General features: G+C 67.0%; 108 protein-coding genes, 1 tRNA gene and 2 riboswitches (2 of these 111 only partly in view). Of the genes, 29 read left to right on the forward strand and 80 right to left on the reverse strand.

The genetic code is table 11. The features are described 5' to 3' along the window. From speE to aroC, 6 genes are all read right to left on the reverse strand, one after another. Window positions 1-82: the 5' portion of a polyamine aminopropyltransferase gene (gene speE / locus KRX52_RS00520; RefSeq protein WP_217679189.1), read on the reverse strand. The gene continues 779 nt to the left of window position 1, outside the view; the window shows 82 of its 861 coding nt (coding positions 1-82); its start codon is at window positions 80-82; its stop codon lies off the left edge, out of view. Between the two features lie 180 nt (window positions 83-262). After that, complete coding sequence (gene mtnC, locus KRX52_RS00525; RefSeq protein ID WP_217679191.1) at window positions 263-946, reverse strand: acireductone synthase; 684 nt, start codon at window positions 944-946, stop codon at window positions 263-265. A 2-nt stretch (window positions 947-948) separates the two neighbouring features. Beyond that, window positions 949-1,494: a 1,2-dihydroxy-3-keto-5-methylthiopentene dioxygenase gene (locus KRX52_RS00530; RefSeq protein ID WP_217679193.1), complete on the reverse strand. Its 546-nt coding sequence runs from the start codon at window positions 1,492-1,494 to the stop codon at window positions 949-951. Window positions 1,495-1,537: 43 nt separating this feature from the next. Beyond that, complete coding sequence (locus KRX52_RS00535) at window positions 1,538-2,158, reverse strand: methylthioribulose 1-phosphate dehydratase (protein WP_217679195.1); 621 nt, start codon at window positions 2,156-2,158, stop codon at window positions 1,538-1,540. 38 nt (window positions 2,159-2,196) lie between these two features. Further along, window positions 2,197-3,351, reverse strand: coding sequence for an MFS transporter (locus tag KRX52_RS00540; protein WP_217679196.1), 1,155 nt, complete (start codon window positions 3,349-3,351; stop codon window positions 2,197-2,199). Between the two features lie 55 nt (window positions 3,352-3,406). Further along, the gene (gene aroC, locus KRX52_RS00545; RefSeq protein WP_217679197.1) at window positions 3,407-4,498 is read right to left on the reverse strand and encodes a chorismate synthase; all 1,092 of its coding nucleotides are present in this window, start codon (window positions 4,496-4,498) and stop codon (window positions 3,407-3,409) included. 119 nt (window positions 4,499-4,617) lie between these two features. Between aroC and KRX52_RS00550 the strand changes: the two genes are divergently transcribed. Further along, the gene (locus tag KRX52_RS00550) at window positions 4,618-5,586 is read left to right on the forward strand and encodes an alpha/beta hydrolase (RefSeq protein WP_217679198.1); all 969 of its coding nucleotides are present in this window, start codon (window positions 4,618-4,620) and stop codon (window positions 5,584-5,586) included. 57 nt (window positions 5,587-5,643) lie between these two features. On the opposite strand, the gene prmB is transcribed toward KRX52_RS00550, so the two are convergent. After that, window positions 5,644-6,564 carry a 50S ribosomal protein L3 N(5)-glutamine methyltransferase gene (prmB, locus tag KRX52_RS00555; RefSeq protein ID WP_217679199.1) on the reverse strand — a complete coding sequence of 307 codons (921 nt, stop codon included), beginning with the start codon at window positions 6,562-6,564 and terminating at the stop codon, window positions 5,644-5,646. Window positions 6,565-6,651: 87 nt separating this feature from the next. Then, a complete protein-coding gene (locus KRX52_RS00560) occupies window positions 6,652-7,542 on the reverse strand; it encodes a LysR family transcriptional regulator (protein ID WP_217679200.1) in 891 nt (296 codons plus the stop codon). Between the two features lie 105 nt (window positions 7,543-7,647). Between KRX52_RS00560 and KRX52_RS00565 the strand changes: the two genes are divergently transcribed. Both KRX52_RS00565 and KRX52_RS00570 read left to right on the forward strand, forming a co-directional pair. Beyond that, complete coding sequence (locus tag KRX52_RS00565) at window positions 7,648-8,247, forward strand: cysteine hydrolase family protein (RefSeq protein WP_217679201.1); 600 nt, start codon at window positions 7,648-7,650, stop codon at window positions 8,245-8,247. A gap of 100 nt (window positions 8,248-8,347) precedes the next feature. Continuing rightward, window positions 8,348-8,908 carry a Smr/MutS family protein gene (locus KRX52_RS00570; RefSeq protein WP_217679202.1) on the forward strand — a complete coding sequence of 187 codons (561 nt, stop codon included), beginning with the start codon at window positions 8,348-8,350 and terminating at the stop codon, window positions 8,906-8,908. A gap of 25 nt (window positions 8,909-8,933) precedes the next feature. Here the strand turns inward: KRX52_RS00570 and KRX52_RS00575 are convergent, their stop codons facing one another. Beyond that, entirely contained in the window at window positions 8,934-9,581 is a 648-nt protein-coding gene (locus KRX52_RS00575; RefSeq protein ID WP_217679203.1) for a hypothetical protein, read from the reverse strand. Window positions 9,582-9,627: 46 nt separating this feature from the next. Further along, window positions 9,628-10,326: an orotidine-5'-phosphate decarboxylase gene (gene pyrF, locus KRX52_RS00580; protein ID WP_217679204.1), complete on the reverse strand. Its 699-nt coding sequence runs from the start codon at window positions 10,324-10,326 to the stop codon at window positions 9,628-9,630. A 134-nt stretch (window positions 10,327-10,460) separates the two neighbouring features. On the opposite strand from pyrF, the gene KRX52_RS00585 reads away from it, so the two are divergent. Next, on the forward strand, window positions 10,461-10,640 hold the full coding sequence (locus KRX52_RS00585; protein ID WP_217679205.1) for a DUF2897 family protein: 180 nt from the start codon (window positions 10,461-10,463) through the stop codon (window positions 10,638-10,640). A gap of 19 nt (window positions 10,641-10,659) precedes the next feature. Here KRX52_RS00585 and KRX52_RS00590 read toward each other — a convergent pair whose 3' ends face one another. The 6 genes from KRX52_RS00590 to KRX52_RS00615 all read right to left on the reverse strand — a co-directional run bounded on the left by KRX52_RS00590 (window position 10,660) and on the right by KRX52_RS00615 (window position 15,177). Further along, window positions 10,660-11,253, reverse strand: a complete 594-nt coding sequence (locus KRX52_RS00590; RefSeq protein ID WP_217679206.1) for a hypothetical protein — start codon at window positions 11,251-11,253, stop codon at window positions 10,660-10,662. A gap of 108 nt (window positions 11,254-11,361) precedes the next feature. After that, window positions 11,362-12,174, reverse strand: coding sequence for an OmpA family protein (locus KRX52_RS00595; protein WP_367890513.1), 813 nt, complete (start codon window positions 12,172-12,174; stop codon window positions 11,362-11,364). Continuing rightward, complete coding sequence (locus tag KRX52_RS00600) at window positions 12,171-12,521, reverse strand: DUF4398 domain-containing protein (protein WP_217679207.1); 351 nt, start codon at window positions 12,519-12,521, stop codon at window positions 12,171-12,173. Before KRX52_RS00600 ends, KRX52_RS00595 begins: the two co-directional genes overlap by 4 nt. A gap of 17 nt (window positions 12,522-12,538) precedes the next feature. Further along, entirely contained in the window at window positions 12,539-13,354 is an 816-nt protein-coding gene (locus KRX52_RS00605; protein ID WP_217679208.1) for a substrate-binding periplasmic protein, read from the reverse strand. Window positions 13,355-13,498: 144 nt separating this feature from the next. Further along, the gene (locus KRX52_RS00610) at window positions 13,499-14,428 is read right to left on the reverse strand and encodes an electron transfer flavoprotein subunit alpha/FixB family protein (RefSeq protein WP_217679209.1); all 930 of its coding nucleotides are present in this window, start codon (window positions 14,426-14,428) and stop codon (window positions 13,499-13,501) included. Further along, window positions 14,428-15,177, reverse strand: coding sequence for an electron transfer flavoprotein subunit beta/FixA family protein (locus tag KRX52_RS00615; RefSeq protein ID WP_217679210.1), 750 nt, complete (start codon window positions 15,175-15,177; stop codon window positions 14,428-14,430). Before KRX52_RS00615 ends, KRX52_RS00610 begins: the two co-directional genes overlap by 1 nt. A 317-nt stretch (window positions 15,178-15,494) precedes the next feature. On the opposite strand from KRX52_RS00615, the gene KRX52_RS00620 reads away from it, so the two are divergent. Continuing rightward, a complete protein-coding gene (locus KRX52_RS00620) occupies window positions 15,495-17,150 on the forward strand; it encodes an electron transfer flavoprotein-ubiquinone oxidoreductase (RefSeq protein WP_217679211.1) in 1,656 nt (551 codons plus the stop codon). A gap of 53 nt (window positions 17,151-17,203) precedes the next feature. Here the strand turns inward: KRX52_RS00620 and KRX52_RS00625 are convergent, their stop codons facing one another. Further along, window positions 17,204-17,773: a DUF1285 domain-containing protein gene (locus KRX52_RS00625; protein WP_217679212.1), complete on the reverse strand. Its 570-nt coding sequence runs from the start codon at window positions 17,771-17,773 to the stop codon at window positions 17,204-17,206. Between the two features lie 150 nt (window positions 17,774-17,923). On the opposite strand from KRX52_RS00625, the gene KRX52_RS00630 reads away from it, so the two are divergent. Further along, window positions 17,924-19,051: an aminotransferase class V-fold PLP-dependent enzyme gene (locus KRX52_RS00630; protein WP_217679213.1), complete on the forward strand. Its 1,128-nt coding sequence runs from the start codon at window positions 17,924-17,926 to the stop codon at window positions 19,049-19,051. A gap of 262 nt (window positions 19,052-19,313) precedes the next feature. Here the strand turns inward: KRX52_RS00630 and KRX52_RS00635 are convergent, their stop codons facing one another. The 13 genes from KRX52_RS00635 to KRX52_RS00695 form a co-directional block, all read right to left on the reverse strand. After that, on the reverse strand, window positions 19,314-20,090 hold the full coding sequence (locus KRX52_RS00635; protein ID WP_217679214.1) for a TatD family hydrolase: 777 nt from the start codon (window positions 20,088-20,090) through the stop codon (window positions 19,314-19,316). 2 nt (window positions 20,091-20,092) lie between these two features. Then, the gene (locus tag KRX52_RS00640) at window positions 20,093-20,446 is read right to left on the reverse strand and encodes a PilZ domain-containing protein (protein ID WP_217679215.1); all 354 of its coding nucleotides are present in this window, start codon (window positions 20,444-20,446) and stop codon (window positions 20,093-20,095) included. Between the two features lie 33 nt (window positions 20,447-20,479). Next, window positions 20,480-21,466, reverse strand: a complete 987-nt coding sequence (locus KRX52_RS00645; RefSeq protein WP_217679216.1) for a DNA polymerase III subunit delta' — start codon at window positions 21,464-21,466, stop codon at window positions 20,480-20,482. Further along, the gene (gene tmk, locus KRX52_RS00650; RefSeq protein WP_217679217.1) at window positions 21,459-22,091 is read right to left on the reverse strand and encodes a dTMP kinase; all 633 of its coding nucleotides are present in this window, start codon (window positions 22,089-22,091) and stop codon (window positions 21,459-21,461) included. The genes KRX52_RS00645 and tmk overlap by 8 nt, the downstream gene beginning before the upstream one ends. Then, the gene (mltG, locus tag KRX52_RS00655) at window positions 22,088-23,143 is read right to left on the reverse strand and encodes an endolytic transglycosylase MltG (RefSeq protein ID WP_217679218.1); all 1,056 of its coding nucleotides are present in this window, start codon (window positions 23,141-23,143) and stop codon (window positions 22,088-22,090) included. Before mltG ends, tmk begins: the two co-directional genes overlap by 4 nt. 2 nt (window positions 23,144-23,145) lie before the next feature. Further along, window positions 23,146-23,964, reverse strand: a complete 819-nt coding sequence (pabC, locus tag KRX52_RS00660; RefSeq protein ID WP_217679219.1) for an aminodeoxychorismate lyase — start codon at window positions 23,962-23,964, stop codon at window positions 23,146-23,148. Beyond that, window positions 23,964-25,208, reverse strand: coding sequence for a beta-ketoacyl-ACP synthase II (fabF, locus tag KRX52_RS00665; protein WP_217679220.1), 1,245 nt, complete (start codon window positions 25,206-25,208; stop codon window positions 23,964-23,966). The genes pabC and fabF overlap by 1 nt, the downstream gene beginning before the upstream one ends. 138 nt (window positions 25,209-25,346) lie before the next feature. After that, window positions 25,347-25,586, reverse strand: coding sequence for an acyl carrier protein (acpP, locus tag KRX52_RS00670; protein ID WP_217679221.1), 240 nt, complete (start codon window positions 25,584-25,586; stop codon window positions 25,347-25,349). 193 nt (window positions 25,587-25,779) lie between these two features. Beyond that, a complete protein-coding gene (gene fabG / locus KRX52_RS00675; protein WP_217679222.1) occupies window positions 25,780-26,520 on the reverse strand; it encodes a 3-oxoacyl-ACP reductase FabG in 741 nt (246 codons plus the stop codon). A gap of 19 nt (window positions 26,521-26,539) precedes the next feature. Further along, entirely contained in the window at window positions 26,540-27,478 is a 939-nt protein-coding gene (gene fabD / locus KRX52_RS00680) for an ACP S-malonyltransferase (protein WP_217679223.1), read from the reverse strand. Window positions 27,479-27,582: 104 nt separating this feature from the next. Continuing rightward, a complete protein-coding gene (gene plsX, locus KRX52_RS00685; protein ID WP_302850303.1) occupies window positions 27,583-28,593 on the reverse strand; it encodes a phosphate acyltransferase PlsX in 1,011 nt (336 codons plus the stop codon). 3 nt (window positions 28,594-28,596) lie between these two features. Next, complete coding sequence (gene rpmF / locus KRX52_RS00690; RefSeq protein WP_217679224.1) at window positions 28,597-28,779, reverse strand: 50S ribosomal protein L32; 183 nt, start codon at window positions 28,777-28,779, stop codon at window positions 28,597-28,599. Window positions 28,780-28,790: 11 nt separating this feature from the next. Continuing rightward, window positions 28,791-29,321, reverse strand: coding sequence for a YceD family protein (locus KRX52_RS00695; RefSeq protein ID WP_217679225.1), 531 nt, complete (start codon window positions 29,319-29,321; stop codon window positions 28,791-28,793). 107 nt (window positions 29,322-29,428) lie between these two features. Between KRX52_RS00695 and KRX52_RS00700 the strand changes: the two genes are divergently transcribed. Beyond that, window positions 29,429-30,010, forward strand: a complete 582-nt coding sequence (locus tag KRX52_RS00700; RefSeq protein WP_217679226.1) for a Maf family protein — start codon at window positions 29,429-29,431, stop codon at window positions 30,008-30,010. Between the two features lie 19 nt (window positions 30,011-30,029). Here KRX52_RS00700 and KRX52_RS00705 read toward each other — a convergent pair whose 3' ends face one another. Genes KRX52_RS00705 through rluC form a run of 3 tightly spaced genes read right to left on the reverse strand, consistent with a single transcriptional unit; the run spans window position 30,030 to window position 32,632 of the window. Further along, window positions 30,030-31,004: a S49 family peptidase gene (locus tag KRX52_RS00705; protein WP_217679227.1), complete on the reverse strand. Its 975-nt coding sequence runs from the start codon at window positions 31,002-31,004 to the stop codon at window positions 30,030-30,032. Further along, window positions 30,991-31,686 carry an HAD-IA family hydrolase gene (locus tag KRX52_RS00710; RefSeq protein WP_217679228.1) on the reverse strand — a complete coding sequence of 232 codons (696 nt, stop codon included), beginning with the start codon at window positions 31,684-31,686 and terminating at the stop codon, window positions 30,991-30,993. The genes KRX52_RS00705 and KRX52_RS00710 overlap by 14 nt, the downstream gene beginning before the upstream one ends. Then, window positions 31,679-32,632 carry a 23S rRNA pseudouridine(955/2504/2580) synthase RluC gene (gene rluC, locus KRX52_RS00715; RefSeq protein ID WP_217679229.1) on the reverse strand — a complete coding sequence of 318 codons (954 nt, stop codon included), beginning with the start codon at window positions 32,630-32,632 and terminating at the stop codon, window positions 31,679-31,681. The genes KRX52_RS00710 and rluC overlap by 8 nt, the downstream gene beginning before the upstream one ends. 543 nt (window positions 32,633-33,175) lie before the next feature. Here rluC and rne point away from each other — a divergent pair. Continuing rightward, entirely contained in the window at window positions 33,176-36,373 is a 3,198-nt protein-coding gene (gene rne / locus KRX52_RS00720) for a ribonuclease E (RefSeq protein ID WP_217679230.1), read from the forward strand. Between the two features lie 111 nt (window positions 36,374-36,484). Here the strand turns inward: rne and murB are convergent, their stop codons facing one another. The 8 genes from murB to KRX52_RS00760 form a co-directional block, all read right to left on the reverse strand. Then, complete coding sequence (murB, locus tag KRX52_RS00725) at window positions 36,485-37,504, reverse strand: UDP-N-acetylmuramate dehydrogenase (RefSeq protein WP_217679231.1); 1,020 nt, start codon at window positions 37,502-37,504, stop codon at window positions 36,485-36,487. After that, window positions 37,501-37,965, reverse strand: a complete 465-nt coding sequence (locus KRX52_RS00730; protein ID WP_217679232.1) for a low molecular weight protein-tyrosine-phosphatase — start codon at window positions 37,963-37,965, stop codon at window positions 37,501-37,503. The genes murB and KRX52_RS00730 overlap by 4 nt, the downstream gene beginning before the upstream one ends. Before the next feature lie 2 nt (window positions 37,966-37,967). Further along, on the reverse strand, window positions 37,968-38,732 hold the full coding sequence (gene kdsB / locus KRX52_RS00735) for a 3-deoxy-manno-octulosonate cytidylyltransferase (protein WP_217679233.1): 765 nt from the start codon (window positions 38,730-38,732) through the stop codon (window positions 37,968-37,970). Next, the gene (locus KRX52_RS00740; protein WP_217679234.1) at window positions 38,729-38,914 is read right to left on the reverse strand and encodes a Trm112 family protein; all 186 of its coding nucleotides are present in this window, start codon (window positions 38,912-38,914) and stop codon (window positions 38,729-38,731) included. Before KRX52_RS00740 ends, kdsB begins: the two co-directional genes overlap by 4 nt. Before the next feature lie 41 nt (window positions 38,915-38,955). Continuing rightward, window positions 38,956-39,954 carry a tetraacyldisaccharide 4'-kinase gene (gene lpxK / locus KRX52_RS00745; RefSeq protein WP_217679235.1) on the reverse strand — a complete coding sequence of 333 codons (999 nt, stop codon included), beginning with the start codon at window positions 39,952-39,954 and terminating at the stop codon, window positions 38,956-38,958. Beyond that, window positions 39,954-40,385 (reverse strand): ExbD/TolR family protein, encoded by a 432-nt coding sequence (locus KRX52_RS00750; protein ID WP_217679236.1) that lies wholly within the window; start codon window positions 40,383-40,385, stop codon window positions 39,954-39,956. Before KRX52_RS00750 ends, lpxK begins: the two co-directional genes overlap by 1 nt. Next, window positions 40,382-41,017, reverse strand: a complete 636-nt coding sequence (locus tag KRX52_RS00755; RefSeq protein ID WP_217679237.1) for a MotA/TolQ/ExbB proton channel family protein — start codon at window positions 41,015-41,017, stop codon at window positions 40,382-40,384. The genes KRX52_RS00750 and KRX52_RS00755 overlap by 4 nt, the downstream gene beginning before the upstream one ends. A 71-nt stretch (window positions 41,018-41,088) precedes the next feature. Beyond that, window positions 41,089-43,311 carry a DNA internalization-related competence protein ComEC/Rec2 gene (locus KRX52_RS00760; protein ID WP_217679238.1) on the reverse strand — a complete coding sequence of 741 codons (2,223 nt, stop codon included), beginning with the start codon at window positions 43,309-43,311 and terminating at the stop codon, window positions 41,089-41,091. A gap of 146 nt (window positions 43,312-43,457) precedes the next feature. Here KRX52_RS00760 and KRX52_RS00765 point away from each other — a divergent pair, with 146 nt between their 5' ends. Next, the gene (locus tag KRX52_RS00765) at window positions 43,458-43,979 is read left to right on the forward strand and encodes a DUF2062 domain-containing protein (protein WP_217679239.1); all 522 of its coding nucleotides are present in this window, start codon (window positions 43,458-43,460) and stop codon (window positions 43,977-43,979) included. Between the two features lie 55 nt (window positions 43,980-44,034). Here KRX52_RS00765 and lolD read toward each other — a convergent pair whose 3' ends face one another. Together lolD and KRX52_RS00775 are read right to left on the reverse strand one after the other, a co-directional pair. Continuing rightward, window positions 44,035-44,724, reverse strand: coding sequence for a lipoprotein-releasing ABC transporter ATP-binding protein LolD (gene lolD, locus KRX52_RS00770; RefSeq protein ID WP_217679240.1), 690 nt, complete (start codon window positions 44,722-44,724; stop codon window positions 44,035-44,037). Then, complete coding sequence (locus KRX52_RS00775) at window positions 44,717-45,961, reverse strand: lipoprotein-releasing ABC transporter permease subunit (RefSeq protein WP_217679241.1); 1,245 nt, start codon at window positions 45,959-45,961, stop codon at window positions 44,717-44,719. Before KRX52_RS00775 ends, lolD begins: the two co-directional genes overlap by 8 nt. A 216-nt stretch (window positions 45,962-46,177) precedes the next feature. Here KRX52_RS00775 and KRX52_RS00780 point away from each other — a divergent pair, with 216 nt between their 5' ends. Then, window positions 46,178-46,900 carry a glycerophosphodiester phosphodiesterase gene (locus tag KRX52_RS00780; RefSeq protein WP_217679242.1) on the forward strand — a complete coding sequence of 241 codons (723 nt, stop codon included), beginning with the start codon at window positions 46,178-46,180 and terminating at the stop codon, window positions 46,898-46,900. A 42-nt stretch (window positions 46,901-46,942) separates the two neighbouring features. On the opposite strand, the gene sthA is transcribed toward KRX52_RS00780, so the two are convergent. From sthA to KRX52_RS00830, 10 genes are all read right to left on the reverse strand, one after another. After that, entirely contained in the window at window positions 46,943-48,337 is a 1,395-nt protein-coding gene (gene sthA, locus KRX52_RS00785; protein WP_217679243.1) for a Si-specific NAD(P)(+) transhydrogenase, read from the reverse strand. A gap of 142 nt (window positions 48,338-48,479) precedes the next feature. After that, a complete protein-coding gene (gene nqrM, locus KRX52_RS00790; protein WP_217679244.1) occupies window positions 48,480-48,716 on the reverse strand; it encodes a (Na+)-NQR maturation NqrM in 237 nt (78 codons plus the stop codon). Continuing rightward, window positions 48,713-49,639 (reverse strand): FAD:protein FMN transferase, encoded by a 927-nt coding sequence (locus KRX52_RS00795; RefSeq protein ID WP_217679489.1) that lies wholly within the window; start codon window positions 49,637-49,639, stop codon window positions 48,713-48,715. Before KRX52_RS00795 ends, nqrM begins: the two co-directional genes overlap by 4 nt. Window positions 49,640-49,748: 109 nt before the next feature. After that, window positions 49,749-50,975 (reverse strand): NADH:ubiquinone reductase (Na(+)-transporting) subunit F, encoded by a 1,227-nt coding sequence (gene nqrF, locus KRX52_RS00800; RefSeq protein WP_217679245.1) that lies wholly within the window; start codon window positions 50,973-50,975, stop codon window positions 49,749-49,751. A gap of 15 nt (window positions 50,976-50,990) precedes the next feature. Then, window positions 50,991-51,599 (reverse strand): NADH:ubiquinone reductase (Na(+)-transporting) subunit E, encoded by a 609-nt coding sequence (nqrE, locus tag KRX52_RS00805; RefSeq protein ID WP_217679246.1) that lies wholly within the window; start codon window positions 51,597-51,599, stop codon window positions 50,991-50,993. After that, window positions 51,599-52,273 carry an NADH:ubiquinone reductase (Na(+)-transporting) subunit D gene (locus KRX52_RS00810; RefSeq protein ID WP_217679490.1) on the reverse strand — a complete coding sequence of 225 codons (675 nt, stop codon included), beginning with the start codon at window positions 52,271-52,273 and terminating at the stop codon, window positions 51,599-51,601. Before KRX52_RS00810 ends, nqrE begins: the two co-directional genes overlap by 1 nt. Next, window positions 52,270-53,058 (reverse strand): Na(+)-translocating NADH-quinone reductase subunit C, encoded by a 789-nt coding sequence (locus tag KRX52_RS00815; RefSeq protein WP_217679247.1) that lies wholly within the window; start codon window positions 53,056-53,058, stop codon window positions 52,270-52,272. Before KRX52_RS00815 ends, KRX52_RS00810 begins: the two co-directional genes overlap by 4 nt. Continuing rightward, window positions 53,051-54,262 (reverse strand): NADH:ubiquinone reductase (Na(+)-transporting) subunit B, encoded by a 1,212-nt coding sequence (locus KRX52_RS00820; RefSeq protein ID WP_217679248.1) that lies wholly within the window; start codon window positions 54,260-54,262, stop codon window positions 53,051-53,053. Before KRX52_RS00820 ends, KRX52_RS00815 begins: the two co-directional genes overlap by 8 nt. Before the next feature lie 2 nt (window positions 54,263-54,264). Then, a complete protein-coding gene (locus KRX52_RS00825) occupies window positions 54,265-55,602 on the reverse strand; it encodes a Na(+)-translocating NADH-quinone reductase subunit A (protein WP_217679249.1) in 1,338 nt (445 codons plus the stop codon). Between the two features lie 283 nt (window positions 55,603-55,885). Next, window positions 55,886-57,346 carry a glyceraldehyde-3-phosphate dehydrogenase gene (locus KRX52_RS00830; protein WP_217679250.1) on the reverse strand — a complete coding sequence of 487 codons (1,461 nt, stop codon included), beginning with the start codon at window positions 57,344-57,346 and terminating at the stop codon, window positions 55,886-55,888. Window positions 57,347-57,476: 130 nt separating this feature from the next. On the opposite strand from KRX52_RS00830, the gene mfd reads away from it, so the two are divergent. Continuing rightward, complete coding sequence (mfd, locus tag KRX52_RS00835) at window positions 57,477-60,917, forward strand: transcription-repair coupling factor (protein ID WP_217679251.1); 3,441 nt, start codon at window positions 57,477-57,479, stop codon at window positions 60,915-60,917. 11 nt (window positions 60,918-60,928) lie between these two features. After that, window positions 60,929-61,453: a CsiV family protein gene (locus KRX52_RS00840; RefSeq protein WP_217679252.1), complete on the forward strand. Its 525-nt coding sequence runs from the start codon at window positions 60,929-60,931 to the stop codon at window positions 61,451-61,453. Window positions 61,454-61,526: 73 nt separating this feature from the next. Here the strand turns inward: KRX52_RS00840 and KRX52_RS00845 are convergent, their stop codons facing one another. From KRX52_RS00845 to KRX52_RS00860, 4 genes are read right to left on the reverse strand one after another with little or no spacing between them, the layout of a single operon-like run. Then, window positions 61,527-62,264 carry an S-methyl-5'-thioinosine phosphorylase gene (locus tag KRX52_RS00845; protein ID WP_217679253.1) on the reverse strand — a complete coding sequence of 246 codons (738 nt, stop codon included), beginning with the start codon at window positions 62,262-62,264 and terminating at the stop codon, window positions 61,527-61,529. 15 nt (window positions 62,265-62,279) lie between these two features. After that, complete coding sequence (gene nagZ / locus KRX52_RS00850) at window positions 62,280-63,275, reverse strand: beta-N-acetylhexosaminidase (RefSeq protein WP_217679254.1); 996 nt, start codon at window positions 63,273-63,275, stop codon at window positions 62,280-62,282. Between the two features lie 10 nt (window positions 63,276-63,285). Next, entirely contained in the window at window positions 63,286-63,822 is a 537-nt protein-coding gene (locus KRX52_RS00855; RefSeq protein ID WP_254797300.1) for a L,D-transpeptidase, read from the reverse strand. A 46-nt stretch (window positions 63,823-63,868) separates the two neighbouring features. Continuing rightward, window positions 63,869-64,558 (reverse strand): TetR/AcrR family transcriptional regulator, encoded by a 690-nt coding sequence (locus KRX52_RS00860; RefSeq protein ID WP_217679255.1) that lies wholly within the window; start codon window positions 64,556-64,558, stop codon window positions 63,869-63,871. Window positions 64,559-64,729: 171 nt separating this feature from the next. On the opposite strand from KRX52_RS00860, the gene lexA reads away from it, so the two are divergent. Further along, window positions 64,730-65,344: a transcriptional repressor LexA gene (gene lexA, locus KRX52_RS00865; protein ID WP_217679256.1), complete on the forward strand. Its 615-nt coding sequence runs from the start codon at window positions 64,730-64,732 to the stop codon at window positions 65,342-65,344. 71 nt (window positions 65,345-65,415) lie between these two features. On the opposite strand, the gene KRX52_RS00870 is transcribed toward lexA, so the two are convergent. The 6 genes from KRX52_RS00870 to fadB all read right to left on the reverse strand — a co-directional run bounded on the left by KRX52_RS00870 (window position 65,416) and on the right by fadB (window position 72,923). Then, entirely contained in the window at window positions 65,416-65,655 is a 240-nt protein-coding gene (locus KRX52_RS00870; RefSeq protein WP_217679257.1) for a hypothetical protein, read from the reverse strand. A 158-nt stretch (window positions 65,656-65,813) separates the two neighbouring features. Beyond that, on the reverse strand, window positions 65,814-66,338 hold the full coding sequence (locus KRX52_RS00875; protein WP_217679258.1) for a DUF6586 family protein: 525 nt from the start codon (window positions 66,336-66,338) through the stop codon (window positions 65,814-65,816). A 171-nt stretch (window positions 66,339-66,509) separates the two neighbouring features. Beyond that, window positions 66,510-69,113 (reverse strand): type I DNA topoisomerase, encoded by a 2,604-nt coding sequence (gene topA, locus KRX52_RS00880; protein WP_217679259.1) that lies wholly within the window; start codon window positions 69,111-69,113, stop codon window positions 66,510-66,512. Window positions 69,114-69,236: 123 nt separating this feature from the next. Further along, window positions 69,237-69,500, reverse strand: coding sequence for a DUF1653 domain-containing protein (locus KRX52_RS00885; protein WP_217679260.1), 264 nt, complete (start codon window positions 69,498-69,500; stop codon window positions 69,237-69,239). Between the two features lie 71 nt (window positions 69,501-69,571). Continuing rightward, on the reverse strand, window positions 69,572-70,747 hold the full coding sequence (gene fadA / locus KRX52_RS00890) for an acetyl-CoA C-acyltransferase FadA (protein WP_217679261.1): 1,176 nt from the start codon (window positions 70,745-70,747) through the stop codon (window positions 69,572-69,574). A 28-nt stretch (window positions 70,748-70,775) separates the two neighbouring features. Further along, a complete protein-coding gene (gene fadB, locus KRX52_RS00895) occupies window positions 70,776-72,923 on the reverse strand; it encodes a fatty acid oxidation complex subunit alpha FadB (protein ID WP_217679262.1) in 2,148 nt (715 codons plus the stop codon). A 326-nt stretch (window positions 72,924-73,249) separates the two neighbouring features. Here fadB and KRX52_RS00900 point away from each other — a divergent pair, with 326 nt between their 5' ends. After that, window positions 73,250-73,690: a universal stress protein gene (locus KRX52_RS00900; RefSeq protein WP_217679263.1), complete on the forward strand. Its 441-nt coding sequence runs from the start codon at window positions 73,250-73,252 to the stop codon at window positions 73,688-73,690. A 53-nt stretch (window positions 73,691-73,743) separates the two neighbouring features. Here the strand turns inward: KRX52_RS00900 and KRX52_RS00905 are convergent, their stop codons facing one another. Then, window positions 73,744-74,436 (reverse strand): DUF6901 family protein, encoded by a 693-nt coding sequence (locus KRX52_RS00905; RefSeq protein WP_217679264.1) that lies wholly within the window; start codon window positions 74,434-74,436, stop codon window positions 73,744-73,746. A 26-nt stretch (window positions 74,437-74,462) separates the two neighbouring features. Then, complete coding sequence (locus KRX52_RS00910; RefSeq protein ID WP_217679265.1) at window positions 74,463-76,379, reverse strand: ATP-binding cassette domain-containing protein; 1,917 nt, start codon at window positions 76,377-76,379, stop codon at window positions 74,463-74,465. A 139-nt stretch (window positions 76,380-76,518) separates the two neighbouring features. Here KRX52_RS00910 and KRX52_RS00915 point away from each other — a divergent pair, with 139 nt between their 5' ends. Further along, complete coding sequence (locus tag KRX52_RS00915) at window positions 76,519-78,453, forward strand: transglycosylase SLT domain-containing protein (protein ID WP_217679266.1); 1,935 nt, start codon at window positions 76,519-76,521, stop codon at window positions 78,451-78,453. Between the two features lie 137 nt (window positions 78,454-78,590). On the opposite strand, the gene KRX52_RS00920 is transcribed toward KRX52_RS00915, so the two are convergent. Both KRX52_RS00920 and uvrB read right to left on the reverse strand, forming a co-directional pair. Next, the gene (locus tag KRX52_RS00920; protein ID WP_217679267.1) at window positions 78,591-79,397 is read right to left on the reverse strand and encodes an MOSC domain-containing protein; all 807 of its coding nucleotides are present in this window, start codon (window positions 79,395-79,397) and stop codon (window positions 78,591-78,593) included. A 72-nt stretch (window positions 79,398-79,469) separates the two neighbouring features. Next, on the reverse strand, window positions 79,470-81,485 hold the full coding sequence (uvrB, locus tag KRX52_RS00925) for an excinuclease ABC subunit UvrB (protein WP_217679268.1): 2,016 nt from the start codon (window positions 81,483-81,485) through the stop codon (window positions 79,470-79,472). A gap of 187 nt (window positions 81,486-81,672) precedes the next feature. Between uvrB and KRX52_RS00930 the strand changes: the two genes are divergently transcribed. From KRX52_RS00930 to KRX52_RS00940, 3 genes are all read left to right on the forward strand, one after another. Next, window positions 81,673-82,869: an amino acid aminotransferase gene (locus tag KRX52_RS00930; protein ID WP_217679269.1), complete on the forward strand. Its 1,197-nt coding sequence runs from the start codon at window positions 81,673-81,675 to the stop codon at window positions 82,867-82,869. 69 nt (window positions 82,870-82,938) lie between these two features. Continuing rightward, a tRNA-Asn gene (locus KRX52_RS00935) sits at window positions 82,939-83,014 on the forward strand. A gap of 288 nt (window positions 83,015-83,302) precedes the next feature. Beyond that, a complete protein-coding gene (locus tag KRX52_RS00940; RefSeq protein WP_217679270.1) occupies window positions 83,303-83,554 on the forward strand; it encodes a hypothetical protein in 252 nt (83 codons plus the stop codon). Here KRX52_RS00940 and KRX52_RS00945 read toward each other — a convergent pair. The 5 genes from KRX52_RS00945 to recC form a co-directional block, all read right to left on the reverse strand. Beyond that, a complete protein-coding gene (locus tag KRX52_RS00945) occupies window positions 83,538-84,329 on the reverse strand; it encodes an SIR2 family NAD-dependent protein deacylase (protein ID WP_217679271.1) in 792 nt (263 codons plus the stop codon). The genes KRX52_RS00940 and KRX52_RS00945 overlap by 17 nt on opposite strands. A 66-nt stretch (window positions 84,330-84,395) precedes the next feature. Next, window positions 84,396-84,842, reverse strand: coding sequence for a bacteriohemerythrin (locus tag KRX52_RS00950; protein ID WP_254797301.1), 447 nt, complete (start codon window positions 84,840-84,842; stop codon window positions 84,396-84,398). Window positions 84,843-84,988: 146 nt separating this feature from the next. Beyond that, window positions 84,989-87,076: an exodeoxyribonuclease V subunit alpha gene (recD, locus tag KRX52_RS00955; protein ID WP_217679272.1), complete on the reverse strand. Its 2,088-nt coding sequence runs from the start codon at window positions 87,074-87,076 to the stop codon at window positions 84,989-84,991. Next, window positions 87,073-90,744, reverse strand: a complete 3,672-nt coding sequence (recB, locus tag KRX52_RS00960; RefSeq protein WP_217679273.1) for an exodeoxyribonuclease V subunit beta — start codon at window positions 90,742-90,744, stop codon at window positions 87,073-87,075. The genes recD and recB overlap by 4 nt, the downstream gene beginning before the upstream one ends. Next, the gene (gene recC / locus KRX52_RS00965; protein ID WP_217679274.1) at window positions 90,741-94,199 is read right to left on the reverse strand and encodes an exodeoxyribonuclease V subunit gamma; all 3,459 of its coding nucleotides are present in this window, start codon (window positions 94,197-94,199) and stop codon (window positions 90,741-90,743) included. The genes recB and recC overlap by 4 nt, the downstream gene beginning before the upstream one ends. Before the next feature lie 169 nt (window positions 94,200-94,368). Between recC and dgt the strand changes: the two genes are divergently transcribed. Both dgt and KRX52_RS00975 read left to right on the forward strand, forming a co-directional pair. Next, entirely contained in the window at window positions 94,369-95,847 is a 1,479-nt protein-coding gene (dgt, locus tag KRX52_RS00970; protein ID WP_217679275.1) for a dGTPase, read from the forward strand. A gap of 77 nt (window positions 95,848-95,924) precedes the next feature. Next, a complete protein-coding gene (locus KRX52_RS00975) occupies window positions 95,925-96,161 on the forward strand; it encodes a DUF3565 domain-containing protein (protein WP_217679276.1) in 237 nt (78 codons plus the stop codon). A gap of 103 nt (window positions 96,162-96,264) precedes the next feature. On the opposite strand, the gene KRX52_RS00980 is transcribed toward KRX52_RS00975, so the two are convergent. After that, window positions 96,265-96,981 (reverse strand): murein L,D-transpeptidase catalytic domain family protein, encoded by a 717-nt coding sequence (locus KRX52_RS00980; RefSeq protein WP_217679277.1) that lies wholly within the window; start codon window positions 96,979-96,981, stop codon window positions 96,265-96,267. A 219-nt stretch (window positions 96,982-97,200) separates the two neighbouring features. On the opposite strand from KRX52_RS00980, the gene KRX52_RS00985 reads away from it, so the two are divergent. From KRX52_RS00985 to KRX52_RS01000, 4 genes are all read left to right on the forward strand, one after another. Further along, the gene (locus KRX52_RS00985; protein ID WP_367890514.1) at window positions 97,201-98,817 is read left to right on the forward strand and encodes a L,D-transpeptidase family protein; all 1,617 of its coding nucleotides are present in this window, start codon (window positions 97,201-97,203) and stop codon (window positions 98,815-98,817) included. Window positions 98,818-98,930: 113 nt separating this feature from the next. Then, entirely contained in the window at window positions 98,931-99,935 is a 1,005-nt protein-coding gene (locus KRX52_RS00990; RefSeq protein ID WP_217679278.1) for an adenosine deaminase, read from the forward strand. A gap of 69 nt (window positions 99,936-100,004) precedes the next feature. Then, window positions 100,005-100,571: a phosphoribosyltransferase family protein gene (locus KRX52_RS00995; RefSeq protein ID WP_217679279.1), complete on the forward strand. Its 567-nt coding sequence runs from the start codon at window positions 100,005-100,007 to the stop codon at window positions 100,569-100,571. A 73-nt stretch (window positions 100,572-100,644) separates the two neighbouring features. Then, window positions 100,645-100,755, forward strand: a riboswitch (glycine riboswitch). A 2-nt stretch (window positions 100,756-100,757) separates the two neighbouring features. Further along, window positions 100,758-100,857, forward strand: a riboswitch (glycine riboswitch). A 23-nt stretch (window positions 100,858-100,880) separates the two neighbouring features. Then, window positions 100,881-101,498 carry a trimeric intracellular cation channel family protein gene (locus KRX52_RS01000; protein ID WP_217679280.1) on the forward strand — a complete coding sequence of 206 codons (618 nt, stop codon included), beginning with the start codon at window positions 100,881-100,883 and terminating at the stop codon, window positions 101,496-101,498. Here KRX52_RS01000 and KRX52_RS01005 read toward each other — a convergent pair whose 3' ends face one another. Beyond that, window positions 101,499-102,164: a phosphoribosyltransferase gene (locus KRX52_RS01005; RefSeq protein WP_217679281.1), complete on the reverse strand. Its 666-nt coding sequence runs from the start codon at window positions 102,162-102,164 to the stop codon at window positions 101,499-101,501. A gap of 259 nt (window positions 102,165-102,423) precedes the next feature. Between KRX52_RS01005 and KRX52_RS01010 the strand changes: the two genes are divergently transcribed. After that, on the forward strand, window positions 102,424-102,912 hold the full coding sequence (locus KRX52_RS01010) for a BCAM0308 family protein (protein WP_217679282.1): 489 nt from the start codon (window positions 102,424-102,426) through the stop codon (window positions 102,910-102,912). Between the two features lie 16 nt (window positions 102,913-102,928). Here the strand turns inward: KRX52_RS01010 and KRX52_RS01015 are convergent, their stop codons facing one another. The 5 genes from KRX52_RS01015 to ttcA form a co-directional block, all read right to left on the reverse strand. Next, a complete protein-coding gene (locus KRX52_RS01015; RefSeq protein ID WP_217679283.1) occupies window positions 102,929-103,450 on the reverse strand; it encodes a C40 family peptidase in 522 nt (173 codons plus the stop codon). Window positions 103,451-103,561: 111 nt separating this feature from the next. Continuing rightward, a complete protein-coding gene (locus tag KRX52_RS01020; RefSeq protein ID WP_217679284.1) occupies window positions 103,562-104,152 on the reverse strand; it encodes a C40 family peptidase in 591 nt (196 codons plus the stop codon). A 326-nt stretch (window positions 104,153-104,478) separates the two neighbouring features. After that, a complete protein-coding gene (locus tag KRX52_RS01025; RefSeq protein WP_217679285.1) occupies window positions 104,479-105,150 on the reverse strand; it encodes a DNA-3-methyladenine glycosylase I in 672 nt (223 codons plus the stop codon). Between the two features lie 96 nt (window positions 105,151-105,246). Beyond that, complete coding sequence (locus KRX52_RS01030) at window positions 105,247-106,308, reverse strand: 3-deoxy-7-phosphoheptulonate synthase (protein WP_217679286.1); 1,062 nt, start codon at window positions 106,306-106,308, stop codon at window positions 105,247-105,249. 463 nt (window positions 106,309-106,771) lie between these two features. Then, window positions 106,772-107,596 carry a tRNA 2-thiocytidine(32) synthetase TtcA gene (gene ttcA / locus KRX52_RS01035; protein WP_217679287.1) on the reverse strand — a complete coding sequence of 275 codons (825 nt, stop codon included), beginning with the start codon at window positions 107,594-107,596 and terminating at the stop codon, window positions 106,772-106,774. Window positions 107,597-107,772: 176 nt separating this feature from the next. Between ttcA and KRX52_RS01040 the strand changes: the two genes are divergently transcribed. From KRX52_RS01040 to KRX52_RS01050, 3 genes are all read left to right on the forward strand, one after another. Then, window positions 107,773-108,366: a DNA-J related domain-containing protein gene (locus KRX52_RS01040; protein ID WP_217679288.1), complete on the forward strand. Its 594-nt coding sequence runs from the start codon at window positions 107,773-107,775 to the stop codon at window positions 108,364-108,366. 157 nt (window positions 108,367-108,523) lie between these two features. Further along, window positions 108,524-109,123 carry a Yip1 family protein gene (locus KRX52_RS01045; protein WP_217679289.1) on the forward strand — a complete coding sequence of 200 codons (600 nt, stop codon included), beginning with the start codon at window positions 108,524-108,526 and terminating at the stop codon, window positions 109,121-109,123. Window positions 109,124-109,237: 114 nt separating this feature from the next. Further along, on the forward strand, window positions 109,238-109,729 hold the full coding sequence (locus KRX52_RS01050; RefSeq protein ID WP_217679290.1) for a SprT family zinc-dependent metalloprotease: 492 nt from the start codon (window positions 109,238-109,240) through the stop codon (window positions 109,727-109,729). On the opposite strand, the gene KRX52_RS01055 is transcribed toward KRX52_RS01050, so the two are convergent. Then, window positions 109,704-111,026, reverse strand: coding sequence for a dicarboxylate/amino acid:cation symporter (locus tag KRX52_RS01055; RefSeq protein WP_217679291.1), 1,323 nt, complete (start codon window positions 111,024-111,026; stop codon window positions 109,704-109,706). The genes KRX52_RS01050 and KRX52_RS01055 overlap by 26 nt on opposite strands. A gap of 318 nt (window positions 111,027-111,344) precedes the next feature. Here KRX52_RS01055 and KRX52_RS01060 point away from each other — a divergent pair, with 318 nt between their 5' ends. After that, window positions 111,345-111,499, forward strand: the beginning of a protein-coding gene (locus tag KRX52_RS01060) for a dienelactone hydrolase family protein (protein WP_217679292.1). 634 nt of this gene lie beyond the right edge of the window; only the first 155 of its 789 coding nucleotides appear in the window; the start codon lies at window positions 111,345-111,347; its stop codon lies beyond the right edge, outside the window.

A 111,499-nucleotide genomic window follows, 5' to 3' on the forward strand; every position in this document is an offset into this window, starting at 1 on the left:
CGGTGCGCACCTCGTGCAGCATCTGGTCGATGCGAAAGCGCTGACCGTAGCCGTCGTAGAGTGTTTCCTGGTAATCGCTCATGGCGTTTTCCCTTGTAAGTTATTGAAAATCAACGGGAGTCTCGGCTCCACGGATACTTGGAATTGTAGGCGGCAATCGGCCCTGGTGACAGTCTGCAGCCTCCAGGTGACGGCGAGATTGCCACCGCCCGGCTCCCCCGCCGCGACGACGGGCGGGCAGGCGGCCGCAGCCGCCGCAGGCTCAGCAGGCGCTCGGCTCGATGGCCGCGAAGCTGGCCACAGTCAGATGCCCGGCCAACTCGCCGCCGTCGCGGGCCAGGCCAGCGGTGGCCATGCCGGCGGCGCGGGCGGCGTCCAGTTCCTCCACCACATCGGAGAGGAACAGGATCTCGCCGGCCGGCCGGCCGATAGCGGCGGCGATGCGCGCGTAGGACGCCGCCTCGCGCTTGCCGCCGCTGGTGGTGTCGAAATAGCCGGAGAACAACGGAGTCAGATCACCGGCCTCGGAGCAGCCGAAGATCAGCTTCTGCGCCTGGATCGAGCCGGAGGAATAGACGTACAGCGCGTAGCCGGCGGCATGCCACTGGCGCAGGGCGTCCACCGCATCCGGGTAGACATGGCCCTTGAGCTGGCCGGCCCGGTAGCCCTGCTCCCAGACCATGCCCTGCAACGCCTTGAGCGGAGTGGCCTTGCGATCGCTGGCGATCCACTCGAGGAGGATGGCGACGACCCGCTCGACATCGGCCTGCGCCTCGCCGCTCTCGGCGCGCACGGCGTCCAGCTGGGCGGCCACCGCGGGCTCGGCGGCATGGCGGCGCACGAAGTCCGGCAGGTGCTGCACGGCGAAGGGGAACAGCACGTCGAAGACGAAGCTGACCGCGCTGGTGGTGCCCTCGATGTCGGTAAGGATGGCTTTGATCGGCACCGTCAGTCCTCCAGCGGCGGGAAGTTCTTGGCGATGCTGTCGCCGGTGAACTGGGCTACCCAGCCTTCGGGGTTGTTGAACAGGCGGATGGCGACGAAGTGCGGCTCCTCGCCCATGTCGAACCAGTGCGGCGTGCCGGCCGGCACCGAGATCAGGTCGTTCTTCTCGCACAGCACCGCATAGACGTGATCGCCGACGTGCAGGGTGAACAGGCCGCGGCCGGCGACGAAGAAGCGCACCTCGTCCTCGCCGTGGGTGTGTTCGTCGAGGAACTTGGCGCGCAGCTCGGCCTTCTGCGGATGGCTGCGGTCCAGGCTGATCACGTCGACGGTGACGTAGCCCTGCTCGCTCATCAGCTTGTCGATTTCGTGGCGGTAGGCGGCGATCACCTCCTCCTGGCTGGCGCCGGGGGCGATGGGCGCATTGGCCTGCCAGCGTTCGAAACGCACGCCGACCTCGGCCAGGGTGGCGGCGATGTCCTCGGCGTGGGTCAGCACCTTGTTCGGCACTTGCGGGGTGGACTCGTGGTAGACGCTCAGGCGGCTCATGGGGACTCCTTGGGTGACCAGCAGGTTCGGTCGGCTCGTCAGGTCAGCGACCCAGCACCTGGCGGGTCTTCAGTTCGCATTCGAAGAGGAACTCGAAGGCTTCGATCTGGCGCAGGGCATCGCTCATCTGCGCGCCCCAAGTGTAAAGGCCGTGGCCGCGGATCAGGTAGCCCGCGCAGTCGGCGTGCCCCGCCAGCCACTGCTGCACCTGGCCGGCCAGGCGGGCGATGTCCTGGTCGTTGGCGAAGATCGGCACCACCACCCGGCCCTCGTGGGTGGTGACGCCGCTGAAGGCCTTCTGCAGCTCGTAGTCCTCCAGCAGCAGGTAGTCGCCGGGCGTCAGCCGCGACAGCACGGTGGCGTTGACCGAGTGGGTGTGCAGCACCGCGCCGATGTCGGCGCGCCAGGCGTACAGCTGGGTGTGCAGCAGGGTCTCGGCCGAGGGCTTCTTGCCCGGCTCCAGGCTGTTGCCGGCCAGGTCGGTAGCCAGCACGTCGCTGTCGGTCAGCTGGCCCTTGTGCCTGCCGGACACGGTGAGCAGCGCCTGGTCGGCAGCCAGGCGCGCCGAGTAGTTGCTGCTGGTGGCCGGCGACCAGCCGCGGCCGTAGAGGAAGCGGCCGGCCTCAATGATCTGCCGGGTGAGAAGTGCGCGCTTGTCGGTCATCTGGGCGGTCTCGAAGGGTCAGGAGGCAAAAAAAGTATTCACGTGGCGCCGGGCTCGCGCAGGCGCCACACCACGATGCCCGCGGCGAGCAGCGCCGCCAGGCTGGCGATGGCGAAGGTCCAGGCCGGGCCGAGGCTGTTCCAGCTGTAGCCAGCATAGAGCGCGCCCACCGCGGCGCCGGAGCCGGACAGCGCCGCGTACAGCGCCTGCCCCTGCCCTTGCTGGCGGGCGGCGAAGCTGTGGCGCACGAAATGGATGGCCGCGGCGTGGAAGCTGCCGAAGGTCGCCGCGTGCATCACCTGCGCCAGCAGCAGCACCGGCCAGTGATCGGCCAGGTTGCCCAGCAGCAGCCAGCGCAGCGCCGCCAGCAGCAGGCTGGCGAGCAGCACCTGGCGCACCGAGAAGCGCGCCAGCAGGCGGGCCATCACCAGGAACAGGAGGATTTCCGCCAGCACGCCGAGCGCCCACAGCCAGCCGATCTGGGTACGGCTGTAGCCGAGGCTTTCCAGGTGCAGGGTGATGAAGGTGTAGTACGGACCGTGGCTGAGCAGCATCAGCGCCACCGCGCAATAGAACGCCGGCACGCCGGGACGCCGCAGCTGCTGCAGGAAGCCGCCGCGCGCAGCCTCGCTGGCGTGCACCTGCGGCTGGGCGTTGGGAATCCACAGGCTGCTGAGGACGATGGCCAGCATGATGCCGATCAGCGCCCAGGGGTAGGCATCCAGGCTCAGCCGCTCGAACAGCGCGCCGAGGCCGACCACGGTGCAGATGAAGCCGATCGAGCCCCACAGGCGGACCTGGCTGTAGCGCGCCGCCTGCTCGCGCAGGTGCGCCAGGGTGATCACCTCGAACTGCGGCAGTACCGCATGCCAGAAGAACGCATGCAGGGCCATCACCAGCGCCAGCCAGGCGTAGTCCTGGCGGTAGAAGATGCTGGCGAAGCTGACCAGGGTACAGAGCGCACCGAGGCGCACGATCAGCAGGCGCCGGCCGGTGACGTCGCCCAGCCAGCCCCACAGGTTGGGCGCCACGCAGCGCATCAGCATGGGAATCGCCACCAGCTCGCCGATGCGCGCGGCGGAGAAGCCCAGGTGATGGAAATACAGGGCGAGGAACGGCGCCGTCGCGCCGAGCAGGGCGAAGTAGCTGAAGTAGAAGCCGGACAGGCGCCAGTAGGGCAATGCGGAAGTCATGATCTAGCGGGCGCCGGCCGGACTAGCCGAGAAGGCATCCGGCCGGCACCGGCACTCACAGCTGCGGCAGCACCGGGGTGCTCACCTGCACGTTGGCGTTCTGCGCGCGGTGGCGCAGCAGGTGGTCCATCAGCACGATGGCCATCATCGCCTCGGCGATCGGCGTGGCGCGGATGCCGACGCAGGGGTCGTGGCGGCCCTTGGTGATCACTTCCACCGGGTTGCCGTCGACGTCGATGGAGCGCCCGGGGGTGGTGATGCTCGAAGTCGGCTTGAGCGCTAGGTGCGCGACGATCGGCTGGCCGGAAGAGATGCCGCCGAGGATGCCGCCGGCGTGGTTGGACAGGAAGCCCGCCGGGGTCAGCTCGTCGCGATGCTCGGTGCCGCGCTGGGCCACCGCGGCGAAGCCGGCGCCGATCTCCACGCCCTTGACCGCGTTGATGCTCATCAGCGCGTGGGCCAGTTCGGCGTCGAGGCGGTCGAAGATCGGCTCGCCGAGACCCGGCGGCACGCCTTCGGCGACCACGGTGATCTTGGCGCCGACCGAATCCTGGTCGCGGCGCAGCTGGTCCATGTAGACCTCCAGCTCGGCCACCTTGTCCGGATCGGGGCTGAAGAAGGCGTTCTCCTCCACCGAGTCCCAGGTCTTGAACGGGATCTCGATCGGGCCGAGCTGGCTCATGTAGCCGCGCACGGTGATGCCCAGGCCGGCCAGGTACTTCTTGGCGATGGCCCCGGCGGCGACGCGCATGGCGGTCTCGCGCGCCGAGCTGCGGCCGCCGCCGCGGTAGTCGCGCAGGCCGTACTTGTGGTGGTAGGTGTAGTCGGCGTGGGCCGGGCGGAACAGGTCCTTGATCGCCGAGTAGTCCTTGGACTTCTGGTCGGTGTTGCGAATCAGCAGGCCGATCGGGCAGCCGGTGGTCTTGCCCTCGAACACGCCGGAGAGGATTTCCACCTCGTCGGCTTCCTGGCGCTGGGTGGTGTGGCGGCTGGTGCCCGGCTTGCGGCGGTCGAGGTCGCGCTGCAGGTCTTCCAGCGAGATGTCCAGCCCGGGCGGGCAGCCGTCGACGATGGCGACCAGCGCCGGACCATGGCTTTCACCGGCGGTGGTGACGGTGAACAGCTTGCCGTAAGTATTGCCAGACATGCAGGATGCTCCGCGGCGGGAAAAAATGAAGGCCGGCAGTATACCCAAGCGCCCCGCCGCTGGGGAAACGCCGGCTGCGCGCCCCCGCCCGTCCCACCGTCCTTGCCCGGAGTTCCTCCATGCCCAGCACGCGCCTGCTACGGACCGCCCTGCTGCTGACGCTGCTGCTGTGCTGCGCCCCGCTGCGCGCCGCGCCGCCGAGCATCCTGCAATGGCCGGTGGAGCTGCTGGTGCCCGGCGGCCTCCTGCACGGCAGCCTGATGCTGCCCGAAACGGCGCAGCCGGCGCCGGTGGTGCTGATCATCGCCGGCTCCGGACCGACCGACCGCGACGGCAACAATCCCGCCGGGGGCAACAACGACAGCCTCAGGCGCCTGGCCCTGGGCCTGGCCGAGCGCGGCATCGCCAGCCTGCGCTACGACAAGCGCGGCGTGGCCGCCAGCCGCGCGGTGGCACCGCGCGAGGAGCAGTTGAGCGTCGAGGCCTACGTTGCCGATGCGGTGGCCTGGGGCCAACTGCTAAAGGCCGACCCGCGGTTTTCCCAGCTGATCCTGCTCGGCCACAGCGAGGGCGCACTGATCGCAACCCTGGCCGCCGCGGACTCCGGCGCCGATGCGCTGGTCAGCCTCGCCGGCATCGCCCATCCGCTCGGCACGGTGCTGCGCGAGCAGCTGCAGGGACGCCTGCCGCCGACGCTGGCGGCAGAAACCGAAACGATCCTGCGCGAACTGGAACAGGGCCACACGGTGGCCGAGGTTTCGCCGAAGCTGCGGGTATTGCTGCGGCCGAGCGTGCAGCCCTACCTGATCACCCTGCTGCGCCAACGCCCGGCCGAGGCCTTCGCCCAGGTGCCGATCCCGGCGCTGATCGTCCAGGGCACCCGCGACTTCCAGGTCGACGCGCAGGAGGCGCTGCTGTTGCAGCAGGCCAAGCCGGAGGCACAGCTGCTGCTGGTCGAGGGCATGAACCATGTGCTGCGCGTCGTGCCGGCCGATGCGCCGCCGCTGGCGTCCTACAACGACCCGCAGCTGCCGCTGGCGGCGGAGCTGCTGGACGGCCTGGCGCGCTTCATCCTGCCCGCCCCGTAGGGTGCGCCACGCGCACCATTGAGAGCGGCCATTGGGTGCGCATGGCGCACCCTACGCTCAAGACGCCAGGCGTGCGCGGAACAGCGCCTGATGCTGGCGGCACTGCTCGGCGCTGAGCACGAACACGCCATGACCGCCGTTCTCGAACTCGACCCAGGTGAACGCCACTTCCGGATAGGCGGCCTCGACGTGCACCTGGCTGTTGCCCACCTCGATCACCAGCAGGCCGTCGGCGCTCAGGTGGTCGGCCGCCTCGGCGAGCATGCGCCGCACCAGATCCAGGCCATCGGCGCCGCAGGCCAGGCCCATGGCCGGCTCGTGGTGGAACTCGGCCGGCATGTCGGCGAAGTCCTCGGCATCCACATAGGGGGGGTTGGAGACGATCAGGTCGAAGCGCTGCCCCGGCAGGCCGTCGAAGCCGTCGCCTTGCACGGTGTAGACACGCTCCTCCAGCTCGTGGCGCTCGATGTTGAGGTTGGCCACCTCCAGAGCGTCGAACGACAGGTCGGCGAGCACCACCTCGGCCTCCGGGAAGGCATGGGCGCAGGCGATGCCGATGCAGCCGGAGCCGGTGCACAAGTCGAGGATGCGCGTAGGCGTACCCTTCAGCCAGGGCGCGAAGTGCTTGTCGATCAGCTCGGCGATCGGCGAGCGCGGCACCAGCACGCGCTCGTCGACGCAATACGGCTGGCCACAGAACCAAGCCTCGCCGAGCAGGTAGGCCGCCGGAATGCGCTCGTCGATGCGCCGCTGCAGCAGTGCGCGCACCGCTTCCAGCTCGTCCTCCTCCAGACGGCAGTCGAGCCAGCCTTCCGCGGTATCCCAGGGCAGGTGCAGGCCGCCGAGCACCAGCTGGCGCGCCTCGTCCCAGGCGTTGTCGGTACCGTGACCGAAGAACAGCTCGGCGCCATGGAAGCGGCTGACACCCCAGCGGATCAGGTCACGGATGCTTTGCAGACGGCTGTGGTTGGCGCTCATGGCTGGGGTCCTCGGTGATGGGCCGCGCATTCTAGCCGAAGGGCGTCGCCAAGACCCGCGCCGCCACTCGGCAACCTCCCGCGATCGTCAGCTCGGCCGGCTCGGCACGCCGCTCAGCCGCGGCGCATCCGCTGCCGCGCGCTCCGCCAGCCAGTCGGCCAGCGCGCGAAAACGCAGGGTCTCGCGCAGGTCGCGGTGGCACAGCAGCCACAGCTCGCGGCTCAGCTCGACGCCGGACAGCCGGCGCAGTCCGGGCACCTCGCCGACCAGGCAGGGCAGCAGCGCCAGGCCCAGGCCGGCCTGGCAGGCGCGCTGCAACGAGGTCACCGCCGTCACCCGCAGGCGCACGCCACCCTGCGGGTCCTGCTGCTGCAACCAGCGCGCCTCCGGCAGCTGGCCGAGACTCTCGGCGTAGCCCAGCCACGGCAGCCGGCGCCAGTCGTCTGGCCGGGCCGCGGCGAAACGCTCGGCGCCGTACACCGCATAGCCCAGTTCGCCGACCTTGCGCATCACCAGCGCGGCATCCTGGCGTGGCCGCGCCAGGCGCAGGGCGAGATCCGACTCGTGGCGGGTGAACGACAGGTCGCGGTTGTCGCCCAGCAGCTGCAGGTCGAGCTGCGGATGGCGCGCGGCCAGCTCGGGCAGCTGCGGAATCAGCCAGTGGGCGAGGAGGAACTCCACCGAGGTCAGGCGCACGCTGCCGGCCACGCTCTGCGCCTCCTCGCGGGCGGCCAGCAGCATGCCCTGCACGTCGCCCTGCAGGGCCGCGGCGCGCTGCAACAGCACCCGACCGGCCGCCGTCGGCCGGTAGCTGCCTGCGTCGCGCAGAAACAGGCGCACCTGCAGCGCCCGCTCGGCCACCTGCAGGCGCCGGCCGACGGTGGTCGGGTTGACTGCCAGCGCCCGCGCCGCCGCGGCCAGGGTCGCGTGCTGCTCCAGCGCCAGCAGCACGGGAATGTCGTTCCAGTCGAAGGCCATCGCCGGCTCCCTGCAAAAATGCATTGTTGATCGGCACGCCTGAGTCTTCAGCGCCGCCGCCGTCCCGCCCACAATGGTCGCGTCCATCCCCTACCGGAGTACAGCATGAGCGACGCCAAGACCCTGTTCGAACTGACTGGCAGCGGCCACCCAGCCGCCGACCTGCAGCAGGCCACCCTGCTGATCATCGACGCGCAGAACGAGTACCGCAACGGCGACCTGCGCCTGCCCGGCGTCGAGGCCGCCGCCGCGCAGATCCAGCGCCTGCTGGAGGCGGCACGCGCCGCCGGGGCGCCGGTGGTGCACGTGCAGCACATCGGCGTGCCCGGCTACCTGTTCGACCCCGAAGGCCCGCGCGGCGAGATCTTCGCGGAGCTGACCCCGCAAGCGGGCGAAGCCGTGGTGCGCAAGTCGCTGCCCAACGCCTTCGCCCACAGCGAGCTGGATCGCGTGCTGCGCGAGCTGGGCCGCGAGCAGCTGGTGGTCTGCGGCTACATGACCCACATGTGCGTGAGCGCCACGGTGCGCGCCGCCAAGGACCTCGGCTATCGCAGCACGGTGGTCGCCGCCGCCTGCGCCACCCGCGACCTGCCGGGCATCGACGGCATCCTGGTGGACGCCGCCACCCTGCACCGCGTCGAGCTGGCCGCCCTGGCCGACCTGTTCGCCTGCGTGGTGGCGGACGCCGCCGCCCTCGGCGCCTGACCCCACGCACGCGCCGCCGCAGAGCCCCGGCAACCGGCAGGCAGCATCCGCACAGACGCGAAGTTCCGATAGAATTGCGCGTCTGATGCGGAGAGCCAGCATGCAAGACGACGATTTTTCCCAATTTCTCAGCGAGATGCGCGGAGTCAAGCGCATCAAGGTGGAGGAGCGCGCCGACACCGGCAAACCCAAGGCCGATCGCCAGCAAGTCGCCAACCGCCAGCAGAACGCGCTGCTCAGCCAGCAGACCACCACGGTCGACGGGCTGTCCGACCTGTTCGTCATCGACGTCGGCGCCGAGGACGAGCTGTACTGGGTGCGCGACGGCGTGCAGGAAGGCCAGATGCGCAAGCTCAAGGCCGGGCAGATCCCCTTCGAGGGCAGCCTCGACCTGCACGGCATGAACGTGGAGAAGGCGCGCGCCACCCTCTGGGAGTTTCTCGCCGAGGCGGCGCGCTTCGAGGTGCGCTGCGTGCGCGTGACCCACGGCAAGGCGGCGCGCACCGACGGGCGCCGGCCCATGGTCAAGAGCCACGTCAACACCTGGCTGCGCCAGCACCCGCAGGTGCTCGGCTTCACCTCCTGCGTGGCCAAGCATGGCGGCACCGGCGCCGTCTACGTGCTGTTGAAGCGGACCATGCTCGAGGGGCGCGACGAGTAGCCGGGGCGGTTTCAGTTCGGCCCGCTCAGGCCGCTGACTCCGGCCGCAACTCCCCGGCCGCGGTGAAGAACACCCAGGCCAGTGCTGCGCTGGCGGCCAGGCCCGGCAAAAGTGCCGGCACCACCAGCACCCCGCTGGCCGAGCCGGCACCGGCCAGCAGCACCGACCAGACAAACAGGCGCAGCGCCGGGTACGGCTGACGGATACGCCGCAGGCGCAGAGCGAACCACAGCAGACAGAAGCCGAGAGCGACGAACAGGGCGAAGTAGCCGAGTTCCCACCACCCCGCCACCCCGGCGGCCTGGCCGTCGTGCAGTGCAGCGAAGCCGGTCGCCAGCAAGCCGAGCAGGATCTGCAGCGCCACCGGCCCGTCCAGCCCATGCAGCGCGAACCGCGCGGCCAGCAAGGCGCGCAAGCGCAGCAGCAGATAGCCCCAGAGCAGCACCAGCAGCAGGCTCAGCAGATGGGTGAAGGCCAGCGGCGCGAGTTGCGGATGCAGCGCCTGCCACAGGCCCAGCACCAGTAGCACGCAAAAACCGAACAGGTAGCCCAGAGCCAGCGCGCCGAGCACGCGCAACTGGCTGCGGCTCCAGTCGCCGCCGGCGAAGGCCGCCGGCAGATGCTCGTCAAGCAGCGGGGCCTGCGGCGGACGATAGGGATCGTAATCGCGCATCGACCGTGCCCTCCCCGGCTGGCTGCAACTGCGTGACCGGGCGACCTCAGCCGCGCAGCTCGGCCACCACCGCCGCCAGCGCGGCGGCCGGGTCGGCGGCCTGACTGATCGGCCGGCCGATCACCAGGTAATCGGAGCCGGCCTGCAGTGCCTGACGCGGGGTGAGGATGCGCCGCTGGTCGTCCTGGGCACTGCCGGCCGGGCGGATACCCGGGGTCACCAGCTGCAGCTGCGGCTGGGCGGCCTTCAGCGCCGGCGCCTCCTGGGCGGAGCAGACCAGCCCGTCGAGGCCGGCCTGGGCGGCAAGGCCCGCCAGGCGCAGCACCTGCTCCTGCGGCTCGACGTCCAGGCCGATGCCGGCCAGATCCTCGCGCTCCATGCTGGTCAGCACGGTCACGCCGATCAGCAGCGGCTTGGGTCCGCTCAGGGTGTCGAGGGTCTCGCGGCAGGCCGCCATCATGCGCAGGCCGCCGGAGCAGTGCACGTTGACCATCCACACGCCCAGCTCGGCGGCGGCCTTGACTGCCATCGCCGTGGTGTTGGGGATGTCGTGGAATTTCAGGTCGAGGAACACCTCGAAACCCTTGGCGGCCAGCGTCTCGACGATTTGCGGGCCGCAGCAGGTGAACAGCTCCTTGCCGACCTTGACCCGGCACAGTTGCGGATCGAGGCGCTCGGCCAGCGCCAGTGCGGCTTCACGGGCAGGGAAATCCAGGGCGACGATGATCGGGGTCTGGCAGGTCATGGGGCTCTCTCGGCAAGTCGAATCGCCGCGCATTGTAACGCAAGCCCGCGCCGGCCGGCGCGGCGCCAGATCAGGCAAGACAGCCGCGGCGCGCGGCGCTATGGTGAAGGCGACGTCAACAGGAGGAGAAAATCATGCCTTGGTATGCCTGGTTGTTTCTGGCCCTGGCCTTCGGCTCGGTGGTCGGCAGCCTGCTGCTGCTGCGCGACAGCGCCAACAAGATGCCGCTCAGTGAGGAGGAGCTGGAACGCATGCACAAACGCAACGCCGAACAGGATGCCAAGGCCCGCCAGGACGATGGCGAGGACGAATAGCCCCGCGCGGCAACCCGGCTCAGCGGCGGAACTGCAGCTGCAGCTCGGCGCCTTCCACCGAATGCCAGCTATCCTCGTCCTCCTGCCCCGGCTCGTTAGTGATCAGCCGACCACCGAGTTCGAAGCTATTCGCCTCGCCCTTGCTCTCGAACAGGGGCGGCAACAGTGCCGGCGGCTCGCCGGGCCGCTCGCCGTCGCCGCTGCCGGTCGGCAGGCCGAAACCCGACGGGGTTTCGCTGGGCAGGCTGAGGTCCAGCGGCGCCGTGGGCTCCGGCCTTTTTTGCCGAGCAGAAACGTCCGCCTCTTCGGCCGGTGCCGACGGGCGGGGACGCTCAAGCGGCTTGGCTGGCGGCTCGGGTAGCGAGCGGGGCGCGGGGGCCGCGGGCGGCATCGGCGGTGGCGCAGGCGGCGCGGATTCGCCGGCGGGCGGCACAGGAGCTGGAGCTGGAGCTGGAGCTGGAGCTGGAAGCGTATCGGGCGCCGGCGCCGTGGACTGCGGCATGGCGGCCGAAGGTGGCTCCGCCTGCTGCGGTTGGTCTTTCTCGCGATCGGCGTCGCAGGCGGCCAGGCCGAGCGACAGCAGCAAGACCAGAAATGAGCGCACGACTGTCATCGCGGACCTCGCAATGACGGCAGCCGGGACGAGCCGGCTGCCGGCTTTCGCTGATGGCGGACCTCGCAACGCCAAACACATCGGACATCAGCGCGGCACGGGCCCAACTTACTGGCGCTCGGCGCCGAGTTTGCCCTGTTCGTCGGAGAACACGATCTCGACCCGGCGATTCTGCGCCCGTCCATAGGATGAGGCATTGGCCTCCAGCGGGAAAGCCTCGCCATAGCCGCGCACTTCGATGCGCTTGGCGTCGATCCCCAGATCGACCAGCACATCGGCGACCGTCTGCGCCCGCGCACGGGACAGCTGCAGGTTGTCGGCGGCCTTGCCATGGCTGTCGGTATAGCCCTCGATGCGCACGATGCGCTGCGGGTTGAGTTCCAGGAAGCGGTACAGCTTGAGCAGGATGCGATTGGCGTTGAACTTCAGCTCGGCGCGGCCAGTGTCGAACAGTACATCGCCCAGACTCACCACCAGGCCGCGCTCGGTCTCGGTGGCCGCCAGCGCGACCAGCTGCTCCTCGAGCGAGCCGCCCTGCTGCAGGCCGAGCAGCTTGGCCTCGCGCAAGGCCAGCTGCAGACGCTCGCGCTCCAGGCGCAGGCGCTCCAGCTGCTGCTGCTCCGCCGCCTGCACGCCGTGCTCACGGGCAATCGCCCCGTAACGCTGGCTCAGGTAGGCGTAGTGGGCGACATCCTCCTCGCTGCCCCAGTAGTCGGCCAGGCGCTCCGCACGCGCCAGGGAGTCGCCGGCGCGCGTCACGTCCTTGGGCGCAGCGGCCAACACCGCAGGGTCGCTGGCGAGCGACTGGTAGCTGCTGCGGGCCTGCGCCAGGGCCTGTTGCGCGTCCGGATGGGCGGTGGCACAGCCGGCCAGCAGGGCAACGACGCCCAGCCACAGCGGGCGAAAGACGGATGGGTTCACTGCAGGTCTCCCAGCTGGGTGCGCAGGCGCACGATGCTGCTCTTCAGCTCGGCGAGCTGCGCACGGGTCTTGCCGGTCAGGGTCTGCGCCTCAACCAGACGGGCATCCAGCTCGGCACGTTCGGCGAGCATGCGCGCCCGGCGGTAGTGATTGCGCTCGAAAGCCTGGCGCGCAGCCGCCAGCTCGGCCTCGGCCTGGCGCAGCTCTTCCTGTTCGGGGCTGGTACCGACCGCGCGCGCCTGCGTCACGGCCTGCTCGGCCAGTTGCAGCTGCGCGGTCGGCGCCGGATCGCTGGCACAGCCGCTCAGGAGCAGCAGCGCCAGCAGGGCAATAATGCGTTGGGTCATCGAATGAACATCCTGCTTCAGGGAGTCGCCGGCGCCGACGCCTGGTTCTTCCAGCGCTCAAGATTGCGCTGCAGCAGGGTCTGCGGCAGGCCGGCGGCGCGGAATTCTGTCATCTTTTTCGCCAGCTGTCCGCGCAGCCAGGGATCATTGCAGGCCGAGTTGTGCGATAGGGCCAGGTACAGCGGCTCGCTGCCGAGCGCCGGCTCGAGGGCCAGCAACTCCGCGCCCAAGCCCAGACGCTCGACCAGCGCCAGACCGGTATTGCGTTCGAGCAGCAGGTAGTCGACCTTGCCCTGCTGCAGTTGCCGCAAGGCATCGCTGGCCTTGCCGGTACGCTTGAGCTTGAGTTCGTCGACCTGCTGCGCCAGCGCGGCGGAATAACTGCCGGCACCGATCGCCAGACCATTGTGACTGGCCAGATCGGCCCGCCGGCCAAACAGCGGCGCCTTGTCACGCTGCACCCAGACATGCACCGGCACTTCCAGATAGGCCGGATGGACGAAGTCGAACTGCTCGAGACGCGCCAGCGTCAGGTAGCTGCCCGCCAACAGATCGGCCCGACCGCTGACCGCGTCGCCCTCGGCGGCAGAGCGCTTGCCGGCATCGATCACCTCGATCTTCACCTCGAGCGCCTTGCCCAGCTCCTTGAGCAGGTCGGCGCTGGCGCCAATCAGCCGTTGCGGATGCTGCGGATCGCGCCACAGATAGGGAGGCTGGTCCGGATTGCCGGTGGCGATCAGGCGCTCGCACTTGCCGGCGGCCATGACCTGGCCCGAGCCAGCCAGGACCAGCAGCGCCAGTCCCAGGCGCGACAGGGTGGAACGGATGGTCATGCAAACCTCGCAAGTCGGTTGCCGGCGCCGCCGGAAAGGATGGCGGCTAGTTTAGGGCAGAGCGGCCCGCCGCCGGCAAGCGGATTTCCCCCGCGCACAAAAAACCCGCTCCGAAGAGCGGGTTTCGGCAGCGCCCGAAAGACCTTACAGAGCCTTTTCCAGCTCCGGCACGAGGTCGAACAGGTCGCCAACCAGGCCGTAGTCGGCCACCTGGAAGATCGGCGCCTCCTCGTCCTTGTTGATCGCCACGATCACCTTGGAGTCCTTCATGCCTGCCAGGTGCTGGATGGCACCGGAGATACCCACTGCGATGTACAGCTGCGGGGCAACGATCTTGCCGGTCTGGCCGACCTGCATGTCGTTGGGCACGAAACCGGCATCGACGGCGGCACGCGAAGCGCCGACGGCGGCGCCGAGCTTGTCGGCCAGCTTGTACAGCAGGGCGAAGTTGTCGCCGTTCTGCATGCCGCGACCACCGGAGACGATGACCTTGGCCGCGGTCAGCTCGGGACGCTCGGACTTGGCCAGCTCCTCGGCGACGAAGCTGGAAATGCCGGCATCGGCACCCGCACCGATGGCCTCGATGCTCGCGGAACCACCTTCGGCAGCTGCGGCGTCGAAGCCGGTACCACGCACGGTGATCACTTTCACGGCTGCCGAGGACTGCACGGTGGCGATGGCGTTGCCAGCATAGATCGGACGCTGGAAGGTGTCCGGGGCGAGGACCTTGATGATCTCGGAGATCTGGTCGACATCCAGCAGCGCGGCGACGCGCGGCAGCACGTTCTTGCCAGTGGTGGTGGCAGCAGCCAGCACATGGCTGTAGCCCTTGCCCAGCTCGGCGACCAGCGGGGCGAGGTTTTCCGGCAGCTGGTGAGCCAGCGCGGCGCTGTCGGCAACCAGCACCTTGCTGACACCGGCGACCTTGGCGGCCGCTTCGGCGACGGCGGCGCAACCGGCCCCGGCGACCAGCACATGGATGTCGCCACCGATCTGCTGGGCGGCGGCCACGGTGTTCAGGGTCGCAGCACCCAGCGCTGCGTTGTTGTGCTCAGCGATAACCAGGATAGCCATCAGATCACCTTCGCTTCGTTCTTCAGTTTCTCGACCAGCTCGGCCACGGACTTGACCTTGATGCCGGCACTGCGGGCAGCCGGGGCTTCGACCTTGAGGGTCTTCACGGTCGAGGCGGTGGACACGCCCAGCGCGTCGGGAGTGACCACATCGAGCGGCTTCTTCTTGGCCTTCATGATGTTCGGCAAGGAGGCGTAGCGCGGCTCGTTGAGGCGCAGGTCGGTGGTGACGATGGCCGGCAGGTTGAGGGCCACGGTCTGCAGGCCGCCGTCGATTTCGCGGGTGACGTTGACCTTGTCGCCGGCGACCTCGACCTTGGAGGCGAAGGTGCCCTGGGCGAAGCCGGTCAGCGCAGCGAGCATCTGTCCGGTCTGGTTGTTGTCGCTGTCGATGGCCTGCTTGCCAAGGATAACCAGCTGCGGCTGCTCTTTATCGACGACGGCTTTCAGCAGCTTGGCCACGGCCAAGGAGTTCAGCTCCTCGGCGGTTTCCACCAGGATGGCGCGATCGACACCGAGGGCCAGGGCGGTACGCAGCTGCTCCTGGGCCTGGGTCGGGCCGACGGACACGGCGACGATCTCGGTGGCGACGCCCTTCTCCTTCAGACGCACCGCTTCTTCCACGGCGATCTCGCAGAAGGGGTTCATCGACATCTTGACGTTGGCCAGCTCAACGCCGGAGTTGTCCGCCTTGACGCGAACCTTGACGTTGTAGTCGACCACTCGTTTGACAGCTACCAGAATCTTCATGGATTCCTCGTGTTTTCCGGGGAGTTGATAGGGTATCGCCAAGGCGTACCAGGCCGGGCTGCCCGTCGGGTGGGACCGACTCTCAGCTATACCGCGACCAGCAAAAACATCGTATGTTGACCGCATCCCCTACCTCGGTCAATACGACAAAACTTCCACTGTGTAAGCGCCAGACTTTAAGATAAGCGCATCAGCCGGCGCGTGAGCAAACGCTTGTACCGGCCTGGCCATACATCGTAGTTATATTGCGCCGCACAAAAACCGCCCTTGCGGACTCCAAGAAGCAGACTGCCAGCCTTGAGTTAGGAGATTAGAGAGTGGAACGCGAATACATGGAATTCGACGTCGTCGTCGTCGGCGCCGGCCCCGCCGGTCTGTCCGCCGCCTGCCGACTGAAGCAGAAGGCCGCCGAAGCCGGCCAGGAGCTCAGCGTCTGCGTGGTGGAAAAAGGCTCCGAAGTCGGCGCCCACATCCTCTCCGGCGCGGTGTTCGAGCCGCGCGCGCTCAACGAACTGTTCCCCGACTGGAAGGACCTCGGTGCGCCGCTCAATACCCCGGTCAAGCGCGACGACATCTACCTGTTCAAGAATGCCGACGCCGCCACCCGGATTCCCGACTTCGCCGTGCCCAAGACCATGCACAACGAAGGCAACTACATCATCTCGCTGGGCAACCTGTGCCGCTGGCTGGCCCAGCAGGCCGAGAACCTCGGCGTCGAGATCTACCCGGGCTTCGCCGCCCAGGAAGCGCTGATCGACGACAAGGGCGTGGTGCGCGGCATCGTCACCGGCGATCTGGGCGTCGACCACGCGGGCAACCCCAAGGACGGCCTGTACACCCCGGGCATGGAACTGCGCGCCAAATACACCCTGTTCGCCGAAGGCTGCCGCGGCCACATCGGCAAGCAGCTGATCAAGCGCTACAAGCTCGACGCCAAGGCCGACGCCCAGCACTACGGCATCGGCATCAAGGAACTGTGGGAAGTCGATCCGAGCAAGCACGAGCAGGGCCTGGTGGTGCACACCGCCGGCTGGCCGCTGAACGACGAGAATCCGGGCGGCTCCTTCCTCTACCACCTGGAGAACAATCAGGTGGTGGTCGGCCTGATCGTCGACCTGGCCTACAGCAACCCGCACCTGTCGCCCTTCGACGAGTTCCAGCGCTACAAGCACCATCCGGTGATCAAGCAGTACCTGGAAGGCGGCAAGCGCATCAGCTATGGCGCCCGCGCCATCTGCAAGGGCGGCCTCAACTCGCTGCCGAAGATGGTCTTCCCCGGCGGCGCGCTGATCGGCTGCGATCTGGGCACCCTCAACTTCGCCAAGATCAAGGGCAGCCACACCGCGATGAAGTCCGGCATGCTGGCCGCCGAGGCGATCGTCGAGGCGCTGGGCGCCGGTCGCGAGGGCGGCGACGAGCTGAACAACTACGTCAAGGCGTTCGAAAACAGCTGGCTGTACGACGAGCTGTTCTGCAGCCGCAACTTCGGTCCGGCCATCCACAAGTTCGGCGCCATCCTCGGCGGCGCGTTCAACTTCGTCGACCAGAACCTGTTCGGCGGCAAGATCCCGGTCACCCTGCACGACAACAAGCCGGACTACGCCTGCCTGAAGCCGGCTGCTGCGTGCGCGAAGATCGACTACCCCAAGCCGGACGGCAAGCTGAGCTTCGACAAGCTGTCCTCGGTGTTCCTCTCCAACACCAACCACGAGGAAGACCAGCCCTGCCACCTGAAGCTGGCCGATGCCTCGATCCCGCTGGGCAAGAACCTGCCGCTGTACGACGAGCCGGCGCAGCGCTACTGCCCGGCCGGGGTGTACGAGATCGTTACCCAGGAAAACGGCGAGAAGAAGTTCCAGATCAACGCGCAGAACTGCGTGCACTGCAAGACCTGCGACATCAAGGACCCGGCGCAGAACATCACCTGGGTGGCCCCGGAAGGCACCGGCGGACCGAACTATCCCAACATGTAACACGCGCGCCAGAAAGGCTCCCTCGGGAGCCTTTCTGCTTTCTGGAGCAGACTCTACTCCGGCTGCGGCGCGACCGGGAAGAACTCGCCACCGCTCCACAGCCCCAGCCAGAGCTGGCCGTCGATCTGCCGCGGTACCAGCAGCTCGACCAGCTGGTAGAACACGTTGCGGTGGATCAGTGCCTCGAGGTTGGTACGCACATGTACATAGGGCGCCGGCTCGCCGGTCTGCGCGTCCAGCACGACCCGCAGCGGGTGCTCGCTCCCGGCCACCACTTCGTCCTCGACATTGGTGCGAAAGCGCAGCCGCTGCGCCTCTCCTGCGCCTTCCACCTCGACCTCGACTGCCACGAAGGGCACGTCATCGACGCGGATGCCGACCTTCTCAACCGGCGTAACCAGAAAGTAGTCGTCGCCATCGCGACGCAGGATGGTGGAGAACAGCCGCACCATCGGCTTGCGCCCGATCGGCGTGCCCATGTAGAACCAGCTGCCGTCGCGGGCAATGCGCATGTCGATATCGCCACAGAAGGGCGGATTCCACAGATGCACCGGGGGCAGACCTTTGCCCGGCGTCACCGGAATTTGCTGCAGCAGGTCGCCCGCCTTGTCCGATTGGTTCATTGTCATCCCCTGTGAAGTTTCCGCTGGCGCGCTTGCGCTTATTATTTACCCGGCAACCGAATACGTCATTCCTGGACAAACGGCAATGCCGCCCGAACGCGGCCAGCTTGCTAGCCCATCCCGCCCCACCCGCTTTGCACGGAGCCCGACATGACTGCATGGCACGACGAATTCCCCCAGGAGCCTGGCCTGCGCTACCTCAATCACGCCGCCGTCGCCCCCTGGCCACGCCGCGCCAGCCAGGCGGTGAGCGCCTTTGCCGAGCAGAACATGCGCGTCGGCGCCCGCGACTACCCCCAATGGCTGCAGCTTGAGCAGCGCCTGCGCACCCGCCTGACCCGCCTGCTCAACGCCCCGTCCAGCGCCGACGTGGCGCTGGTGAAGAACACCTCGGAAGCGCTGTCGTTCGTCGCCTTCGGCCTCGACTGGCGCGCCGGCGACCAGGTGGTGATCAGCAACCAGGAATTCCCCTCCAACCGCGTGGTGTGGGAGGCGCTGCGCCCGCAGGGCGTGGAGGTGATCGAGGTGAGCCTGGCCGGCGCCGATCCCGAGGCCGCCCTGCTCCAAGCCTGCACGCCGCGCACCCGCCTGCTGGCCATCAGCGCGGTGCAGTACGCCAGCGGCCTGCGCCTGGACATGGCGCGCCTCGGTGCCGGCTGCCAGCAGCGCGGGGTGCTGCTGTGCATCGACGCCATCCAGCAGCTGGGTGCCCAGCCGTTCGATGTGCAGGCCAGCCAGTGCGCCTTTGCCATGGCCGACGGCCACAAGTGGATGCTCGGCGCGGAGGGGCTCGGGGTGTTCTACTGCCGTAGCGACCTGCGCGAGCAGCTGAAGCTGCACGAATACGGCTGGCATATGCTGGAAGATGCCGGCAACTACGACCGGCGCGACTGGCAGCCGGCCAAGAGCGCACGGCGCTTCGAGTGCGGCAGCCCGAACATGCTCGGCGCGGTGGCCCTGGAGGCCAGCCTGGCGCTGCTCGAGGACGTCGGCCTGGCGCAAGTGGCCAGCCTGATCGAGGCGCGCATCGCCCGGCTGCATGCGGGGATCGCCGCCCTGCCCGGCGCCAGCCTGCTGAGTCCGCCGGAACCGGAGCGCCGCGCCGGGATTCTCACCTTCAGCCTGGCCGGCTGGGAGCATCCGCGGCTGTTCGAGACCCTGAAACAGCAGCAGGTGGTATGCGCCCAGCGCGGCGGCGGCATCCGCCTGTCGCCGCACTTCTATACGCCGGAGCCGGTGATCGAGGAAACCCTGGAACTGCTGCGGCGACTGCGCTGAGGGCGAGCCGCCGGGATGAATCCAGCCAACCGGGCGGCTTTGCACTCAACAGCTGCGGAACTATTTCAAATCCGTACTAAAACAGAGGGGATCCTGCCGGCAAAGCAGCGGATGCTGGTCAATAATGCTTACTACTGATGTACGGCACTTCCCCCAGTGTCCATCAGGCGGAACGGTGAGGAAGGCTTGTTCCGGTTTCACTCCTAATGGTCTTGGCCCGGATTCCCCCCCAGAGTCCGGGTTTTTTTTGTCTGCGCGCGGCTCAGACCGCCAGGGGAAACAAGCGCTGAAAGTTGGCCGTGGTCTGCTCGGCCAGGGTCTCGAAGGCCACGCCGCGCAGCCCGGCGAGGAACTCGGCGACGTCGCGCACATACTCCGGCAGGTTCGGCTTGCCACGGTGGGGCACCGGCGCCAGATAGGGCGCATCGGTTTCCACCAGCAGACGGTCGGCGGGGATGCGCCGCGCCACCTCGCGCAGGGCCTCGGCATTGCGGAAGGTGACGATGCCGGACAGGGAGATGTAGTAACCCAGGTCCAGCGCCGCCTTGGCCATCTCCCAGTCCTCGGTGAAGCAGTGCAGCACGCCGGCCTGTGGCAGGTCGGCCGCGCGCAGCATGTCCAGGGTGTCCTGGCGCGCTTCGCGGGTATGCACGATCACCGGCTTGCCGGTCTGCTGCGCCGCCTCGAGGTGCAGGCGGAAACTGGCCTGTTGCAACGTGGCCGCTTCCGGCTGGTAGTGGTAGTCCAGACCGGTTTCGCCGATGGCCACCACCCGCGGATGGTCCAGCTCGTGGAGCAGCCAGTCGAGTGCCGGCTCGGCACCGGGCTCAAGATCCAGCGGGTGCACACCAATCGAGCAATACACGTCAGCGTGGCTTGCCGCCAGCCGGCGCACCGCCGCGGCGTTGTCCGCACTGATGCCGATGCACAGGAAGCGGCCGACGCCGCGGGCACGTGCCGCCGCCAGCGCGGCGTCGAGCGAACCGCCGTGGGCCGCGAGGTCCAAGCGATCGAGATGGCAATGGGAGTCTACGAGCATCGTCACATCGTCAGGGTCGGCCGCTCGGACTTGAGCGCACCGGCCAGGTAGGTTTCGATCTTGTTGCGGGTGGTGTGGTCGCCGTCGTTGAGCTGTACGCCAACCCCGGCCACGCGGTTGCTCTGCGCGCCCTTGGGGGTGACCCACACCACCTTGCCGGCAACCGGGATCTTTTCCGGCTCGTCCATCAGGCTCAGCAACATGAAGACCTCGTCACCCAGGCGATACGTCTTGTTGGTGGAAATGAACAGGCCGCCGTTGCGCACGAAGGGCATGTAGGCCGCATACAGCTGGGCCTTGTCCTTCAGGGTAAGAGACAGGATGGCGTTACGTCCGCCAATGGGAGGCATGCTCATGAGGGGCTTCCAGGACTGATCCGATGGCCGATTCTAGCCCGCCAGCGGCAGGCTTGCCCACCGCACCAGCAGGGCTTCGAGAAGCAGTACGCGATTGAGGTTGGCCTTGCCGAGCACCTTCTGGCGCTGCGCCAGCAGCCACTCCTGCAACTCCAGCACCGCCGGCAGCGGCGCGCGTTCGGCAAGGTAGCGCATCACCTTGCTCATCTGCGCAGCGCCCAGCCCGGCCTCGTCCCCCGTCATGCGAAAACGCAGCACCAGCAGCAGCCACTCGCAGAACCAGTCGAGCAGCAGGGGCAGGGGCACATTCTTCCAGCCCTCGGCCAGCTCGGAAGGCGCCGCCTGCTGCTTGAGCAGCTTCTTCACGCCCTCCTCCACCAGCAGACGCTGCTCCAGCACACCGTCCTGATACAACTGCAGGGCACGCAGCGGCGACCCGGCCGCCAGCTCGAGCAGGCGCTGATGCACAGCCCCCTCCTGCTCCGGCAGGCGGCCGGCCAGCCAGGCCAGCCCCGCCGCCGCCCCCGGCAGCGGGCAGGCCTGCTGCTGACAGCGGCTCTTGATGGTCGGCAGCAGACGGCTGGGCTGGTGGCTGACCAGCAGCAGCACGGTGTCGCCAGCGGGCTCTTCCAGGCTTTTCAGCAGGGCATTGGCGGCATTCAGGTTCATCGCCTCGGCCGGTTCGAGCAGAACCAGCTTGCGCCCGCCGAGCTGGGCGGTCTGCGCCACGAAGTCGACCAGCTCGCGCACCTGGTCGACGCGGATCGGCTTGTCCGCCTCCTCCGGCTGCAGCTCAAAGAAGTCCGGATGGGTACCGGCGCGCAGCAGCAGGCAGGCCTTGCACTGGCCGCAGGCGTCGCCGGCAAGCGGAGCACTGCACAGCAGTGCCGCGGCCAGGCGCTCGGCCAGCGCGCGCTTGCCGATGCCGGCCGGGCCGTGCAGCAGGTAGGCGTGGGCATGCCGCTCGCGCCGGCTGAGCTGCTGCCACAAGCCCTCCTGCCAGGGATAGGCCTCAGCCACGCGCGCGCTCCAGCAGTTCGGGCAGCAGGCCATCGAGCTGCGCCTGTACCGCTGCCAGCGGCTGGGCGGCATCCAGCAGGCGGTAGCGCGCCGGCGTCTGGCGGGCGCGGACCAGATAGGCCTGGCGCACCGCCTCGAAGAAGTCCTGGGCTTCCTGCTCGAAGCGATCCAGCCGGCCGCGCGCCGCGGCGCGGGCCAGGCCAACCTCGACCGGCAGGTCGAACACCAGGGTCAGGTCCGGGCGCAGACTGCCCTGGACAAAATCCTCCAGCAGCGCGATGCGCTCCAGCGACAGGCCGCGCCCGCCGCCCTGATAGGCGTAGGTGGCGTCGGTAAAGCGGTCGCAGAGCACCACCTTGCCGGCGGCCAGGGCCGGGCGGATCACCTGTGCCAAGTGCTGGGCGCGCGCGGCGAACACCAGCAGCAGTTCGGTATCGGCTGCCATCGGCTCGGCGCTGGGGGTCAGCAGCAGCTCGCGGATGCGCTCGGCCAGCGGCGTGCCGCCCGGCTCGCGGGTCAGCAGTACGTCGCAGCCAGCGCTTTTCAGTCGCTCGGCCAGGTACTCGCGATTGGTGCTCTTGCCTGCCCCTTCGGGGCCTTCGAGGGTGATGAACAGGCCACTCACTGGGCTTTTCCTTGTGTCGGCGCGGCCGGACTGGAACGATAGTCCTCGCGCCGCTTGAGCTGGAATTCGCGCACCGCGCGGTTGTGTTCGTCGAGCGTGCGCGAAAACACGTGGGTGCCGTCGCCGCGGGCGACGAAGTACAGGCTGTCGCCGGCGGCCGGATGCAGTGCGGCGTGGATCGCTTCGCGACCGACCATGGCGATCGGCGTCGGCGGCAGCCCCGGGTGCAGATAGGTGTTGTACGGCGTCGGCTCGCGCAGGTGTGCACGGGTCAGGTTGCCGGCATAGCGCTCGCCCAGCCCGTAGATCACCGCCGGATCGGTCTGCAGCAGCATGCCCAGGCGCAGGCGGCGGATGAACAGGCCGGCGATCGCTTCGCGCTCCTCGGCCACGCCGGTTTCCTTCTCCACCAGCGAGGCCATGATCAGCGCCTGATAGGGCTCGCGATAGGGCAATCCCTCGGCACGCTGGCCCCACTCCTCATCCAGCACCTGAGTCAGCCGCTCATGGGCCTGGCGCAGCAGGTCGATGTCGCGCATGCCGCGCACGTAGCGATAGGTATCGGGAAAGAAGCGCCCTTCCGGGTGCTGACCATCGAGACCGAGACGCTGCATCACCGCCGCATCGTCCAGGCTGGCCAGGGTTTGCTCCAGGCGCTCCTGACTGACCAGCGCGGCGCGCAACTGCCGGAAGCTCCAGCCTTCGACCAGGGTCAGGCTGTACTGCACGACCTCGCCGCGCCGCCACAGATCAAGCAGGTCGCGCCCGGTCAGCCCCGGGGTCAGGCGATATTCGCCGCTGTGCAGGGCCTTGCCGTCGAGATTGAAGCGCCAGTACAGGCGCAGCCACAAGGCGCCATCCAGCACGCCCTCGTCTTCTAGCCGGTTCAGCACGCCGCCGGGCGTGGCGCCCGCGGGCACCTCGATCAGGCGCTCCTCGGCAATCGCCAGCGGCCGCTGCAGGGCCACTTGCTGCTGCCAGCCGGTGAATGCCACGAGCAGCCCCGCCAGCAGCAGACCGCCCTCCAGCAGGTACAGCAGGGTACGTTTCACAATCAGCCATCCACCAGGTCGCCAAGCAGACCCTGAAGTGTACGGGTCAGATTGCCCACCGGCCAGACGTGGTCTTCGAGCTCGACCACCGGCCAGATGCCGAACTGGCTGTTGCACAGGAACACTTCGTCGGCCGCCAGCAATTGCGCGCGGTCGATGTCGACCACCCGCGCCGGGATGCCGGCGAGCTCGGCACGGGCGAGGATTTCCGCGCGCATCACCCCCGCCACGCCACACCGCTCCAGCGACGGGGTCAGCAACGCGCCGCCAGCAACCAGGAACAGGTTGCTGAAGACGCCCTCGATCACCCGCCCGCTGCGGTCGAGCATCAGCCCCTCGGCACAGGCCGGATCCTGCCATTCGGCGCGGGCCAGCACCTGCTCGAGGCGGTTGAGGTGTTTGAGCCCGGCCAGCAGCGGCTGTTCGGCCAGGCGGGTGGCGCAGGGATGCAGACGGACGCCGTGCAGACGATGCGCCGGCGGATAGGCCGGCGGCGGCGTGCCACTGAGGATGCGCCGGCAGCGGGCAGCCGCCGGCGGTGCGTAACCGCGCTGGCCGTCGCCGCGGGTGACGATCAGCTTGGCCACGCCATGCCCGAGCTCAGCGGCAAAGGCCAGCAGCTCGGCGCGCACCGGCGCCAGATCCAGCGGCAGCAACAGGCGCCGGGCGCCTTCGCCCAGGCGCTGCAGATGGCGCTCGAGCAGGGCAATCTGCCCCTGCCGTACGGCGATGGTCTCGAACAGACCATCGCCGTAGGCCAGACCACGGTCGGTCACCGGCAGCAGATCCGCCGGCCGGCCGTCGATCCACACCAGCGCCATCAGTCGACCAGGCGGCGGAACACCAGGGTGCCGTTGGTGCCGCCAAAGCCGAAGGAGTTGGACACCGCCACGTCGATCGGCATCGCCTGCGCCTGATGCGCCACGAAGTTGAGGTCACAGCCTTCGTCCGGCTCATCGAGGTTGATGGTCGGCGGCGCCACCTGGTCGCGCAGGGCGAGGATGCTGAAGATCGCCTCCACCGCACCGGCCGCGCCGAGCAGGTGGCCGGTCATCGACTTGGTCGAGCTGACCGCCAGGTTATAGGCATGCTCGCCGAACACCCGCTTGACCGCTGCCACCTCGGCCAGGTCGCCCGCCGGCGTGGAGGTGCCGTGGGCATTGATGTACTGCACCTGCTGCGGATTCAGGCCGGCATCGCGCAGGGCATTGGCCATGCAGCGCGCGGCGCCCTCCCCGGTCTCAGGTGGCGAGGTCATGTGGTAGGCATCGCCACTCATGCCGAAGCCGACCAGTTCGGCGTAGATGCGCGCACCGCGGGCGCGGGCGTGCTCCAGCTCTTCCAGCACCAGGGCGCCGGCACCGTCGGCGAGCACGAAACCATCGCGATCACGATCCCACGGACGACTGGCGCGGGTCGGCTCGTCGTTGCGGGTGGACAGCGCACGCGCCGCCCCGAAGCCGCCGAGACCCAGACCGCAGGCAGCCATTTCCGAACCACCGGCGATCATCACGTCGGCCTCGCCATAGGCGATGTTGCGTGCCGCCATACCGATGGAATGGGTGCCGGTGGTGCAGGCCGTGGTAATGGCGTAGTTGGGACCCTGGACGCCCAGGTGGATCGACAGGAACCCGGAAGTCATGTTGATGATCGAGCCCGGCACGAAGAACGGCGAAATGCGCCGCGGCCCCTGCTCATGCAGCGACTTGGCATTGTTCTCGATATTGGTCAGGCCGCCGATGCCCGAGCCCATGGCCACGCCAATGCGCTCGCGGTTGGCATCGGTGACTTCCAGGCCGGCGTCGCGCACCGCCTGAAAACTGGCTGCCAGGCCGTACTGGATGAAGAGGTCCATCTTGCGAGCTTCTTTGGCCGACAGGTAGTCCTCGACATTGAAGCCCTTGACCGCGCCACCGAAACGGGTGGCAAAAGCCGAGACATCCATATGCCCGATGGGCCCGATGCCACTCTGTCCTGCCAACACACCCTGCCAGCTGCTGGCCACATCCGGGCCAAGGGGTGACAGCATACCGAGACCGGTGACCACGACGCGTCTACGCGACACAGCGCTCTCCTCTTGTTGATCCACTACAGCAGGGAAAGCCATGGTACCGACTTACCACCACGACTTCCTTGAACACAAAGAAAAACCGCACGCCTTTAAGGGACGTGCGGCTTTTTACCGGCCGGAACCGACGATTACTTATTGCTGACCGTGAGCATTAATGTAATCGATGGCTTCCTGAACGGTGGTGATCTTCTCGGCCTGTTCGTCCGGGATTTCGGTCTCGAATTCTTCTTCGAGAGCCATAACCAGCTCGACGGTATCCAGGGAGTCGGCGCCCAGGTCTTCAACGAAGGAAGCGCTGTTGGTCACTTCGTCTTCTTTAACGCCAAGCTGCTCGGCAACGATCTTCTTGACGCGTTCTTCGATGGTGCTCATAACTAGTTCTCACTCCTATGGAGAATTCCATGTAGCTGGTGGTCGATAGTGTATAGAAAGGGTTTTCAGCTTTTCAAGCAAAACCCTTGCCGCCCTGCCGAACTGTCCGGCTCGGCCACCGACCGCCCGGCTGCATGTGGACACGTATTCTAGACAGCAATGATGACGGCCAGCCAATGCCGGCCATCGCTTTTTACATGTACATGCCGCCATTGACCGGAATTGTGGCACCGGTCACATAGGCACCACCGTCACCGGCGAGGAAGGCCACGACACTGGCGATTTCCTCGGCCTGGCCCAGGCGACCGAGCGGAATCTGGGTCAGCAGCGCGTCGCGATTGGCCGCCGGCAGCTCGCGGGTCATGTCGGTGTCAATGAAGCCCGGCGCCACCGCGTTGACGGTGATACCGCGGGACCCCACTTCGCGCGCCAGGGCGCGGCTGAAACCTTCGACGCCGGCCTTGGCCGCCGCATAGTTGGCCTGTCCGGCGTTGCCCATGGAGCCGACCACCGAACTGATGTTGATGATGCGGCCCCAGCGCGCCTTGGTCATGCCGCGCAGCACCGCCTTGGACAGGCGGTAGATGCTGGTCAGGTTGGTGTTGATGACGTCGTGCCACTCGTCGTCCTTCATCCGCAGCATCAGGTTGTCGCGGGTGATGCCGGCGTTGTTCACCAGGATCGCGGGCTGGCCGAGGTGCTGCTGGATGTGTTCCAGGGTCTGGGCTACCGACTCGTCGCTGGACACGTCGAGAACCAGACCGGCACCTTCGATGCCGTTGCTCTTCAGGGTTTCGGCGATGCGCTCGGCACCGGCCGCACTGGTGGCGGTACCGATGACGATGGCGCCCTGCCGGCCCAGCTCCAGGGCAATGGCCTGGCCGATACCGCGGGTTGCACCGGTGACCAGAGCCACCTTACCTTGCAGACTCATGGGTGATTTCTCCTGATGTTCAGGCCAGGGCCGCACGGGTGGCGGCAAAGGCTTCCGGGGTATCCAGATTGTGGGTATTGACGCCCTTGGCGCAGCGCTTGTTCAGACCGGACAGCACCTTGCCCGGGCCACACTCGACCAGCTCGGTGACGCCGCGCTCGGCCAGCAGCACCACCGACTCGACCCAGCGCACCGGACTGTACAGCTGCGCCAGCAGGTCCTGCTTGAGCGCAGCCAGTTCGGCCGGCACCTGGGCGCTGGTGTTCTGCACGATGGCGATCTGCGGCAGCTGCCAGGCGATGGCCTCCACCGCCGCGGCGAACTTTTCCGCCGCCGGACGCATCAGTGCGCAGTGCGACGGCACGCTCACCGGCAGCGCCATGGCGCGCTTGGCGCCCTTGGCCTTGCACGCCTCGATGGCCCGCTCGACCGCAGCCGCGGCACCGGCGATCACCACCTGGCCCGGCGCGTTGAAGTTGACCGCACTGACCACGTCGCCTTGCGCCGCTTCGGCGCAGGCCGCACGCACGGCGTCGTCGTCCAGACCGAGGATCGCCGCCATGCCACCATGCCCGGCCGGCACTGCCTGCTGCATCAGCTGGCCACGCAGCTCGACCAGCTTGACCGCCTCGGCGAACGGCAGACAGCCGGCCGCCACCAGCGCCGAGTACTCGCCCAGGCTGTGCCCGGCGACGAAGGCCGGCTGCGCGCCGCCTTCGGCCAGCCACAGACGCCACAGCGCGATGGAGGCGGCGAGGATGGCCGGCTGGGTCTTGTCGGTCTGGTTGAGCTGCTCGGCCGGCCCGGCCTGGGTCAGCGCCCAGAGATCATAGCCCAGAGCCGCAGAGGCTTCGGCGAAGGTTTCACGAATCGAGGCGTGCTGCGCGCCCAGCTCGGCCAGCATGCCGACTGCCTGGGAGCCCTGGCCGGGAAAAACGAAAGCGAGGGAGGAAGACATGGAAGCAAGTTCCTTGGGTACTTGTTCGTCAGGAAGGCTGCGGCGCATCGCGTCGCAACAGACTGACAGTTGGATGGCCGGCACCGCACATCGGTCACAGGCCGCTAGAGCAGCAGCTGCTCCAGACGCCCATGCAGACGCTGCGGCAGGTTCTCGCGGATTTCCGCCAGCGCCCGCCGGATCGCGCTGCGAAAGCCTTCCGGCCCCGCACCGCCGTGACTTTTTACCACGATCCCCTGCAAACCGAGAAAGCTCGCGCCATTGTGTCGCGCCGGGCGCAGGTCGTCCTGCAGGCGCCGCAGCAACGGCAAGGCCAGCAGTCCGACCAGGCGAGGACCCACGCCCGAGCGGAACAACGCCTCCAGACGCGCCACGATCAATGCCGCCAGCCCTTCACTGGCCTTGAGCACGATGTTGCCGACAAAACCGTCGCACACCACCACGTCCGCCTCGCCGCGGTACAGACCATCTCCCTCGACAAAGCCGACGTAATTCAACTCGCGCGCCTGCTGCAGCAGAGTGGCAGCCAGCTTGACCTGCTGGCTGCCCTTGATCTCTTCGGTCCCCACATTCAACAGCGCCACCCGCGGCCGCACGATACCCAGCGCCTCGGCAGCCACCGCCCCCATCACCGCGAACTGGTAAAGGTGCTCGGCGCTGCAGTCGATGTTGGCGCCCAGATCGAGCAGATGGCAGCTACCGCGGGCAGTGGGGATGGCAGTCACCATCGCCGGCCGGTCGATACCGGGCAGGGTCTTCAGCAGATAACGCGACAGCGCCATCAGCGCCCCGGTATTGCCGGCACTGACACAGGCCTGGGCCTCGCCGCGGCGGACCAGCTCGAGAGCCTGGCGCATGGAGGAATCGGGTTTGCCACGCAGCACCTGCGCCGGACGCTCGTCCATGGTGACGATTTCGCTGGCAGGATGAATACGCAGACGCGAACGATCGACCGCAGGATGCTCTGCGATGAGCGCTTCGATTACGGAGGGCTGGCCGACGAGAATCAGCTGCAGGGAGGGGTATTCAACCAGACTGTCGAGACAGGCCGGAACAATGCAGTGGGGACCGAAGTCCCCACCCATTGCATCGATCGCGATGACCGGAGCGGACAAGGATTACTCGTCGGCGCCCTTGTCGATCACCTTGCGACCACGGTAAACGCCTTCCGGGCTCACGTGGTGGCGCAGGTGAACTTCACCGGTGCTCTTTTCGACGGACAGTGCGTTGGCTTCGAGGCCATCGTGGGAACGACGCATGTCGCGAGCGGAACGAGACTTTTTGTTCTGTTGAACAGCCATTTGATTAACTCCTAAACGTTTGGGTCACGTTTCAACTGCGCCAGTACATCGAACGGGTTGGACCGCGAAACCTCGTTGACGCTGGGTTCTGGTGCTGCTGCAAAACCTGCCGGATGTTGGCATGCATCGGGATCGTGGGCCGGCACAATGGGAAGCGCGAGCAACAACTCATCCTCGACCACAGGGATCAGTTCGAGCGGCTCCTCACCCACCTCCAGCGCGTCATAGCTTTTCGGCACGGAATCGTGCGAAGCACCTTCCCGCAACACGGCATAGACGAACTCGCTGTGCACCGGCAGGGTTGCCGGCTCCAGACAACGCTGGCAAACCATCTGCACCTCGACATCGAGAGTGCCGCGCATGACGATCAGCCCTTGCTCGTCACGCCCAAACTGCAAATGAGCATGGACACTGCCGGCATCGCTGACCAACTGCTCGCACAACCGTGAAAACTGCGCAAGCGGCCACTCACCCTCGAGGATGGCGGCGCGATCGGCAAGCTTTCGCGGATCGATATGAGGTGGAATCGGCCCTTTCAACATAAGCGCGCCATTCTAGGGACACCCCTTTTAACTGTCAAAGAAATTTCCTTGTATGCAGCAGGCACCCGGGATACCTAGAATCGTCGGCAAATTCCGAGGAAATCATCATGTTACCCCTGGTTCTCGCTTCCAGCTCCGCCTACCGTCGCACCCTGCTCGAGCGCCTGCACCTGCCGTTCACCTGCCAGGCTCCGCACATCGACGAATCCGCCCTGCCCGGCGAAAGCGCCGAACAACTGGTGCGCCGCCTGGCCGAACAGAAAGCCCGCGCCTTGGCCGGACAACACCCCCGACACCTGATCATCGGCTCCGACCAGGTTGCCGCCCTCGCCGACGGCAGCATTCTCGGCAAACCGCACGACTTCGCGCGCGCTCGCGAGCAGCTGCATGCCGCCAGCGGCGGCAGCGTGACCTTTTATACCGGCCTGTGCCTGCACAACTCGCAGAGCGGCCACAGCCAGGTCGACTGCATCCCCTTTACCGTGCACTTTCGTGCGCTGGACGACGCCCGCATCGAGCGCTACCTGCACCTGGAGCAGCCCTATGACTGCGCCGGCAGCTTCAAGTCCGAGGGCCTCGGTGTCAGCCTGTTCCGCAGCACCGAGGGCGAGGACGCCACCAGCCTGATCGGCCTGCCACTGATCCGCCTGATCGACATGCTGCTGAACGAAGGCGTGCAGATCCCCTGACCTGCCACCCACGCCAACCTCAATGCAATGCAGGAACGCGCACCCCCGCCCACAACGAAATCTGCTCAGCCACGCCAACCCCCAGTTTCTTGGCGAAACGATCGATCGGCGACTCCTTCTGAGTGAAGTCCACCAGATTCTTCTCGCCGACCACCTCGCGCGCCACATAGCTGGCACTGCCCAGACCGTCGATCAGACCCAGCGTGAGCGCCTGCTCGCCGGACCAGACCAGCCCGGAAAACAGCTCCGGATGCTCCTTGTCCTTCAGTCGCTCGCCACGCCCCTGCTTGACGCTGGCAATGAACTGCTTGTGGGTGGTCTCCAGCACAGTGCCCCAGAAGCGGGTTTCCTCCTCTTTCTGCGGCATGAACGGATCCAGGAAGGTCTTGTGCTCGCCAGCGGTATACACGCGCCGCTCGACCCCGACCTTGCTCATGACATCGACAAAGCCGAAGCCGGACGCCGTGACGCCGATGGAGCCGACCAGGCTGGCCTTGTCGGCATAGATAGCGTCGGCCGCACTGGCGATGTAGTAGGCCCCGGAAGCGCCGAGATCGGCGATCACCGCATACAGCTTGACGTCCGGGTACTCGCCACGCAGGCGACGGATCTCGTCATAGATGTAACCGGACTGCACCGGACTGCCGCCAGGACTGTTGATGCGCAGGACCACGGCCCGGGTGTTCTTGTCCTTGAAGGCCTCGCGCAGGCTGCCGACGATATTGTCGGCACTGGCACGCTCCTCGTCGGCGATCACCCCGCGCACCTCGATCAGCGCGGTATGCGACTTCAGCGCGGCGCTCTTTTCCAGGCTTGCCCAGGGCGACAACAGGAACAGCGCCCCAAACACATAGAGAAAGGCCAGCCCCTTGAAGAAGATGCCCCAGCGACGCGCCCGGCGCTGTTCGACCACCCCAGCCAGCACCGCCTTCTCCAGCAGCTTCCAGGTTTTCTCGTCAGACGGCGCCGCCGCCTTCCACTCATCCGATTGCATGTTCGCCAACCTCCGTATATGCGACCCGCTGCCCACCCAGCCAGCGCCCAAGCCCATCGAAGCTGTCGATGGCCAACTGCGGACGATACTCCTGCAGCACCGCCAGCGGCTGCGCACCGTATCCCACCGCCACCGCCGTCATGCCGGCACGCTGCGCCATCTGCAGATCGAAGGGCGAGTCGCCGACCATCAAGGCCCGCGCCGGCACCACGCCGCAGTGCGCGAGGATCTCGTGCAGCATCCGCGGATCCGGCTTGCTCGCGGTCTCGTCGGCACAACGGGTGACATCGAAGAACTCCTGCCAGCCATGCCCCGCCAGCACCCGATCAAGGCCGCGACGACTCTTCCCGGTCGCTACCGCCAGGCGATAGCCCTGCTCGCGGAACGCCAGCAGCGATTCGAGCACGCCGTCGAACAAGGGCGACGGCGTGCTCTCCAGGGACAGGTAATGATCACTGTAGATCTGCCGGAACACGGTGATCTGCGCCGCATCCTCCAGGTCGGGATACAGGCTGCGGATCGCCTCCGGCAGCCCCAGACCGATGATGCCGCGAATGGTCACGTCATCCAGCCACGGCAGCCCGCACTCGGCCGCCGCCACACGCATCGATTCGACGATCCGCGCAATGGAGTCGACCAGAGTGCCGTCCCAGTCGAACACCAGCAGCTGGTAATCAGCCATCGAGACGCTCCAGGGTCTGCGCCCACATCTCGTCCACCGGCGCCTGCAGCTCCAGCACGCCGCCATCGGGCAGCGTCACGCGCAGCGCATGGGCATGCAGGAACAGCCGCTTGCCGCCCAGCTCGCGAATCTCGCGCGTGAACCCCTCGTCGCCGTACTTGCTGTCGCCGGCAATCGAGTGCCCGGCATGTTTGGCGTGGACGCGGATCTGATGGGTACGCCCGGTGATCGGACGAGCCTCGATCAGGGTGGCGAAATCGCCGAAGCGGCGCACGATGCGGAACTCGGTCAGCGCGTCCTTGCCCTCGGGATTCACCTCGACCATACGCTCGCCGGAGCGCAGATTGTTCTTCAACAAAGGCGCACTGATCTTCTTCTTCGCGGTTGGCCAGTTGCCGCGCACCAGCGCCAGGTAACGCTTGTCCACGCCGTCGCCGCGCAGCGCCTCGTGCAGGTGACGCAGCATGCTGCGCTTCTTGGCGATCATCAGCAGGCCCGAGGTGTCGCGGTCGAGACGATGCACCAGCTCGATATCCTTGGCATCGGGGCGCAGCTGGCGGAAGGCCTCGATCACCCCGTAGCTCAGCCCGCTGCCGCCATGCACGGCGATACCGGCCGGCTTGTTGAGGACGATCAGCGCCTTGTCTTCATAGACCACGGCGGCCTCGAGGCGCTGCAGCAGCCCCTGCGCCAGCGGCTCGGGTTCGTCGCGCTCGGATACGCGCAGCGGCGGCACCCGCACCACGTCGCCAGCCTGCAGCTTGTATTCGGGCTTGATCCGCCCCTTGTTCACCCGCACTTCGCCCTTGCGCAGGATGCGGTAGATCAGAGTCTTGGGAACACCTTTCAACTGGGTACGGAGAAAGTTGTCGATGCGCTGCCCGGCAAGTTCCGGCCGCACTTCGAGCAGCTGGACGCCAGTGGAGATTTGCGAGGGAGTTGTCATGCGCAAATCATAGCAATTTTTGCCTGAATTGAAGCACTTAATGATTACTGCTATAGTCCGGGCGCCGCCAAAAGCGGCATTCCGTGTGCTTCAGGCAAGATCGCCGCACACCGGACATACAATCAATGGACGCCAGGCCGTCCGACGGTGCATCAGCCAGAGTCGCCGATGCCTCGGAAAACCAGCCTTGAGACATGACGTGCGAGACGCCCGGCGTTTCGTGCAAATGCTAACCCGCTGCGGATTCTGCGAGCGGCACCCGATTCTCAGGGATACGTGCAGGGTGGAGATGCACAAACGACGGACTGCGTAGCACTCGGCTTGCCAGACGCCATGATCGTCCGCAGCGTTGTTTGATTCCTCCTCCTGAATGAGTGCTTCTGTACCTACAGTTAGCAGGAGCCGCCAGTCGCACCCAGACCCAGCCGTCTGGGATGCTTGACAAGGGCAACGGCCAGACCGTTCCCGGCGCACCTGACACCGACCACGAGAGTCGTGTGTGCCAACCGCCGTTTCCGGCAGCCCGGAAACCATTGGTACTACATGAAAAGAATGCTGATCAACGCAACTCAACCCGAAGAGTTGCGCGTTGCTCTGGTCGACGGTCAACGTCTGTTCGACCTCGACATCGAATCGGGCGCCCGCCAGCAGAAGAAGGCCAACATCTACAAAGGCCGCATCACCCGCGTCGAACCCAGCCTCGAGGCTGCCTTCGTCGATTTCGGCGCCGACCGTCACGGCTTCCTGCCGCTCAAGGAAATCTCCCGCGAATACTTCAGCAAGACCCCCGAGGGTCGCGTCAACATCAAGGACGTGCTCAGGGAAGGTCAGGAAGTCATCGTCCAGGTCGAGAAGGAAGAGCGCGGCAACAAGGGCGCCGCACTGACCACCTTCATCAGCCTGGCCGGCCGCTACCTGGTGCTGATGCCCAACAACCCGCGCGCCGGCGGCATTTCCCGCCGCATCGAGGGCGAGGAGCGCAACGAACTGCGCGAAGCCCTCAACGGCCTCAACGCCCCGGGCGACATGGGCCTGATCGTGCGCACCGCCGGCCTCGGCCGCTCCAGCGAAGAGCTGCAGTGGGACCTCGACTACCTGGTGCAGCTGTGGACCGCGATCAAGGAAGCCTCGCAGGACCGCGCCGCTCCCTTCCTGATCTACCAGGAAAGCAACGTCATCATCCGCGCCATCCGCGACTACCTGCGCCAGGACATCGGCGAAGTGCTGGTCGACAGCGTCGAAGCCCAGGAGGAAGCGCTGAGCTTCATCCAGCAGGTGATGCCGCAGTACGCCAGCAAGATCAAGCTGTACCAGGACAGCGTGCCGCTGTTCAACCGCTTCCAGATCGAGAGCCAGATCGAGACCGCCTTCCAGCGCGAAGTGAAGCTGCCCTCCGGCGGTTCCATCGTCATCGATCCGACCGAAGCCCTGGTGTCGATCGACATCAACTCGGCGCGCGCCACCAAGGGCGGCGACATCGAGGAAACCGCGCTGCAGACCAACCTGGAAGCGGCCGAGGAAATCGCCCGCCAACTGCGTCTGCGCGACATCGGCGGCCTGATCGTCATCGACTTCATCGACATGACCCCGGCGAAGAACCAACGCGCCGTGGAGGACAAGGTCCGCGAATCCCTCGAGGCCGACCGCGCCCGCGTCCAGGTCGGTCGCATCTCGCGCTTCGGCCTGCTGGAAATGTCCCGCCAGCGCCTGCGTCCGTCGCTGGGTGAAACCAGCGGCATCGTCTGCCCGCGCTGCAACGGCCAGGGCATCATCCGCGACGTCGAATCGCTGTCGCTGGCGATCCTGCGCCTGATCGAGGAAGAAGCCCTCAAGGACCGTACCGCGGAAGTTCGCGCCCAGGTACCGATCCCGGTGGCCGCCTTCCTGCTCAACGAGAAGCGCAACGCCATCACCAAGATCGAACTGCGCAGCCGCGCGCGCATCGTCATCCTGCCGAACGACCATCTGGAGACCCCGAACTTCGAAGTGCAGCGTCTGCGCGACGACAGCCCGGAAGTTCAGGTCGGCCAGTCCAGCTACGAGATGACCCCAACCGAAGTCGAGGACGTGCAGCCCGTGGCCGCCACACGCACCCTGGTACGCCAGGAAGCGGTAGTGAAGACCGTGACCCATGAGCGTCCGGCGCCGCAGGCGATCGAAGCCGCGGCACCCGCCCCGGCTCCGGCGGCCGCGCCGCTGGCGCACCCGACCCCCGAGCCCAGCCTGTTCAAGGGCCTGATTCGCTCGCTGGTTGGCCTGTTCGCCGGCAAGGAAGAAGCCAAGCCGGTCAGCGTCAGTGTCAGCGAACAGCCGGCCGCCAGCGAACGCCCGCAGCGTAGCGAAGAACGCCGCACTGGCCGCCAGCAGAACCGTCGCCGCGACGGCGAGCGCAGCGACCGTGGTGATCGCAAGCCGCGCGAAGATCGCCCGGCCCGCGAGGAGCGCAAGCCGCGCGAGGAACGCCAGCCCCGCGAAGAGCGTCAACCGCGCGAGGAGCGCCAGGCTCGTGAGGAGCGTCAACCACGCGAGGAACGTCAGCCGCGCGAAGAGCGTCAGCCCCGCGAGGAACGCCAACCCCGTGAGGAGCGTCAACCGCGCGAGGAGCGCCAGGCCCGTGAAGAGCGTCAACCGCGCGAGGAGCGCCAGCCCCGCGAAGAGCGTCAACCGCGCGAGCCGCGTCAGCCCCGCGAAGAGCGTCCGGCTCGCGAGGAGCCTCAGGCCGCTGAGGAAACCGTTGTTCGCGAAGAGGGCCAACCGGTAGAGGTCGCCGAGCAGAGCGAAGCCCGCCGCGAGGAGCGCAGCGAGCGCAAGCCGCGTGGCGAGCGTGCGCCGCGCCAGGCCCGCGTCGAAGAGACCATCGAGCAGGCTCCGAGCGAGGAGGAAGTCGAGAATCTCGAGGAAGACCTAGGCCAGGACGAGCAGCTGGAAGGCACCGAAGGTGAGCGTCCGCGCCGCCGTTCGCGCGGCCAGCGCCGTCGCAGCAACCGCCGCGAGCGTCAGCGTGAGGCCGGTGACGAGCAGGCCGAGGAAGGTACCGCCGAGCAACCCACCAGCGCCGAAGCTGTCGCCCTCGCCACCGGCGCTGCCGTTGCCGCCGCCGGGGTTGCCGAAGCGCTCGAAGCCGTGGCCGAGCCGACTGAAACCGCTGCTACCGAACCGGCTAGCGCCGCCAGCGCCAGCGAGCCGGCCGCGGTCAGCGAGGAAGCCCCGGCCGCCGAAACCGTGCCCAGCACCGTAGCCGTCAGTGTCGAAGCGACCCCCGTCGTCGAGACTAAGCCGGAGCCGCAGGCTGAAGCCGTAGCGGAAGTTACCGCGGAAGCGGAAGCTGTGGCCGAGACTGTGAGCGTGAGCGAGGCAGCCGAAGTCGAAGCAGCTGCGACCAGCGAAGAAACCCTCGCCGCCAGCGGTTCGCGCGCCCCCAACGACCCGCGCGAGCGTCGCCGTCGTCGCGAAGCCGAGCGCCTGGCCCGTGAAGTCGCCGCTGCCGAGGCCGCCGCACGTCAGGCCGCCCCCGCTGCCGAAACCGTGGTCGAGGCCGAGCCGGCCGCAGCAGCCAGCGAAACTGCCGAAGCCGCACCCGCAGCAAGCGTAGTGGAGACGGCTGCCGAAACCGCCGGCGAAGGCGAAGGCGAAGCCAAGGCCGAGGCTGAGCAGCCAGCCGCCGCCGAGCTGGGCGAGGCCGGCGAAGTCGCCAGCAGCGCCCCGGCCCAGAGCGAAGGCGAGAGCAAGCCCCAGGCCTGACGGCCCGGGCGCTGCCCAACAAAAAAGGGGGAATGCTTCGGCATTCCCCCTTTTTTGTTTACCCGCCCAGCGTTCGGCACAACGGCGCAGCTGCTGCGCCGCACCCAGCCCTCAGCAGACCACGGGCTCGATCTCCAGATCGACACCGAAGCGCGTGCGGATATCGGCCTGGATACGCTGCGCCAGGGCCAGCAGCTGCCGGCCCGTGGCTCCGCCGTAATTGACCAGCACCAGTGCCTGCAAGGCGTGCACGCCGGCATCGCCATCGCGATACCCCTTCCAACCCGCCTGCTCGATCAGCCAGCCAGCCGCCAGCTTGACCTGCCCATCCCCCGCCGGATAGCCAACCAGACCTGGCCAGCGCTCGCGCAGCTGGCCGGCCAGAGCCTCGTCGACCAGCGGATTCTTGAAGAAGCTGCCGGCGTTGCCCAGCACCTGCGGGTCCGGCAACTTTTCTGCACGAATCGCACAGACCGCCTGACTCACCGCCAACGGGGTCGGCACGTCGATGCCCTGCTGCTGCAGGCGCTGACGCAGCGGACCATAGTCCAGATGCAGCACGGCCTGGCGACTGAGGGCGAAGCGCACCCGCAGGATCAGCCAGCGTCCGCTCTCGCGCTTGAAGCGACTGTGGCGATAGGCAAATTCGCACTCGTCCACACGGAACTCGCGCAGCTCACCGCTCTGCCGATCAAAGGCCAGCAGACTGTGCAGCACGTCCTTGAGCTCCACACCGTAGGCGCCGATGTTCTGCACCGGCGCAGCACCAACGGTCCCCGGGATCAGGCTGAGGTTCTCCAGCCCGGCCAGCCCCTGCTCCAGGGTCCACAGCACGAACGGATGCCAGGGCTCGCCGGCCTCGGCCTCGACCAGCACCTGCCCGCCCTCCTCCGCCAGCAAGCGCCGGCCACGGCTGACCATGCGCAGCACCAGGGCATCGAGATCGCCGGTCAGCAGCAGGTTGCTGCCCCCGCCCATCACCAGCAGCGGAGCGCCCAGCGCGGCGGCGGCGGCCAGCGCTTCGCGCACCTCGGCATCCGTGGACGCCTCGGCATACCAGTGCGCCTTGACCGCCACGCCGAAGGTATTGAAGGGTTGCAGCGACTGCTGCTCATGCACGCTCAGGCTCACAGGCCCTCCCGGAGTTGTTCGATCAGCCGGTCGCAGGCCAGCTCGACCATGTCCAGCACACGTTCGAAGCCCTCGGCGCCGCCGTAGTAGGGATCGGGCACCTCATGCTCGCGCAGACCGCCGCGGCGCAGGAACAGGTCCAGCTCGGCCGTTGCCTCGCGGGGGCGCAGCTGCTGCAGCTGGCGCAGGTTGTCGCGGTCCATGGCGAGGATCAGCTCGAACTGGCCGAAGTCCGCCTCCCGCACCGGCCGCGCCCGCAGGTCGTGCAAGCGGTAGCCGCGCTGCTCGGCGGCTGCGCAGGTACGCGGATCCGGCGCCTTGCCGACATGCCAGGCTGCGGTGCCGGCGGAATCCACCTGCACCTGCCCAGCCAGACCGGCGAGCTGCAGCTTGTGGCGCATCACCGCTTCTGCGGTCGGCGAGCGACAGATATTGCCGAGGCAGACGAACAGCAGGCGCATGCTCAGGCTCCCAGCAACTGGCGCACGCGCTGCAGGTCCTCAAGGGTATCGACTCCGGCTGGCGGCGCCTCGAGAGCGTCGGCCACGTGGATGCGCACCCCGTGCCACAGCGCGCGCAGCTGCTCGAGGCACTCGGTGTCCTCCAGCCAGCACGGGCCCCAGGCGACGAAGTCGTGGAGGAAACTGGCCCGGTAGGCGTAGATGCCGATATGCCGGCGGAACGGTACCCCGACAGGCAGGCTGTCGCGCTCGCTGGCGAAGGCATCACGCGCCCACGGCAGCGGCGCCCGACTGAAGGTCAGTGCCAGGCCGTTGTGATCGGTGACCAGCTTGACCACGTTGGGGTTGAACAGCTGGGCGGCGTCATGCAGCGGCTCGCCGAGGGTGGCGATGCCGGCTTCCGGATGGGCCGCCAGGTTGGCAGCCACCTGGTCGATGATCACCGGCGGGATCAGCGGCTCGTCGCCCTGCACGTTGACCACGATGGCATCGTCGGCCAGACCGAGCTGGCTGGCCACTTCGGCCAGGCGGTCGGTACCGGAGTTGTGATCGGCGCGGGTCAGCAGCACCTCGGCGCCGAACGCCTGGCAGACGGCGACGATGCGCGCATCGTCGGTAGCCACCACCACGCGACTGGCGCTGCTTTGCCGGGCCTGCTCCCAGACGTGCTGGATCATCGGCTTGCCGGCGATGTCCTGCAGCGGCTTGCCGGGCAGACGGGTGGAAGCATAGCGGGCCGGAATGACGACGGTGAATTGACTGCTCATTTATCCAGACGCTCGTCGACGGTCAGGGTGCGCGCCTCGCCTTCGAGCATCACCGGGATGCCGTCGCGCACCGGGAAGGCTAGGGCATCGGCCTTGCAGACCAGCTCGGACTTGTCGGCGCTGAGTTTGAGGGGGCCCTTGCACAGCGGGCAGGCGAGAATATCGAGAAGTTTCGGGTCCATGGTCCAGTCCTGGAGTGACACATCAGGGGGGACCGCCGGAGTCAGCGTGGCAGCAGGCGCTCGAGCTGGGCGTCGAACCAGGCCACGAAGGCCGGCGACGGCAGACCATCGACCGCCAGATACCACCAGTCAGCGGCGGCAAATGCCCGGCATTTCACCGCATCCTTCTCGGTCATCAGCAACGGCAGGGCCGGAGTGAAACGCAGATCCTCGGGGCCATAGGCCGCGTGGTCGGCAAAGGCATGCGGAACCGGGCGCCAGTGTAGCGCCTCGAGGGTCGCGAAGAAACGCTGCGGATTGCCGATACCGGCCACCGCGTGCACCGCCTGGCCGGGCGGCAGACTGTCCAGCGGGCGGCGCTCGCCGCTGGCCAGGTTGACCAGCGCCGCCGGCTGCAGGTTGAAGGCAAAGCCCTGCGCACTGTCGGCAGCGCCCCCGTTGAGCAGGCAGGCATCCACCGCGGCCAGGCGCTCCAGCGGCTCGCGCAGGGGGCCGGCGGGCAGGCAGCGGCGGTTGCCGAGACCACGGGCGGCGTCGATCAGCACCAGCTCCAGGTCGCGCGCCAGTCGATAGTGCTGCAGGCCGTCGTCGCTGAGGATCAGGTCCAGCGGCTCCTCGGCGAGCAGCGCCTGCACGGCGCGCGCGCGGTCGGGATCGATCATCAGCGGCACCCCGCTGCGCTCGACGATCATCAGTGGCTCGTCGCCGGCCTCGCTGGCCGCCTGCCCGGCACGCACCCGCCAGGGCAGGCGCGGTGGCGTGGCGCCGTAGCCGCGGCTGACCACGCCGACGCGCAGGCCGCGGGCGCGACAGTGTTCGATCAGCCAGAGGATCATTGGCGTCTTGCCGGTGCCGCCCACGGTGATGTTGCCGACCACGATCACCGGCACCGGCGCGCGATAGGCGGGCTTGCGCCCGGCAAGGTAGTCGGCGCGCTTGCGCGCGACCACCCTTCGGTACAGCGTCTCCAGCGGACGCAGCAGCAGCAGTGCCGGATGACCCGCATACCAGGCCGCGGCCAGGCGCTCGGCGAAGGCCATCAGGGCTTGGCCGGCGCGGCTTCTACGGTACTGATGCGCAGGCGGGAGAAGCCCAGCTTGCCGGCGGCATCCATGGCGGTGATCACCGCCTGATGCGGAGTGCGGGCGTCGGCGCTGATCACCAGCGGCAGGCTGTTGTCACCCGCGGACTCTTGCTGCAGGGCGTTGGTCAGGGTCGCCAGATCGCTCTTGACCAGGGCCTGACCATTGAGGGCGTAGCTGCCATCGGCGGAAATCGTCACTTCCAGCGCTTTGGGCTGATTCTCCTGCACCGCTTCCGCACTGTCCGCCTCGGGCAGCTCGACCTTCAGCGCCGACTCGCGGGTGAAGGTGGTGGTCACCACGAAGAACAGCAGCAGGATGAACACCACATCCAGCAGCGAAGCCAGGTTGATCTCGATGTTTTCCCGTGGTTTGCGCCGGAATTTCACCGCTTGTCGCCCTCGGCCAGATCGACGTCGCGGTCGCCCTGGACCACTTCCACCAGACGGATGGCTTCCTGCTCCATGCCGACCACCAGCTCGTCGACCCGGCGCTGCAGGTAGCGATGGAAGAACAGCGCCGGGATCGCCACCATCAGACCGGCCGCGGTGGTGATCAGCGCCGTGGAGATGCCGCCCGCCAGCACCGGGGCATTGGACATGCCGCTGCCCATGAAGCCGCTGAAGATCTGGATCATGCCGAGCACGGTGCCCAGCAGACCGAGCAGCGGCGCGATGGCGGCAATGGTGCCGAGCGCATTGAGGTAGCGTTCCAGGTCATGGATGACCCGCGCAGCGGCTTCCTCGATGCACTCCTTCATGATGTCGCGGCCGTGCTTGGAGTTGGCCAGACCGGCGGCGAGCACCTCGCCCAGCGGCGAGGAGGCCCGCAGCTCCTTGAGCTTCTGGCTGTCCAGCTGTTTGTCCTGAATCCAGCGCCAGACCTGACCCAGCAGGTTGGGCGGGGTGATCCGCGACGGACGCAAGGTCCACAGGCGCTCGGCACAGATGGCGAGCGCGGCGATTGAACAGAGAATGATCGGCAGCATCATCCAGCCGCCGGCTTTGACCAGTTCCCACACAGTTGCGAACCCCTTGAAAAAAGTGGCGCCACTCTAGCACAGCGGCTGCTCGACGCCGCTCGCTCCCGTTCTCATTTTTCCCGCCAGAAACGGGTCTGGGTCCGGGCCGCCTCGGCCCCGCCGCGACGGCCCAGCAGCAGGCGCAGGGCACCATGCCGTGCACTGTCGTAGATGCGCGCGCCCGCCTGCCGATAGCGCGCCAGTACCGCAGCATGTGGGTGGCCGAAAGGATTGTGCCAGGCCCGCGACAGCAGTACCGCACGCGGCGCCACCGCCGCGACGAAGGCCGCCGAGGAGGAGCCCCGGCTGCCGTGATGGGGCGCCTGCAGCCAGTCGGCGCGCAGATCGCGGCCGCTGGCCAACAGGTGGCGCTCCCCGGCCTCGCCGATATCACCGGTCAACAGCAGCCGCTCGCCGCGAGCCTCGACCTGCAGCAGGCAGGAGCCATCGTTGGGATTGTCCGCCCGTTGCCAGCGCCAGGTGCTGAAGTGCACGCCATCCCACTGCCACTGCTCGCCATCGCGGCAATCCTCGGCGGAACGCGACAGGCGCAGGGCCTGCACCTCGCCACTAAGCAGACGCTCCACCGGCAACCCGGCCAGGAGCGCCGCCGCGCCGCCGGCATGATCCTGATCGGCATGGCTGAGCAGCAGCAGATCCAGGCGGCGCACGCCGAGCCCGCGCAACATCGGCAGCACCACCTTCTCGCCACTGTCGAAGCCGCGACCGGCCGGCCCGGCGTCGTACAGCAGCGCATGGCTGCGGGTGCGCACCAGCACCGCCAGGCCCTGGCCGACATCCAGCTGGTGCACTTCAGCCAGCCCGCTCGACAGGCGGGGCAACGGCGGACACAGCAGCGGCAATAGCATCAGGCCACCGCACAAGCGCAGCGGCAGACCCCGCGGCGACAGCGCCAGCAATACCCCGACCAGACCCAGGACGACCGCCCACCAGGGCGCGGCCGCGAACTGCCAGACGGGCACCCGCTCGGCCAGCCAGCCCAGCAGCGCGAACAGCAGCTCCAGCTGCGCCCCGGCCAGCCACAGCAGGCTGCTGCCGATTCCGGGCAACGGCAGCAGCAGGGTGCCGAGCAACGCCAGCGGCACCACGCCGATACTCACCCAGGGCACCGCCACCAGATTGGCCAACGGCCCGCCGAGACTGACCGGCAGGCCCAGCGCCAGCAGCAGAGGCAACAGGCCCAGCGCCATCGCCCACTGCGCGTGCACCAGCACCCGCCAGCCGCCCGGCGTGCCGAGGCGGCCGCTGAAGCACCAGGCCAGCAGCGCCACAGCCGCGAACGACAGCCAGAAACCGGGCTGCAGACTGGCCAGCGGCTCCCACATCAACACCAGAGTCAACGCCACCAGCAACGGCAGCCAGATGCCGAGATGGCGGAACCGCCAGCGCCACAGGAGGACCACGGCGAGCATTGCACAGGCCCGCTGCACCGGCACCTCGAAACCGGCGAGCAGGCCGTAGGCCAGCGCCCCGAACATGGCCAGCGCACAGGCGCACGGCAGCCACGGCCAGTGCCGCGGCCACCAGCCCAGGCGGAACAGCCCCAGCACCAGCGCGTAGAGCAGGCTGCCGAGCAGCATCACATGCTGGCCGGAAATCACCAGCAGGTGCACGGTGCCGGTGGTCTGCAGGATCCGCCAGTCGGCATCGTCGAGTCCCGAACCGTCGCCCAGCACCAGCGCCGCCAGGGCACCCTCCCGACCGCGCGCCTGCACCGCCAGCAAGCGGCTGCGCAGGTTGTCCCGCCAGCTGGCCGGGCCGCCGGCCATGCTCAGGCGCTCGCCGGCCTTGACCGTGCCGCTGGCGCCGATGCGCCTGGCCGTCAGCCAGGCTTCGTAATCGAAGGCATGCGGATTGACCAGTCCGCGCGGGCGCTTGAGGCTCACCGCCAGACGCCAGACTTCGCCGGCGGCCAGCGCCGGCGCACCATACCAGGACAGGCGCAGGCGCTGCGGCAGCGGTGCGCGCCGCGACTCGGCCTGCTGCAGATAGAAGCGCACCACGCCGTCGCCCTGCTCCGGCAGGCCGACGACCTGTCCCTGCAGCCAGAGGGTCTGGCCATCCAGCTCGACCGGCAGCCGGTCGTCCAGCGCCAGCTGGGCCGAGCCTGCGGCCCATGCCACGCCGAGGAGGAACAAGCCCAGCGGATACAGCCGTGATAGCAGCAGGCCCAGGCCGGCGGCGGCCAGCAGCAGGCAAGCCGAGACGGGCAAAACAGGCAGGAAACGCAGGCACAGCAACCCGCAGCAGAGGGCGATCATCCCCAATCGCATGGCGTTCATCCTTGAACAGTGCGGATCGTTGGTGGCCAAATCTTGTTACAGAGCGGCCAGCAGCCGGTCCGGAAAAACGTGCCGGCCGGCACATGAAAAAGCGAATGCGTGCATAATAGCCGCGCTCATGCCAGCCGAGGGCCATCATGCCGCGCCGTATTTTCAAGCGATATATGCCCGACCCGGAGCGCATCAGGAGCGACAAGTCCCTGCGCTTCCTCGGCAAACTGCTCCACGATCCCAACCTCTGGCACCTCAATCGCCACTCGGTCGCCAGGGCCATGGCCGTCGGCTTGTTCGCCGCCTTCATCCCGCTGCCGCTGCAGATGCTGCTGGCCGCCTTGCTGGCCATCCCGGTACGCGCCAACCTGCCGATCTCCATCGGCCTGGTTTGGCTGACCAACCCGATCACCATGCCGCCGGTGTTCTACTGCACCTACAAGATGGGCGCCTGGCTGCTGCATGTGCCGCCGATCAGCCTGCCCGAGCACCTGAGCGTGGACTGGATCACCGGCGAACTAGCCGCCCTGTGGCAGCCGTTCCTGCTCGGCTCGATCGTGGTCGGCCTGCTCAGCGCCGTTCTCGGCTACTGCCTGACCATGCTCTACTGGCGCTGGTGGGTGAAGCACAACTGGCAGAAGCGCCAGCAACGCCGCCGGCATCCCTGAAGCGGACCTGCACCCCGGCAATTGCCCGCGCCTGCCCTGCGGCAGGCGCCCTTCCCTACTTCACCGTCACCAGACGCCCGTCTTCCAGGCGCAGCACGCGATCCATCTGCTGCGCCAGCGACGTGTCGTGGGTAACCACCAGAAAAGCGGTGTGCAGCGAGGTACTCAGCTCCAGCATCAGTTCCTGGATGCCGCGGGCCGTGTGGTGGTCGAGATTACCGGTCGGCTCGTCGAGCAACACCAGGCTCGGCTGGTTGACCAGCGCCCGGGCAATCGCCACGCGCTGACGCTCGCCGCCGGACAGCTCGGCCGGCTTGTGGCCCAGACGATGCCCCAGACCGACCCGCTGCAGCAGCGCGGTCGCCTTGGCGCGTGCCTCGCCAATCGGCATGCGGCCGATCAGCAGCGGCATGCACACGTTCTCCAGCGCACTGAATTCCGGCAACAGGTGATGGAACTGGTAGACGAAGCCCATCGCCCGATTGCGTAGCAGGCCGCGGGCCTTCTCGCTGAGCGCCGACAGTTGCTCGCCGGCCAGCCAGACGCTGCCCTCGCTGGGCGTATCCAGCCCGCCGAGCAGGTTGAGCAGAGTGGTCTTGCCCGAGCCCGAGCTGCCGATGATGGCCACGCGCTCTCCGGGCTGCAGGTTCAGCTCGACGCCGGCCAGCACTTCCACCGACTGCGGGCCTTCCTCGTAGCGCTTGCCCAGGTTGCGGCACTCCAGTACCGCCTTGTCGTTACTCATAACGCAGAGCCTCCGCCGGCTGGGTGCGTGCCGCCCGCCAGGCCGGGTACAGGGTGGCGAAGAAGCTCATCAGCAGCGCTGCGGAGCAGATCAGCACCACGTCCTCGACCCGCAGTTGCGACGGCAGGTAGTTGATGAAGTAGACGTCGGAGCTGAGAAACTTGCGCCCCAGCAGGCTCTCCAGCCCGGCCACCCAGGCGGTGACGTTGAGCGCGGAGATCACCCCGAGCACGCCACCGATCAGGGTACCGACCACACCGATCACCGAGCCCTGGACCATGAATACCAGCATGATCTGCCGCGGCGTCATGCCCAGGGTGCGCAGGATGGCGATGTCAGCCTTCTTGTCGGTCACCACCATCACCAGGGTGGAAATGATGTTGAACGCTGCCACCGCGACGATCAGCAGCAGCAGCAGACCGATCATGGTCTTCTCCATCTGGATCGCCTGGAACAGGCTGCCGTGGCTGCGGGTCCAGTCGCGAGCGACGTAATCGTCGCCCAGCTCGCCGGCGATCCGCCAGGCCACCTCGGGCGCCTGGAACAGGTCCTTGAGCTTGAGGCGCACGCCTTCCACCTGGTTTTCCTGCCAGCGCGACATGCGCGCGGCATCGCCGATGTGAATCAGCGCCAGCGAGCTGTCCAGCTCGGCGCCGACCTTGAACACGCCGACCACGGTGAAGCGTTTGAGCCGCGGGAACACCCCGGCCGGTGTCACCGAGGCCTCGGGCAGGATCAGGGTCAGCTTGTCGCCGACATCGACACCGAAACGCCGGGCGGTGATCTCGCCGACGACGATGCCGAACTCGCCGCTCTGCAGGTCGTCGAGGTTACCGCGGACCATGTGCTGGTCGATGATCGAGACGCTCTTCTCCGCCTCGGGCAACACTGCATTGACCAGCACCGGCTGCACCCCGCCACTGTGGGTGAGCATGCCCTGCAGCTGGCTGAACGGCGCCACCGCAGCAACCTCGGGATGCTTGGCCACCTTGGCGGCCAGCATCTGCCAGTCGTCGATCGGCTGGTGGCTGGTGATGGTGGCGTGCGGCACCATGCCGAGGATGCGCGTGCGCAGCTCGCGGTCGAAACCGTTCATCACCGAGAGCACCAGGATCATCACCAGCACGCCGAGGGCGAGACCGACCATCGAAGTGAGGGAGATGAACGAGATGAAGTGGTTGCGACGCTTGGCACGCGTGTAACGCATGCCGATAAACACGGGTAAGGGTCTGAACATGCTCGGGCTGCTTTGCAGGCGAAGGGAAGACGTCCGTTTGTCCGGCGCGGACCATGAGGAGACCGCGCACGCGGCCGGCAGTTCACCGGGCCGGCGGCAGTCTACCGCAAGCCTGTGCGCCGCGCATCGCCACAACGCTGCCGCGCGCCACCCTCTCCCCAAAGCCCGGACGACGTGCTAGAAGGCAGCATCAGCCTTATCCAGCAAGGAGCAGTCGTGACCCTCATCTATGGCCACCGCGGCGCCCGGGGCGAGGCCCCGGAAAACACTCTCGCCAGCTTCCAGCGCTGCCTCGAGCACGGCGTGACCCGCTGCGAGCTGGACCTGCACCTGTCCGCCGACGGCGAGCTGATGGTGATCCACGATCCGACCCTCAAGCGCACCACCGGCCAGCGCGGCAAGGTCGCCGCCCACCCGGCCAGCGAACTGGAGTGCCTGGACGCCCGCAGCGCCGGTCCGGCCTGGCCGCAGCCCTGCCCGATCCCGCGCCTGCGCACGCTGTTCGAGCACTGCCCGTTCGAGCACTGGCAACTGGAGGTGAAAAGCGCCTCGAAGGTCCGCGCCATGCGCACGGTGGAGGCCATCGTCGAGCTGACCCGCGAGTTCGGCCTGAGCCATCGGGTCACCGTCACCAGCAGCTCGCGCAGCGTGCTGCGCGCCCTGCAACAGCTGGCGCCGCAACTGGCCCGCGGCCTGGTGGCCGAATACGACTGGCTCGATCCACTGAAGGTGGCGCAGCGCTACCAGTGCAGCCTGCTGGCACTCAACTGGACGCTGTGCAGCCCCGAGCGCCTGCGCAAGGCGCAGCAGCTCGGGCTGCATGTCTCGGTATGGACGGTCAACGAACCGGCGCTGATGCGCCGGCTCGCCGACCTGGGCGTGGACAGCCTGATCACAGACTTTCCCGGTTTGGCCACTGCCACCCTCGGGAATCGCTGAGCGACCAGTCTCCGACCGGCTCAGGCCACCGGTCGGAGCCGCTCAAAAAAGCCGGTTGAGACCGTCGAACGCCGCCACCCGATAGGCCTCGGCCATGGTCGGATAGTTGAAGGTGGTGTTGATGAAATACTTGATGGTATTCGCCTCCCCCTTCTGGTTCATGATCGCCTGGCCGATGTGGACGATCTCCGACGCCTGGTAGCCGAAGCAGTGCACGCCGAGGATCTGCAGGGTGTCGCGATGGAAGAGGATCTTCAGCATGCCGACCCGCTCGTTGGAGATCTGCGCCCGCGCCATCGACTTGAAGAACGCCTTGCCGACCTCGTAGGGGATCTTCTCCTTGGTCAGTTCCTGCTCGTTCTTGCCGACCGAACTGATCTCCGGAATGGTGTAGATGCCGGTCGGCACGTCGTTGATGAAGTGCCAGTTGTCGTCCTCGACAATGCTGCCGGCGGCCGAGCGGCCCTGGTCGTAGGCGGCACTGGCCAGGCTCGGCCAGCCGATCACGTCACCGGCGGCGTAGATGCTCGGCACGTTGGTGCGGTAGTGCTGGTCGACGGCGATCTGCCCGCGGCTGTTGGCCTCGATGCCGACGTTCTCCAGGGCCAGCTTGTCGGTGTTGCCGGTGCGGCCGTTGCACCACAGCAGGGCGTCGGCCTTGATCTTCTTGCCCGACTTCAGGTGCAGCACCACGCCATGATCCTGGCCCTCGATGCGCTCGTACTCCTCGTTGTGACGGATCAGCACGTTGTTGTTGCGCAGGTGGTAGCTCAGCGCATCGGAGATTTCGTCGTCGAGGAAGCTGAGCAGCTGGTCGCGGTTGTCGATCAGGTCGACCAGCACGCCCAAACCACTGAAGATCGATGCATATTCGCAGCCGATCACCCCAGCTCCGTAGATGATCATCCGCCGCGGGGTGTGGCTGAGGGTGAGGATGGTGTCGCTGTCGTAGATCCGCGGATGGCTGAAGTCGACATCCGCCGGGCGGTAGGGACGCGAGCCGGTGGCGATCACCACCTGATTGGTCACCAGCTTTTCCACCACGCCATTGTGCGTCACCACCTCGATGGTGTGCTCGTCGGCAAAACTGGCGGTACCGAAGAACACGTCGACCCGATTGCGCGCGTAGTAGCCGGTACGCGAGGCGACCTGCTTGTCGATCACCAGCTCGGCGCTCTTCAGTACGTCGGGAAAGGAGAACCAGCGCGGCTCGCCGATCTGACGGAACATGGGATTGGTGTTGAACTGCAGGATCTGGCGGACCGAGTGACGCAGGGCCTTGGAGGGAATGGTGCCAAGGTGGGTGCAGTTGCCACCGACCAGCTTGCGGCTATCCACCACCGCCACTTTGCGCCCGCTCTTGGCGGCGCTCATCGCCGCCCCCTCACCCGCCGGGCCCGAGCCCAGCACCACTACGTCATAGTTGTAGACAGCCATCTGCTACTCCTTCAGGGACAAACTGCAACCCGCCCAGCGGGCGAGCACCACATCCGACATCGCACACTCGCGGCCAGCCTGCTGGCCTGCGTCGGCGTCGTAAATAAAAACGGGGCAGTGATCGCCACTGCCCCGTCGGGATTCATCTGCTGCGGGTGGCGTCGTAGGCCTGCACCGCCGCCATTTTGCTCTCACTCTCGCTGTTGGCTTCCTCGCACTTCTGGGTATCGCCACCGCAGATCGGGCAGTCATCCTTCTCGATGCCCAGGTTGGCGATACCGCCACAGGAGCCGGCAATCGGCTTGCGCCCCATGATCACGCCGATAGCCATGCCGAATACCACCAGCAGCATCAGCGCGAACGCCAGTAACCAGGTCATGGTCGATTCTCCTGCGCTGCGCTCAGCGCGGCAAAAGCCTTGGTCGCCCGGGTGACGTAGCCGTCGCCCTCACGGGTCACGAAGAACGCCGCAATACCCTGGCGCTCGGCCCACACTACCCCCTCTTCCGGCCCCAGCACCATTAGCAATGTGGATAAGCCGTCGGCCAGCAGGGCCTTGGGGTGCAGCACGGTCACCGCCGCCAGCTTGTGGGCGATCGGCGCCCCCGTGCGTGGATCCAGCGTATGCGAATAGCGCCGGCCATTTTCCTCGAAATAGTTGCGGTAGTCACCCGAGGTCGACACGCCATAGCCATCCAGCGTCAGGACCTTCTGCGCCACGCGCTGGTCGTCGCGCGGCTCCTCGATGGCGATGCGCCAGGCCGAGCCGTCCGGCTTGTGCCCTCGCGCCTTCAGCTCGCCGGTGGCCTCCACCAGGTAGCTGCTCACCCCCTGCTGCTCCAGCCAGGCGGCGATGCGGTCGACGGCGTGGCCGGCGGCGATGCTGTTGAAGTCCACCTGGGTCTCGGCGTCCTTGCACAGCTGCTCGCCGTCGATATGCAGGTGCTGGTGGCCGACGCGCTGGCGCACCGCGGCGATCGCCGCGGCCGAGGGCACCTGCTCGCCGCGCGCCTTGGGGCCAAAGCCCCACAGGTCGAGCAGCGGCTCGACGGTGAGGTCGAAGGCGCCGCCGCTCTGCAGCGCCAGGCCCTCGCCCAGGCGCACCAGCTCCAGCACGTCCGCCGGCATGGCCATGCAGCTGCCGGCCGCTGCGCGGTTGAAGCGCTCGATCAGCGAGTCGTCGCGGTAGGTGGACATCTGCTGGTCGACTTCGGCGAGGATGCCCTCGACCCCGGCCTGCAGGGTCTTGGCATCCGCCACGCCGTCGGCGCGCACGTACTTGATCGAGTAGGTGCTGCCCATGGTCGGCCCGCCGAAGGACTCCAGCGGGTCGGAAAACTGGCAGCCCGCCAGCGCCACCGCACAGGCGGCAGCGACCAGGGGGCGCAGGAACGCGGCGAGGGCCACGGGGCTAACCGCCGAAGTCGTCGAGCAGGATGTTCTCCCGCTCCACGCCCAGGTCGAGCAGCATCTTGATCACCGCGGCGTTCATCATCGGCGGCCCGCACATGTAGAACTCGCAGTCCTCGGGCGCCGGATGGTTCTTCAGGTAATTCTCGAACAGCACGTTGTGGATGAAGCCTTTGAGGCCGCTCCAGTTGTCCTCGGGCTGCGGATCGGACAGCGCCAGGTGCCACTGGAAGTTGGGATTTTCCGCCTGCAGCCGGTCGTACTCCTCGACGTAGAACGCCTCGCGCATCGAGCGCGCGCCGTACCAGAAGCTGATCTTGCGCGTCGACTTGAGGCGCTTGAGCTGGTCGAGGATGTGCGAGCGCATCGGCGCCATGCCGGCACCGCCGCCGATGAACACCATCTCGGCGTCGGTATCCTTGGCGAAGAACTCGCCGAACGGGCCGTACACGGTGATCTTGTCGCCCGGCTTGAGGTTGAACACGAAGGAGGACATCTTGCCCGGCGGGATGTCGTCGCGACCCGGCGGCGGCGAGGCGATGCGGATATTGAACTTCACGATCCCCTTTTCTTCCGGGTAGTTCGCCATCGAATAGGCGCGGATGGTGGGCTCGTCCACCTTCGAGACATAGCGCCACATGTTGAACTTGTCCCAGTCGCCGCGATACTCCTCCTGGATGTCAAAGTCCTTGTACTTGACAACATGCGGCGGGCATTCCAGCTGTACGTAACCGCCGGCGCGGAAGTCGACATGCTCGCCTTCCGGCAGGCGCAGGGTCAGCTCCTTGATGAAGGTGGCGACGTTGGGGTTGGACTCCACCGTGCATTGCCACTTCTTCACGCCGAACACTTCCTCCGGCACCTCGACCTTCATGTCCTGCTTGACCGGGGTCTGGCAGGACAGGCGCCAGCCTTCCTTGGCCTGGCGGCGGGTGAACTGCGCCTCCTCGGTGGGCAGCATCTCGCCGCCACCCGACTCGACGATGCACTTGCACTGCGCGCAGGTGCCGCCGCCGCCACAGGCGGAAGACAGGAAGATGTTGTTGGCCGCCAGGGTCTGCAGCAGCTTGCCGCCGGCCGGCACGGTGATGGTGCGCTCGCCGTTGATGACGATGTTCACGTCGCCGCTGGAGACCAGCTTGGCACGGGCGGCGAGGATCATCACCACCAGCGCCAGGACGATGGCGGTGAACATGCCGATGGCGAGAAACAGCTCGAAATTGATCATCTGCTCATCCCGTCCTTAGAGCTGCACGCCGGAGAAGGACATGAAGCCCAGCGACATCAGTCCGATGGTGATGAAGGTGATGCCCAGGCCCTGCAGGCCGGCCGGCACATCGCTGTACTTGAGCTTCTCGCGCACGCCGGCGAGCACGGCGATCGCCAGCGCCCAGGAGAAGCCCGAACCGAGGCCGTAGACCACGCTTTCCGAGAAGTTGTAGTCGCGCTCGACCATGAACAGCGAGCCGGCCATGATCGCGCAGTTCACTGTGATCAGCGGCAGGAACACGCCCAGCGCGTTGTAGAGCGAGGGCACGTACTTGTCGAGGAGCATCTCGAGGATCTGTACGATGGCGGCGATCACGCCGATGTAGCTGAGCAGGCCGAGGAAGCTGAGATCCACTTCCGGCAGCCCGGCCCAGGCCAGCGCGCCTTCCTTGAGCAAGTAGGTGTACAGCAGGTTGTTGGCCGGCACGGTGATGGTCTGCACCACCACCACGGCGATGCCCAGGCCGATCGCCGTTTCCACCTTCTTGGACAGCGCGATGAAGGTGCACATGCCGAGGAAGAAGGCCAGCGCCATGTTCTCCACGAATACGGCCTTCACGAACAGGCTGAGGTAGTGTTCCATCAATAGGCCTCCTTGCTCTGCACCTGCGGTGCCATCTTGAAGCTGGGCGCCTCGACCTGCTCCCTCTTCCAGCTGCGTAGGGCCCAGATGATCAGACCGATTAGGAAGAACGCCGAGGGCGGCAGCAGCAGCAGACCGTTGGGCAGATACCAGCCGCCGTCATTGACCACCGGGATGATCTCGAAGCCGAGCAGCTTGCCGGCGCCGAACAGCTCGCGGAACACGCCGAGCACGATCAGCATGGCGCTGTAGCCCAGGCCGTTGCCGATGCCGTCGAAGAACGACAGCAGCGGCGGGTTCTGCATGGCGAAGGCTTCGGCGCGGCCCATCACGATGCAGTTGGTGATGATCAGGCCGACGAACACCGACAGCTGCTTGGCCAGACTGAAGGCATAGGCCTTGAGGATCTGGTCGACCACGATCACCAGGGACGCGATGATCACCATCTGCACGATCATGCGGATCGAGCTGGGGATCTGGCTGCGCACCAGCGAGATGAACAGGTTGGAGCAGCCGGTCACCAGGGTCAGGGCGATCGACATCACCAGCGCGGTCTTCAGGTTGGAGGTCACCGCCAGCGCCGAGCAGATGCCGAGGATCTGCAGGCCGATGGGGTTGTTGTGGAAGACGGGATTGAGCAGAACTTCCTTGATCGTCGGTTGCGCCATGATCAGGCCTCCCCGGCACGCAGGTGAGCGATAAACGGACCGAAACCGTTCTGGCCGAGCCAGAACTGCAGTAGGTTATGCACGCCCTTGCTGGTCAGCGTGGCGCCGGCGAGGCCGTCCACCTGATGCGTGGCCTGCGCGCTCTGCGGATCGACCGTCCCCTTGATGATCTGTACCACCGGTGCGCCCTGCGCGTCGAACAGGGTCTTGCCCGGCCACAATGCCTTCCACTTCGGGTTGTCCACCTCGCCGCCCAGACCGGGGGTCTCGGCATGCTGGTAGAAGCCGAAGCCGGCCACCGTGTTGAGGTCGCCCTTGACCGCCATGAAGCCGTGCAGGGTCGACCACAGACCGTAGCCGCGCACCGGCAGGATCAGGGTTTCCAGCTGGCCGTCGGTCTCCACCAGATAGACGGTGGTGAAGCGCTCGCGACGCTTGATCGAGGCGATGTCCTGCGCGCCCGGCAGGGCGTCGGACAGCGCGGGATCCTTGGCCGCCTTGAGCGGATCGAAGGTCGCCGCGTCCTGGGCATCGGTGAACTTGCCTGTCTGCAGGTCGACCACGCGCATGCGGATGCGCTCGGCGAACAGCGCCTTGACCTGCTTGCCGGACATCTCGGCATCGCCCAGGCCGGCGATGGCCAGGATGCTGCGCTGCTTGTCCAGCTGACGGTTCTCGACCTGGGTCGGCTTGAGCATCACCGCGGCACCGGCGACGAACACCGAGCACACCAGGCAGACCACCAGCGCCACCATCAAGGTGCGGACAGTGGATTCCTTTTGACTAGACATGGCGCGCCAGCCTCCGCTTGATATTGGCCTGAACGACGAAGTGGTCGATCAGCGGTGCAAACAGGTTGGCGAACAGGATCGCCAGCATCATGCCTTCCGGGAAGGCTGGGTTGACCACGCGGATCAGCACCACCATCAGGCCGATCAGCGCACCGAACAGCCACTTGCCGGTGTGGGTCATCGACGCCGACACCGGGTCGGTGGCCATGAAGATCATGCCGAAGGCGAAGCCGCCGACCACCAGGTGCCAGTACCAGGGCATGGCGAACAGCGGATTGCTGTCCGAACCAATGGCATTGAACAGGGCGCTGGTGGCGATCATGCCGAGCATCACGCCGGCGACGATGCGCCAGGCGGCGATCTTGGTCAGCAGCAGCACGGCACCGCCGATGAAGATGGCCAGGGTACTGGTTTCGCCGATCGAGCCGTGCTCGAAGCCGAGGAAGGCGTCCAGCCAGCTGACGCCCTGGCCGACGATGGCGTCCACGCCACCGGCCGCCGCCAGGCTCAGGCTGGTGGCGCCGGCATAGCCATCCACCGCAGTCCATACGCCATCGCCGGACAGTTGCGCCGGGTAGGCAAAAAACAGGAAGGCACGGCCGACCAGCGCCGGATTGAGGAAGTTCTTGCCGGTGCCGCCGAACACCTCCTTGCCGATCACCACGCCGAAGCTGATGCCCAGCGCCACCTGCCACAACGGAATGCTCGGCGGCAGGATCAGGGCGAACAGCACCGAGGTGACGAAGAAGCCTTCGTTGACCTCATGACGGCGCACGGAAGCGAACAACACCTCCCAGAAGCCGCCGACCAGGAAGGTCACCAGGTAGATCGGCAGGAAGTATGCGGCGCCCTGCACGAAGCAGTCCCACAGGCTGTGCGGGTCGAAGCCGGCGAGCATGCCGACCAGCGCGAAGCGCCAGCCGTCCTGCGCCGCCAGCAGCTCGGGGCTCTGGGCGAAGATCAGGTTGGCCTGGTGGCCGGTGTTCCACATGCCGAAGAACATCGCCGGGAAGGTGCACAGCCAGACGGTGATCATCATGCGCTTGAGGTCGATGCCGTCGCGCACGTGGGCGGTGGTCCGGGTCACGCTGGCGGGGCGATAGAAGAAGGTGTCCATCGCCTCGTAGAGGGCGTACCACTTCTCGTATCTGCCGCCCTTTTCGAAGTTGTGCTCGATCTTGTCGAGAAATTCGCGCATTCCCATGGTCAACCCTCCTTTTCGATGCGGGTCAGGTTATCCCGCAGGATCGGACCGTATTCGTACTTGCCGGCGCAGACGTAGCTGCACAGCGCCAGGTCTTCCTCGTCCAGCTCGAGGGCACCGAGCTTCTGCGCCATCTCGGTATCGCCGACGATCAGGTAGCGCAGCAACTGGGTCGGCAGGATGTCCAGCGGCATCACCTGCTCGTAGTTGCCGACCGGCACCATCGCCCGCGGACTGCCGTTGGTGGTGGTGCTGAAGGCGAACTTCTTGGCGGCTAGCAGCTTGGAGACGAACACGTTGAGCACCGAGTGCTTGTCCACACCGGCGCGCAGGTAGTGCAGCAGCTCGCGGTCGGTGCCTTCGCGCAGGCAGGACACCTGCAGGTGGTAGCGGCCGAGGAAGGCGGCGGCGCCACGGGAAGTACGCCCGCCGAACACCGAGCCGGAAATCACCCGATTATGTCCGGACTGCAGTTCGCCAGCGGTCAGCTCGTCCAGACTGGCGCCCAGGCGGGTGCGTAGCAGGCGCGGCTGTTCCACCACCGGACCGGCCAGGGCGACCACCCGCTCGGTCCACAGCTGGCCCGTGGTGAACAGCTTGCCAACGGCGACCACGTCCTGGTAGTTGATGGTCCACACGCTCTTGGTCGCGCTGACCGGATCGAGGAAGTGGATGTGGGTACCGGCCAGGCCGGCCGGATGCGGGCCGGCGAAGCTCTCGGTGCTGACGCCGACAGTCCCCTCGCCGGCCAGGCTGACTCCCTCGGCCTTGCACAGGAACACCTTGGCCAGGCGGGCGAGCACCTGCAGGCCATTCTCGAAGTCGGCCGCATGCTCGGCGATGATCGGCGCCGGATCGGCAGCCAGTGGCTGGGTATCGATGGCACTGACGAAGATCGAACTGGGCGTCGCGTCGACGGCCGGGACCTTGCTGAACGGGCGGGTACGCAGCGCGGTCCACAGGCCCGAGTCCTGCAGGTTCTCGCGCACCAGGCGGCCATCGAGATTGGCCAGTTGGCCAGCGGGATAGCTGGCGAAGGTGATCTGCTCGTCGCCCTCCACATCGACGACCACGGACTGCAGCACGCGCTGCTCGCCACGGTGGATGGCGCTCACCACGCCGGCGGCCGGCGCCGTGTAGTTCACCCCAGGGGTCTTCTTGTCGGAGAACAGGACCTGGCCAAGCTTCACTCGATCACCGACCTGCACCTGCATCGTGGGCTTCATGCCGTGATAGTCGAAGCCAACCAGCGCCACACTGCGTACCGGCCGCGCGGCCTCGATACGTTGCACGGGGGCGCCGGTGATGGGCAGGTCCAGTCCACGTTTGATTCTTATCATCCGCTTAGCCCAATCAGTAATAATTAAACAAACAAGGATGTCGTGTGTCGTCCAAGCCGGCCATGGCCGCCACGCTGACGACCATGGATTGTCGGACACCCCACACGAACCACACCCCTAGTGCAAAAATCCGGCCAATTATATGGACTCCCTCCCCAGACTGACCACCCGAAACGTCCAACTGATCCGGTGCGGAAACAACCAGAAACAACCCTCTTAACTCCGGCCCGGAAATGCAAAACGGGAGCCGAAGCTCCCGTTTTTTTTCACCCTATTGCGCGGATCAGCGCGGGAAGGACAGCGGGTTGACCCCGGCCACGTCTTCCAGCACACGCACTACCTGGCAGCTGTAACCGAACTCGTTGTCGTACCACACGTACAGCACGACGCGGTTGTCGTTGCAGATGGTGGCTTCGGCATCGACCACGCCGGCATGGCGGGAGCCAACGAAGTCGGTGGACACCACTTCCGGCGAGTTGGTGAAGTCGATCTGCTTGTGCAGTTCGGAGTGCAGCGCCATGTGGCGCAGGTACTCGTTGATCTCGTCGCGGCTGGTGGCCTTTTCCAGGGTCAGGTTGAGGATGGCCATGGAAACGTTCGGCGTCGGCACGCGGATGGCATTGCCGGTCAGCTTGCCCTTGAGCACCGGCAGGGCCTTGGCGGCGGCAGTGGCGGCACCGGTCTCGGTGATCACCATGTTCAGCGCGGCACTGCGGCCACGACGGTCGCCCTTGTGGAAGTTGTCGATCAGGTTCTGATCGTTGGTGTAGGAGTGCACGGTCTCCACGTGACCATGGGCGATGCCGAACTTGTCGTAGACCGCCTTCAGCACCGGCACGATGGCGTTGGTGGTGCAGGAGGCCGCCGAGAGGATCTTGTCCTCGCCGGTGATCAGGCCGTGGTTGATGCCGTGGACGATGTTCTTGATCTCGCCCTTGCCCGGCGCGGTCAGCAGCACGCGAGCCACGCCCGGGCACTTGAGGTGCTGGCCGAGGCCTTCGGCATCGCGCCACTTGCCGGTGTTGTCGACGACGATGGCGTCCTTGATGCCGTAGGCGGTGTAGTCCACCGAGGTCGGATCGTTGGAGTAGATCACCTGGATCAGGTTGCCATTGGCGAGGATGGTGTTGTTTTCCTCGTCGATGGTGATGGTGCCGTTGAACGGACCATGCACGGAGTCGCGGCGCAGCAGGCTGGCACGCTTGACCAGATCGTTCTCGGCGCCCTTGCGCACGACGATGGCACGCAGGCGCAGACCTTCGCCGCCACCGCTCTTCTCGATCATGATGCGCGCCAGCAGGCGACCGATACGACCGAAGCCGTAGAGCACCACGTCGGTGCCTTCGCGCTTCTCGCCACCCTGCTTGCCAACCACCTCGGCCAGCTCTTCGCGGACGAACTGTTCGATGCTGCGGCCGTTGCCTTCCTGCTTGAACTTGACCGCCATGCGGCCGAGGTCGACGGAAGCGGCACCCAGTTCCAGAGTGCTCAGAACCTGCAGGATCGGGAAGGTGTCGTGTACGGACAGCTCGGCATCGTCGATCTGACGGGCGAAGCGATGCACCTTGAGAATGCCGATTACCGAACGCTTGATCAGGCCGCGACCATAGATCGAGGTCACCACATTGTTGTTGCGGTAGAGCTGGCCGATCAGCGGAATCATGGCCTCGGCAAGGGCCTCGCGGTCAATCCACTCACCAAGGCACTGGTCGGTCTTCTGGGTCACGGTCGATACCTTCCACATGTAGGGGTTTGCACAAAGGGCTACATTATGACGACCCCGACGCTTTCGGGCAACGTGCCCTCCCGCCGACACTGACAGCTGGCGCGCCCGCCCGCTACAATCGCGACTTTGTCGCCATCCCGAGCCGCCCGTGACCGTACTGCGTCTTCCGAGCCTGCCGGCCGCCGCCGGCAAACAACACTGGGGCAACCTGCCCGGCGCCGCCCAGAGCCTGGCTATCGCCGAGGCCGCCGGCGCCTCCCGGCGCTTCACCCTGCTGTTGACCGAGGGCAGCCAGAGCGCCGAGCGCCTGCAGGAGGAGCTGCGCTTCTTCGCCCCCGACCTGCCGGTGCTGCACTTCCCCGACTGGGAAACCCTGCCCTACGACGTGTTCTCGCCGCACCAGGACATCATCTCGCAGCGCATCGCCGCCCTCTACCAGCTGCCCGAACTCAGCCGCGGCGTGCTGGTGGTGCCGATCGCCACCGCCCTGCACCGCCTGCCGCCGCCGACTTTCCTGCTCGGCTCCAGCCTGGTGCTGGATGTCGGCCAGCGCCTCAACGTCGAGGCCACCCGTACGCGCCTGGAAGCCGCCGGCTACCGCTGCGTGGACACCGTCTACGAGCACGGCGAGTTCGCCGTGCGCGGCGCGCTGCTCGACCTCTACCCGATGGGCAGCGCGCTGCCGTATCGCATCGACCTGTTCGACGACGAGATCGAGACCCTGCGCACCTTCGACCCCGAGACCCAGCGCTCGGTGGACAAGGTCGACTCGGTGCGCCTGCTGCCGGCGCGCGAGTTCCCGCTGGAAAAGAAGGCGGTGGCCGACTTCCGCGCGCGCTTTCGCGAGCGCTTCGACGTCGACTACCGGCGCTGCCCGCTGTACCAGGACCTGTCCAGCGGCCTGGTGCCGGCCGGCATCGAGTACTACCTGCCGCTGTTCTTCGAGCAGACCGCGACCCTGTTCGACTACCTGCCGAGCGACACCCAGGTGTTCTCCCTGCCCGGCATCGAGCAGGCTGCCGAGCAGTTCTGGAGCGACGTGCGCAGCCGCTACGAGGACCGCCGCGTCGACCCCGAGCGCCCGCTGCTGCCGCCGGCCGAGCTGTTCCTGCCGGTGGAGGACTGCTTCGCCCGCCTGAAGGGCTGGCCGCGGGTGATCGCCGCCCAGCAGGACCTCGAGCCCGGCGTCGGCCGCGAGCGCTTCAGCGCCCGCACCCTGCCCGACCTGGCGATCCAGGCCAAGGCCGGCGAGCCGCTGGCCGCGCTGCGCCGCTTCCTCGAGGACTACCCCGGCCGCGTGCTGTTCTGCGCCGAATCGGCGGGACGCCGCGAGGTGCTGCTGGAGCTGCTCGCCCGCCTCAAGCTCAAGCCGCGGGAAGTCGACGGCTGGCCCGCCTTCGTCGCCGCCGGCGAGCGCCTGGCGATCACCATCGCGCCGCTGGACGAGGGCCTGCTGCTCGACGAGCTGGCGCTGATTCCGGAAAGCCCGCTGTTCGGCCAGCGCATCATGCAGCGCCGCCGTCGCGAGAAGGGCCACGGCGGCGGCGACAACGTGATCAAGAACCTCACCGAGCTGCGCGAGGGCGCGCCGGTGGTGCACATCGACCACGGCGTCGGCCGCTATCAGGGCCTGGTTACCCTGGAAGTCGAGGGCCAGGCCGCCGAATTCCTCATGCTCGAATACGCCGAGGAAGCCAAGCTCTACGTGCCGGTGGCCAGCCTGCACCTGATCGCCCGCTACACCGGCAGCGACGACGCGCTGGCGCCGCTGCACCGCCTCGGTTCGGAAACCTGGCAGAAGGCCAAGCGCAAGGCCGCCGAACAGGTGCGCGACGTCGCCGCCGAACTGCTCGACGTCTACGCCCGCCGCGCCGCCCGCCAGGGCTTCGCCTTCCAGGATCCGCAGCTCGACTACGAAACCTTCAGCGCCGGCTTCCCCTTCGAGGAGACGCCCGACCAGCAGGCCGCCATCGACGCGGTGCGCGAGGACATGCTCGCGGCCAAGCCGATGGACCGCCTGGTCTGCGGCGACGTCGGCTTCGGCAAGACCGAGGTGGCCATGCGCGCCGCCTTCATCGCAGTGCACAGCGGCAAGCAGGTGGCGGTGCTGGTACCCACCACCCTGCTCGCCCAGCAGCACTACAACAGTTTCCGCGACCGCTTCGCCGACTGGCCGGTGAAGGTCGAGGTGATGAGCCGCTTCAAGTCGGCCAAGGACGTCGCCGCCGCCGCCGCCGAGCTGGCCGAAGGCAAGATCGACATCATCATCGGCACCCACAAGCTGCTGCAGGACGACGTCAAGTTCCACGACCTCGGCCTGGTGATCATCGACGAGGAACACCGCTTCGGCGTGCGCCAGAAGGAACAGCTCAAGGCCCTGCGCAGCGAGGTGGACATCCTCAACCTGACCGCCACGCCGATCCCGCGCACGCTGAACATGGCGGTAGCGGGCATGCGCGACCTGTCGATCATCGCCACCCCGCCGGCGCGGCGGCTGTCGGTGCGCACCTTCGTCATGGAGGCCAACCAGCCGACCATCAAGGAGGCCCTGCTGCGCGAGCTGCTGCGCGGCGGCCAGGTCTACTACCTGCACAACGAGGTGAAGACCATCGAGAAGTGCGCCGCCGACCTGGCCGAACTGGTGCCCGAGGCGCGCATCGGCATCGGCCACGGACAGATGCGCGAGCGCGAGCTGGAACAGGTGATGGGCGACTTCTACCACAAGCGCTTCAACGTGCTGGTGGCCTCGACCATCATCGAGACCGGCATCGACGTGCCCAGCGCCAACACCATCATCATCGAGCGCGCCGACAAGTTCGGCCTGGCCCAGCTGCACCAGCTGCGCGGCCGGGTCGGCCGCAGCCACCACCAGGCCTACGCCTACCTGCTCACTCCGCCGCGCAAGCAGATGACCGACGACGCGCAGAAGCGCCTGGAAGCCATCGCCAACGCCCAGGACCTCGGCGCCGGCTTCGTGCTGGCCACCCACGACCTGGAGATCCGCGGCGCCGGCGAACTGCTCGGCGAAGGCCAGAGCGGGCAGATCCAGGCGGTCGGCTTCACCCTGTACATGGAAATGCTCGAACGCGCGGTCAAGGCGATCCGCAAGGGCGAGCAGCCCAACCTCGAGCAGCCGCTGGGCGGCGGCCCGGAGATCAACCTGCGCCTGCCGGCATTGATCCCCGAGGACTACCTGCCGGACGTGCATGCACGGCTGATCCTCTACAAGCGCATCGCCTCGGCCGAGGACGAGCGCGCGCTCAACGAGCTGCAGGTGGAGATGATCGACCGTTTCGGCCTGCTGCCGGAGCCGGCGAAGAACCTGATGCGCCTGACCCTGCTCAAGCTGCAGGCCGAGCAACTGGGCATCAAGAAGGTCGACGCCGGCCCGCAGGGCGGGCGCCTCGAGTTCGCCGCCGACACCCCGGTCGAGCCGCTGACCCTGATCAAGCTGATCCAGAGCGCGCCTGCCCGCTACAAGTTCGAAGGCGCCACCGTGTTCAAGTTCCAGGTGCCGATGGAGCGCCCGGAACAGCGCTTCAATACCCTGGAGGCGCTGTTCGAGCGCCTGACCCCGCCCTCCGCCTGAAGGAAAACCCCATGCTCCGACTGCTCCGCCCCCTGCTGGTCTCGCTGCTGCTGATCGCCCCGTCGGCCTTCGCCGAAGCGCTGTACCAGGTCGAACTGATCGTGTTCCGCCAGGCGGAAAAGCCGCTCAACGCCAGTCAGCCTTCGCCCGAGGACTGGGCCGGCAACGCGCTCACCATCGCCCCGGAAAGCGAGCGCGGCCCGGCCCTGACCGGCGATGCCGAAAAGCTTGCCGGCAAGGGCTACCAGATCGTGCTGCACAAGGCCTGGCAACAGGGCGTCGGCAGCAGCCCGGCGCCGGTGCGCTTCGTCACCGGCAAGGAACGCGACGGCCACTTCCCGGTCGAGGGCGTGCTCGACCTGACCCAGGGCCGCCAGCTCGAGTTGAACCTGCAGACCTGGGTCAACCAGTTCAACCGCGACGGCTTCCTCGCCAGTAGCGAGCGCCTGCAGATCCAGCGGCGCCTGATCCCCGGCCAGCCGACCTACCTCGACCACCCGAGCATCGGCGCGCTGATCCGCGTCACTCCGCTCTGAGCAGCAACGCCAGACGGCAAAAAGGGCGGCAGATCGAATCTGCCGCCCTTTTTGTTGGCCAGCGGGGTGGCTGTCAGGCCGCCAGTACGCGGCGCAGCACTGCCTTCACCTTGCCCATGCCATCAGCCAGCGCCTGCTCGATCTCGGCCATGGTGATGATGCCGGTGGACTTGCCGGCCGCCGGATTGACCACCAGCGCCAGGCAGGCGTAGGGCAGCTCCAGCTCGCGGGCCAGCGCCGCCTCGGGCATGCCGGTCATGCCGACGATGTCGCCGCCGTCGCGCTCCAGGCGGGCGATCTCCGCCACCGTCTCCAGGCGCGGCCCCTGGCTGCAGGCGTACACGCCGCGACCGCTGAAGTCGCAGCCCTCGGCACGCAGGGCGGCGATCAGTTGCTGGCGCAGGTCTTCGTCGTAGGGATGGCTGAAGTCGATATGGGTGACGTGGTCCAGCTCGCCCTCGAAGAAGGTCGAGCCGCGCCCCCACGTGTAGTCGATCAGCTGGTGCGGCACGCAGAAGTGGCCGGTGCCCATCGCGGCGTGAATGCCGCCCACCGCGTTGACGGCGAGGATCGCCTCGGCGCCGGCCGCCTGCAGCGCCCACAGGTTGGCGCGGTAGTTGACCTGGTGCGGCGGGATGCGGTGCGGGTGGCCGTGGCGAGCGAGGAACAGCACCTCGCGGCCGCCGAACTCGCCGCGCAGCACGTCCGCCGAGGGCTTGCCCCAGGGCGTGTCCAGAGTGACGGCTTCGCGAATGGTCAGCCCTTCCAGCTGGGTCAGTCCGGTACCGCCGATGATGGCTACAACGCTCATCCAGTTCTCCTCAGATCAGATCAGTCCGGCGGCGCGCAGCGCGCCCACCGCTTCCAGCCAGCGCGGCTGGGCACGGTAGTCCTGGCCCGGCCAGCTCCGTGCGCGCATCCGCGCCAGGCGCGCGGGCGGCTGCACGCCGCGCCGCTGCAGATAGTCCAGCGCCTGCTCGGCGGCGCCGCGGTCGTTGCACACCAGGGCCATGTCGCAGCCGGCATCCAGCGCCGCCGCCACCCGCGCATCGGCAGCACCGGCGACGTGGGCGCCGGCCATGCTCAGGTCGTCGCTGAAGATCACCCCCTGGTAGCCCAGCTCGCCGCGCAGGATGTCCTGCAGCCAGCGGCGCGAGAATCCGGCCGGCTGCGCGTCGACCTGCGGGTAGATCACGTGGGCCGGCATGATGCCGTCGAGCTGCGGCGCGAGGGCGACGAAGGGCTGCAGGTCGCAGGCGCGAATCTCGTCCAGCGAGCGCTCGTCGCGCGGAATGGCCACATGCGAATCCGCCTCGGGCCAGCCGTGGCCGGGGAAGTGCTTGCCGGTGGCGGCCATGCCGGCCTCACGCATGCCGGCGATGAAGGCCGCGGCCAGTTGGCTGACCCGCGCGGGATCGCTGCCGAAGGCGCGCGAGCCGATCACCGTGCTGCGCCCGTGGTCAAGGTCGAGCACCGGCGCGAAGCTGAAGTCGAGACCGACCGCCAGCACCTCGGTGGCCATCAGCCAGCCGCACTGGCCGGCCAGGCGCGGCGCATCCGGTGCGGCGGCCAGCGCCTGCATCGACGGCAGGCGCACGAAGCCCTGGCGCAGGCGCTGCACCCGGCCGCCTTCCTGGTCCACCGCCAGCAGCAGGTCGGGACGCTCGGCGCGGATCGCCGCGCACAGCTCACGCACCTGCTGCGGGTGCTCGATGTTGCGGGCGAACAGGATCAGCCCGCCCACCTCCGGCTGGCGCAGCAGGCGACGATCCTCGGCCGTCAGCCAGGTGCCGGCGATATCCAGCATCAGCGAACCAGACATGAAAAACTCCTCAGTGCAGCGCGGCCAGCCGCCATTGCGGCTGCGGCGCCTCGTCGATGATCACGGAACAGTGCGGCGGCACCTGCTCGAACAACGCCAGCAGGTCGGTGTTGCGCAGGCGGATGCAGCCGTGCGACAGCGGCGCGCCCAGCGGCTCGCTGTCGGGAGTACCGTGCAGGTAGATGTAGCGGCGGAAGGTGTCGACCGCGCCGAGGCGGTTGCGCCCCGGCTCGCAGCCGCTCAGCCACAGGATGCGGGTGAGGATCCAGTCGCGCTGCGGATGCTGCGCCGCCAGCTCGGGCGACCAGACCTCGCCGGTCCAGCGCCGGCCGACCAGCACCGCCCCCAGCGGCAGATCGGCGCCGATCTTCGCCCGCACCTGGTGGCGGCCGCGCGGGGTGCACCCCGAGCCCTGCCGTTCGCCCGGCCCATTGAGGGCGGTGGACACCGGCAGGCGCAGGCACAACCGGCCCGCGGCGAAGCCGTACAGGCACTGGTCGGCGATGGAAATGTGCAGCAGATCGAGCATGGCGGCGGCGGCAGTCATAGGGGCCACTAGCTTAGCCGATCCACCTGGGCGCGGCACCCACGGGTTATTTGCCGTGGTTGTTCGCCTTGCCGTTGCGCCGCGGACGGGCCGCAATCAAGGCAGGGTCGGTCAGCGCACTGTCGGCGCGCATGCCGGCGGCCATGAACGGCACGAGAAGACTCAGCACCTGCTCGGCCGAGGCATCCACGTCGAAGTCGCGGGCAACGACCTCGCGCAACCCCTCGATGCCGGCCATGCTGAAGGTCGCCGCGCCGAGCATGAAATGCACCCGCCAGAACAGCTCCAGCGGTGGTACACCCGGCAGCGCATCTTGCAACAGTTGCAGGTAGCGACGAAACACCTTGCCGTACAGGCCGGCAAGGTAACTACGCAGATGACGCTGGTGCTCGCGCACGGCCATGCCGAGCAGGCGCATGAACACCCGGAGGTTGCTGCTGCCCTGGCTGACCTCCAGCGCCAGCGCCACCAGCAATTCGAGCAGCTCCTCAAGCGTTGCGGGCTTGCCCTCGCGGCTCTCCAGCTCGTCCTCGAGGCGCTGGCAGAACGGCCCGAGAAAACGCACGAATACCGCCTGGATCAGCGCGTCCTTGGAGCCGAAGTGATAATTGACCGCCGCCAGATTGACCCCCGCCTTGGCGGTGATCAAGCGCAGCGAGGTCTCAGTGAAGCCCTTCTCGGCAAACAACTGCTGCGCCGCGTCGAGAATCCGTTCAACTGTTGCAGACTCAACCATGACCACTCCATCAGTCAGACATCTGCCCCAAGCCCCGGGAACAATCTAGTCATCTGACAAGTATGGCAGGCTCCGACTGCAGCGCCAGAAAGCCGCGACGACCGGGAAGGGTTTGCGGGCACCATAACCCTGTATATACTTCCAGCCATTGGATAAGACAGAGCCCGCCCCATGCAGAAACTGACTCCGCGCCAGGGCGAAATCCTGGCTTTCATCAAGACCTGGCTGGACGCGCACGGCTATCCACCCACCCGTGCCGAAATCGCCCAGGAGCTGGGCTTCCGCTCGCCGAATGCGGCCGAGGAGCATCTGCGCGCGCTGGCCCGCAAGGGCGCCATCGAGATGATTCCCGGCGCCTCGCGGGGCATCCGCATTCCCGATAGCGCACCGACGCTGCGCGAAGGCGAACTGCCGATCATCGGTCGGGTCGCTGCCGGTGCGCCCATCCTCGCCGAGCAGCATATCGAGGACAGCTGCCGGATCAGCCCGGAATTCTTCCACCCGCGCGCCGACTTCCTGCTGCGCGTGCACGGCATGAGCATGAAGGACGTCGGTATTCTCGATGGCGACCTGCTCGCCGTGCATGCCTGCCGCGAGGCGGTCAACGGGCAGATCGTGGTGGCGCGGATCGGAGATGAAGTGACGGTCAAGCGTTTCCAGCGCCGCGGCAAGCGCGTGCAGCTGCTGGCGGAAAACCCGGAATTCGCCCCGATCGTGATCGACCTGGAGCAGCCGGATCAGGAGTTCGTCATCGAAGGGCTGAGCGTCGGCGTCATTCGCCGCTAGACGCCGTCGCCAGGGTCCGCTGCGAATGCTGCGGGCCGCGGGGAGTCAACTCAAAGATCGAGCGCGGCGACTCAGTGCAGCACCCGCGGCTCGTCGCTGTACTCATGCTCGTAGTCGCCGTCGGCCATGCTGCCGGCCATCTGTACGCCAAGATTGAACATCGCCTTGGCCACCTCGATATGCTGCCCCAGCAGGAAGGCCTTGGCATCCTCGGAAAACTCGAGGGTCACCAAGGCCTCTTCGTCGTCGCCACGACGCAGGACGATACGGCCATCGGGCAATTCCACGATTTCCAGGAAGGAGGTCGGCATGGGGAGGAAGCTCCGCGAAAAAAGGCCAGCATTGTAACAGTGCCATGCCTCACGCCCTAGCGTGACGACGGCATCCGCTGGCCACGCGTCGGACAAACGCGCCGCCAGATCACCCGGCGGCACCCCCGCCCGCCTGCGTGCCGCGCAGGCGATGGCTCTCACCACTCGCTCATGCCTTCGCGAAAGCGCGCGGCCAGCGCCTTGATCTGCTGCTGCCAGTCGACGAGGCTGTCCAAGGCCAGCTCGCTCTCCTCGGCCTGGCCGCCCACATCGACCGCCGTGATCAGCGCCAGCGCCGGGTCGACCTTGGCCTTCTTCGCCTCGCGCGGCGGCTCGAACAGCTGGCGATAGGCCGCCAGCAGCTGACCCAGCCAGCTCTGCCGGTCCTGCGCCAGATCGACCAGCTCGGCCAGCTCCGGGCTGGGCGCAGCGTCGAGGACCTCGCGGGTGAGCAGCTGCTCGACCTGCGGCGCAGCCGCCTGGGGCAAACGATAGTAGCCGGCGATCTCGTGACCCAGCCCGAGCACTGCGCCATACAGATGGAACAGCGCGCCTTCGCGAGCGGCCTGGATCTGCGTGCGGGCATTCAGCGCCTGCGCCGCGTCGGCGGCACGCCAGGCGTCCAGCGCCAGACCGGCGAAGTAGAGTTTCTGGTTGGTACGGGTGTACAGCTCGTTGGCCATGGCGGACTCCTCGACAGAAGTCCAAGTATACGCTGGCGACACCCCACCGGTCGCCGGCGGGAGCCGGCCTGCGCAGGAGCCAGCCGGCTCCGGAACCGCTGCCCCACAAAGCACAACCGGCCGGGCGTCTGCACGCTCCGGCCGGTTGTGTTCAAGCGACAGGCGGCGGACTCAGCGCTTGTCTTCCACCGTCCACTTGCCGTCGGCATAGAACGCGCGCCAGCCGCTGGGCTTGCCGTCCACCTCGCTCTGCACGTACTGCTCCTTGGTCTTGCGACTGAAGCGGATCACCGCCGGGCGGCCGTCCGGATCCTGCTGCGGGGCGTCGAGCAGGAAGTGGTACTTGGCGTCCAGCTCGTCCTTGTGCGGAATCAGCTCGGAAACCAGCGGGGCGCGGGTTTCGCGGTTCTTCGGGAACAGGCTGGCGGCAAGGAACAAACCCGAGGCGCCGTCACGCAGCACGTAGACGTCGTCGACCTTGGCGCAGCGCAACTCCGGCATCTTGATCGGGTCGATCTTCGGCGGCGCCGCCTCGCCGTTCTTGAGCAGCTTGCGGGTGTTCTTGCAGGCGCTGTTGGTGCAGCCGAAGAACTTGCCGAAACGGCCGGTCTTCAGCTGCATCTCGCTGCCGCACTTGTCGCACTCCAGGCTCGGGCCTTCGTAGCCCTTGATACGGTACTGGCCTTCCTCGATCTCGTAACCCGAGCAGTCCGGGTTGTTGCCGCAGATGTGCAGCTTGTGCTGCTCGTCGAGCAGGTAAGCGTCCATCGCCGTGCCGCACTTGGCGCAGCGGCGCTTGCTGCGCAGCACGCGGGACTCCGATTCGCCCTCGTCGTCGGCGGCAATCTCGTCGCCGGGAATCAGGTTGACCGTGGCCTTGCAGCGCTCCTTGGGCGGCAGCGCGTAGCCGGAGCAGCCGAGGAACACGCCGGTGGAGGCGGTACGGATGGTCATCGGCCGACCGCATTCCTTGCACGGAATATCGGTCAGCGTCGGCAGGTTGGCGCGCATGCCGCTGTCGCTGGCCGCAGCTACCTCGAGCTTGTTCTTGAAGTCGCCGTAGAACTCGTCGAGCAGGTGCTTCCACTCGCGTTCGCCCTGGGCGACGTCGTCGAGGTGCTCCTCCATGCCGGCGGTGAAGCCGTAGTCCATCAGGTGGGCGAAGCTCTCCGACAGCCGCTCGGTGACGATGTCGCCGATCTTCTCGGCGTAGAAGCGGCGGTTTTGCAGGGTCACGTAGCCGCGCTCCTGGATGGTCGAGATGATCGCCGCATAGGTCGAGGGACGACCGATGCCGCGCTTTTCCATCTCCTTGACCAGACTGGCTTCCGAGTAGCGCGCCGGCGGCTTGGTGAAGTGCTGGGCCGGCTCGAGCTGGAGCAGCTCGAGCCGGTCGCCCTGGAGCATGTCGGGCAGCACGTCGTCCTCGCCCGGCTTGCCCTGCGACGGCTGCACGCGGGTGAAGCCGTCGAACTTGAGGATGCGGCCCTTGGCGCGCAGCTCGAAGTCGCCGGCCTTGACCGTGACGCTGGTGGACAGGTACTCGGCCGGCGGCATCTGGCAGGCGACGAACTGGCGCCAGATCAGCTCGTACAGGCGCTCGGCGTCGCGCTCCATGCCGGTCAGCTGGGTCGGCTTGAGGTTGACGTCGGAAGGACGGATCGCCTCGTGCGCTTCCTGGGCGCCTTCCTTGCTGCTGTAGACGTTCGGCTTGGCCGGCAGGTACTGCTGGCCGAACTCGCCCTCGATGAAGCCGCGCGCCATGTCGATGGCATCCTGCGACAGGTTGGTCGAGTCGGTACGCATGTAGGTGATGTAGCCGGCCTCGTACAGGCGCTGAGCCATCATCATGGTCTTCTTCACCCCGAAGCCCAGGCGGTTGCTCGCCGCCTGCTGCAGGGTGGAGGTAATGAAGGGCGCGGACGGCTTGCTCGAAGTCGGCTTGTCCTCGCGCTTGGCCACCTGGTAGGCGGCGGACTTGAGCGCCGCCACGGCAGCCATCGCCTGGGCTTCGTTGACCGGCTTGAACGCCTCGCCGTGCTGGCGGGCCACCTCGAAGCGCACCTTGGCCTGCTTGGCGGTTGCCAGGTCGGCATGCACATCCCAGTACTCTTCCGGGACGAAGGCGCGGATCTCGCGCTCGCGGTCCACCACCAGCTTCACCGCCACCGACTGCACGCGGCCGGCGGACAGGCCACGAGCGATCTTGGCCCACAGCAGCGGCGAGACCATGTAGCCGACCACGCGGTCGAGGAAACGCCGCGCCTGCTGGGCGTTGACCCGGTTGATGTCCAGCTCGCCGGGCTGGGCGAAGGCGTCCTGGATGGCCTTCTTGGTGATCTCGTTGAACACCACGCGCTTGTAGCGGCTGTCGTCGCCGCCGATGGCCTCGCGCAGGTGCCAGGCGATCGCCTCCCCCTCTCTATCCAAGTCGGTTGCGAGATAGATGGTGTCGGCATCCTTGGCCAGACGGCGCAACTCCTCGATCACCTTCTCCTTGCCGGGCAGGATCTCGTACTGGGCCTTCCAGCCGTGCTCGGGATCGATGCCCATGCGCGCGAACAGCTGGCGCTTGGCCTTTTCCTTGGGCGACAACGCCGGCGCTTCGGCCGCGGCGGCCTTGCCGCGCTTGACCGGCTCCTTGCTGGCCGAGCCGCTGGTGGGCAGGTCGCGGATATGACCGATGCTCGACTTCACCACGTACTGGTTGCCCAGGTACTTGTTGATCGTCTTGGCCTTGGCCGGTGATTCCACGATGACCAGAGATTTGCCCATGAATCGGAGAGTTCCTGAAAAGATGTCGAGATGAACGGCGAGGACCGTCGGCGCAAAATATGCAATTAAATGCAACTGCACCCTGATAAAGCCACGCTATATATAGTGGCCCGCGCAACGAGGTCAAGCACGGGGCGGCGACGGATCGTCCTCAGCGTAGCGAAACTCCACCCTTTCGCTGCGCTCTAGGGCAAAGCGCGGCAACGCCTCCCCCTCCACCTCCACGGTTTCCAGAAACATCGCCAGCGGCCGCACCCACAGGCCGTAGTCGCCATACAGCGCCTGGTAGACCACCAGCTCTTCCTCGGTCTCGGAGTGCCGGGCCAGACCCAGCACGCGATACTCGCGGCCCTTGTAGTGACGGTAGAGCCCAGTTTGCAGCGTCATGCACATCGCCCTCATGGTGTCGCTAAAACGAGAACCGGGGCACACAGCCCCGGTTCTCGACCAATGGGCTATCAGACGCGCTCGAACACCGTCGCGATACCCTGGCCGAGGCCGATGCACATGGTGGCCAGACCGAAGGTCGCGCCGCGCTGCTTCATCACGTTGAGCAGGGTGCCGGAAATCCGCGCCCCGGAGCAGCCGAACGGGTGGCCGAGGGCAATGGCGCCGCCATTGAGGTTGACCTTGTCGTCCATCTTGTCGAGCAGCTTGAGGTCCTTGAGCACCGGCAGCGCCTGGGCAGCGAAGGCCTCGTTGAGCTCGACGCAGTCGATATCGTCGATGCCGAGGCCGGCACGCTGCAGCGCCTTGCGTGTCGCCGGCACCGGCCCGTAGCCCATGATCGACGGATCGACACCGGCCACTGCCATGGCGCGGATGCGCGCCAGCGGCTGCAGGCCGAGATCCATGGCACGCTGCCCGCTCATCACGATCATGCACGAGGCGCCGTCGGTGATCTGCGAGGAACTGCCGGCCGTGACAGTGCCGTGCTTCGGATCGAACGCCGGCCTGAGCGCGGCCAGTCCTTCCAGGGTGGTCTCCGGGCGGATGGTTTCGTCGTAGTCGAAGACCCTGAGGAAACCCTGTGCGTCGTGGCCCTCCAGGGCAATCAGCTCGTCGCGAAACAGGCCGGCCACGGTCGCCTGATGCGCCAGGCGATGCGAGCGACAGGCGAACTGGTCCTGGGCCTCGCGGCTGATGCCATGCATCTTGCCCAGCAATTCGGCGGTCAGGCCCATCATCCCGGCGGCCTTGGCTGCGTGCAGCGACAGCTGCGGGTTGGCATCCACACCGTGGGTCATCGGCAGATGGCCCATGTGCTCGACGCCGCCGATCACGAACACCTCGCCGTTGCCGCTCTGGATGGCCTGGGCGGCGCTGTGCAGCGCGCTCATCGACGAACCGCACAGGCGGCTGACGGTCTGCGCGCCGCTGGTATGCGGGATCGGCGTCAGCAGCGCGGCCATCCGGGCGATGTTCCAGCCCTGCTCGAGGGTCTGGTTGACGCAGCCCCAGATCACGTCTTCCACCTCGGCCGGATCGACCTGCGGGTTGCGCGCCAGCAGCCGGGTGATCAACTGCGCCGACAGGTTCTCGGCACGGGTGTGGCGATGCATGCCGCCCTTGGAACGCCCCATCGGCGTGCGGCCGAAGTCGACGATCACCACGTCTCGCGGATTCAGGCTCATACGATTCTCTTGCTCCAGTGGTGATGGTTCAGGCGAAGAACTTGCGGCCGTCGCTGGCCATTGCGCGCAGGCCGGCGGTCGGCTGGTACAGCGGCCCCAGCGCGACATGGCGGTCGGCCAGCTCGACAAACGCGGCCACGCCGAGGGCGTCGATGTAGCGCAGCGCACCGCCACGGAAGGGCGGGAAGCCGATGCCGTAGACCAGGCCCATATCCGCCTCGGCGGCGCACTCGACGATGCCATCCTCCAGGCAGCGCACCGTCTCCAGACACAGCGGCAGCATCATGATGGCGACGATGTCTTCGTCGGACAGCTCACGCGGCGCGCCGATCACCGGCTTGAGCAGCTCGTGCACGCTCGGATCGGCGACCTTCTTCGGCTTGCCGCCCTTGTCGGTCTGGTAGGCGTAGAACCCCCGACCGCTCTTCTGGCCGAGGCGGCCCGCCTCGTACAGCACGTCGATGGCGCTGCGCCCGTCGTCCTTCATGCGTTCGGGAAAGCCGGCTGCCATCACCTCGCGGGCATGGTGGGCCGTGTCGATGCCGACCACGTCGAGCAGGTAGGCCGGCCCCATCGGCCAGCCGAACTTCTCCATCACCTGGTCGATGCGCTGGAAATCGATGCCGGCGGCGATCAGGCGGGCGAAGCCGCCGAAGTACGGAAACAGCACGCGATTGACCAGGAAGCCTGGGCAGTCGTTGACCACGATCGGCGTCTTGCCCATCTTCCTGGCGTAGGCCACGGTGGTGGCGATGGCCGCCGCGCTGGTCTGCTCGCCGCGGATCACCTCCACCAGCGGCATCATGTGCACGGGGTTGAAGAAGTGCATGCCGCAGAAGTTTTCCGGGCGCTGCAGGGCCTTGGCCAGCAGGTTGATCGAGATGGTCGAGGTATTGCTGGCCAGGATGGTGTCCGCCCTGACCTGCCCCTCCACCTCGGCCAGCACCGCCTGCTTGACCTTGGGATTTTCCACCACGGCTTCCACCACCAGATCGACCTGGGCGAAGTCGCCGTAGGACAGGGTGGGCCGGATGGCATTGAGCGCCTCGGCCATCTGCGCCGGCGTCAGGCGGCCCTTCTCCACGCGCTGGCCAAGCAGCTTGGCCGCTTCGCCGAGGCCGAGCTGGATGGCCTCCTCGCGGATGTCCTTGAGCAGGATCGGCGTGCCCTTGACGGCCGACTGATAGGCGATGCCGCCACCCATGATGCCGGCGCCGAGCACCGCGGCCAGCTTCACATCGCGGGCCTGCTTCTCCCAGCCGCGCGCCTTGCGCTTGAGTTCCTGGTCGTTGTGGAACAGGCCGACCAGGCTGCGCGCCACCTCGGTCTTGGCCAGCTTGACCAGGGCCTGCGACTCGATCTCCAGGGCCTTGTCGCGGCCGTGGCCGGCGGCCTTCTGGATGGTCTTCACCGCCTCGAGCGGGGCCGGATAGTGCGGCCCGGCCTGGCCGGCCACATAACCCTTGGCGCTCTCGAAGGCCAGCATCTGCTCGATCTGGTTGAGTTTGAGCTTGTCCAGCTTGGGCTGGCGGCGGGCCAGGTGATCGAACTCGCCGGCGATGGCGCGGCGACACAGGTCAAGGGCCGCCTCGCGCAGTCGTTCCGGCGCGACCACCGCGTCGACCACACCGACTTTCAGCGCCGTCGCGGCATCGTTTTCCTTGCCGGAAGCGATCCATTCGATGGCGTTGTCGGCACCGACCAAGCGCGGCAGGCGCACGGTGCCGCCCCAGCCGGGGTTGATGCCCAGCTTCACTTCCGGCAGGCCGATCCGGGCGCCCTCGGCCATCACCCGGAAGTCCGCCGCCAGGCACATCTCCAGGCCGCCGCCGAGGGCGAGGCCGTTGATCGCCACCACCGTCGGCAGCGGCAGATCCTCGAAGGCGCTGAAGATGCCGTTGGTTTCCAGGTTGGCGGCCAGCAAGGCGGCCTCCGGCAGAGCGAACAGGCCGAGGAACTCGCCGATATCGGCGCCGACGATGAAGGCCTCCTTGCCGCTGGTGACGATCACCCCGCGGATCGCCGCATTGCCGCGGATCTCCGCGATGGCGCTGCCCAGTTCGCTCAGGGTCAGCCGGTCGAACTTGTTGACCGCCTCCTCGACGCGGTCGAACCGCAACTCGGCGATGCCGTCCTCGAGCGCCTGAACCGTGATGGCTTTACCCTGGTAAATCATCGACTGATCTCCATGCTGTGTAAGCTCGAACCCGCTGCAGCCGGCATGCCGGTGTCCAAGAGCATAGCCCCTGGCCATCCCGCATGATCGGTGGCGGGAGCGACCGAACCCGGCAAACAGCCGATTCATCTATTCGTTTTATCGATGCCCGGCACCTTCGGGGAAGTCCGCGAGCTTGTCAATTGCGCCAGGCGGCGGCGGCTCCGCGTTGCGCGTCAGGCATGACCAATGTCATGCCGCGGCTGGTGCGCAGGACTCACCATCTTTCGGACACGCTGCGAACCGGGCCATACTGGCCTAAATACGCGCTGCCAAGGAGAACAGCCATGACCTACCAACATCTGCTGATCGCGGTCGACCTGACCGATGACTGCCACAAGGTGATCGAACGCGCCGAGGCGCTGGCCGGCTGCTGCGCGGCCAAGCTGACGCTGGTGCACGTGATCGAACCCATGTCCATGGCCTTCGGCGGCGATGTCCCGCTGGACCTCTCGGCCCTGCAGGAGCAGCAGACCGAGCAGGCCCGCCAACAGCTGGAAGCCTTTTCCACCCAGCACCCGCAACTGGGTAAGGAAAACTGCCGGCTGCTATTCGGCCAGCCGCGCCAGGAAATCCATCGCCTGGCCCACGAACTGGGCTGCGACCTGATCGTGACCGGCAGCCATGGCCGCCATGGCCTGGCCCTGCTGCTCGGCTCGACCTCCAACGACCTGCTGCACGGCGCCACCTGCGACGTGCTGGCGGTGCACCTGCCCAAGCCGGAGTAAGTCGAGATCGCGGGCGCCGCATCAGGCCTTGCACCTGACGCGGCGCGTCAGCCTCAGGACAGACTGAACTCGCTGCTGGTGCTCATCACCAGCGGGCGGATCTTGCTGAGCTGGGCTTCCAGTGAATAGGACACACTGGAGGCCATGGAGAAGAAACTGAGGAAGGCCTTGAGGTTGGAGTCGCCCTCGCAGGTGGCGAGGATGCGCTGCCAGAAGGCCTGGTTGACCAGCTGCAGCTGCTGGTAATTCTTGATCAGGCCCTTCAGCTCCCAGTCGGCATGCCGGCCTTCGCGCAGGTTGTAGTACTGGCGCATCAGGTACAGCGAGACGGTGCGCAGGATGAACTCCTGGTTGCTGGCGAACGGCAGGTGCTGCAGGGCCATCGGCTTGAGCCGGCAGAGCATCGGGCAGGCACTGGTCGCCATCAGCACGCCGAGCAGCGAACGCAATCCGGCCTCGAGGCTGACTTCCTTGTAGTACTCGCGTTCGGCGGTGATCACCCGCACCTTGGCCTTCTGGAAGGCCGGCAGCCCGCGGAAATCCTCGATCACCCGGTACAGGTCAACCGCCGCCGGGCAGTGGTGGTGCAGGTCCTTGTTCAGCGGGCAGTTGCTGCACTGCTCGTGCTCCAGCCGAGTCCAGCGTGGCGCATCGCCAGCCTGCTGCGGGTCGTAGCTGCGATCCAGCTCGACCCGATAGTTGAACTCGTGATTGTCGTCCAGGGTGATCTTATAGTCGATGGTCATTCCCTACTCCGTGTCCTTATCAGTCATCAACCTTCCAGCTCGGCCCAGCGCTCCAGCAAACGGTCCAGCTCCTGCTGGATGAACTCCAGCCGAGCCAGCGCTGCATGGGTGGCGTCCTGCGGCCGCAGATAGAAGTCGGGGTTGGCGACTTCTTCCTGCAGGGCCGCCTGCTCGCGCTCCAGTGCCTCCATCTGGGCGGGCAGCGCATCCAGCTCACGCTGCTCCTTGTAACTCAGTTTCTTGCGCGCAACTGCGACGGGCGCCGCACTGGCCGGCTCCACCGGCGCCGGCGACGGCTTGTCTTCGCGCGCGGGCTTGCCCGACGCTTCCTTGCCGACGCCCAGCAGGCGCGGCGAGCCGCCCTGGCGCAGCCAGTCCTGATAGCCGCCGACGTATTCGCGCACCAGGCCCTCGCCTTCGAACACCAGCGTGCTGGTGACCACGTTGTCGAGGAAGGCACGGTCGTGGCTGACCATCAGCACGGTGCCGGGGAAGCCGAGCAGCACCTCCTCGAGCAGCTCGAGGGTTTCCACGTCGAGATCGTTGGTCGGTTCGTCCAGCACCAGCAGGTTGGCCGGCTTGCTGAACAGCTTGGCCAGCAGCAGACGCGCCCGCTCGCCACCGGACAGCGCCTTGACCGGCGAGCGCGCCCGCTGCGGGCTGAACAGGAAGTCGCCGAGATAGCTGAGGACGTGGCGGTTCTGCCCGTCGATGCTGATGAATTCGCGGCCTTCGGCGATGTTGTCGATCACCGTCTTTTCCGCATCGAGCTGGTGGCGCAGCTGGTCGAAGTAGGCCACTTCCAGCTTGGTGCCGATATGGATGCTGCCGCTGGTCGGCTGCAGTTCGCCGAGCAGCAGCTTGAGCAGGGTGGTCTTGCCGGTGCCGTTGGCGCCGAGCAGGCCGATGCGGTCGCCGCGCTGCAGGACCATGGAGAAGTCGCGGATCAGCGGCTCGCCGCCCGGGTGGGCGAAACTCACGTGCTCGGCGACGATCACCTGCTTGCCGGACTTTTCCGCGCCTTCCAGCTGGATGGTGGCGGTGCCCTGGCGCTCGCGCCGCTCGCTGCGCTCGGCACGCATCTCCTTGAGGGCGCGCACGCGGCCTTCGTTACGGGTACGACGGGCCTTGATGCCCTGACGGATCCACACTTCCTCCTGGGCCAGGCGCTTGTCGAACAGCGCGTTGGCCGCCTCCTCCGCCGCCAGCTGTTGCTCCTTGTGGACCAGGAAGCTGGCGTAGTCGCCGTTCCAGTCGATCAGGTTGCCGCGATCCAGCTCGAGGATGCGCGTGGCCAGGCTCTGCAGGAAGGCGCGGTCGTGGGTGATGAACAGCACCGCCCCGTTGAAGCCGAGCAGCGCCTCTTCCAGCCAAGCGATGGCGCCGATGTCGAGGTGGTTGGTCGGCTCGTCGAGCAGCAGCAGGTCCGGCTCGGCGACCAGCGCCTGGGCCAGCAGCACGCGCCGGCGCCAGCCGCCGGAGAGTTCGGCCAGGGTCTTTTCCGCCGGCAGCTGCAGGCGGCTCAGGGTGTTTTCCACCAGCTGCTGCAGGCGCCAGCCGTCGCGCGCCTCCAGCTCCTGCTGCACGTGCGACAGCTTGTCCAGGTCCTCGGCACTGTGGATGTGCTCGGACAGGTGGTGGTACTGGGCGATCAGCTTGCCGACCTCGGCCAGGCCCTCGGCCACCACGTCGTACACGGTGCGCTCGTCGGCCGGCGGCAGCTCCTGCGGCAGCTCGCCGATCTTCAGCGACGGCGCGCGCCAGATATTGCCGTCGTCCGGACGCTGGTCGCCCTTCACCAGCTTGAGCATGCTCGACTTGCCGGTGCCGTTGCGGCCGATGATGCACACTCGCTCGCCGCGGGCGATCTGCCACGAGACCCCGTCCAGCAACGGCGTGGCGCCGTAGGCAAGGGATACGTCGGTGAACTTGAGCAGGGTCATGGGGCGCCTCCATCGGAATCGGCGCGCATTCTACCTGCAGTTGGTAGCGGCCGGGGACAATGCTTTGCTTTAACCCCGCGCGGCAGAAGGCTAAGCTTTACGCCATCGTCCAGCCCGCCCCCATAGCGTCGAAACTTCCATGCGCGTTCGTCCGTTTGCCCTGTTTGTCTGCCTGCTGGCCGGTTTCGGCCTGCTGGCCCAGCCCGCCACCGCCAGCTCGCTGCCCCAGCAGCGGGCCCTCTACGACGAAGCCAAGCGCGCCTTGGCCAAGAACGACCCCGCGCCCTACCTGCGCGCCCGCCAGGCCCTGCGCGACTACCCGCTGGAGCCGCTGCTGGCCTACGACGAGCTAACCCTGCGCCTGAAGACGGCCAGCAATGCGGAGATCGAGGCCTTCCTCACCGAACACGGCGACCTGCCACAGATCGGCTGGATGAAGCTGCGCTGGCTGCGCTGGCTGGCCGAGCGCGACGACTGGCAGACCTTCATCAAGCACTACTCCTCGGCCCTCAACTTCACCGAGCTGGACTGTCTGTTCGGCGAGTATCAGTTCCGCCACGGCAAGGCCGCCGACGGCGCGCTGACCGCCGAGCGCCTGTGGTTGGTCGGCAAGTCGCAGCCCAACACCTGCGACCGCCTGTTCGACCTCTGGCAGGCCCGCGGCGGGCTGACCGAGGAACTGCGCTGGAAGCGCGCCAAGCTGGCCGCCGAGGCGCGCAACTACGGTCTGGCCGCCAGCCTGGTGCGCACCCTCGGCAGCTTGTCGCCCCAGGGCCTGTTGCTGCTCGACGTGGCGCAGAAGCCCGAACTGCTGCTGCAGCGCCAGCGCTTCGCCGCCACCGACCGCCACACCGCCGACGTCGTCGGCCTCGGCCTGCGCCGCCTGGCCCGGCAGAATCCCGAGCAGGCCCTCGGTCTGCTCGAGGAGTACAGCCGCCGCCTGCCCTTCTCCAACGAGGAAAAGGTCGCCATTGCCCGCGAGATCGGCCTGACCCTGGCGCGCCGCTTCGATGCCCGCGCGCTGCAGGTGATGACCCAGTACGACCCCGAGCTGCGCGACGACACCGTCAGCGAGTGGCGCGGCCGCCTGCTGCTGCGCCTGGGGCGCTGGGCGGAGGTCAACCAACTGACCCGGCAGATGCCCGGCGATCTGGCCACCACCAACCGCTGGCGCTACTGGCAGGCGCGCAGCCTGCAGCTAGCCCAGCCCAACAGCCAGGCCTCGCAGAGCCTGTACCAGCCGGTGGCCGGCGAGCGCGATTTCTACGGTTTCCTCGCCGCCGACCGGATCAACGCGCCGTACCAACTCAACAACAAGCCGATGGCCCTCGATCCGAAGGTGATGCAGAAGGTGCGCAATACCGCCGGCATCCGCCGGGCCCTGGAATTCCATGCCCGCGGGCAGATCGTCGACGGCCGCCGCGAGTGGTACCACGTCAGCCGTCTGTTCAGCCGCGAGGAGCTGGTGGCCCAGGCGCGCCTCGGCTACGAGATGGAATGGTACTTCCCGGCGATCCGCGCCATCAGCCAGGCGCAGTACTGGGACGACCTGGACGTGCGCTTCCCGATGGCCCACCAGCACACCCTGACCCGCGAGGCACGCAGCCGTGGCCTGCACTCCAGCTGGGTATTTGCCATCACCCGCCAGGAAAGCGGCTTCATGGCCGACGCGCGCTCGGGCGTCGGCGCCATGGGCCTGATGCAGCTGATGCCGGCCACCGCCAAGGAAACCGCACGGCGCTACGGCATTCCGCTGGCCTCGCCGCAGCAGGCGCTCAATCCCAACGTCAACATCCAGCTCGGCGCCGCCTACCTCAGCCAAGTCTACGGCCAGTTCGGCGGCAACCGCATCCTCGCCTCGGCCGCCTACAATGCCGGCCCCGGCCGCGTGCGCCAGTGGCTGAGCGGCAGCGAACGCATGCCCTTCGACATCTGGATCGAAACCATCCCCTACGACGAGACCCGTCAGTACGTGCAGAACGTGCTGTCATATTCGGTGATCTATGGGGAAAAGCTCGGCGCGCCGCAGAAACTGGTGGAGTGGCACGAGCGCGAACTGGCGCCGCAGCAGTAGGGCGACTCGGCACGAATGTAGGGTGGGTTAGGCCGCAGGCCGTAACCCACCGAACGGTCGCCATGCCGCGCAAGGATGCCTGTCGGCATCCTTGGCGGGTTACGCCGCTACGCGGCTAACCCACCCTACGAATCGCCTCAATCCAGCAAGGTCACCGGCATGCCCACCTCCAGCACGCCGGTACCGCGCTGGATCAGGTTCTGGCCGAAGTACACGCCCTCGGCATCGCGGCGGTAGGTGGCCAGGGTGCGCAGCGGTTCACCGTCCTCGGCGCGCTCGCCACTGTGCGGATCGAGGGTCGGAATGGCGCAGCGCGAACAGGGCTTGACCCGCTCGAACTCGATGTCGCCGATGCGCAGGCGCCGCCAGCCGTCCTCGGCGTAGGGTAGCGCGCCCTCGACCACCAGATTCGGACGGAACCGCAGCATTTCCAGCGGCCGCCCGACCCGCGCCGCCAGGTCATCCAGCGACGCCTGGCCGATCAGCAGCAACGGAAAACCGTCGGCAAAGCCCACCTTGTCGCCCACCTGGGCGTAGGCCGTGTCCACCTGCCGCGCGCGCTGTGCCGGCACATGCACCAGCCGGCAATCGCGGTCGAGCAACACGTTGAGCCACCGCGCCGCGGCATCACCGGCATCCGGCACCTGCAGACTGTCGCTCCACACGCTGACCCCGCGCAACGCCTGGTCCGCCAGCGGCACCGGCACCGTCAGGGCAGCCTGCCCCGGCGCGCTCAGCTGCAGCGTCCGCTCATCCAGCCAGCGCGCGCAGATCTGCGCCATGCGCGGCAGCTGACGCTGGGTCAGGAAACGACCGCTGGCCGCATCGACGACCATCCAGCGCCGGTCGCCGGCCAGGCCGAGGGCGTCCACTTCGACGCGCTGCAGCGCCTCGCCGGCGAGGGATTTGACCGGAAAACGGTAGAGCGCGGAGAGTCGCAGCATGGCCGGGCGTCCTTGGGTAAAAAAGCCTTATAACGACTGGCGCAGGGCCCCGGCAAGCACGCCGCCGGCGCACTACAGCGCCAGCAAGCGCTCGCGCAGCTTCTGGATCTCGTCGCGCAGCTGCGCCGCGGCCTCGAACTCCAGGTCGCGCGCCAGCTGGTACATCTTCTCTTCCATCTGCCGGATGCGCTTGGTGATCTCGCTCGGCGAGCGCAGCTCGGCCTCGTAACGGGCATTCTCCTCCGCCGCCTTGGCCGCCGCGCCGCGCTTGCGGCTGCGCGAGCCGGGCACGGTGGCGCCCTCGAGGATGTCCTGCACGTCCTTCTTCACGCCCTGCGGGACGATGCCGTGCTTGTCGTTGAAGGCGATCTGCTTGGCCCGGCGCCGCTCGGTCTCGTCGATGGCGCGCTGCATCGAGCCGGTGATGCGGTCGCCGTACAGGATCGCCCGACCGCCGAGGTTGCGCGCGGCGCGGCCGATGGTCTGGATCAGCGAGCGCTCGCTGCGCAGGAAACCCTCCTTGTCGGCATCGAGGATCGCCACCAGCGCCACCTCGGGCATGTCCAGGCCCTCGCGCAGCAGGTTGATGCCGACCAGCACGTCGAAGGCGCCGATGCGCAGGTCGCGGATGATCTCCACCCGCTCCACGGTGTCGATGTCCGAGTGCAGGTAGCGCACCCGCACGTCGTGGTCGCTCAGGTAGTCGGTGAGGTCCTCGGCCATGCGCTTGGTTAGGGTGGTGACCAGCACGCGTTCCTCGGCGGCCACGCACTTGCGGATTTCCGAGAGCAGGTCGTCGACCTGGGTGGTCGCCGGGCGCACCTCCAGCTGCGGGTCGACCAGACCGGTCGGGCGCACCACCTGCTCGATCACCCGCCCGGCGTGCTCGGCCTCGTAGGGGCCGGGGGTGGCGGAGACGAAGATGGTCTGCGGGCTGGCCGCCTCCCACTCCTCGAACTTCATCGGCCGGTTGTCCAGCGCCGAGGGCAGGCGGAAGCCGTACTCCACCAGGGTTTCCTTGCGCGAGCGGTCGCCCTTGTACATGGCGCCGACCTGCGGCACGGTGACGTGCGACTCGTCGATCACCAGCAGCGCGTCGTCCGGCAGATAGTCGTAGAGGGTCGGCGGCGGCGCGCCGGGCTCGCGCCCGGACAGGTAGCGCGAGTAGTTCTCGATGCCGTTGCAGTAGCCCAGCTCGAGGATCATCTCCAGGTCGAAGCGGGTGCGCTGCTCCAGGCGCTGTGCCTCCACCAGCTTGTCGTGAGCACGCAGGTACTCCAGGCGCTGCTTGAGCTCGACCTTGATCTGCTCCACCGCCTCCAGCAGCGTCTCGCGCGGGGTGACGTAGTGGCTCTTGGGGTAGAAGGTGAAGCGCGGCAGCTTGCGGATCACCTCGCCGGTCAGCGGGTCGAAGGCTGCCAGGCTCTCCACCTCGTCGTCGAACAGCTCGACGCGAATCGCCTCCAGCTCCGATTCGGCCGGATAGATGTCGATCACGTCGCCGCGCACGCGGAAGGTGGCGCGAGCGAAGTCCATGTCGTTGCGGGTGTACTGCAGTTCGGCCAGACGGCGCAGTAGTTCGCGCTGATCGAGTTTGTCGCCGCGGTCGACGTGCAGGACCATCTTCAGGTACAGCTCCGGATCGCCCAGACCGTAGATCGACGACACGGTGGCAACGATGATCGCGTCCGGCCGCTCGAGCAGCGCCTTGGTTGCCGACAGGCGCATCTGCTCGATGTGGTCGTTGATCGAGGCGTCCTTCTCGATGTAGGTGTCCGAGGACGGCACGTAGGCTTCCGGCTGGTAGTAGTCGTAGTAGGAGACGAAGTACTCCACCGCGTTGTCCGGGAAGAAACTCCTGAACTCGCCGTACAGCTGCGCCGCCAGGGTCTTGTTCGGCGCCAGCACCAGGGTCGGCCGCTGCACCTTGGCGATCACGTTGGCGATGCTGAAGGTCTTGCCCGAGCCGGTCACGCCGAGCAGGGTCTGGTGCGATAGCCCGGCCTCGAGGCCCTCGACCATCTGGCGAATCGCCTGCGGCTGGTCGCCGGCGGGCTTGAAGCGGGTGACGAGATGGAACTTGGACATGGAAACCTCGAAAGACCGGGACAGCCCGCACCGCACATCGCACGAATGGCCAATTTCGCCACACCTGCGTATCGCCGCACCGGGATGGTGCTGTCTATAATATCGCCCCGTTTGCACAACACCCTAGCCGCAATGACGGCAGGGTGTTACACCGCCTCTCCTCCTCATTCTCTCCGAGCTGCCGAACATGAGTCTGTTCTCCGCCGTCGAAATGGCTCCCCGCGACCCCATCCTGGGTCTCAACGAAGCGTTCAATGCCGACACCCGCCCGGGCAAGATCAATCTTGGCGTAGGCGTGTACTTCACCGAGGAAGGCCGTATTCCGCTGCTGCGCGCCGTGATCGAGGCCGAGAAGGCCCGCCTGGCCGCCCAGGCGCCGCGCGGCTACCTGCCGATCGAAGGCATCGCCGCCTATGACAGCGCCGTGCAGAAGCTGCTGTTCGGCGAAGGCTCCGCCCTGCTGGCCGAAGGCCGTGTGGTCACCACCCAGGCCCTCGGCGGCACCGGCGCGCTGAAGACCGGCGCCGACTTCCTCAAGCGCCTGTTGCCCAATGCCGTGGTCGCCATCAGCAATCCGAGCTGGGAGAACCACCGCGCGCTGTTCGAGTCCGCCGGCTTCCCGGTGCAGAACTACAGCTACTACGACGCCGCCACCCAGGGCGTTGACCTGGCCGGCATGCTCGCCGACCTGCGCGCCCTGCCGGCGCAGTCGATCATCGTGCTGCACGCCTGCTGCCACAACCCGACCGGCGTCGACCTGTCCTCCAGCGACTGGAAGCAGGTCCTGGAAGTGGTGCGCGAGCGCGGCCACGTGCCGTTTCTCGACATCGCCTACCAAGGCTTCGGCGACGGCATCGCCGAGGACGCCGAGGCGGTGCGCCTGTTCGCCGATTCCGGCCTGCAGTTCTTCGTCTCCAGCTCCTTCTCCAAGTCGTTCTCGCTGTACGGCGAGCGTGTCGGTGCCCTGTCGATCGTCACCGAGTCCAAGGAAGAAGCCGGCCGCGTGCTGTCGCAGGTCAAGCGGGTGATCCGCACCAACTACTCCAACCCGCCGACCCACGGTGCCAGCATCGTCGCCGCGGTACTCAACAGCCCCGAGCTGCGTGCCCTGTGGGAAGAAGAGCTGGGCGAAATGCGCCAGCGCATCCGCAGCCTGCGCACCAGCATGGTCGAGCAACTGGCCGCCCACGGCGCCAAGCGCGACTTCGGCTTCGTCGCCCGCCAGCGCGGCATGTTCTCCTACTCCGGCCTGAGCAGCGAGCAGGTCGAGCGCCTGAAGAACGAGTTCGGCATCTACGCCGTCGGCACCGGGCGCATCTGCGTTGCTGCGCTGAACAGCAAGAATCTCGACGTGGTCACCCGCGCCATCGTCCAGGTACTCTGAACCGAATGCGTGAAGTCAGCCTCAGGGGGTTGACTTCACCTTTCAAATCAGTAGGATAGGCACCGTTGTTCCGCGATAGCTCAGTCGGTAGAGCAAATGACTGTTAATCATTGGGTCCCTGGTTCGAGTCCAGGTCGCGGAGCCAAATCCTGAAAAGACCCAGCCCCGGCTGGGTCTTTTCGTTTGTGCCGGACTCTCACCAGGGACTGCGTCCCAGGTTATTCGGCCCTGCGGGCTTCACCCCTTCGGGGCCGCGCTGAAGCGCGTTCGGCTTGCGCCGTCGAGTCCAGGTCGCGGAGCCAAATTCCAGAAAACCCCAGCCTAGGCTGGGGTTTTTTATTGCCTGAAAATCCCCCCTGCCGAGCCTCGGGCCTGCGCCGCCGAAAATCTCGCCTATGGTTGTAGCTACCGACCGTCATCCGGAGGGGGGAACATGACCATTCGCACACTGAAGAAATCCCTGGGCCACACGGGCGAAGCACAGGACGAGTGGGAGCAGATCACCGATGGCAGCATCGTGGTCAGCTACAACACCGTCCGCGCCAACGCCGATGTCAGCTGGCGTCCCTTCGGCAAGGAGGACGACTGGCAGGATCTGCCCTACGTGTCCGCCGACCTGCCCGGCAGCGCCGAAAAGATTCTCGAGTTCGTGAACGACTACCTCGACCTCAACGAGGACGACTAACGTCATCCCGGCTGGCCCCGGCAAAGGCCCGGGCCAGCAACTCCGGCAGCACCATCCCTGCCGCGCCGACCAGGCAGTGCTCGCGTACCCCCTGGATCACTAGCGGCTGCGGATTGATGTGCACCACCCGCGCGCCGGCCTGCAGGGCCAGCTGCGGAATCTGCGCTGCGGGATAGACCACGCCCGAAGTGCCGACGGACAGCAGCAGATCGCAGGCCTCGGCGGCAGCGAAGGCCTGCTGCAGCGCCGGCTCCGGCAGCATCTCGCCGAACCACACCACCCCGGGACGCACCGGGCCGCCGCAGCGAGGGCAGCGCGGCGGCTCGATCCGCCGGCCCTCGGCCGGTTCCTGCGGATCGTCCGCCAGCCCGGCGAAGGGCCGCTGACAGTCGAAGCAGCGCGGCTGGTGCAGACTGCCGTGCAGGTGGATGACCTCGGTGCTGCCGGCCCGCTCGTGCAGGTCGTCGACGTTCTGGGTCACCAGGGTCAGCTGCGGCACGTGGCGGGCCAGCTCGGCGATGGCCAGATGCGCCGGATTGGGCTGCGCCTGCAGCACCTTCGTCCGCCGCCACTCGTACCAGCCCCAGACCAGCGCCGGATCGCGCCGGAACGCCTCCGCTGTGGCCAGCTCGCCCGGATCGAAGCGCTGCCACAAACCGCTCAGCGCGTCACGGAAGGTGGGAATGCCGCTTTCCGCCGAAACCCCGGCGCCGGTGAACACCACCAGGTGGCGAGCGCAGCGCAGGGCCTCGGCGACGATTTGCAGGTCGTTCATGAGGGCGAATCTCCTCGGCAATGGCCTTTGCGATCACCCGCACGACGAACGATCCGGCAACCGGGGTCAACCGAACAGGCGGGCGAAGAAACCCTTGGGGCGCGGCTTCAGCGTACCTGCCAGGGCGACCTTGACGGTTTCGGCGTAGTCGGCGTCATCGCGCTTGATGTGATTGATCAACCAGGCGCGCAGCGTGGTGAGCAAGTGGCGGGACACATCCTCGCCCAGGTCGAAGCGGTACTGGAAGTCCTCGATCTTGCGGTTGAACAGCTCGTGGACCTTCTTGTGTGCATGGTGGAAGGGGTAGCCGGCCTGCTCCTGCAGATCTTCCTCGAAGGCGAAGTGCGACATGGTGTACTCCACCAGCTGCTCCAGCACCTCGCCGACTTCCACGCGGTTCTGGTTGTCGATGGCCCGATGCAAGTCATTGATGTACTCGACGATGCGCAGGTGCTGGTTGTCGATGACCTCGATGCCGAGTTCCAGGTCGCTGGTCCATTTCATGTAGCTCATAGGGCCGTCCATGGTGCAGGTGGATTTCCGGCATTTTGACACTACGAGCCCCTCAAGACCGTAACCGGAGTCAAAAAGCCGGAAAACCGTCCACCCTTATACTGAAGGATTATGCCCCGCCCTCCCGGGGCGGAATCCCGGCGCCATCAGGGCTTCGCCAGCGCCTCCACCAGCCCGCTGCGCCGCTCCACCTGGCGGCGCACCGCCTCGTCGAACACCCCGCCGCGGCTCTCGATCAGGCTGAACCAGTGCCGCGCACGGGTGATGCCGGTATAGACCAGTTCCTTGGTCAGCACCGGGTTGAGGGTGTCGGGCAGGATCAGCGCGGTGTGGGCGAACTCCGAGCCCTGCGACTTGTGCACGGTCATGGCGAACACCGTCTCCACCGCGCTCAGCCGGCTGGGCAGGATGAAGCGCAACCCGCCCGAGCCGTCGTTGCGCGGGAACACCACGCGCAGCACCGTCGTTGGCACCTCGCCGGGGCGCTGGGCCGGCTCCGGCAGGCGCAGGGCGATGCCGATGTCGCCGTTCATCAGGCCCAGGCTGTAGTCGTTGCGGGTGACCAGCACCGGGCGGCCCTCGTACCAGCCCTGCTCGCCCTCCAGCAGGCCGCGCTTGTGCAGCGCGCTGGCGATGCGCGGGTTGAGCCCTTCCACGCCCCAGGGGCCCTTGCGCACGGCACAGAGCAACTGGAAGTCGTCGAAGGCCTTGAGTACCTGCGCCGCCCAGGTATCCCACTCCGCCGAGCCCGGCGGGCAATCCGCGGCCGGGCGCGACTCGCGCAGCACCTTCAGGTAATGGGCGTAGCCCTGCGGCTGGCCGGCTGCCGTGGTGGGCAGACCGTCGAGCAGCAGCCGTTCCAGCGCCGCATCCTGCTCGCCGCGCAGGCGCAGCACGTGCAGGTCGGCGCTGCCCTCGGCGAGGATCGCCCGCGCCAACCCAGCATCGCGGGCGTTCACCGCGCGGGCCAGACGGCCGATGCCGGAACCGCTGCCGAAGCGCCGCGAGTGGCGCAGCATCACCGTGCGCTGGGCCAGCGGCTGGCGCGCCGCATCGCCCTCCCTCAGAGCCGGGTCGGTCAGGTGCTCGTCGCCGATGTCCTCCAGCCAGGCGCGGGTCTCGGCGCTGTAGTAGCCGCCCTCGGCATCGCGGCACAGGTCGCCAAGCAGCGCGCCGGCCTCCACCGAGGCCAGCTGGTCCTTGTCGCCGAGCAGGATCAGCCGGGCGTGGCGCGGCAGGGCGGCGAGCAGGCAAGCCATCATTTCCAGGTCGATCATTGACGCCTCGTCGACCACCAGCACGTCCAGCGGCAGCGGGTTGCCGGCGTGGTGGCGGAAGTGGCGGCTGTCCGGCAGGCTGCCGAGCAGCCGGTGCAGGGTGGTGACCTCGCAGGGGATCGCCTGGCGCACGTCCTCCTCGACCGGCAGCGAGGCAACCTGGGCGCCGATCGACTCGGTCAGCCGCGCGGCTGCCTTGCCGGTAGGCGCGGCGAGACGGATGCGCAGCGGCTGGCCGGCGGCCAGCGCCGGCTCCTGCAGCAGCGCCAGGAGGCGCACCACCGTGGTGGTCTTGCCGGTGCCGGGGCCGCCCGTGATCAGGCTGAAGCTGCCGCGCGCGGCCAACGCGCAGGCGAGCTTCTGCCAGTCGGTCAGGCGCTCGCCGTCCAGCACCAGCGGCTCGGGGAACAGCCGGGCCAGGCGTGCGGACAGCTCCGCCGGCAGCGGCGGCGCGTCGCTCAGCCGCGCGCCGATGGCCGCGGCCACCGCGCGCTCGTAGTTCCAGTAGCGGCGCAGGTACAGGCGCGCGCCGTGCAGCACCAGCGGAGCCTCTTCCCCGGAACCATCGAGCACCACCAGGCGGCTGCCGCGCAAGGCCTCCAGCCACTGCGCCAGATCGACGCCGGCGAGGATCTCCGAGGGCAGCAGGGTGGCACGCGCAGCGTCCTCGCCTTCCGGCGGCAGCGACAGGGCGAAGTCCGGGCTGGCCAGGGTCGCCGCCAGATCCAGGCAGACGTGGCCGTGGCCGAGCTGGTGGCTGGCCAGCGCGCTGGCGAGCAGCGCCAACGGCGGGCTGGCCTCGTCCAGCTCAGCGAAGAAGCCGGCCAGCGCGCGGTCGAGGGCGCGCAGCCAGCCCTTGTCGACCCAGGCCTCCAGCAGCGCCAGCAGACTGGCTACATCGTGCAGTTCGGCGGCCGGCGCCGCCTCGCTCATCAGCAGGGACAGTTGTTCTCTCATGCCACGTCCTCCTCGACGTTACCCTTGAACAGCGCATCCAGCGCCTCGATCAGCTCCCGCGGCGGGCGGGCATGGTGGATGCCCTGCCCCTCCGCGCGGCTGCCGCGCAGGAACAGATAGAGCGCGCCGCCGATGTGCCGGTCGTAGTCGTAGTCCGGCAGGCGCAATTGCAGCTGGCGGTGCAGCGCCAGCAGGTAGAGCACGTACTGCAGGTCATAGCGGTGCCCGGTCACCGCCGCGTCCATGGCCTCTGCGGTGTAGGCCGTATCGTCGCCACCCAGCCAGTTGGACTTGTAGTCGACCACGTAGTAGCGGCCGTCGTGCTCGAACACCAGGTCGATGAAGCCCTTGAACATGCCGTTGAGGGTGTCGCGGCTCAACGCCGGGCGCGGCTGGCCGGGCAGCACGTGGCGCTGCACCAGGGCGTCGATGCGGCGCACGTCGACGTTGCGCGCCTCGAACCAGAACTCCAGCTCCGGCTGGTAGGTAGCCAGCTCGGCCAGCGCCGCCTGGGCGCCCTCGCCCAGCGCCAGCGGCGTGCTCAGCAGCTCCAGCAGCCAGTCGCCCAGGGTTGCGATCCACTCGGTCATGCCACGCAGCTGGCAGCGCCGGGCGATCTGGTCGCGCAACCGAGCGGGATCGGCGGCCAGGGCGGCGAAGCCTTCGCGGCCGGCCAGTTCCAGCAGGCCGTGGAGAAAGGTGCCGGGATTGGGGCCGCGCGGGAAGCGGTGCAGGCTCGGCACGTCACCGGCGCGCAACGGCACGAACACGTTCTCGCGTTCGTCGTCGCCGGCCTTCTGCGCGGCCGGGCTGTCCGGCGCGGCGTCGTCGAAGCGGCTCGGCGTGGCAGCCTCCTCCGTCTCGCCGGTACGCAGGGCGCTGTAGGAAGCGATCCACCAGTGCTCGGCAGCCTTGCGCGCCGGGGTGCGCCAGTGCGGCTCGGCCTCGGCGCTCAGTCGCTCCTCGAAGCGCTCATCGCTGGCTTCCGGCGCCGGCAGCACCACGCTCACCCCCTCTTCGTTCAGCGGTTCGAGCCACTGCGCCAGCGCTTCGCTGCCAGCCAGCGGTGTGCCGCCGCCGAGCAGGTAGCCCAGCGCCGAACGGTGCAGGCCGGAACTCTTGCCGCGGCCATCCTTGAGATCGGAGATGCCCAGCCAGCAGGCGTGCCGGGCGCGGGTCAGCGCCACGTAGAGCAGGCGCAGCTCCTCGCCGAGACGCTCGCGGTCGGCGCGCTCGATGGTTGCCTGGTCCGGATTGAGCACCAGCAGACGCCGCTCGCCGTCGTAGACCTGCAGCGGCTGGCCACCCTCCGCCGCGCGGAAACCGCAGATGAACGGCAGGAACACCAGCGGATACTCGAGGCCCTTGGACTTGTGGATGGTCACCACGCGCACTAGCGCGGCGTCGCTCTCCAGGCGCAGTACCTGCTCCTCGGCGGCCTGGATCTCGCCGGCCAGCAGCTCGGACAGGTAGCGGATCAGCGCCTGCTCGCCATCCAGTTCGGCGGCGGCCTGCTGCAGCAGCTCGGCCAGGTGCAAGAGATTGGTCAACGCGCGCTCGCCGTCGTCGCGCACCATCAGGCGCTGCGGCAGCTCGAAGTCGTGCAGCAGCCGATGCAGCATCGGCAGCACGCCCTGGCGCTGCCAGCGCTGGCGATAGCCACGGAACTGCATGACCCGCCGCTCCCAGTTGCGCTCGTCCTGGTTGAGCTGCTCCAGCTCCACCAGCTCCAGGCCCAGGCTGCGGGTGGCCAACGCGGCGCGCAGCGGGCGGTCGACGTCCGGCTCGGCGCAGGCGCGCAGCCACAGCAGCAGGTCGCGCGCTTCTTGGCTGGCGAACACCGAGTCCTTGTCCGACAGGTAGACGCTGCGCACCCCGCGCCGGGCCAGCTGGCTACGGATCGCCTCGGCCTCCCTGCCGTTGCGCACCAGCACGGCGATATCGCTGGGGCGCAGGGGCTTGAGTTCACCATTCTTGGCAAAGCCGGCCTGCCCCTGCTGGCCCAGATTGAGCAGGCGGGCGATCTCGCTGGCGGCGCGGGCGGCCATCTCCGCTTGGTAGGCAGTGCCGGACAGCGGCTCCGGGCTTTCCAGGTGCCAGAGGCTCAGTGCCGCCGGCTGCTCGCCCGCGACCTGCCAGGTTTCCTGGCGACCGCGGGCCTTGACCTCGAGGAACGGCAACGGATTGTCCGCCCCTTCGCGGAACAGGAAGGCGCCACGGCCGTCCGCACGCTGCTCGGCCAGCTGGAACACCCGGTTGACCGCATCGACCAGCGCCTGGCTGGAGCGGAAGTTGGTGTCCAGGTTGGCGTGACGCCCTCCGGTGGCCTGGCGGGCGTGCAGGTAGGTGTGGATGTCAGCACCGCGGAAGGCATAGATCGCCTGCTTGGGGTCGCCGATCAGGAACAGGCCGGTTTCCCGGTCGTTGGCCTCGATGCGGTAGATGGCGTCGAAGATGCGGTACTGCAGCGGGTCGGTGTCCTGGAATTCGTCGATCAGCGCCACCGGGAACTGGCCGCGGATCACTTCGGCCAGGCGCGCGCCGTTGTCACCCTGCAGCGCGTCGTCCAGGCGGGTGAGCATGTCGTCGAAGCCCATCTCGGCGCGGCGGCGCTTCTCCTGTTCGAAGCGCTGGCGCACCCAGGCGGCGGCGTGGCGCTGCGCCGGCTCGGCGGGGCCGGCCAGCGCCTGCAGGCGACCTTTCAGGCCGGCCATGGCGTCCAGTGCCGCGTGCTGCGGCGGCTCGCCCTTCTTCCAGGCCTCGGCCAGGCCGTCCGGGGTCAGGCGGGTGAAGCCGGTGCCGATATCCAGGGCGGCCTCGTCGCCGGCCGCCCACTCGCGCAGCTTGGCGAACCACGGCTGGTAGTAGCGCGCCTGGATCTTGCGCCCGTCCACCGCCTTGGCCGCCACGGCGGCATCCAGCAGCGCCTCCAGCTCGTCGGCCCAGGCCGCCCAGGGCGCCTTCAGCTCGGCCAGTTCGCGGGCCTGCTCGGCCAGCGCGCGTTCCAGCAGCGCGCCCAGCGCCTCGCTCGGCGCGGCACCCGGCTCCCCGAGTAGCGGGCGCAGCTTGTCCTTGAGCAGCTTGTCCGGGTGCTGCCAGTGATTCATCACCCAGGCCAGCGCCGCACCGTCCAGCGGGTAGCATTGCTGGCGCCAGTAGTCGCGCACCACCTCGGCCATCAGCTCGCCGTGGTCGGTTTCCAGGGTCTGGGTGAACAGGCTGCCGCTGTCGAAGGCGTGCTCGCGCAGCATGCGCTGGCACCAGCCGTGGATAGTGGAGACCGCCGCCTCGTCCATCCACTGCGCAGCGATATCCAGGCGGCGGGCGCAGGCCGGCCACTGCTCCGGCAGAAAATCGCCGCGCAGCTGGCGGAGCAGATCGTCGCCCGGCTCTTCGTCGCGGAACACTCTGGCCGCCTGTACCAGCCGGGCGCGGATGCGGTCGCGCAGCTCGCGGGTGGCGGCGTCGGTGAAGGTCACCACGAGGATTTCCGGCGGCAGCAGCTCGCGGGTGAAGCCGTCCTCGCCGCCGTGGCCGAGCACCAGGCGCAGGTACAGGGCGGAGATGGTGAAGGTCTTGCCGGTGCCGGCACTGGCCTCGATCAGCCGGCTGCCGTGCAGCGGGAAGCGCAGCGCCAGCGGGCGGTCGTGGTTCGGGGTCTGGCTCATGCGCTGGCCTCCTCCTTGAGTTCGCTGATGTCCGCCTTGAGCAGCGGCTGGTAGAGGTCGTGGCTCCACTGGTAGAACTCGCCGTCGGCGGTCAGCGCCGCGAAATCCGGGAACTGGCGGGCCAGGCTGGCGTTCTGCTCGACCTCGCCGGTGCGCTGGTAGCCGCCCTCGTAGGCCTTGCGCGCGGCCTCGGCCGCCTTGTCCCCGTCCTCGGCCCCCTCTCCTCCAGAGCTGAGCCAGGCGATGGCGGTCTGCAGCGCCATCGGCAGCGGCGCGTTCAGGCCGTCGCGCCAGCCTTCCAGCCAGCGCTGGAGGATCTGCTGCGCCTCGTCCTGGGCGACCGGCGTGAATTCGAGGCTGACGTCCTCGCCGACCAGCAGGGTGGTCAATTGCAGGCCGCAGGCTGCGGCGGCGACATGGGCCACCCAGGGCCGCAGCAGGCGGTGCCACTTCAGGCTCTTGTCCTTCTTCAGCTCGCCCGGCTGCAGCTCGATGCGCGCCAGCGCCTCGTCGCCGCGACTGCGCAGGCCACCGAGCCAGCCGTCCAGCTCGACGCCGGCATGGGCGAACTGCAATTGCCTGGGTGACTCCAGCCGGTGCGGCCACAGCGCGTACAGCGCCTGGTAGCGCTGCATCTGCGCCGGCAGCGGCGCCAGCACCTGCTCGCGCAGGCGCTCCCCGAAACCGGCCAACGGCAGCTGGCCGCTGCGCTGCAGGCGCAGGGCGGTGGCCTGCAGCGCCGGCTCGACCTGCTCGGCCCCCTCCTCCAACGCCAGGGTGGCGGCACCGAGCAGTTCCTGGCGCAGCTGATACAGCTGCAGGCCGTCGAGGCCGAAGGGTTCCTCGTCGAGCTGGGCCTGCGCCTCCTCGTCGAGGTGCACCTTGAGGCGCTGGGTGAAGAAGTGCTTGACCGGATCGCGCAGGAAATTCTGCAGGGTCTCCAGCGCCAGCGGGGCGTCGGCCTTGAACTCCGGCAGCGTCTGTTCGGCCGCGCCGGCCGCCGCGGCCTGCCGGTGCAGCTCGGCCCACTCGCGGGCGTAGCTGAACAGCTCGCTACCGCCGGCGAAATAGCGGCGGCTGAACGGCTGCAGCGGGTGCTCGGTGGTCAGCGCGTGCAACAGGTCGCCACCGCCGGCCAGGCTCCAGCCGCTGCCGAGATGGTCGCGCAGCTGGCCGACCAGCACCGAGGCCGGCCGCTCGCTGTTGTCGCGGATGCTGCGGCCCACCCAGCTCACATAGAGCTGCTCCCGGGCGGCGAGCAGCGCCTCCAGCAGCAGGTAGCGGTCGTCCTCGCGGCGCGAGCGGTCGCCGGGGCGGTAGTCGCCGGCCATCAGGTCGAAGTCCAGCGGGGTCACGCTGCGCGGGTAGTCGCCGTCGTTCATGCCGAGCAGGCAGACAATGCGGAACGGGATGGCGCGCATCGGCATCAGGGTGCAGAAGTTCACCGCGCCGGCGAGGAAGCGCTGGCTCAGGCGGCCCTGGTCCAGCGCGCCGAGCCAGGCCTCGCGCACCACGGTGAGCGGCAGTTCCTCGTCGAGATGGACGCCAGCACACAGCTCCAGCCAGCCATCCAGCGCCTCGCCCAGCTGGCCGAGCAGGGTCTCGTCGCGCTCGTTCTGCGCGACGAAGAAATCGGCGAGCAGCGCGCGCAAGGTGTCGCCCCACTGCTGCGGCGTGGCCGGCTGAGACAGACGCCGATGCAGGGTGTCGAGGGCATCCAGCAGCTTGACCAGCGGGCCGATCAGCGCGGCATCCAGCCCGCCGATCTCGTCAAAAGGCTCGATCTCGCCATAGGCGGCGCCGCTGCCCACCGCGTAGCCGAGCAGCATGCGGCGCAGGCCGAAGCGCCAGGTGTTCTGCTCCAGGCCGTCCGGCAGGCCCAGCGCGGCGCGGCGCTCGGCGTCCAGGCCCCAGCGGATGCCGGCGCCCTCGATCCAGCGGTGCAGGGTCGGCAGCTCGCTCTCGTCGATATTGAAGCGCGCGCGCAGCGCCGGCACGTCGAGCAGGTCGAGCACCTCGCTGACGGTCAGCCGGCCTTCCGGCAATTTCAGCAGGTGCTCGACGGCGATCAGCAGCGGCTCGCAGCCGCGCTGGCCCTGGTCGGCCAGGGTGAAGGGGATGTAGCGGGCGTCGTCCTGGGCGTACTGGCCGAACACCGCCTGGATGTGCGGGGCGTAGGCGTTGACGTCCGGCACCATGACGATGATCTCGCGCGGACGCAGGCTGGGGTCGGCGGAAAAGCGCGCCAGCAGCTGGTCGTGGAGGATCTCCACCTCGCGCTGCGCGCTGTGGGCGACATGGAAGCGCAGCGACTGGTCCTGCGCCGGATAGAACGGCGGCCAGTGCTCGCGGGTTTCCGCCAGCGGGCGCAGCTCGAGGATGTCGTCCTGCAACTGGCCGAGCAGGTGGGCGGTGTCGCCCTCGCCGAACAGGTCGATGCGCTGATTGATCGCGGCGAAGCGCTCGCGGTAGTGCTCGGGGTCGTCGTGCTGGTCGAGCAGGTTGATGTAGTCGCGGCCCTGCTTGCCCCAGGCGGCCAGCAGCGGATGGGCGTGCTGGTGCAGTTCGTCGGCGGACAGGCCCGGCAGCATGCCGCCCTTGCGCTGCTGGCGGCGGTACTGGTGGCGCAGCAGGTCCTGGTCGGGAACGATGTCGCCCCAGTGGTGGCGGCAGGGGTTATGCACGCAGAGCAGCACCTGGCTGAAGCGCGCCAAGGCGGCCAGCGCCTCGACCATCTGCGCCGGCAGCGAGGAGATACCGAACACGATCACCCGACGCGGCAGGCCGCGCGGCGCCTCTTCCACATTGCGCAAGTGCTCGACGAAGCGCGGGTGCACGCCGGCGCGACTCTCGCCCAGCTGCTCGCGGCCGACGTCGTCCAGCAGCGCGCGCCACAGCGCCGGCTGCCAGCGCACCGCCTCGTCCAGCGGCTTGGCGCCGTTGCGCGAAGTGCGCAGCTGATCCAGCCCGGCGGCCCAATCGGCCAGCCAGTCGGCGCGGTACACCTGGTACTGGTCGAACAGGTCGGCCAGGCGCTCGGCCAGCTGGTGGCGCTTGCGCAGATCATTGTCGTCGGCGAGGAAGCGGCGCAGCGGGGCGAACGTCTCGCCTCCCAGCAGTCCTGGCAGCAGGCGCATCAGCCGCCAAGTCAGCGGCGCCTTGTCCAGCGGCGACTCCAGCGGAATGCTGTCACTGCCCAGCACGGCGCGGTAGGTCTGCCAGAGGAAGCGCGCCGGCAGTTCGACCTGGATCGCCGCGGCGATGCCGCAGCTGTCCTGGGCGGCCAGCGCCAGCTTCAGCCACTGGGCGATGCCGTTGCTCTGCACCAGCACCACCTCGTTCTCCAGCGGCGCCAGCGGATGGCGCTGCATCCACGCCACCGCCAGCTCGCGCAGCTCCTCCAGGCGGTTGCCGTGCACCACCATCAGCCCCGGCGTCAGCTCGTTGCCCTGCATGTCTCGCTCCCTTCACCGACAGAGCGCACATTGTGCCACCGGGGTGCGACAAAGGGTGTCGCGGCGGAGCTCCAGCTCGACACAAGGCGTGTGAATATCATCGCAAATGGACACACCAACAGCATTTGGGTATTTTCCGGCATTCAGATCAACTAGGACGCTCCAAACAATGGATTACACACAAAAGCTAACCTGCCAAAGGTTCCGACAATCAACAGTAGAAGGGAGAGAATTCAACGAAGAAATGGAAAGTGATCGCGGCCGAGCCATAAACTCCGCAGCAATCCGACGATTACAACAGAAAACCCAAGTATTCCCCCTCGAAACAAACTCCGCAGTCAGAAGCCGACTCACGCACTCACTAGAAGTACAACAAACCGGAAGATACATAGCAAAATTAATACTAGCCAATCTTGGGGAAAGCAACGAACAAGAAAAACTAAATCTCCAAAACCTTAAAGACGGATTCATAAGCACCATTGAAATGGCGTGCTTGCTTCACGACATTGGAAATCCTCCCTTCGGACACTTCGGAGAGGAAGCCATATGTAGCTGGAGTCATGATTTTGTAAAGCCACTATTCGAAAAACTATTCAATGATCAACCACAATGCAACAACGATCTGGAAAAAATAATAAAAGACCTCTGCAACTTCGAGGGCAACGCGCAAGCGCTTAGAACTCTACATAGCCTACAAGCACTAAATCTGACCTACACACAGCTAGCATGCTTAATAAAATATACGCGCGCAGCATACGAAGAAAAGCCGCGAGAAGGAGACCCCTTCTATTACAGAAAGAAAAAACCCGGCTTCTATCTAACAGAAGAACCTTTGTTCGAAGAAATCAAACAAGCCCTCTCCATCGCTGACGGCTGCCGGTTCCCCCTAACATACATAATGGAAGCTGCAGACGACATATCATATTGCATTGCAGACATAGATGACGCTGTAGAAAAGGGCATATTATCAATAAAAAAACTGAACGAATCCCTAGAAAGCACATGGAAAACCCTAACTGAAAACAAACCCGAAGGGTTTGACAAGGAATACTTCCTAAGAATCACGGGAAGCGCATACCATGATTACAAATCCTCCGAGCACGACAAGGAACACAAGTACATACTAAAATTCAGAACAACACTTGTTAATGACCTTTCGAAATATGCAGCTCAACGCTACACCGACAACCACGAAAGCATCTTCAACGGAAATCTTGACGAGTCACTACTAGAAGGAAACGACAAATTTCATCTTGCAACTGAAACTCTTCGCACCATTGCAAGAAAATTCGTTTTCACCAACAAAGAAGTTGAAGACTTAGAGCTTAAGGGATACGCAGTTATAGCAGGACTTCTAAACATATACTCCCCACTATTAAAACTAAACCACAAGGACTTCCAATTCCTCATAACTGAAAACAGCATAAAAGGCAAGCCAATTGAAACACGCCTTTACCACAAACTATCCAGCAAGCACAAATCAGCCTATTTAAAGTCAATAAAAGAATTAAATGAGAAAGAGCTCGCAGAGCCAGCACTACACATGCTCGAGCTCTACCACAGAACCAGACTCATAACCGACTACATCAGCGGAATGACCGACAATTTCGCACTAGACGAATATAAGAATCTAAGCGCATCAATATAGCCAAAAACCGGCCTCTCACGCCCGAGAGGCCAAGTCAAAAATAAAAAAACAACACTAACGATTCATCCTGATTTTTTATGCATCAACCTATTACTGGCTTCCATCTTGACGACGAAAACCACTGGGTCGCCGAGCTTGCCTGCGGCCACAACCAGCATGTGCGCCACAACCCGCCGTGGGCCAGCCGGCCGTGGGCGGTCACCGCCGAGGGACGGGCGCGGATGCTGGGTTACGAATTGGAGTGCCGGAAATGCGCTGAGGGTGCGCCAGCGGATCGGCCCCAGGCGCCGGATGGGCCAGGTCGAACACCATGACCCGAGCGCTGCTTTGCTGGTGCGCGACCGGGCGGTCGCGCTGGTGGGTTACGCCGCTGCGCGGCTAACCCACCCTACGAAAGGCTTCGGGCTCAGCCCCCGATCAGCTATCCGAATCGCGCGCGGCGAGGATTGCCGCCACCCGCTGCGGCTTGCAGTTGAGGTAGGCGGAAGACTGCATCCACTTGCGGTCGGGATACCAGGAGAACATGAACTGCCCCCCCTTGAGATTGTCTATCACCATACGAGCCACTTCCGGACGCACCGCCGGGCAACCGTGGCTGCGGCCGATGCGGCCATGGCGCTTGACCCAGGCCGGATCGACGTAGTCGGCGGGGTGGATGACGATGGCGCGCTCGCGGGCACGGTCGTTGATGCCGGGCTCCAGGCCGTCCATGCGCAGCGAGTAGCCGTGCTGCCCGTGATAGGTTTCCGAGGTGCGGAACAGGCCGATGCTCGACTGGTGGCTGCCTTCGCGATTGGAGAAACTGGTGGCGAAGTTTTCGCCGGAGCCCTGCCCGTGGGCGACCAGCTCGCGCAGCAGCAGGGTCTTGCGCTTGAGATCGAAGACCCACAGGCGGCGCTCCGACGAGGGCAGCGAGAAGTCGATGACCGCCAGACGGTCGGCCGGCGCGGAGCCGTTGTTGACCGCGCACTGCATGGCCGCCAGGGCATGGCGCAGCACTTCGTGGTTCAGGGTCGGCGCGGCCTTGGCCAGGCTGTCGATCAACGACGGAGCACTGGGGGGGCTTGCCAGTAGTGGAGAAGAGAAAGCCGCAAGACTTGCAGCCAGCCAGAGCGAGCGAATCAGCCTGGTCATGGAGAAAGGTGTCCTCTGTTGTTGTACCGACAGAGCACGAGAAACTGCGGCGCCAGCCTCGCCAGCGCACCGCCCCACGCTCCGTCCGTCCGTTACATGACGCCCTGTCGTTGTTACTGTCGTCCTGCTTATGATCAACGGCGCACATCAGCATCTGGCTGCGCTACCGCACGTTATTAAGGCATTCTAGCAAGCAAATGATGGTCGGGAGTTGAGCGTTTGTCTAAAAAACACACAACCATGCTGGCGATGCTGCTGGCGAGCTGCCAGCTGGCAGTCGCCGGAGCAGTCGCTGGCGAGCCTGACAACGCGCTGCAAGCCGAATTGCAGCAGAGCCAGCTGAGCTGTGCCAGTCGCCCCGTGCCGCTCGCCGCCAGCGCGCGGGAAACACTGCTCGACTTCTACCGGCAACAGGGTTCCGAGCGTGCCTGGAACCGCGCCCGTCTCGCCAGCCTGCTGACGCAGCTGGAGCGCCTGGCCGACGACGGCCTGTCGCCGGAGACCTATCACCTGGCCGACCTGCGCAGGCTCGAGCGCCTCTCCGCCAGCGACGCCCAGCGCACTGCCTGCCGCGAAGTGCTGGCCAGCCATGCCTACTTGCAGGCGCTGCAGGACCTGAGCTGGGGCCGGCTCGATCCGGCGCAGGTGGAGCCGATCTGGCACTCCCAGCACACCCCGGCCCCCAGCAGGCCGAGCGGGGCTCCGGCTTTTGCGACCCGCGGACTGGACGACCTGGCCGCCACCTTCGAGCAGGCGCGCCCGCAGTTCAAGCCCTATCGCAACCTGCGCAACGCCTATGCCCGCCTCCGCCAGCAGCCGTTGCCCGCCTGGCCGCGGATCGCCGACGGCCCGCTGCTGCGCCCGGACAAGCGCGATCCCCGTGTGCCGCTGCTGGAGCAGCGCCTCAGCCGCGCAGGCTATCTGAGCAGAACGGCGCTCCGTCCGGCTGGCGCAGACAGCGACCTGTACGATCCGCTGCTGGTGGACGCCGTCGAAACCTTCCAACGCGACCATCAGCTGCAGCCCGACGGCGTCGTCGGCCCGGCGACCCTGACCGAACTGAACATCTCGGCCGCCGCCCGCCGGGACCAGGTGCGCGTCAACCTCGAACGCCTGCGCTGGCTGGCCCGGGAAATGGAGCCGAGCATGGTGCTGGTGGATCTCGCCGGCACCCGGGTGTCCTACTACCGCGACCGCCAGCTGCTGTGGCAGGCCCGCACCCAGGTGGGCCGGGCCGAGCGCCCCTCGCCTCTGCTGAAGTCGCGCATCACTCACCTGACCCTGAACCCGACCTGGACGGTGCCGCCGACCATCTTCCGCAAGGACAAGCTGCCGGAAATCCAGCGCAACATCGGCTATCTGGCGGAAAACCGCATGCGCGTGCTGGATAACGCCGGCAACGAGCTGAATCCACATGCCATCGACTGGCACAACCCCCACGGCATCCTGCTGCGCCAGGACGCCGGCCCGAAAAGCGCGCTGGGCGTGCTCGCCATCCGCTTCCCCAACCCGTTCTCGGTGTATCTGCACGACACCCCCAGCCAGCAGCTGTTCAACAAGCTGCCCCGGGTGTTCAGTTCGGGCTGCGTGCGGGTCGAGAATGTCCTGCAGCTGCTCGACCATCTGCTGGCCGACGCCAGCCCGGCCGAGCGCGAGCGCATCGCCGAGATCCATGCCAGCGGCAAGACCAAGAACGTCAACCTGCCCCACGCCGTGACCATCCTGCTGGCCTACTGGACGGCGGAGGCCGACGACGCGGGTCGACTGCAGTTCCGCCCGGACATCTACCAGCACGACGCGCCGATCCTGGCCGCGCTGGAAGCTGCCGAGCACTGACTGGCGGCTCTGGCGCGCGCCACGACAGGCGCCCGCCACCGCGCACTGCTCTACGCTGAAACCCAATACCCCGGGCCTGCGCAGCCTCGGGCTCACCGGAAACGGAGTTCATCATGGATCTCGAACAGTACCTGCGTGCCCTGCCCAAGGCGGAGTTGCACCTGCACATCGAAGGCACCCTGGAGCCGGAGCTGATGTTCGCGCTGGCCGCACGCAACGGCATCGCCTTGCCCTGGCACAGCGTCGAGGAAACCCGTGCCGCCTATGCATTCAGCGATCTGCAGAGCTTTCTCGACCTGTACTACGCCGGCGCTGCCGCGTTGATCCACGAGCAGGATTTCTTCGACCTGGCGATGGCCTACTTCGAGCGCGCCCACGCCGATGGCGTGGTGCATGCCGAGCTGTTCTTCGACCCGCAGACCCATACCGCGCGCGGGGTGGCCTTCGCCACCGTGCTCGACGGCCTGGAGCGCGCCTGCCGCGAGGCCCGCGAGCGCTATGGCCTCAGCTCGCGACTGATCCTCTGCTTCCTGCGCCACCTTAGCGAGGAGGACGGCTTCGCCACCCTCGAGCAGGCCCTGCCACACCTCGCGCGCATCCACGGCGTCGGCCTCGACTCCTCGGAGCAGGGTCACCCACCGAGCAAGTTCGCCCGCCTGTTTGCTCGCTGCCGCGAGCTGGGCCTGCATGTCGTCGCCCACGCCGGCGAGGAAGGCCCGCCGGCCTATATCGTCGAAGCCCTGGACCTGCTCAAGGTCGAGCGCATTGACCACGGCGTCCGTGCCGCCGAGGACCCGGCGCTGCTGGCGCGCCTGGCTCGCGAGCAGATCCCGCTCACCGTCTGCCCGCTGTCCAACGTCAAGCTGTGCGTATTCCCCGACCTGCGCCAGCACAACCTCAAGACCCTCCTCGCTGCGGGCCTCAAGGTGACGATCAACTCCGACGATCCGGCGTATTTCGGCGGCTATGTCCTGGAGAACTACCGGCAGACTGCGCTGGCACTGCAGCTGTCGCGCGACGAACTCAAGCGCATCGCGCGCAACAGCCTGGAGGCGGCCTTTGTCGACGCTGGCGAGCGCGCGCCCTGGCTGACGCGGCTGGAGGCCGTGGCGGACTGAGCGAGGCAGGCGCGCCGCTGCGGATCTACGCTGTAAGTCGTCATCCGGATAGACATCGAGAGGCCAACCATGAACAGCAAGCCCGCCGGCGAACGCTTCCGGCTGTATTCGGCGCAGCAGCTCGACGGGGTGATCGAGCAGATGGCGCGCCAGGCTGCGGCGCTGTTCGTCGGGCGCCGCGAGGTGGTGCTGGTGGGCATCCTGCGCCGCGGCGAACCGTTGGCGCAGCGCATGCAGAGTGCGCTGGTGGAGCATTGCGGCCTGCCGCGCTGGCCGCTATACCCGCTGCACCTCAAGCGCTATGCCGACGATCTCAGCCTGCTGCATGCGGAAACGGCGCTGACCGAGAACCCCGAGCTGGCCGCCCTGGACCTGTCGCGCACCAGCCTGCTGCTGGTCGATGACGTGCTCTACGAAGGGCACTCGCTGCTGCGGGCCAGCGCCTGGCTGGCCCAGCTGGGCGCGGTGGAGACGCGCACGGCGGTGCTGGTCGACCGTTGCGTGAGCCGCCAGCCGGTGCGCGCCGATATCACCGGGCTGCGCCTGCAGGTGGCCCCCACCGACATCATCGAGTGCAACGTGCCGCCCTATGAGCGCGAATTCTGCATCGAGGTGCTGCGCCGCGCCCTGAATTGACGCCGCTCAGGGACCCTGCGCACCACTTCCGACCATCGCCAGGCTGGCAAGCGCGGGACTCGCCCGTATAATGCGCCGGTTCGCAGGAGAGTGAGCGTTCGCCGCGGCCGCCAAGGCCATGCGGACGCTCCGCCGAAGGCGCAAACTCCCATAATCGCTCAGGCTCAAGAACTGTGGACGCCCATTTTCGCCACATCTGGAGAGCGGTTGCTACGGGCAACCCACCGAAGGGGCAAGCAGCCGACGGCTGCGTAAACTCTCAGGTACACAGGACAGAGGGAGAGGCGCTGCGGACCAAGGAGTCCTCTCTTGCTCATCTACATCTATCTCATCGCGATCACGGCCGAAGCCATGTCCGGTGCGCTGGCCGCCGGCCGGCGCAACATGGACATGTTCGGCGTCGCCCTGATCGCCTTCGTCACCGCTCTCGGCGGCGGCACGGTGCGCGACATCCTGCTCGGCCACTTTCCGGTGGGCTGGACCCAGCATCCGGCCTATATCTACCTGACCATCGGCGCCGGCCTGTTCACCATGCTGGTCGCCCGCTTCATGCATCACCTGCACAAGATCTTCCTGGTGCTCGACGCCATGGGCCTGATCGCCTTCACCGTGATCGGCTGCAACGTGGCGCTGGAGCTCAACTACTCGACCCCGGTGGTGATCATGGCCGGCATGATCACCGGCGTGTTCGGCGGCATCCTGCGCGACATTCTCTGCCAGCGCGTACCGGTGGTGCTGCGCCACGAACTGTATGCCAGCGTCTCCATGCTGGTGGCCATGCTCTACCTGCTGCTGCACAAGTTCGGCGTCAACCAGGACATCACCCTGCTCGCCTCCTTCGGTTTCGGCCTGGCCTTGCGCCTGGCGGCGATCCGCTGGTCGTGGTCGCTGCCGGTGTTTTCCTACTCGCCCGGCCGCTGGGAATAATCAGCGCGCCCAGGCCTGACGCAGCAACGCCTGCACCTCCTCGTCACTGGTCTGGCCGAAGTCGCTGTACCACTCGCCGATGGAGGACAGGGCGTCCGGCACCAGCGGGCAGACCACTTCGTCCACCAGCGGTCGGAGCATGGCGATGGCGTCGGTGGAGGCCACCGGCGCCACCAACACGATGCGCGCCGGGGCCTGCTGGCGCACCGCCAGCACCGCCGCGCGCATGGTCGAACCGGTCGCCAGGCCATCGTCGACCAGCAGCACCTGGCAACCCTGCAAGCCAGGGAGCGGGCGACTGCCCCGGTAGAGGTGGTCGCGCCGCTCAAGCTCGCGCGTCTGGCGCTCGGTCACCCTCTCGATAGTCGCGGCGTCGACACGACCGTAGCGCAGCGCCTCCTCGTTGAGCACCCGAACCCCGCCGCTGGCGATGGCCCCCATGGCGTACTCCTCGTGCCCGGGCATGCCGAGCTTGCGCACCAGCATCAGGTCGAGCGGCAGCGCCAACTCGCGGGCGATCTCCCACGCCACCGGCACCCCGCCGCGCGGCAGAGCCAAGACGATGGTGTCGGACTGGTTTCGATAGGCATCGAGCAGGCGGGCCAGGGCCTTGCCGGCCGCGACCCGATCGGGAATCGGCACCTCGATCTGCGCCTTGCGCATCATGCAAACCTCCTGCGGGCTGCAGGTCGGGCAGCCGGTTCCTGCAAGCCTATACCGGACAGCCGGGTCTGCAAGCCAGAAGCAGCCTGACGCCGAATCGCGATCAGAATCCCTCTGCAAACAGCGAATGCAACTAAGGGTGCGGGGACAGGCTTGACCATAATCAAACGGTCCCCCGGCGCGCTTTTCAAGACTGGAGTGGACATGTGGCCGACACGGACATCGTGGGGCCGGCAGACCAATCTTTCAGCGGGAGTCAGTCATGGACAAACATCAGCAGGGCCACAAAGACACGCTCCTCCAGCCTCAGCACCATGATCGAGACAAGGAGCACCAGCATCTGGCCGGCACCGCCCACTGCACCGGCTGCGGCGCCTATTTCCATGCCGGTCGCTGGTCTTGGCAGCGCGAGGCCGGCAGTCACCCCGAGGACATCACCTGCCCGGCCTGCCGGCGCATCGCCGAAAACGACGCGGCCGGCAACGTCATCCTGTCAGGCGGATTCGTGCAGGCTCACCGCGACGACCTCCTCCATCTGATCCGCAACACCGAGGAAAGCGAGAGCAAGGAACATCCCCTGGAGCGCCTGATCGGCATCAGCGAGGAAGACAACAAGGTCATGGTCGCCACCACCGGCACGCATCTGGCCAACCGCATCGGTCACGCCTTGGAGGCCGCCTACGATGGGGAAGTGAGCTACACCTACACCGAAAACGAAACCCACCTGGACGTCAACTGGCAGCGCGGCTGAGCAGCGCGTGATGGGCTCAGGGGTTGCGCGCCAGGCGCTCCCCGCCCAGCACGCGACGGGCATCGAGGTAGCGTTGTTGCCAGTAGCTGTTGTTGAGACTGTCGAGACGCACCGTGCCGCCGGCACTGGGGGCATGCACGAAGCGGTCTTCGCCGACGTAGATACCGGCATGACTGACCTGGCGGCCACCATTGGTGGCGAAGAACACCAGATCGCCCGACTGCAGCTGCTGACGCGCCACCTGGGGCGCGCGAAGCGCGCTCATCTCGCGGGTGGTACGCGGCAACTGCACCCCGGCGGCATCGCGGTACACGTAGCCGATCAGGCCACTGCAGTCGAAGCCGCTGTCAGGCGTGTTGCCGCCCCAGCGATAAGGGGTGCCAACCAGGCCGATGGCGCGAAACAACACATCCTCGGCAGGTCCGTAAGCGACCGGTGCCTGACGAACGGGTGTCTGGGAGGGAAGCGGAGCCTGCGAGGAGCAGCCCGCGAGGAGCGAGACGAGCAGGATACAGGCTAGGCGGAATGGCGCTGTCATGTGGCATATCCTTGCGGCAAACGCCTGCGACTGTGCCGCGCATGCGAGCGCGGCACCCTTGCATCGATCAGCCCCGGCACGCCCCGCAAGGGGTGTGGCCGGGTCTTGCGCTTATTCGTCGATAACGCGCTTGGCCATCAGATAACGGCTGTTCCAGTAGCTGCTGGCCAGCTTGTCCACCCGCACGCCACCGCTACGGGTGCTGGAGGAGTGGATGAACTCGCCATCACCAATATAGATGCCCGCGTGATTTACGCGACCACGACCGCTGGTGGCGAAGAAAATCAGGTCGCCGGGCTGCAGGTCATGACGGGCTACTTTCGGCGCCGGCATGTTGATCATCTCGCGGGTCGAGCGCGGCAGCTTGATGCCCGCCTCTTCGCGGAACAGGTAGCCGATGAAACCGCTGCAATCGAAGCCGGTCGCGCTCGAGCTGCCACCCGGACGGTAGCGCGTACCGATCAGGGAGAAGCCGCGTTCTAGGATGGCGTGCAGGCTGGGCAGCTCGTAGGGCTTGCCGTCGAGCAGCTGCTGCTCGACGCTGCTCTCTTCCGCCTTGGCGGCGGCTGCGGCGTCCAGTTCGAAGGACAGTTCCTGGTTCGGGCTGCTGTAGGACTGCTGCGGCTGCTGCGAAGTGCTGGCGCAAGCCGCGAGAAAAAGGGCCAGGGTAAGTGGCACGAGGGGTGCGAAGCGTTTGAGCATGGGCACGACCGTGTCGATGTAAGGGTGGCTGAAATTTGATGAGGCTCGACTATGCCGGCTATCAAGTCGATTTGCAAATTTTATCGGGCAGAGTGTGACTTTGTCCGCTAGCAGCTCCGTCTGCGCGACACCCTGCCACAGGCAAAGGGCCTGGAGAAAGCCTGAAACCAGCGAGATAGAGCGCTCGCAATCATCCAGCACGCGAGCCCCCCCAGCGAAGGCGCACAGCTTACGGGAAGCACATGACGGTATGTTTGCCGCTATCGGCGCGGCAAATTCGGCGCCTGGTGAGTGTGTGGAGGCGCGCAGGTAGCCGGCTCGCCGCCTCAGTGATTGACCGTACAGGCCAGCATCATCGACAGCTGGCACAGCGGCCGGCCACTCTGGGCCTGCCATTGGTTGAAGGCCGCCTGCACCGCCGCCAGGTCGCGCTGACTGGTCGGCGCCTTGTCGACGATGCCCTGCGCCTTGAGCGCAGCGACCACGTCGTCGGTGGGAATGAAGGTGTCCTTGCCGGCCATGCGCAGGAAGCGCGGCGCAGACAGGCCGCCGAGCTGGCAGCCGTGCTTGCTCAGGTAGCGCCACAGACCGGTGATGTCGCTCGCCGGCCAGTCGGCCAGCAGGGCGCCGAAGCTGCCATGCTCGCGCGCCACGTCGAGGACGAACTGGGCGTTGCGCGGCACGCTCTTCAGCTTGGCGAGGTGGCGGATCAGGCGCGCGTCCTGCATCAGCCGCTCGAGATGCTCGGCGCCCATCAGCACCACCTTGTGCGGATCCAAGCCGAAGAACACCTCCTCGAAGGCCGGCCACTTGCCGTCCACCACGCTGTGCTTGAGCCCGGCGCGGAAGATGCGCAGGCTGAGCAGCGACAGGTAGCGGTCGTCCGGGACGGCGCGCAGCTCGGCCGTCGACTTCGGCTGCGGCAGACGCGCTTCCAGCGCGGCGGGCGAGCCGAAGCGGCTCAGACAGTATTCGTGCAGCCAGGGGTAATCGCGCATTGCCGCTCCGCTCGCGTGGCAAAAGAAGCGGCAAGGTTGCCCGCAAGCGGCGCCGCCCCGCAAGCCCGGCACGGCTCGCGGGACGCCGCCGTCGCCTCAGCCGCGCAGCCGCTCGGCGGCGCGCAACAGGCTCTGCTCGGTGCCGGCCCAGCCCAGGCAGCCGTCGGTGATCGACACCCCGTAGCGCAGCGCGCCGGACAGCGGCTGGCAGCCGTCGAACAGATGGCTTTCCAGCATCACCCCCCGCAGGCTGGCATCGCCGGCCAGGCGCTGGTCGAGCACATCCTCCAGCACCTGCGGCTGGCGCAGCGGATCCTTGCCGCTGTTGGCGTGACTGCAATCGACCACGATCCGCGCCGGGATGCCCTGGCGCTCGAGCGCGACGCGGGCGGCGGCGACGCTGCCGGCGTCATGATTCGGTCCGCCGTGGCCGCCGCGCAGCACCAGATGGGTATCCGGGTTGCCGCGGGTTTCCAGCAGCGCCGGGTGGCCGAGGGCGTCGATGCCGAAGTGGCGGTGCGCGTGCGCCGCCGAGCGCATGGCGTCGCAGGCAATCCCCAGGCTGCCGTCCGTGCCGTTCTTGAAGCCCACCGGCAGGTCCAGGCCGCTGACCATCTCGCGGTGAATCTGCGACTCGCTGGTGCGCGCGCCGATCGCCGCCCAGCCGAGCAGATCGTCGAAATAGCCGGCCGCCAGCGGCTGCAGCAGTTCGCTGGCCAGCGGCAGGCCGAGCTCGAGGATGTCCAGCATCAACCGGCGCGACAGCGCCAGCCCCGCCGCCATGTCGCCGCTGCCGTCCAGATGCGGGTCGTAGACCAGTCCCTTCCAGCCGATCGTGGTGCGCGGCTTCTCGACGTAGGCACGCATCACCAGCAGCAGCCGGTCGTCGACCTGCGGCGCCAGCGCGGCCAGGCGTGCGGCGTAGTCGAGGGCCGACTCGGCATCGTGCAGCGAGCAGGGGCCGAGCACCACCAGCAGGCGCGGGTCCTGGCCGTCGAGTACGGCGCGGATGGCGGCCCGGTCGCGCTCGACGCGGGCGGCGAGCGTGTCGCTCAGCGGCAGGCGCTGGCGCAACAGGGCGGGGCTGGGCAGCGGCTGGGCGCTGCGGCGGGCCGGGGATTGGGGGGTGGCGAGTCGGGCGGAAGCGGAGACATTCATGATCTGGCGGTCCTTTGACCGGCGGCAATGCCGCGCGGCGCTAGCGAATTGTTCGGTCGAGAGGTAGCGAAGCGGCGGTGCAACGGCTAAATCGCCAGTCGTAGCGGCAGTAGCGGTAACAGGTGCGGTAGCTGTTCATCGGTGGATCCTCGTTGCGTCGGGCCTTGTCCGGCCGGAAAAACAAAACCCCCGGTTGGGTTGCCAACCGGGGGTTTGGGGGAACTGCTGGGTGGCGACCCTGTTACTCGGGCGCCTGTGGGGTATCAGGCGCTCAGGCAGCTAAACCAAAACCCATAAAAGGAATACGCGCCAGCGACGACCAGCGGCGCGCACGCCAGCGCGGCGCAAGCGGCACCGGTGCGGGCGAGGGGCTGATGGTCGAGGCTGAGCGGCATGTCGTTCTCCAGAAGGATGCTGGAACCTTACTGCAGGGGTGGCCGGCTGACAAGCCGGCCGCATCCACTCAGAGGCTCATCACGTCGATGAAGCGCGGAGTGGCGTCGTCGTCGATCTTCAGGCTCTGGAAGTCGAACAGGTTGCGGTCGGCCAGCTGCGAGGGCACCACGTTCTGCAGGGCGCGGAACATGATCTCGGTGCGCCCCGGCGACTTGCGTTCCCACTCGTGGAGCATCTCCTTGACCACCTGGCGCTGCAGGTTCTCCTGCGAGCCGCACAGGTTGCACGGGATGATCGGGAACTCCTTGAGCTGGGCGTAGGCCTCGATGTCCTTCTCGCTGCAGTAGGCCAGCGGACGGATCACTACGTTGCGGCCGTCGTCGGAGAGCAGCTTGGGCGGCATGGCCTTGAGGGTGCCGCCGTAGAACATGTTGAGGAAGAAGGTCTCGAGGATGTCGTCGCGATGGTGGCCAAGAGCCATCTTGGTCGCACCGATCTCGTCGGCATAGGTGTACAGGGTGCCGCGGCGCAGGCGCGAGCACAGCGAGCAGGTGGTCTTGCCTTCCGGGATCTTCTCCTTGACCACCGAGTAGGTGTCCTTCTCGATGATGTGGTAGTCGACGCCGATGGACTTCAGGTACTCCGGCAGCACGTGCTCGGGGAAGCCCGGCTGCTTCTGGTCCATGTTCACCGCCACGATCTCGAACTTGATCGGCGCGACCTTCTGCAGATAGAGCAGCACGTCGAGCATGGTGTAGCTGTCCTTGCCGCCGGACAGGCAGACCATGACCTTGTCGCCGTCCTCGATCATGTTGAAGTCGGTGACGGCTTCGCCGGCCTGGCGACGCAGGCGTTTCTGCAGCTTGTTCTGGTTGACCGAAAGGGTGCCCATGGTGGTGTGGAGTCCGGGGGAGTTGCGAAAAAGGCGCTCATTTTACGCACAAACGCGCGATCACCCCAGCCCAATCGAGACCACCGATCGCGGATGTCGGCGCGGCACTGCGAGGCGGATCACGCCGTGCGCCGGCGTCCGGCAATCGCCCCGCGGGCGCATGCTAGGCTCAGCCCATGAACAGCCTTTTCGATCCCGCCCTCGACCTGCTCGAGCAACTGCTGACGCTGCTGCGCCAGTCCCCCGACGGACTCAGCGAACACCAGCTCATCCAGCAGCTCAAGAGCGGACACTGCACGCACATCCCCAATCTGCCGCTGCGCGACAGGCTGGTGCTGTTTCGCACCCACTTCCTGGTGTTCAACGCCCTCTACCGCCTGCGCGACCGCCTGTGGGCCGAGCAAAGTGCGCATCTGGACATCAGCCCCCTGCTGATCCGCCTGATGCCCTACCGGGATGGCGCACAGGGTCTCGTCGAGCACGATGCGCTACGCGCCTACTACCTCGACGAGGCGCACCTGCGCGACACCAGCGAAGCGGATGTCGAGCACCTGCTGCAGAGCTTCTGGACCCGCATGCACCACGGCGAGGAACAGCAGGCGGCGCTGGAATTGTTCGGCCTGGACGCCCGCACCGACTACCCGGCCATCCGCCTGCGCTATCGCCAGCTGGTCAGCCAGCACCACCCGGATCGCGGCGGCAGCACCACGCGCCTGCAGTCGATCAACAAGGCGATGGAAATTCTGGATCGCTATTACAGCCCTCGCTGAGAGGCAAAATCGCTCTACCCTCCCCCGCTGCAGCCGGCGACCGGCGCCTATACTGTGACATAAGGTCGCATAGGCCGACCCGGCACCGGACGGCACTGGCCATGTGCCTCCGGCGCCCCGTCTGGGGCGATCCGCATATAAGAAGGAGGTATTGCTCATGATCAACCACGTTTGGGGGCTCTTCACCCATCCTGATCAGGAATGGCAAGAGATCCGTGGCGAGCACGAAAGCATCAGCCACATGTACCTGAGCCATGTCCTGCTACTGGCTGCCATTCCGGCCATTTCCGCCTACATCGGCACCACCCAGGTCGGCTGGTCGATAGCCGGCGGCGAGGCGGTACGCCTGACGGCAGGTAGCGCACTGCAGATGACGATAATGTCCTACCTCGCCATGCTGGTCGGCGTTGCCGTGATGGGTGCCTTCATCCACTGGATGGCCCGCACCTACGATGCCAACCCGAGCCTGAGCGATTGCATGGTGTTTGCTGCCTACTGCGCCACGCCTCTGTTCATCGGTGGCCTGGCCGCCCTGTATCCGAACATGTGGCTGAGCATGGCGATCGGCACCGCAGCGGTGTGCTACACGGCTTACCTGCTGTATGTCGGCATCCCGTCCTTCATGAACATTCCCAAGGAAGAAGGCTTCATGTTCTCCAGCTCGGTGCTGGCGGTGGGACTGGTGGTGCTGGTGGCGATCATGGCCACCTCGGTCGTCCTGTGGGGGTTTGGCGTGGGTCCCGTCTATGCACGCTGAATAAGCAAGGACCCTTCACTTGAGGCCGCCTGTGGGCGGCCTTGTTGTTTGTGCGGCGCACGCTGTCGACCAGTTTGGGCATAATCGGTGCAACCTCTCAGGAGCCACCCGCTCATGTCCGAACAGCTCATGGCCCGCGTCGAGGCCTGCTACCAGCAGGCCGAAGCCTTCTTCGCCCGCCGCTTCCTGCGCCCCGAGGTCAGCCTGCGCCTGCGCGGGCTCAAGGCAGGGGTCGCCCACCTGAGCGAAAACCGCCTGCGCTTCAACGCCCAGCTGTATCGGGAGAATCGCGAGCATTTCCTGCGCCAGACCGTCGCCCACGAAGTGGCGCACCTGGTCGCCCACCAGCTGTTCGGCTCAGGCATCCGCCCGCACGGCAGCGAGTGGCAAGGGATCATGGCCAGGGTCTACGGCCTGCCGGCCGAGCGCTGCCATACGTATGAAGTGAAACGCCGGCAGCGGCACTATCTGTACCGCTGCCGGTGTCCGGACGGGGAGTTTCCGTTCACCCCGCAGCGCCATGCGCTGGTGCTGCGGGGGCGCCGTTACCTGTGCCGGCGCTGCAGAGAGACGCTAGTCTTCAGCGGCGAGCTACGTCAGCCGTAACCACCGCCTCGGCCACCAGCGGCAGCTCCACCGCCGTGCGGCTGGGGCTGGCCAGCTCGCGCTGCAGCTGCTCGTTGTCCAGCTGGCCGCACCACTTGGCCACCACCACGCTGGCCACGCCGTTGCCGATCAGGTTGGTCAGCGCGCGCGCTTCGGACATGAAACGGTCGATGCCGAGGATCAGTGCCAGACCGGCCACCGGCAGGCCGCCGACCGCCGACAGGGTGGCAGCGAGGACGATGAAGCCGCTGCCAGTCACGCCCGCAGCGCCCTTGGAGGAGATCAGCAGCACCGCCAGCAGGGTCAGCTGCTGGGTCAGGTCCATCGGCGTATCGGTGGCCTGGGCGATGAACACGGCGGCCATGGTCAGGTAGATCGAGGTGCCGTCGAGGTTGAAGGAGTAGCCGGTAGGAATCACCAAGCCAACCACCGACTTGTGGCAACCGAGCTTCTCCATCTTGTTCAGCATGCGCGGCAGCGCCGACTCGGAGGACGAGGTGCCGAGCACGATCAGCAGCTCCTCACGGATGTAGTTGATGAAGCGCAGGATGCTGAAGCCGTTGGCGCGGGCAATCGCGCCGAGCACCATCAGCACGAAGAACACGCAGGTGATGTAGAAGCACAGCATCAGCTGGCCGAGCTGCACCAGCGAACCGACGCCGTACTTGCCGATGGTGAAGGCCATGGCGCCGAAGGCACCGAGCGGAGCCAGCTTCATGATCACGCCGATGATGCCAAACATCACATGGGCAATGCCGTCGATGAACTCCAGCACCGGCTTGCCCAGCTTGCCCATGCGCTGCAGGGCGAAAGCGAACAGGATGGCGAAGAACAGCACCTGGAGGATGTTGCCCTCGGCGAAGGCACCGACCACGGTGTTCGGGATCACGTTCATCAGGAAGGCCACGGTGCTCTGCTCGGCACCGGCCTTGGTATAGGCGGCGATGCTGCTGGCATCCAGGGTGGCGGGATCGATATGCATGCCGGCGCCCGGCTGCGCCACGTTGACTACGACCAGGCCGATGACCAGCGCTACGGTGGAGACGACTTCGAAATACAGCAGGGCGATGCCGCCGGTCTTGCCTACTGCCTTCATGTCCTGCATGCCGGCGATGCCGCTGACCACGGTACAGAAGATGATCGGCGCAATGGCCATCTTGATCAGCTTGACGAAGCCGTCACCCAGGGGCTTCATCGCCGCGCCGGTTTCCGGATAGAAATGGCCCAGCGCAACGCCGATGGCGATCGCGACCAACACCTGGACGTACAGGCTCTTGTAGAACGGTTGACGAGGCATGACTGTTTTTCTCCCGGGCGACCGTCTCCCAGCTCCTTGCGGCAGACTTCACCAAGCGCGGTAGCCCCCTATCCGAGGGACTTGTTGTACCCCCGCGTCCGGGACGAAGGGGCAGATTGATACAGCAAGCCCCGTGCCACCCACGGAAAAACACATAAAACCCATTTAAATCAATGACTTGAGCATATACAAAGGCTTCCAACCGTCCTCTTGCGGCGGGAATCCGCCGCCCGCCCGGCGGGAAATCCGCCAGCCTTGCCTTCACAGCCGTGATTCAGCCACCTACGCTTGTGAGTCAGTCAACTCGGAGGACTTGTCATGCGTTCCAGCCTGATCGGCGTATTGCTTGCGTTCAGCGGCCTGAGCCACGCCGCCATCCAGACCCAGGAAATCCCCTACCAGAGTAGCGACGGCACGCACCTGGTCGGCTACTACGCCTGGGACGACGCCGTTTCCGGCAAGCGCCCCGGGGT

The sequence above is a fragment of the Geopseudomonas aromaticivorans genome (assembly GCF_019097855.1).
Lineage (GTDB): Bacteria > Pseudomonadota > Gammaproteobacteria > Pseudomonadales > Pseudomonadaceae > Geopseudomonas > Geopseudomonas aromaticivorans.

Coding starts and splice junctions, on each gene's coding strand:
- KRX52_RS01005 (WP_217679281.1), bottom strand. CDS start 102,164: ATGATGCGCAAGGCGCAGATCGAGGTGCCGATTCCCGATCGGGTCGCG.
- sthA (WP_217679243.1), bottom strand. CDS start 48,337: ATGGCTGTCTACAACTATGACGTAGTGGTGCTGGGCTCGGGCCCGGCG.
- uvrB (WP_217679268.1), bottom strand. CDS start 81,485: ATGTCCAAGTTCCATCTCGTCACCCGCTTCAAGCCCGCCGGCGACCAG.
- rne (WP_217679230.1), top strand. CDS start 33,176: ATGAAAAGAATGCTGATCAACGCAACTCAACCCGAAGAGTTGCGCGTT.
- KRX52_RS00825 (WP_217679249.1), bottom strand. CDS start 55,602: ATGATAAGAATCAAACGTGGACTGGACCTGCCCATCACCGGCGCCCCC.
- recC (WP_217679274.1), bottom strand. CDS start 94,199: ATGCAGGGCAACGAGCTGACGCCGGGGCTGATGGTGGTGCACGGCAAC.
- KRX52_RS00590 (WP_217679206.1), bottom strand. CDS start 11,253: ATGACAGTCGTGCGCTCATTTCTGGTCTTGCTGCTGTCGCTCGGCCTG.
- KRX52_RS00560 (WP_217679200.1), bottom strand. CDS start 7,542: ATGGCCTTCGACTGGAACGACATTCCCGTGCTGCTGGCGCTGGAGCAG.
- KRX52_RS01050 (WP_217679290.1), top strand. CDS start 109,238: ATGTCCGAACAGCTCATGGCCCGCGTCGAGGCCTGCTACCAGCAGGCC.
- KRX52_RS01030 (WP_217679286.1), bottom strand. CDS start 106,308: ATGAATGTCTCCGCTTCCGCCCGACTCGCCACCCCCCAATCCCCGGCC.
- rluC (WP_217679229.1), bottom strand. CDS start 32,632: ATGACAACTCCCTCGCAAATCTCCACTGGCGTCCAGCTGCTCGAAGTG.
- KRX52_RS00625 (WP_217679212.1), bottom strand. CDS start 17,773: ATGAACCAATCGGACAAGGCGGGCGACCTGCTGCAGCAAATTCCGGTG.
- KRX52_RS00920 (WP_217679267.1), bottom strand. CDS start 79,397: ATGCTGCGACTCTCCGCGCTCTACCGTTTTCCGGTCAAATCCCTCGCC.
- prmB (WP_217679199.1), bottom strand. CDS start 6,564: ATGAGCGCCAACCACAGCCGTCTGCAAAGCATCCGTGACCTGATCCGC.
- KRX52_RS00570 (WP_217679202.1), top strand. CDS start 8,348: ATGCAAGACGACGATTTTTCCCAATTTCTCAGCGAGATGCGCGGAGTC.
- KRX52_RS00640 (WP_217679215.1), bottom strand. CDS start 20,446: ATGAGCATGCCTCCCATTGGCGGACGTAACGCCATCCTGTCTCTTACC.
- KRX52_RS00575 (WP_217679203.1), bottom strand. CDS start 9,581: ATGCGCGATTACGATCCCTATCGTCCGCCGCAGGCCCCGCTGCTTGAC.
- KRX52_RS00740 (WP_217679234.1), bottom strand. CDS start 38,914: ATGGACCCGAAACTTCTCGATATTCTCGCCTGCCCGCTGTGCAAGGGC.
- KRX52_RS00550 (WP_217679198.1), top strand. CDS start 4,618: ATGCCCAGCACGCGCCTGCTACGGACCGCCCTGCTGCTGACGCTGCTG.
- KRX52_RS00535 (WP_217679195.1), bottom strand. CDS start 2,158: ATGACCGACAAGCGCGCACTTCTCACCCGGCAGATCATTGAGGCCGGC.
- KRX52_RS00630 (WP_217679213.1), top strand. CDS start 17,924: ATGACTGCATGGCACGACGAATTCCCCCAGGAGCCTGGCCTGCGCTAC.
- fabG (WP_217679222.1), bottom strand. CDS start 26,520: ATGAGTCTGCAAGGTAAGGTGGCTCTGGTCACCGGTGCAACCCGCGGT.
- pyrF (WP_217679204.1), bottom strand. CDS start 10,326: ATGACCTGCCAGACCCCGATCATCGTCGCCCTGGATTTCCCTGCCCGT.
- KRX52_RS01040 (WP_217679288.1), top strand. CDS start 107,773: ATGAACAGCCTTTTCGATCCCGCCCTCGACCTGCTCGAGCAACTGCTG.
- KRX52_RS00875 (WP_217679258.1), bottom strand. CDS start 66,338: ATGGCCAACGAGCTGTACACCCGTACCAACCAGAAACTCTACTTCGCC.
- KRX52_RS00760 (WP_217679238.1), bottom strand. CDS start 43,311: ATGCGATTGGGGATGATCGCCCTCTGCTGCGGGTTGCTGTGCCTGCGT.
- KRX52_RS01015 (WP_217679283.1), bottom strand. CDS start 103,450: ATGACAGCGCCATTCCGCCTAGCCTGTATCCTGCTCGTCTCGCTCCTC.
- KRX52_RS00600 (WP_217679207.1), bottom strand. CDS start 12,521: ATGACCCAACGCATTATTGCCCTGCTGGCGCTGCTGCTCCTGAGCGGC.
- lexA (WP_217679256.1), top strand. CDS start 64,730: ATGCAGAAACTGACTCCGCGCCAGGGCGAAATCCTGGCTTTCATCAAG.
- KRX52_RS00700 (WP_217679226.1), top strand. CDS start 29,429: ATGTTACCCCTGGTTCTCGCTTCCAGCTCCGCCTACCGTCGCACCCTG.
- KRX52_RS00950 (WP_254797301.1), bottom strand. CDS start 84,842: ATGAGCTACATGAAATGGACCAGCGACCTGGAACTCGGCATCGAGGTC.
- nagZ (WP_217679254.1), bottom strand. CDS start 63,275: ATGTCTGGTTCGCTGATGCTGGATATCGCCGGCACCTGGCTGACGGCC.
- pabC (WP_217679219.1), bottom strand. CDS start 23,964: ATGGCGCTGGTGTGGATCGACGGCCGGCCGGCGGATCTGCTGCCGGTG.
- KRX52_RS01025 (WP_217679285.1), bottom strand. CDS start 105,150: ATGCGCGATTACCCCTGGCTGCACGAATACTGTCTGAGCCGCTTCGGC.
- nqrM (WP_217679244.1), bottom strand. CDS start 48,716: ATGACCTGGTTACTGGCGTTCGCGCTGATGCTGCTGGTGGTATTCGGC.
- lpxK (WP_217679235.1), bottom strand. CDS start 39,954: ATGGCCTTCGCCGAGCGCCTGGCCGCGGCCTGGTATGCGGGTCATCCG.
- fadA (WP_217679261.1), bottom strand. CDS start 70,747: ATGAGCCTGAATCCGCGAGACGTGGTGATCGTCGACTTCGGCCGCACG.
- KRX52_RS01020 (WP_217679284.1), bottom strand. CDS start 104,152: ATGCTCAAACGCTTCGCACCCCTCGTGCCACTTACCCTGGCCCTTTTT.
- KRX52_RS00855 (WP_254797300.1), bottom strand. CDS start 63,822: ATGACTGCCGCCGCCGCCATGCTCGATCTGCTGCACATTTCCATCGCC.
- KRX52_RS00885 (WP_217679260.1), bottom strand. CDS start 69,500: ATGACGCTGCAAACTGGGCTCTACCGTCACTACAAGGGCCGCGAGTAT.
- KRX52_RS00840 (WP_217679252.1), top strand. CDS start 60,929: ATGCTCCGACTGCTCCGCCCCCTGCTGGTCTCGCTGCTGCTGATCGCC.
- KRX52_RS01045 (WP_217679289.1), top strand. CDS start 108,524: ATGATCAACCACGTTTGGGGGCTCTTCACCCATCCTGATCAGGAATGG.
- KRX52_RS00930 (WP_217679269.1), top strand. CDS start 81,673: ATGAGTCTGTTCTCCGCCGTCGAAATGGCTCCCCGCGACCCCATCCTG.
- KRX52_RS00980 (WP_217679277.1), bottom strand. CDS start 96,981: ATGACCAGGCTGATTCGCTCGCTCTGGCTGGCTGCAAGTCTTGCGGCT.
- rpmF (WP_217679224.1), bottom strand. CDS start 28,779: ATGGCTGTTCAACAGAACAAAAAGTCTCGTTCCGCTCGCGACATGCGT.
- topA (WP_217679259.1), bottom strand. CDS start 69,113: ATGGGCAAATCTCTGGTCATCGTGGAATCACCGGCCAAGGCCAAGACG.
- lolD (WP_217679240.1), bottom strand. CDS start 44,724: ATGAGTAACGACAAGGCGGTACTGGAGTGCCGCAACCTGGGCAAGCGC.
- KRX52_RS00815 (WP_217679247.1), bottom strand. CDS start 53,058: ATGTCTAGTCAAAAGGAATCCACTGTCCGCACCTTGATGGTGGCGCTG.
- KRX52_RS00870 (WP_217679257.1), bottom strand. CDS start 65,655: ATGCCGACCTCCTTCCTGGAAATCGTGGAATTGCCCGATGGCCGTATC.
- KRX52_RS00820 (WP_217679248.1), bottom strand. CDS start 54,262: ATGGGAATGCGCGAATTTCTCGACAAGATCGAGCACAACTTCGAAAAG.
- kdsB (WP_217679233.1), bottom strand. CDS start 38,732: ATGAGCAGTCAATTCACCGTCGTCATTCCGGCCCGCTATGCTTCCACC.
- KRX52_RS00845 (WP_217679253.1), bottom strand. CDS start 62,264: ATGAGCGTTGTAGCCATCATCGGCGGTACCGGACTGACCCAGCTGGAA.
- KRX52_RS00605 (WP_217679208.1), bottom strand. CDS start 13,354: ATGACCATCCGTTCCACCCTGTCGCGCCTGGGACTGGCGCTGCTGGTC.
- KRX52_RS00610 (WP_217679209.1), bottom strand. CDS start 14,428: ATGGCTATCCTGGTTATCGCTGAGCACAACAACGCAGCGCTGGGTGCT.
- KRX52_RS01010 (WP_217679282.1), top strand. CDS start 102,424: ATGGACAAACATCAGCAGGGCCACAAAGACACGCTCCTCCAGCCTCAG.
- nqrE (WP_217679246.1), bottom strand. CDS start 51,599: ATGGAACACTACCTCAGCCTGTTCGTGAAGGCCGTATTCGTGGAGAAC.
- KRX52_RS00995 (WP_217679279.1), top strand. CDS start 100,005: ATGAACAGCAAGCCCGCCGGCGAACGCTTCCGGCTGTATTCGGCGCAG.
- dgt (WP_217679275.1), top strand. CDS start 94,369: ATGGATTACACACAAAAGCTAACCTGCCAAAGGTTCCGACAATCAACA.
- recD (WP_217679272.1), bottom strand. CDS start 87,076: ATGAGAGAACAACTGTCCCTGCTGATGAGCGAGGCGGCGCCGGCCGCC.
- KRX52_RS00975 (WP_217679276.1), top strand. CDS start 95,925: ATGCATCAACCTATTACTGGCTTCCATCTTGACGACGAAAACCACTGG.
- ttcA (WP_217679287.1), bottom strand. CDS start 107,596: ATGGGCACCCTTTCGGTCAACCAGAACAAGCTGCAGAAACGCCTGCGT.
- KRX52_RS00915 (WP_217679266.1), top strand. CDS start 76,519: ATGCGCGTTCGTCCGTTTGCCCTGTTTGTCTGCCTGCTGGCCGGTTTC.
- KRX52_RS00540 (WP_217679196.1), bottom strand. CDS start 3,351: ATGACTTCCGCATTGCCCTACTGGCGCCTGTCCGGCTTCTACTTCAGC.
- KRX52_RS00695 (WP_217679225.1), bottom strand. CDS start 29,321: ATGTTGAAAGGGCCGATTCCACCTCATATCGATCCGCGAAAGCTTGCC.
- KRX52_RS00900 (WP_217679263.1), top strand. CDS start 73,250: ATGACCTACCAACATCTGCTGATCGCGGTCGACCTGACCGATGACTGC.
- KRX52_RS00730 (WP_217679232.1), bottom strand. CDS start 37,965: ATGCGCCTGCTGTTCGTCTGCCTCGGCAATATCTGTCGCTCGCCGACC.
- KRX52_RS00765 (WP_217679239.1), top strand. CDS start 43,458: ATGCCGCGCCGTATTTTCAAGCGATATATGCCCGACCCGGAGCGCATC.
- KRX52_RS00860 (WP_217679255.1), bottom strand. CDS start 64,558: ATGGTTGAGTCTGCAACAGTTGAACGGATTCTCGACGCGGCGCAGCAG.
- KRX52_RS00565 (WP_217679201.1), top strand. CDS start 7,648: ATGAGCGACGCCAAGACCCTGTTCGAACTGACTGGCAGCGGCCACCCA.
- KRX52_RS00830 (WP_217679250.1), bottom strand. CDS start 57,346: ATGTGGAAGGTATCGACCGTGACCCAGAAGACCGACCAGTGCCTTGGT.
- KRX52_RS00530 (WP_217679193.1), bottom strand. CDS start 1,494: ATGAGCCGCCTGAGCGTCTACCACGAGTCCACCCCGCAAGTGCCGAAC.
- KRX52_RS00585 (WP_217679205.1), top strand. CDS start 10,461: ATGCCTTGGTATGCCTGGTTGTTTCTGGCCCTGGCCTTCGGCTCGGTG.
- KRX52_RS00945 (WP_217679271.1), bottom strand. CDS start 84,329: ATGAACGACCTGCAAATCGTCGCCGAGGCCCTGCGCTGCGCTCGCCAC.
- aroC (WP_217679197.1), bottom strand. CDS start 4,498: ATGTCTGGCAATACTTACGGCAAGCTGTTCACCGTCACCACCGCCGGT.
- KRX52_RS00710 (WP_217679228.1), bottom strand. CDS start 31,686: ATGGCTGATTACCAGCTGCTGGTGTTCGACTGGGACGGCACTCTGGTC.
- recB (WP_217679273.1), bottom strand. CDS start 90,744: ATGAGCCAGACCCCGAACCACGACCGCCCGCTGGCGCTGCGCTTCCCG.
- KRX52_RS00990 (WP_217679278.1), top strand. CDS start 98,931: ATGGATCTCGAACAGTACCTGCGTGCCCTGCCCAAGGCGGAGTTGCAC.
- KRX52_RS01055 (WP_217679291.1), bottom strand. CDS start 111,026: ATGCCTCGTCAACCGTTCTACAAGAGCCTGTACGTCCAGGTGTTGGTC.
- KRX52_RS00775 (WP_217679241.1), bottom strand. CDS start 45,961: ATGTTCAGACCCTTACCCGTGTTTATCGGCATGCGTTACACGCGTGCC.
- KRX52_RS00795 (WP_217679489.1), bottom strand. CDS start 49,639: ATGGGCAGCACCTACTCGATCAAGTACGTGCGCGCCGACGGCGTGGCG.
- KRX52_RS00635 (WP_217679214.1), bottom strand. CDS start 20,090: ATGCTCGTAGACTCCCATTGCCATCTCGATCGCTTGGACCTCGCGGCC.
- KRX52_RS00705 (WP_217679227.1), bottom strand. CDS start 31,004: ATGCAATCGGATGAGTGGAAGGCGGCGGCGCCGTCTGACGAGAAAACC.
- KRX52_RS00615 (WP_217679210.1), bottom strand. CDS start 15,177: ATGAAGATTCTGGTAGCTGTCAAACGAGTGGTCGACTACAACGTCAAG.
- KRX52_RS00940 (WP_217679270.1), top strand. CDS start 83,303: ATGACCATTCGCACACTGAAGAAATCCCTGGGCCACACGGGCGAAGCA.
- KRX52_RS00905 (WP_217679264.1), bottom strand. CDS start 74,436: ATGACCATCGACTATAAGATCACCCTGGACGACAATCACGAGTTCAAC.
- fabD (WP_217679223.1), bottom strand. CDS start 27,478: ATGTCTTCCTCCCTCGCTTTCGTTTTTCCCGGCCAGGGCTCCCAGGCA.
- acpP (WP_217679221.1), bottom strand. CDS start 25,586: ATGAGCACCATCGAAGAACGCGTCAAGAAGATCGTTGCCGAGCAGCTT.
- KRX52_RS00910 (WP_217679265.1), bottom strand. CDS start 76,379: ATGACCCTGCTCAAGTTCACCGACGTATCCCTTGCCTACGGCGCCACG.
- fadB (WP_217679262.1), bottom strand. CDS start 72,923: ATGATTTACCAGGGTAAAGCCATCACGGTTCAGGCGCTCGAGGACGGC.
- nqrF (WP_217679245.1), bottom strand. CDS start 50,975: ATGATCAATTTCGAGCTGTTTCTCGCCATCGGCATGTTCACCGCCATC.